General features: G+C 56.7%; 104 protein-coding genes (1 of these 104 only partly in view). 37 read left to right on the top strand and 67 right to left on the bottom strand.

Translation table 11 applies throughout. The annotated features are described in order from the left end of the window. On the top strand, window positions 1–1,137 hold the 3' portion of the coding sequence (locus JYE50_RS13540) for a DUF1846 domain-containing protein (protein WP_084096128.1). It extends 348 nt beyond the left edge of the window; only the last 1,137 of its 1,485 coding nucleotides appear in the window; the start codon falls outside the window, past its left edge; it ends in the stop codon at window positions 1,135–1,137. A gap of 294 nt (window positions 1,138–1,431) precedes the next feature. On the opposite strand, the gene JYE50_RS13535 is transcribed toward JYE50_RS13540, so the two are convergent. The 9 genes from JYE50_RS13535 to rpsB all read right to left on the bottom strand — a co-directional run bounded on the left by JYE50_RS13535 (window position 1,432) and on the right by rpsB (window position 9,634). Further along, complete coding sequence (locus JYE50_RS13535; protein ID WP_084096127.1) at window positions 1,432–1,920, bottom strand: QueT transporter family protein; 489 nt, start codon at window positions 1,918–1,920, stop codon at window positions 1,432–1,434. A gap of 158 nt (window positions 1,921–2,078) precedes the next feature. Then, a complete protein-coding gene (locus JYE50_RS13530; RefSeq protein ID WP_179138353.1) occupies window positions 2,079–3,065 on the bottom strand; it encodes a phosphodiester glycosidase family protein in 987 nt (328 codons plus the stop codon). 16 nt (window positions 3,066–3,081) lie between these two features. After that, the gene (locus tag JYE50_RS13525) at window positions 3,082–4,146 is read right to left on the bottom strand and encodes a phosphodiester glycosidase family protein (RefSeq protein WP_179138352.1); all 1,065 of its coding nucleotides are present in this window, start codon (window positions 4,144–4,146) and stop codon (window positions 3,082–3,084) included. 2 nt (window positions 4,147–4,148) lie between these two features. Then, on the bottom strand, window positions 4,149–4,967 hold the full coding sequence (locus JYE50_RS13520) for an SDR family oxidoreductase (RefSeq protein WP_179138351.1): 819 nt from the start codon (window positions 4,965–4,967) through the stop codon (window positions 4,149–4,151). Window positions 4,968–5,159: 192 nt separating this feature from the next. Next, the gene (locus JYE50_RS13515; protein ID WP_084096123.1) at window positions 5,160–6,179 is read right to left on the bottom strand and encodes a GGGtGRT protein; all 1,020 of its coding nucleotides are present in this window, start codon (window positions 6,177–6,179) and stop codon (window positions 5,160–5,162) included. A gap of 16 nt (window positions 6,180–6,195) precedes the next feature. Beyond that, window positions 6,196–6,897, bottom strand: coding sequence for an iron-sulfur cluster assembly scaffold protein (locus JYE50_RS13510; protein WP_084096122.1), 702 nt, complete (start codon window positions 6,895–6,897; stop codon window positions 6,196–6,198). A gap of 260 nt (window positions 6,898–7,157) precedes the next feature. Beyond that, window positions 7,158–7,835, bottom strand: a complete 678-nt coding sequence (gene mtnN, locus JYE50_RS13505; protein WP_084096121.1) for a 5'-methylthioadenosine/S-adenosylhomocysteine nucleosidase — start codon at window positions 7,833–7,835, stop codon at window positions 7,158–7,160. A gap of 72 nt (window positions 7,836–7,907) precedes the next feature. After that, window positions 7,908–8,834 carry a translation elongation factor Ts gene (gene tsf / locus JYE50_RS13500; protein ID WP_084096120.1) on the bottom strand — a complete coding sequence of 309 codons (927 nt, stop codon included), beginning with the start codon at window positions 8,832–8,834 and terminating at the stop codon, window positions 7,908–7,910. Between the two features lie 41 nt (window positions 8,835–8,875). Then, complete coding sequence (rpsB, locus tag JYE50_RS13495) at window positions 8,876–9,634, bottom strand: 30S ribosomal protein S2 (protein ID WP_084096119.1); 759 nt, start codon at window positions 9,632–9,634, stop codon at window positions 8,876–8,878. A gap of 242 nt (window positions 9,635–9,876) precedes the next feature. Between rpsB and JYE50_RS13490 the strand changes: the two genes are divergently transcribed. After that, a complete protein-coding gene (locus tag JYE50_RS13490) occupies window positions 9,877–10,422 on the top strand; it encodes an NADH peroxidase (RefSeq protein WP_084096246.1) in 546 nt (181 codons plus the stop codon). A 58-nt stretch (window positions 10,423–10,480) separates the two neighbouring features. Further along, a complete protein-coding gene (locus tag JYE50_RS13485; protein WP_084096118.1) occupies window positions 10,481–10,672 on the top strand; it encodes a hypothetical protein in 192 nt (63 codons plus the stop codon). Window positions 10,673–10,724: 52 nt separating this feature from the next. Here the strand turns inward: JYE50_RS13485 and JYE50_RS13480 are convergent, their stop codons facing one another. Continuing rightward, entirely contained in the window at window positions 10,725–13,349 is a 2,625-nt protein-coding gene (locus JYE50_RS13480) for a translation factor GTPase family protein (RefSeq protein WP_283399220.1), read from the bottom strand. Window positions 13,350–13,572: 223 nt separating this feature from the next. On the opposite strand from JYE50_RS13480, the gene JYE50_RS13475 reads away from it, so the two are divergent. Beyond that, on the top strand, window positions 13,573–13,725 hold the full coding sequence (locus tag JYE50_RS13475) for a rubredoxin (RefSeq protein ID WP_084096117.1): 153 nt from the start codon (window positions 13,573–13,575) through the stop codon (window positions 13,723–13,725). A 15-nt stretch (window positions 13,726–13,740) separates the two neighbouring features. Beyond that, window positions 13,741–14,340 (top strand): bifunctional phosphoserine phosphatase/homoserine phosphotransferase ThrH, encoded by a 600-nt coding sequence (thrH, locus tag JYE50_RS13470; protein ID WP_084096116.1) that lies wholly within the window; start codon window positions 13,741–13,743, stop codon window positions 14,338–14,340. Between the two features lie 71 nt (window positions 14,341–14,411). Here thrH and JYE50_RS13465 read toward each other — a convergent pair whose 3' ends face one another. From JYE50_RS13465 to JYE50_RS13405, 13 genes are all read right to left on the bottom strand, one after another. Then, entirely contained in the window at window positions 14,412–15,779 is a 1,368-nt protein-coding gene (locus tag JYE50_RS13465) for an ABC transporter substrate-binding protein (RefSeq protein WP_084096115.1), read from the bottom strand. Window positions 15,780–15,811: 32 nt separating this feature from the next. Continuing rightward, the gene (locus JYE50_RS13460; protein WP_084096114.1) at window positions 15,812–17,521 is read right to left on the bottom strand and encodes a hypothetical protein; all 1,710 of its coding nucleotides are present in this window, start codon (window positions 17,519–17,521) and stop codon (window positions 15,812–15,814) included. Window positions 17,522–17,580: 59 nt separating this feature from the next. Then, window positions 17,581–18,585, bottom strand: a complete 1,005-nt coding sequence (locus tag JYE50_RS13455) for a carbohydrate ABC transporter permease (protein WP_084096113.1) — start codon at window positions 18,583–18,585, stop codon at window positions 17,581–17,583. A 20-nt stretch (window positions 18,586–18,605) separates the two neighbouring features. Further along, window positions 18,606–19,532, bottom strand: a complete 927-nt coding sequence (locus JYE50_RS13450) for a carbohydrate ABC transporter permease (protein ID WP_283399219.1) — start codon at window positions 19,530–19,532, stop codon at window positions 18,606–18,608. Continuing rightward, a complete protein-coding gene (locus tag JYE50_RS13445) occupies window positions 19,529–22,120 on the bottom strand; it encodes a DUF5696 domain-containing protein (protein ID WP_084096112.1) in 2,592 nt (863 codons plus the stop codon). The genes JYE50_RS13450 and JYE50_RS13445 overlap by 4 nt, the downstream gene beginning before the upstream one ends. Window positions 22,121–22,134: 14 nt before the next feature. Then, a complete protein-coding gene (locus tag JYE50_RS13440; protein WP_084096111.1) occupies window positions 22,135–22,767 on the bottom strand; it encodes a Yip1 family protein in 633 nt (210 codons plus the stop codon). After that, entirely contained in the window at window positions 22,764–24,245 is a 1,482-nt protein-coding gene (locus tag JYE50_RS13435) for an NHL repeat-containing protein (RefSeq protein WP_084096110.1), read from the bottom strand. The genes JYE50_RS13440 and JYE50_RS13435 overlap by 4 nt, the downstream gene beginning before the upstream one ends. Before the next feature lie 11 nt (window positions 24,246–24,256). Next, the gene (locus tag JYE50_RS13430; protein WP_366212328.1) at window positions 24,257–25,246 is read right to left on the bottom strand and encodes a carbohydrate ABC transporter permease; all 990 of its coding nucleotides are present in this window, start codon (window positions 25,244–25,246) and stop codon (window positions 24,257–24,259) included. Further along, on the bottom strand, window positions 25,243–26,175 hold the full coding sequence (locus JYE50_RS13425) for a carbohydrate ABC transporter permease (protein WP_084096109.1): 933 nt from the start codon (window positions 26,173–26,175) through the stop codon (window positions 25,243–25,245). The genes JYE50_RS13430 and JYE50_RS13425 overlap by 4 nt, the downstream gene beginning before the upstream one ends. A gap of 1 nt (window position 26,176) precedes the next feature. Continuing rightward, entirely contained in the window at window positions 26,177–29,161 is a 2,985-nt protein-coding gene (locus JYE50_RS13420; RefSeq protein WP_283399218.1) for an extracellular solute-binding protein, read from the bottom strand. A gap of 36 nt (window positions 29,162–29,197) precedes the next feature. Beyond that, complete coding sequence (locus tag JYE50_RS13415) at window positions 29,198–30,670, bottom strand: glycosyl hydrolase (protein ID WP_084096107.1); 1,473 nt, start codon at window positions 30,668–30,670, stop codon at window positions 29,198–29,200. A 319-nt stretch (window positions 30,671–30,989) separates the two neighbouring features. Then, window positions 30,990–32,396: a glycoside hydrolase family 28 protein gene (locus tag JYE50_RS13410; RefSeq protein ID WP_084096106.1), complete on the bottom strand. Its 1,407-nt coding sequence runs from the start codon at window positions 32,394–32,396 to the stop codon at window positions 30,990–30,992. A gap of 15 nt (window positions 32,397–32,411) precedes the next feature. Further along, window positions 32,412–33,824: an MGH1-like glycoside hydrolase domain-containing protein gene (locus tag JYE50_RS13405; RefSeq protein ID WP_283399217.1), complete on the bottom strand. Its 1,413-nt coding sequence runs from the start codon at window positions 33,822–33,824 to the stop codon at window positions 32,412–32,414. A gap of 255 nt (window positions 33,825–34,079) precedes the next feature. Between JYE50_RS13405 and JYE50_RS13400 the strand changes: the two genes are divergently transcribed. From JYE50_RS13400 to JYE50_RS13350, 11 genes are all read left to right on the top strand, one after another. Further along, a complete protein-coding gene (locus JYE50_RS13400; protein ID WP_084096104.1) occupies window positions 34,080–35,033 on the top strand; it encodes an ABC transporter permease in 954 nt (317 codons plus the stop codon). A 16-nt stretch (window positions 35,034–35,049) separates the two neighbouring features. Beyond that, the gene (locus JYE50_RS13395; RefSeq protein WP_084096103.1) at window positions 35,050–35,988 is read left to right on the top strand and encodes a carbohydrate ABC transporter permease; all 939 of its coding nucleotides are present in this window, start codon (window positions 35,050–35,052) and stop codon (window positions 35,986–35,988) included. 42 nt (window positions 35,989–36,030) lie between these two features. Then, window positions 36,031–36,936, top strand: coding sequence for an AraC family transcriptional regulator (locus JYE50_RS13390; protein ID WP_084096102.1), 906 nt, complete (start codon window positions 36,031–36,033; stop codon window positions 36,934–36,936). A gap of 61 nt (window positions 36,937–36,997) precedes the next feature. Continuing rightward, entirely contained in the window at window positions 36,998–38,503 is a 1,506-nt protein-coding gene (locus tag JYE50_RS13385) for a type 2 periplasmic-binding domain-containing protein (RefSeq protein ID WP_084096101.1), read from the top strand. Window positions 38,504–38,619: 116 nt separating this feature from the next. Then, complete coding sequence (locus tag JYE50_RS13380; protein ID WP_179138350.1) at window positions 38,620–40,167, top strand: extracellular solute-binding protein; 1,548 nt, start codon at window positions 38,620–38,622, stop codon at window positions 40,165–40,167. 3 nt (window positions 40,168–40,170) lie between these two features. Continuing rightward, window positions 40,171–42,438 carry a helix-turn-helix domain-containing protein gene (locus tag JYE50_RS13375; protein ID WP_084096099.1) on the top strand — a complete coding sequence of 756 codons (2,268 nt, stop codon included), beginning with the start codon at window positions 40,171–40,173 and terminating at the stop codon, window positions 42,436–42,438. 9 nt (window positions 42,439–42,447) lie between these two features. Next, window positions 42,448–43,290 carry a glycoside hydrolase family 43 protein gene (locus tag JYE50_RS13370; protein ID WP_084096098.1) on the top strand — a complete coding sequence of 281 codons (843 nt, stop codon included), beginning with the start codon at window positions 42,448–42,450 and terminating at the stop codon, window positions 43,288–43,290. Window positions 43,291–43,336: 46 nt separating this feature from the next. Further along, window positions 43,337–44,617: a rhamnulokinase gene (locus JYE50_RS13365; protein ID WP_084096097.1), complete on the top strand. Its 1,281-nt coding sequence runs from the start codon at window positions 43,337–43,339 to the stop codon at window positions 44,615–44,617. After that, complete coding sequence (locus tag JYE50_RS13360) at window positions 44,614–45,870, top strand: L-rhamnose isomerase (protein WP_084096096.1); 1,257 nt, start codon at window positions 44,614–44,616, stop codon at window positions 45,868–45,870. The genes JYE50_RS13365 and JYE50_RS13360 overlap by 4 nt, the downstream gene beginning before the upstream one ends. After that, window positions 45,867–46,703, top strand: coding sequence for a rhamnulose-1-phosphate aldolase (gene rhaD / locus JYE50_RS13355; protein WP_084096095.1), 837 nt, complete (start codon window positions 45,867–45,869; stop codon window positions 46,701–46,703). Before JYE50_RS13360 ends, rhaD begins: the two co-directional genes overlap by 4 nt. Beyond that, the gene (locus tag JYE50_RS13350; RefSeq protein ID WP_084096094.1) at window positions 46,700–48,097 is read left to right on the top strand and encodes a family 4 glycosyl hydrolase; all 1,398 of its coding nucleotides are present in this window, start codon (window positions 46,700–46,702) and stop codon (window positions 48,095–48,097) included. The genes rhaD and JYE50_RS13350 overlap by 4 nt, the downstream gene beginning before the upstream one ends. Window positions 48,098–48,197: 100 nt before the next feature. Here JYE50_RS13350 and JYE50_RS13345 read toward each other — a convergent pair whose 3' ends face one another. Beyond that, window positions 48,198–49,976, bottom strand: a complete 1,779-nt coding sequence (locus tag JYE50_RS13345) for a hypothetical protein (RefSeq protein WP_084096093.1) — start codon at window positions 49,974–49,976, stop codon at window positions 48,198–48,200. A gap of 174 nt (window positions 49,977–50,150) precedes the next feature. Here JYE50_RS13345 and JYE50_RS13340 point away from each other — a divergent pair, with 174 nt between their 5' ends. After that, on the top strand, window positions 50,151–50,504 hold the full coding sequence (locus tag JYE50_RS13340; RefSeq protein ID WP_084096092.1) for a hypothetical protein: 354 nt from the start codon (window positions 50,151–50,153) through the stop codon (window positions 50,502–50,504). 106 nt (window positions 50,505–50,610) lie between these two features. Then, the gene (locus JYE50_RS13335; protein WP_084096091.1) at window positions 50,611–50,823 is read left to right on the top strand and encodes a DUF1858 domain-containing protein; all 213 of its coding nucleotides are present in this window, start codon (window positions 50,611–50,613) and stop codon (window positions 50,821–50,823) included. A 57-nt stretch (window positions 50,824–50,880) separates the two neighbouring features. Here the strand turns inward: JYE50_RS13335 and JYE50_RS13330 are convergent, their stop codons facing one another. Beyond that, entirely contained in the window at window positions 50,881–52,602 is a 1,722-nt protein-coding gene (locus JYE50_RS13330) for a MutS-related protein (protein WP_179138349.1), read from the bottom strand. A gap of 143 nt (window positions 52,603–52,745) precedes the next feature. On the opposite strand from JYE50_RS13330, the gene ybaK reads away from it, so the two are divergent. From ybaK to JYE50_RS13305, 5 genes are all read left to right on the top strand, one after another. Next, window positions 52,746–53,219 carry a Cys-tRNA(Pro) deacylase gene (gene ybaK, locus JYE50_RS13325; protein WP_084096089.1) on the top strand — a complete coding sequence of 158 codons (474 nt, stop codon included), beginning with the start codon at window positions 52,746–52,748 and terminating at the stop codon, window positions 53,217–53,219. A gap of 92 nt (window positions 53,220–53,311) precedes the next feature. Then, window positions 53,312–54,388 (top strand): phosphodiester glycosidase family protein, encoded by a 1,077-nt coding sequence (locus tag JYE50_RS13320; RefSeq protein ID WP_084096088.1) that lies wholly within the window; start codon window positions 53,312–53,314, stop codon window positions 54,386–54,388. Continuing rightward, on the top strand, window positions 54,385–55,491 hold the full coding sequence (locus JYE50_RS13315; RefSeq protein ID WP_084096087.1) for a prolipoprotein diacylglyceryl transferase family protein: 1,107 nt from the start codon (window positions 54,385–54,387) through the stop codon (window positions 55,489–55,491). The genes JYE50_RS13320 and JYE50_RS13315 overlap by 4 nt, the downstream gene beginning before the upstream one ends. Window positions 55,492–55,515: 24 nt before the next feature. Continuing rightward, the gene (locus JYE50_RS13310; RefSeq protein ID WP_084096086.1) at window positions 55,516–56,643 is read left to right on the top strand and encodes a DUF362 domain-containing protein; all 1,128 of its coding nucleotides are present in this window, start codon (window positions 55,516–55,518) and stop codon (window positions 56,641–56,643) included. A 231-nt stretch (window positions 56,644–56,874) separates the two neighbouring features. Continuing rightward, entirely contained in the window at window positions 56,875–57,330 is a 456-nt protein-coding gene (locus tag JYE50_RS13305; protein ID WP_084096085.1) for an Hsp20/alpha crystallin family protein, read from the top strand. Between the two features lie 374 nt (window positions 57,331–57,704). On the opposite strand, the gene JYE50_RS13300 is transcribed toward JYE50_RS13305, so the two are convergent. Together JYE50_RS13300 and JYE50_RS13295 are read right to left on the bottom strand one after the other, a co-directional pair. Continuing rightward, window positions 57,705–58,619, bottom strand: coding sequence for an NAD(P)/FAD-dependent oxidoreductase (locus JYE50_RS13300; protein WP_179138348.1), 915 nt, complete (start codon window positions 58,617–58,619; stop codon window positions 57,705–57,707). A 56-nt stretch (window positions 58,620–58,675) separates the two neighbouring features. Next, window positions 58,676–61,087 (bottom strand): ribonucleoside triphosphate reductase, encoded by a 2,412-nt coding sequence (locus JYE50_RS13295; RefSeq protein ID WP_084096083.1) that lies wholly within the window; start codon window positions 61,085–61,087, stop codon window positions 58,676–58,678. Window positions 61,088–61,317: 230 nt separating this feature from the next. Between JYE50_RS13295 and JYE50_RS13290 the strand changes: the two genes are divergently transcribed. Both JYE50_RS13290 and JYE50_RS13285 read left to right on the top strand, forming a co-directional pair. Further along, entirely contained in the window at window positions 61,318–62,250 is a 933-nt protein-coding gene (locus JYE50_RS13290) for an AEC family transporter (protein WP_084096082.1), read from the top strand. A gap of 139 nt (window positions 62,251–62,389) precedes the next feature. Next, window positions 62,390–62,749: a hypothetical protein gene (locus tag JYE50_RS13285; protein WP_084096081.1), complete on the top strand. Its 360-nt coding sequence runs from the start codon at window positions 62,390–62,392 to the stop codon at window positions 62,747–62,749. Between the two features lie 113 nt (window positions 62,750–62,862). Here JYE50_RS13285 and JYE50_RS13280 read toward each other — a convergent pair whose 3' ends face one another. The 8 genes from JYE50_RS13280 to JYE50_RS13245 form a co-directional block, all read right to left on the bottom strand. Then, window positions 62,863–63,759, bottom strand: coding sequence for an AraC family transcriptional regulator (locus JYE50_RS13280; protein ID WP_084096080.1), 897 nt, complete (start codon window positions 63,757–63,759; stop codon window positions 62,863–62,865). Window positions 63,760–63,826: 67 nt separating this feature from the next. Further along, window positions 63,827–64,750 carry a carbohydrate ABC transporter permease gene (locus JYE50_RS13275; protein ID WP_366212319.1) on the bottom strand — a complete coding sequence of 308 codons (924 nt, stop codon included), beginning with the start codon at window positions 64,748–64,750 and terminating at the stop codon, window positions 63,827–63,829. Between the two features lie 12 nt (window positions 64,751–64,762). Beyond that, on the bottom strand, window positions 64,763–65,719 hold the full coding sequence (locus tag JYE50_RS13270; RefSeq protein ID WP_084096078.1) for an ABC transporter permease: 957 nt from the start codon (window positions 65,717–65,719) through the stop codon (window positions 64,763–64,765). 72 nt (window positions 65,720–65,791) lie between these two features. Further along, a complete protein-coding gene (locus JYE50_RS13265; protein WP_084096077.1) occupies window positions 65,792–67,459 on the bottom strand; it encodes a type 2 periplasmic-binding domain-containing protein in 1,668 nt (555 codons plus the stop codon). 463 nt (window positions 67,460–67,922) lie between these two features. Further along, the gene (locus tag JYE50_RS13260; RefSeq protein WP_084096076.1) at window positions 67,923–68,900 is read right to left on the bottom strand and encodes a diaminopimelate dehydrogenase; all 978 of its coding nucleotides are present in this window, start codon (window positions 68,898–68,900) and stop codon (window positions 67,923–67,925) included. Window positions 68,901–69,077: 177 nt separating this feature from the next. Further along, the gene (gene dapB, locus JYE50_RS13255) at window positions 69,078–69,818 is read right to left on the bottom strand and encodes a 4-hydroxy-tetrahydrodipicolinate reductase (protein WP_084096075.1); all 741 of its coding nucleotides are present in this window, start codon (window positions 69,816–69,818) and stop codon (window positions 69,078–69,080) included. After that, a complete protein-coding gene (gene dapA, locus JYE50_RS13250; protein ID WP_084096074.1) occupies window positions 69,815–70,708 on the bottom strand; it encodes a 4-hydroxy-tetrahydrodipicolinate synthase in 894 nt (297 codons plus the stop codon). The genes dapB and dapA overlap by 4 nt, the downstream gene beginning before the upstream one ends. 76 nt (window positions 70,709–70,784) lie before the next feature. Then, the gene (locus JYE50_RS13245) at window positions 70,785–71,339 is read right to left on the bottom strand and encodes a 5-formyltetrahydrofolate cyclo-ligase (protein ID WP_179138347.1); all 555 of its coding nucleotides are present in this window, start codon (window positions 71,337–71,339) and stop codon (window positions 70,785–70,787) included. A 195-nt stretch (window positions 71,340–71,534) separates the two neighbouring features. Between JYE50_RS13245 and JYE50_RS13240 the strand changes: the two genes are divergently transcribed. Next, complete coding sequence (locus JYE50_RS13240; protein WP_084096072.1) at window positions 71,535–72,455, top strand: carbohydrate kinase family protein; 921 nt, start codon at window positions 71,535–71,537, stop codon at window positions 72,453–72,455. Window positions 72,456–72,549: 94 nt separating this feature from the next. Here JYE50_RS13240 and JYE50_RS13235 read toward each other — a convergent pair whose 3' ends face one another. The 10 genes from JYE50_RS13235 to JYE50_RS13190 form a co-directional block, all read right to left on the bottom strand. Then, the gene (locus tag JYE50_RS13235; protein WP_084096071.1) at window positions 72,550–73,809 is read right to left on the bottom strand and encodes a M18 family aminopeptidase; all 1,260 of its coding nucleotides are present in this window, start codon (window positions 73,807–73,809) and stop codon (window positions 72,550–72,552) included. 62 nt (window positions 73,810–73,871) lie between these two features. Next, a complete protein-coding gene (locus JYE50_RS13230) occupies window positions 73,872–74,135 on the bottom strand; it encodes a FoF1 ATP synthase subunit delta/epsilon (RefSeq protein WP_084096070.1) in 264 nt (87 codons plus the stop codon). Further along, the gene (gene atpD / locus JYE50_RS13225; RefSeq protein ID WP_084096069.1) at window positions 74,132–75,535 is read right to left on the bottom strand and encodes a F0F1 ATP synthase subunit beta; all 1,404 of its coding nucleotides are present in this window, start codon (window positions 75,533–75,535) and stop codon (window positions 74,132–74,134) included. The genes JYE50_RS13230 and atpD overlap by 4 nt, the downstream gene beginning before the upstream one ends. A gap of 106 nt (window positions 75,536–75,641) precedes the next feature. After that, entirely contained in the window at window positions 75,642–76,451 is an 810-nt protein-coding gene (gene atpG / locus JYE50_RS13220) for an ATP synthase F1 subunit gamma (protein ID WP_084096068.1), read from the bottom strand. Between the two features lie 3 nt (window positions 76,452–76,454). Beyond that, window positions 76,455–77,948 (bottom strand): F0F1 ATP synthase subunit alpha, encoded by a 1,494-nt coding sequence (gene atpA / locus JYE50_RS13215; RefSeq protein WP_084096067.1) that lies wholly within the window; start codon window positions 77,946–77,948, stop codon window positions 76,455–76,457. After that, window positions 77,945–78,475, bottom strand: coding sequence for an ATP synthase F1 subunit delta (atpH, locus tag JYE50_RS13210; RefSeq protein ID WP_084096066.1), 531 nt, complete (start codon window positions 78,473–78,475; stop codon window positions 77,945–77,947). Before atpH ends, atpA begins: the two co-directional genes overlap by 4 nt. Before the next feature lie 22 nt (window positions 78,476–78,497). Further along, complete coding sequence (atpF, locus tag JYE50_RS13205) at window positions 78,498–78,992, bottom strand: F0F1 ATP synthase subunit B (protein WP_084096065.1); 495 nt, start codon at window positions 78,990–78,992, stop codon at window positions 78,498–78,500. A gap of 98 nt (window positions 78,993–79,090) precedes the next feature. Further along, window positions 79,091–79,375 (bottom strand): ATP synthase F0 subunit C, encoded by a 285-nt coding sequence (atpE, locus tag JYE50_RS13200; protein WP_084096064.1) that lies wholly within the window; start codon window positions 79,373–79,375, stop codon window positions 79,091–79,093. Between the two features lie 45 nt (window positions 79,376–79,420). Beyond that, window positions 79,421–80,338, bottom strand: coding sequence for a F0F1 ATP synthase subunit A (locus tag JYE50_RS13195; RefSeq protein WP_283399215.1), 918 nt, complete (start codon window positions 80,336–80,338; stop codon window positions 79,421–79,423). Next, window positions 80,331–80,762, bottom strand: a complete 432-nt coding sequence (locus tag JYE50_RS13190) for an ATP synthase subunit I (protein WP_084096063.1) — start codon at window positions 80,760–80,762, stop codon at window positions 80,331–80,333. Before JYE50_RS13190 ends, JYE50_RS13195 begins: the two co-directional genes overlap by 8 nt. A gap of 212 nt (window positions 80,763–80,974) precedes the next feature. Between JYE50_RS13190 and JYE50_RS13185 the strand changes: the two genes are divergently transcribed. Continuing rightward, complete coding sequence (locus tag JYE50_RS13185) at window positions 80,975–82,108, top strand: zinc ribbon domain-containing protein (protein ID WP_084096062.1); 1,134 nt, start codon at window positions 80,975–80,977, stop codon at window positions 82,106–82,108. A gap of 249 nt (window positions 82,109–82,357) precedes the next feature. On the opposite strand, the gene lepB is transcribed toward JYE50_RS13185, so the two are convergent. From lepB to JYE50_RS13165, 4 genes are read right to left on the bottom strand one after another with little or no spacing between them, the layout of a single operon-like run. Next, window positions 82,358–83,062, bottom strand: coding sequence for a signal peptidase I (gene lepB / locus JYE50_RS13180; protein WP_084096061.1), 705 nt, complete (start codon window positions 83,060–83,062; stop codon window positions 82,358–82,360). Window positions 83,063–83,064: 2 nt separating this feature from the next. Beyond that, the gene (locus JYE50_RS13175) at window positions 83,065–83,892 is read right to left on the bottom strand and encodes a tetratricopeptide repeat protein (RefSeq protein ID WP_084096060.1); all 828 of its coding nucleotides are present in this window, start codon (window positions 83,890–83,892) and stop codon (window positions 83,065–83,067) included. Between the two features lie 3 nt (window positions 83,893–83,895). Continuing rightward, window positions 83,896–85,041 carry a ribonuclease H-like domain-containing protein gene (locus tag JYE50_RS13170; protein WP_084096059.1) on the bottom strand — a complete coding sequence of 382 codons (1,146 nt, stop codon included), beginning with the start codon at window positions 85,039–85,041 and terminating at the stop codon, window positions 83,896–83,898. Next, window positions 85,038–87,308, bottom strand: coding sequence for a DEAD/DEAH box helicase (locus tag JYE50_RS13165; protein ID WP_084096058.1), 2,271 nt, complete (start codon window positions 87,306–87,308; stop codon window positions 85,038–85,040). Before JYE50_RS13165 ends, JYE50_RS13170 begins: the two co-directional genes overlap by 4 nt. 248 nt (window positions 87,309–87,556) lie before the next feature. Here JYE50_RS13165 and JYE50_RS13160 point away from each other — a divergent pair, with 248 nt between their 5' ends. Next, a complete protein-coding gene (locus JYE50_RS13160) occupies window positions 87,557–88,576 on the top strand; it encodes a ketopantoate reductase family protein (RefSeq protein ID WP_084096057.1) in 1,020 nt (339 codons plus the stop codon). A gap of 66 nt (window positions 88,577–88,642) precedes the next feature. Here the strand turns inward: JYE50_RS13160 and JYE50_RS13155 are convergent, their stop codons facing one another. The 3 genes from JYE50_RS13155 to JYE50_RS13145 all read right to left on the bottom strand — a co-directional run bounded on the left by JYE50_RS13155 (window position 88,643) and on the right by JYE50_RS13145 (window position 91,343). Then, complete coding sequence (locus tag JYE50_RS13155) at window positions 88,643–89,356, bottom strand: methionine ABC transporter permease (protein WP_084096056.1); 714 nt, start codon at window positions 89,354–89,356, stop codon at window positions 88,643–88,645. Continuing rightward, window positions 89,353–90,381: a methionine ABC transporter ATP-binding protein gene (locus JYE50_RS13150; protein ID WP_084096055.1), complete on the bottom strand. Its 1,029-nt coding sequence runs from the start codon at window positions 90,379–90,381 to the stop codon at window positions 89,353–89,355. Before JYE50_RS13150 ends, JYE50_RS13155 begins: the two co-directional genes overlap by 4 nt. A 128-nt stretch (window positions 90,382–90,509) precedes the next feature. Then, complete coding sequence (locus tag JYE50_RS13145) at window positions 90,510–91,343, bottom strand: MetQ/NlpA family ABC transporter substrate-binding protein (RefSeq protein WP_084096054.1); 834 nt, start codon at window positions 91,341–91,343, stop codon at window positions 90,510–90,512. 501 nt (window positions 91,344–91,844) lie between these two features. Between JYE50_RS13145 and JYE50_RS13140 the strand changes: the two genes are divergently transcribed. From JYE50_RS13140 to JYE50_RS13130, 3 genes are read left to right on the top strand one after another with little or no spacing between them, the layout of a single operon-like run. Beyond that, window positions 91,845–92,063, top strand: coding sequence for a cation transporter (locus JYE50_RS13140; protein WP_084096053.1), 219 nt, complete (start codon window positions 91,845–91,847; stop codon window positions 92,061–92,063). Between the two features lie 42 nt (window positions 92,064–92,105). Further along, window positions 92,106–93,992 carry a heavy metal translocating P-type ATPase gene (locus JYE50_RS13135; RefSeq protein WP_084096052.1) on the top strand — a complete coding sequence of 629 codons (1,887 nt, stop codon included), beginning with the start codon at window positions 92,106–92,108 and terminating at the stop codon, window positions 93,990–93,992. A gap of 19 nt (window positions 93,993–94,011) precedes the next feature. Continuing rightward, on the top strand, window positions 94,012–94,371 hold the full coding sequence (locus JYE50_RS13130; protein WP_084096051.1) for an ArsR/SmtB family transcription factor: 360 nt from the start codon (window positions 94,012–94,014) through the stop codon (window positions 94,369–94,371). Between the two features lie 64 nt (window positions 94,372–94,435). Here the strand turns inward: JYE50_RS13130 and JYE50_RS13125 are convergent, their stop codons facing one another. Continuing rightward, a complete protein-coding gene (locus JYE50_RS13125) occupies window positions 94,436–94,867 on the bottom strand; it encodes a GtrA family protein (RefSeq protein ID WP_143763628.1) in 432 nt (143 codons plus the stop codon). A gap of 174 nt (window positions 94,868–95,041) precedes the next feature. Between JYE50_RS13125 and JYE50_RS15530 the strand changes: the two genes are divergently transcribed. Continuing rightward, window positions 95,042–96,043 (top strand): HD domain-containing protein, encoded by a 1,002-nt coding sequence (locus tag JYE50_RS15530; protein ID WP_084096049.1) that lies wholly within the window; start codon window positions 95,042–95,044, stop codon window positions 96,041–96,043. Between the two features lie 76 nt (window positions 96,044–96,119). On the opposite strand, the gene JYE50_RS13115 is transcribed toward JYE50_RS15530, so the two are convergent. The 4 genes from JYE50_RS13115 to JYE50_RS13100 form a co-directional block, all read right to left on the bottom strand. Beyond that, complete coding sequence (locus tag JYE50_RS13115; protein ID WP_084096048.1) at window positions 96,120–96,887, bottom strand: hypothetical protein; 768 nt, start codon at window positions 96,885–96,887, stop codon at window positions 96,120–96,122. Window positions 96,888–97,063: 176 nt separating this feature from the next. Then, a complete protein-coding gene (locus tag JYE50_RS13110; protein WP_179138346.1) occupies window positions 97,064–97,771 on the bottom strand; it encodes a GGDEF domain-containing protein in 708 nt (235 codons plus the stop codon). 150 nt (window positions 97,772–97,921) lie between these two features. Continuing rightward, window positions 97,922–99,523 (bottom strand): alpha-L-arabinofuranosidase family protein, encoded by a 1,602-nt coding sequence (locus JYE50_RS13105; RefSeq protein WP_084096046.1) that lies wholly within the window; start codon window positions 99,521–99,523, stop codon window positions 97,922–97,924. A 19-nt stretch (window positions 99,524–99,542) separates the two neighbouring features. Then, window positions 99,543–100,769, bottom strand: coding sequence for an SGNH/GDSL hydrolase family protein (locus JYE50_RS13100; protein ID WP_084096045.1), 1,227 nt, complete (start codon window positions 100,767–100,769; stop codon window positions 99,543–99,545). Between the two features lie 165 nt (window positions 100,770–100,934). On the opposite strand from JYE50_RS13100, the gene JYE50_RS13095 reads away from it, so the two are divergent. The 4 genes from JYE50_RS13095 to JYE50_RS13080 all read left to right on the top strand — a co-directional run bounded on the left by JYE50_RS13095 (window position 100,935) and on the right by JYE50_RS13080 (window position 104,029). Continuing rightward, window positions 100,935–101,504, top strand: a complete 570-nt coding sequence (locus JYE50_RS13095) for an NUDIX hydrolase (RefSeq protein ID WP_084096044.1) — start codon at window positions 100,935–100,937, stop codon at window positions 101,502–101,504. A gap of 219 nt (window positions 101,505–101,723) precedes the next feature. Continuing rightward, complete coding sequence (locus JYE50_RS13090) at window positions 101,724–102,335, top strand: TetR/AcrR family transcriptional regulator (protein WP_084096043.1); 612 nt, start codon at window positions 101,724–101,726, stop codon at window positions 102,333–102,335. 24 nt (window positions 102,336–102,359) lie between these two features. Beyond that, window positions 102,360–103,247 carry an ABC transporter ATP-binding protein gene (locus JYE50_RS13085; protein WP_084096042.1) on the top strand — a complete coding sequence of 296 codons (888 nt, stop codon included), beginning with the start codon at window positions 102,360–102,362 and terminating at the stop codon, window positions 103,245–103,247. Continuing rightward, window positions 103,244–104,029, top strand: coding sequence for a DUF2705 family protein (locus tag JYE50_RS13080; protein ID WP_084096041.1), 786 nt, complete (start codon window positions 103,244–103,246; stop codon window positions 104,027–104,029). Before JYE50_RS13085 ends, JYE50_RS13080 begins: the two co-directional genes overlap by 4 nt. A 29-nt stretch (window positions 104,030–104,058) precedes the next feature. Here JYE50_RS13080 and JYE50_RS13075 read toward each other — a convergent pair whose 3' ends face one another. Together JYE50_RS13075 and JYE50_RS13070 are read right to left on the bottom strand one after the other, a co-directional pair. Next, window positions 104,059–104,649: a uracil-DNA glycosylase gene (locus tag JYE50_RS13075; RefSeq protein WP_084096040.1), complete on the bottom strand. Its 591-nt coding sequence runs from the start codon at window positions 104,647–104,649 to the stop codon at window positions 104,059–104,061. A gap of 44 nt (window positions 104,650–104,693) precedes the next feature. Then, window positions 104,694–105,386: a DUF6273 domain-containing protein gene (locus JYE50_RS13070; RefSeq protein WP_084096039.1), complete on the bottom strand. Its 693-nt coding sequence runs from the start codon at window positions 105,384–105,386 to the stop codon at window positions 104,694–104,696. Between the two features lie 221 nt (window positions 105,387–105,607). On the opposite strand from JYE50_RS13070, the gene JYE50_RS13065 reads away from it, so the two are divergent. Further along, window positions 105,608–106,117, top strand: a complete 510-nt coding sequence (locus JYE50_RS13065; RefSeq protein ID WP_084096037.1) for a DNA-deoxyinosine glycosylase — start codon at window positions 105,608–105,610, stop codon at window positions 106,115–106,117. Here JYE50_RS13065 and JYE50_RS13060 read toward each other — a convergent pair. From JYE50_RS13060 to JYE50_RS13025, 8 genes are all read right to left on the bottom strand, one after another. After that, on the bottom strand, window positions 106,108–107,280 hold the full coding sequence (locus tag JYE50_RS13060) for a GNAT family N-acetyltransferase (protein WP_084096036.1): 1,173 nt from the start codon (window positions 107,278–107,280) through the stop codon (window positions 106,108–106,110). The genes JYE50_RS13065 and JYE50_RS13060 overlap by 10 nt on opposite strands. 25 nt (window positions 107,281–107,305) lie before the next feature. After that, window positions 107,306–107,701, bottom strand: a complete 396-nt coding sequence (locus JYE50_RS13055; protein WP_084096035.1) for a (deoxy)nucleoside triphosphate pyrophosphohydrolase — start codon at window positions 107,699–107,701, stop codon at window positions 107,306–107,308. A 31-nt stretch (window positions 107,702–107,732) separates the two neighbouring features. Then, on the bottom strand, window positions 107,733–109,439 hold the full coding sequence (locus tag JYE50_RS13050) for a M3 family oligoendopeptidase (protein WP_366212306.1): 1,707 nt from the start codon (window positions 109,437–109,439) through the stop codon (window positions 107,733–107,735). A gap of 110 nt (window positions 109,440–109,549) precedes the next feature. Beyond that, complete coding sequence (gene nspC, locus JYE50_RS13045) at window positions 109,550–110,752, bottom strand: carboxynorspermidine decarboxylase (RefSeq protein WP_084096034.1); 1,203 nt, start codon at window positions 110,750–110,752, stop codon at window positions 109,550–109,552. Next, entirely contained in the window at window positions 110,752–112,011 is a 1,260-nt protein-coding gene (locus JYE50_RS13040) for a saccharopine dehydrogenase family protein (RefSeq protein ID WP_084096033.1), read from the bottom strand. The genes nspC and JYE50_RS13040 overlap by 1 nt, the downstream gene beginning before the upstream one ends. A 24-nt stretch (window positions 112,012–112,035) precedes the next feature. Beyond that, window positions 112,036–112,890 (bottom strand): agmatinase, encoded by an 855-nt coding sequence (speB, locus tag JYE50_RS13035; protein WP_084096032.1) that lies wholly within the window; start codon window positions 112,888–112,890, stop codon window positions 112,036–112,038. Continuing rightward, window positions 112,887–113,741 (bottom strand): polyamine aminopropyltransferase, encoded by an 855-nt coding sequence (speE, locus tag JYE50_RS13030; RefSeq protein ID WP_084096031.1) that lies wholly within the window; start codon window positions 113,739–113,741, stop codon window positions 112,887–112,889. The genes speB and speE overlap by 4 nt, the downstream gene beginning before the upstream one ends. Then, window positions 113,684–115,210 (bottom strand): aminotransferase class I/II-fold pyridoxal phosphate-dependent enzyme, encoded by a 1,527-nt coding sequence (locus JYE50_RS13025; protein ID WP_084096030.1) that lies wholly within the window; start codon window positions 115,208–115,210, stop codon window positions 113,684–113,686. The genes speE and JYE50_RS13025 overlap by 58 nt, the downstream gene beginning before the upstream one ends. Between the last annotated feature and the right edge of the window lie 133 nt (window positions 115,211–115,343).

Below are 115,343 nucleotides of genomic sequence, written 5' to 3'. Positions count from 1 at the left end.
GCCGGGCAGCCCGCCGCCGTCGCCTTTGAACAGCGGCTGAACGCCCAGGGCATCAAAACCTACCGTCACTACCCCATTGAAGGATATCCCACCAATATTGAGCACATCGTCAGCGATGACGGTTTCGGCCGGAACGACTATGTTGAGACCACCCGCCCCCTGGTGCTGGTCACCGCGCCCGGTCCCGGAAGCGGCAAAATGGCCACCTGCCTCAGCCAGCTGTACCAGGAAAACCGCCGCGGCATCAAAGCCGGCTATGCCAAGTTTGAAACCTTCCCCATCTGGAACCTGCCGCTCAAGCATCCGGTGAACGTAGCCTATGAAGCCGCCACCGCAGACCTGAGCGACGTGAACATGATTGACCCCTTCCACCTGGAAGCCTACGGTCAGACGACCGTCAACTATAACCGGGACATCGAAATCTTCCCGGTGCTGAACGCGCTGTTCGAGCATGTGTGGGGCAAGTCCCCCTACAAGAGCCCGACCGACATGGGCGTGAACATGGTGGGCTACTGCATCACCGATGACGATGCCTGCCGTGAGGCTGCCGAGAAGGAAATCATCCGCCGGTACTACACCGCCCGCTGCTCCTTCCTGCAGGGCCACGCCGCCAAGGAGGAAGCCGAAAAGATCCTGCTGCTCATGAAGCAGCTGAACCTGAACGAAGCGGAACTCCGTCCCGTGATGGCCGCCGCCCGTGCCAAGGCGGAAGCCACCGGTCATCCGGCCCTGGCGATTGAGCTGCCCAACGGCGAGATCGTCACCGGCAAGACCACGGATCTGCTCGGGCCTTCCGCCGCGGTCATCCTGAACGCGCTGAAAAAGCTTGCCCGGATCCCGAAGAAGGCCCACCTGATCTCTCCCGAGGTTATTGAGCCCGTACAGGATCTGAAGTGCAAATACCTGGGCAACCACAACCCGCGCCTGCACTCCGATGAGGTGCTCGTTGCCCTGTCCGTTTCCGCCGCCACCAACTACAACGCAGCCCGGGCCCTGAGCAAGCTTCCGAAGCTGAAGAACTGTGAAGCCCATTCCACAGTCATCCTCCCCGCGGTGGACGACAACACCTTCCGCCGCCTGGGCGTCACGCTGACCTGTGATCCAGGGTATCAGAGCCATAAGCTGTATCACAAGTAATATTTGTGATACAGCAATGAACAATTAACAATGAATAATGAACAATGATATAGTGTCTTCCCCATCGCTCAATGCGGAAGTTGACACGAGGGACGGGGTTAATGTCATGCGAAGTTTGACCTTAACCCCGTCCCTCTGTCATCTTCCCGTTTCCAACACCTCAACTCCCTAAAAAGCCAAACGCTCCGCCCTGCCTGCTGTCACATTCCCGCTCTCCGCTGCCTCAGCAGCAAAAGAAAACCCCCGCCTTTCCCGAGACCTGAGGGAAAAGCGAGGGGTTTTGTTCCGGTAAACTTATTTCATTTCTTTGATCGCCGGAATGTTCTTCAGGGATCTCCACAGGAGCAGACCCAGCAATCCGCAGGAGAGCACTTCTCCGGCGCCGACAGTCAGCACCAGGAACCACCAGGCGTCCGGCACAGCATACACCTTGATCAGGATGATCGGAACGATCGCCATGTTGCTGAGTACCGGGGGAATCCAGGCCAGCAGGGGCTTATTCTTCAGCAGGCGGGTTCCGACCGCGCCGATCAGCGTGGCCACGCTGCCGAATACCACGTCCCACACGGCCAGGCCGGTCAGCAGGTTCGCCAGCAGGCAGCCGATTGTCAGGCCGGGCACCGCCGCAACGGTGAATACCGGCAGGATCGTCAGTGCTTCGGAAAAGCGGACCTGGATTGCTCCGCTTGCCAGGTTGAACTGGGCTGCAAGCACCGTCAGCACCACATAGATGGCGGCAATCATACCGCCGGTTACCAGCTGCTTTGTTTTGATGTTATTCATTTCAGTTTACCATCCTTTAGTTTTGTTTTAGGTGAGGAAGGTCTCGAACTCACCGCGCGTAACGCGCCTGCGCATTATACCGCATGATGGTTTAGAAATCAAGGGATAGAAGCAGGCCTGAGGAATCATCCTCAGGCCAACTATTAATTGTTCATTGTTCATTGTTCATTACTTTCGGACTCTCTGAGTCCGAAACCGATCATCCCGCCCATGGAGCGGAGATCCGGCTGGCCCTGGATGACCGGTTGCCCGTTAAAGAACATGCAGGCCGTTCCGCCGCCGTCCAGGTTCAGTGCTTCCACACAGCCGTATTCCAGCAGTTTGTCCGCCAGCCAGCTCAGGCGCACACCGGCATATTTCTCCTTCGGCCGGCCGTGCACCACGATAGCAATATAATGGTAAGGTTCCACCATGCCCAATCCGGTCAGGGGCTCCATCTGCTCATAGTAGCCGCAGCCTTCCACGGCTTCTTTCTCGTTGATCTTTCCCTCGCTGATCAGCCAGGGACCGAAAGCGAAGGTATGGATGGCGCCTTTATCCAGGTATTCCTGGGCGGTCATGGCATTGGAGACATAGGTCTTCATGCTGCCGTCCCCGTAAACAGCCAGGACATCCAGACACGGGCGGTGACGGCCGTACCGGCTTTCAGGGGCCTTTGTCTTTTCCCAGCGGATTTCTCCGTTCCGGATGATAACACCGGGCAGGCGGGATCCGGTCTTCTCCATGATCCCCTTCTGCCGGGAACCGTAGAAATCATCAGACATGGCAAAAACACAGGGATGCTTTTCCACCAGGAGCTTCGGACTGACCTGATTGACGCCCTCGGGCAGCCTGCCCTTGGGTGCGGACAGGATTGCCTGCATGGGAGAAGCCTCCGATGCCCAGATCTCCGCCACGCAGTATTCCCGCATCTTCTTCTTATTATATTGTTCCCGCACCCGGGTGATCTTCACCGACAGGTCTTTGGACGCGTACTGCCAGATCCCGTTTTCCGGATCCTCCAGGATATATTCTTCCCCCGGATTGTCCCCGGTCAGGAAACCCTTCTCGTCAAAATGCCATTCTCCGTCAGTTTCCTCCGCAAAGGACAAACCCGGCAGAAGGATCAGCAGTGCCAGGAGAAAAGCGGTTAACCGTTTCATCATGCTCATTCCATTCGCGTCATTTCAGTCCGAACGCAATCATACTTCCCAGGTTGCGGAGCTTTTTCGCTTCCATGTTGCCATGGAGGATCACCTTGTTGTTGAACGCCAGGGCCACCGTATCGCCGCCGTCCAGGTTCAGGGCTTCGGTGCAGCCGTATTCCTTCATCTTCTCAGCCAGCCAGGTGAGCTTGTATCCCTGGTATTTGCTGGTGGGCCGTCCCGCGGTCACGATCAGGATATAGTGATAAGGTTCCACCATACCCAACGCCACCCGGGGTTCAGAATAGTTGTTGATCTTTTCCAGGTTCGGGTGTACTTCTCCCCCGGACAGGAGCCACGGGCCGAAGGCAAACACATGCACAGCACCCTGCTCCAGGTATTCCTCGGCAGTCTGCGCGTCGCAGTCAAAGGTCTTCATACTGCCGTCCTGATATACCGCCATGGTATCCAGGTTGGGCCAGCTTCTTTTTTTCTGGCTGTTCCGGGTCTTTGTCGCGATCACCTGGCCGTTGCGTATCACAACACCGTGATAGTCATACTTCGTTTTGCCCTTGCCCACCGGAATGATCCGCAGGCCGTACATGTCATCCGAGACCGCCAGCACAGAAGGATGCTTATCGATCAGGTCCTGCACATAGCGCTGTTCCGTGCCCGGATAAGCCACGCCCTTGAGCTTCAGGCTTTCCTTGGGATCAGACTGGATAGCCCCCAGCGGGGATTCCGGGGAGGCCCAGATCTCCGCCACGCAGTATTCCTGTTTCTTTTTCTTCTTTGTCTGTTCCCGGTAACGGGTCACCTTCACGGACAGATCCTTCGAAGCATACTGCCAGACGCCTTTTTCCTCGTCCTCCAGCAGATATTCATCCCCGGGATTCTCCCCGACCAGGAAGCCTTTCGCGTTAAAATGCCAGCCGTCCTTTTCAGTCACGGCCTCATTTTCGCTGTCTTCGTTTTCAGAAAGAACAGCTTCTTCCTCAACGACTTCCTCCACTTCCACATCGTCCTCCGCCAGGGTAAATCCGGGCAGCAGGAGCACCATGATCAGCAGCAGGGCAGTCAGTCGTTTGACTATCTTCATCATCATTATTTCTTCTTTCGGATATAGTACTTTCTCAGGATGGCCGCGTTCAGCTTCGCGGGCAGCAGTTTATGCACATACACAGCCAGGTGCTGATCAGGACTCGCGATCCGTTTCCGGAAGGGAATCCGTTTCCTGTCCAGCGTCCGGGCAATCTTGCGGCCCAGTGCGTCCGGATCAGAGCCGTTGTGCTCGTCATGGGCGATCACTGCCACCGAGCTTTCATACGCCTCGGCGTACGGTGAATCCGCGGACATGGCAGCAGCATGGGGACGGTATTTATCGCTTCCGCTCCGGTGGTCACCCGGCTCCACCAGCATCACCTGAATGCCGAAGGGCTTCACTTCCATGGAAAGGCATTCCGCGTATCCTTCGATGGCGTGCTTGCTGGCGGTATAGGCACTCTGGAAAGGAATGCCCAGCAGTCCGTTGATGGAGGAGAACAGCACGATCTTGCCGTGGCCCTGCTCCCGCATCAGGGGCAGCACCGCCCGGTTCACCCGGACCATTCCCAGATAGTTGGTGTCGATCACCCGGCGGAATTCTTCCGTGCCAGTCTCCTCGCAGGAGCCCAGCACCAGCATTCCGGCGCACTGTACCAGGGCATCCGGCATGGCGATCGCTTTTGCCTTTTCGCAGAAGTTCCGGATGCTTTCCTCATCGGTCACATCCAGCTTCAACCGGTAGATCCCTTCCGTTTCCCCGTCCTCAAAGCTCCGGGCTCCGGCGATCACACGCCAGCCGTCCTTCTGCAGCTGCGCAGCGGTATGCAGTCCCAGTCCGCTGGAAGCGCCGGTTACCCAGACCGTTTTCTGTGTGCTCACGCCTTCCAACCTCCGCTCTTCCCGTTCAGTCAATAAAAATCAACATCCTGATTATTTTAATATACCCGTTTCCTTTTCGCAAGTAGGCCCGCAGAGCAGCCCGGAGTATATCATTGTTCATTATTCATTGTTAATTGTTCATTTGCCAAACAAAAAGAAAGCTCCCGGTCGGGAGCTTTCTCTTGTTTGGCATTACTTGTTCATCGCTTCCTGCACAGCAACGGCCACAGCAACGGTCATACCGACCATGGGGTTGTTGCCGGCGCCCAGGAATCCCATCATTTCCACGTGAGCGGGAACGGAGGAGGAACCGGCGAACTGAGCGTCAGAGTGCATACGGCCCATGGTATCGGTCATGCCGTAGGAGGCAGGGCCGGCAGCCATGTTGTCGGGATGCAGGGTACGGCCGGTGCCGCCGCCGGAAGCCACAGAGAAGTACTTCTTGCCGGCTTCCCAGCGTTCCTTCTTGTAGGTGCCCGCAACGGGATGCTGGAAACGGGTGGGGTTGGTGGAGTTACCGGTGATGGAGATGTCAGCGCCTTCATGCCACATGATGGCAACGCCTTCACGAACATCGTCCGCGCCGTAGCAGTTAACCTTGGCGCGGTCGCCGGTGGAGTAAGCGGTCTTCTTGACAACGGTCAGCGCGTGATCTTCCTTCACGTCAGCAGACAGATAGTCATACTTGGTCTGCACATAGGTGAAGCCGTTGATCCGGGAAATGATCATGGCGGCGTCCTTGCCCAGGCCGTTCAGGATAACCCGGAGGGGCTTTTTACGAACCTTGTTGGCGTTCAGGGCGATTTTGATGGCACCCTCAGCGGCAGCGAAGGATTCGTGGCCGGCCAGGAAAGCGAAGCATTCGGTTTCCTCGTCCAGCAGCATCGCGCCCAGGTTGCCGTGGCCGATACCGACCTGGCGCTGGTCCGCAACAGAACCGGGAATGCAGAAGGCCTGCAGCGCGGTGCCGATCCACTTGGCGGCTTCCGCGGCGTTCTTGGCGCCTTCCTTGATGGCGATGGCAGCGCCCAGTTCATAAGCCCACTTCACGTTCTCGAAGCAGATGGGCTGGGTGCTTTCCACGATAGAGTAGGCATCCACACCCTTACCGTTGGTGAAAGCCTTTACTTCGTCAAAGTTTTTGAATCCGTATTTGTCCAGGACAGGCTGCAGCTGAGGCATGCGGCCTTCATAGTTCTCGAATAAAGCCATTTGTCTCACCCTCCCCTTATTCCTTACGCGGGTCAATCCACTTGACCGCGCCGTCTTCAGCCTTGAACCGGCCATAGGTGCCCAGGTTCTTCTCGTACGCTTCGTTGGGGGACATGCCCTTCTTGATAGCGTCCATCATCTTGCCCAGGCTCAGGAACTGGTAGCCGCAGACCTGATCGTCCTTGTCCAGTGCCATCTTGACCACATAGCCTTCGGTCATTTCCAGGTAACGGGTGCCCTTTTCACGGGTGCCGTACATGGTACCAACCATGGAACGCAGGCCCTTGCCCAGGTCTTCCAGGCCGGCGCCGATGCGCAGACCGTCATCGGAGAAGGCGCTCTGGGTGCGGCCGTACACGATCTGCAGGAACAGTTCCCGCATGGCGGTGTTGATAGCGTCGCAGACCAGGTCGGTGTTCAGGGCTTCCAGGATGGTTTTGCCGGGCAGGATCTCACTGGCCATAGCGGCGGAATGGGTCATGCCGGAGCAGCCGATGGTCTCCACCAGCGCTTCCTCGATGACGCCGTTCTTCACGTTCAGGCTCAGTTTGCAGGTGCCCTGCTGGGGAGCGCACCAGCCAATGCCGTGCGTATAACCGGAGATATCTTTGATCTCCTTGGCCTGAATCCATTTTCCCTCTTCGGGAATCGGCGCGGGGCCATGATTCGGACCCTTCGCAACACAGACCATTTCTTCCACTTCTTTGGTGTATTGCATGTGAATCGGTTCCTCCTGTCTCAGGTTGTTGATTATTGTGTTAGTAACCAATTAAGTATATCACAGACAGCCCTTGCTATTCAACTGTAAATCACAATTCAGGATTCAATATTTATAATTATTTCAAGGCTTTCAGCGTTTTAGCCTGTATTCCTGATGTTCAGAATTGACTCTTTTGTGATCATCATAAGAAATCGGCCCGGAGAACCCTTCTCCAGGCCGGTACTTTTTCATTGTTCATTAGACGATCTGATTCAAGATCAGATTGCTTTCATGATTTCTTTCAGTGCCTTAAACGCTTTCGCGGCGCTGTTCCGCACGTTTTTGTCGAAGTCCGCGCCGGTACCGTCAAAGGCGTCGCTGATGCACTTGATGGACAGGCACTTCACGCCGCTGCGTTCACATACCCGGGCAATGCCCGCCAGTTCCATCTCGCAGATCCCGCAGCCGGACGCCCGCAGGCGAATCTTCTCGTTCCGGTCTTCCACAAACTTGTCCGCGCTGGCCACAGCGATCTTCCGGATCCCGGGGAATTTCTCCTCCACCAGGTTCACCAGGCCGGCATCCAGGGGGATGAATTCATCGGGATATTCGGAATACTGACCCACCTTTGCGGTGCCGCCGAAGGCGGTGATGTCAAAATCATAGTGCCAGGCTTTTTCCGCCACGAACAGGTCCTCCACCTTCAGGTCCTCCAGCAGCGCGCCGGTGACGCCGAAGTTCAGGATCAGTTCACAGCCGTACTTCACGATCAGCAGCATGGTCGCGGACGAGGCATCGATCTCCCCGCAGCCGGAGCATACCGCAAAGATCTCATGGCCTTCCATGCGGGTTTTGTAGATAGTCCGTCCGGCCACAACCTCTTCCGTCAGGTCTTCCCCGCTCTGCAGGAAGGCTTCCAGTTCACGGGTAACGGCGATCAATAATCCAATCTTCATTGCTGTTTTCCCCTCCGGTTTTCGTTTTGAAAAAAAGGACTGTCCGCAGACAGTCCTTTTATAATGCAAATCTTACTTCTGCATTGCGGCGATCTCAGCGGCCAGGTCATCCTTCCGCTTTTCGATGCCTTCACCGCGCTCGAAGCGGCTGAACTTCACAACATCCAGTTCAGCGCCGGCAGCCTTGGCGATCTCGCCCATCAGACCCTTGATATTCTTATCGGGATCCTTGACGAAGGGCTGCTCGAGCAGGCACACTTCCTTGTAGTACTTCTCGATACGGCCTTCGACCATGCGGTCGACGATCTTCTCGGGCTTACCCTCGTTCAGAGCCTGGGCGCGAAGGATTTCCTTTTCCTTCTCCAGCTTCTCAACGTCCACTTCTTCACGGCGGACAGCTTCGGGCTTGGCAGCGGCGATCTGCAGGGCCAGGTCATGAGCGAAGGTCTTCACGTCTTCGCTGGCGCGGCCGGCAGCATCAGCAGCAACTTCGACCATAACGCCGACTTTGCCGCCCAGGTGAATGTAGGTGGAAACCACACCGGTGGTCTCGTAGCGGCTGAAGCGGCGAACAGAGATCTTCTCACCGATCGCGACAGTCGCGTCGCTGACCAGGTCGGAAATAGTCTTGCTGCTGTCGTCCACGAAGGCCTGAGCCATCAGGGCGTCAACATCAGCGGGGTTGGCCAGGGCAACCTGCTTGGCAACCTTGTTGGCGAAACCGATGAAGTTATCGGTCTTGGCAACGAAGTCGGTCTCGCAGTTCACTTCGACGATCGCGCCGATGGAGCTGTCTTCGTTGGTGTACTGGGCAACCACGCCTTCAGCGGCGATACGGCTGGCCTTCTTGGCAGCCTGGCTCAGTCCCTTTTCACGCAGCCATTCAATGGCCTTGTCCATATCTCCGTCGCTCTCGACCAGAGCCTTTTTGCAATCCATCATGCCGGCGCTGGTGCGCTCGCGCAGCTCTTTAACCATAGCGGAAGTAATTGCTGCCATTTTGATCAATCCTCTCTAATATACTTATTCTATTGTTTGGATTAAGCTTCGGTAGCTTCCTCAGCGGCCTTTTCTTCGGCTTCGGCGGGAACTTCTTCAGCTTCCGCTTCATTCTGCTCGCCCTGCTTGCCTTCCAGCACAGCATCAGCCAGCTTGCCGGCGATCAGCTTGACAGCGCGGATAGCGTCGTCGTTGCCGGGGATGACGTAGTCGATCTCGTCGGGATCGCAGTTGGTATCAACAATACCCACGATCGGGATGCCCAGGATGCGGTCTTCGGTCACGGCGATGTGCTCTTTGCGGGGGTCCACAACGAACAGGGCGCCGGGCAGCTTCTTCATGTCGCGGATACCGCCCAGGTTGGTTTCCAGCTTTTCCCGCTCGTGGATCAGCTTGATAACTTCCTTCTTGGGCAGCACATCGAACTGGCCGTTCTGTTCCATCTTGTCGATCTGGTTCAGACGCTCGATCCGGGTGCGGATGGTCTTGAAGTTGGTCAGCATGCCGCCCAGCCAGCGGTTGTTGACGTAGAACATGTTGCAGCGCTTGGCTTCGGATTCAATGGATTCCTGAGCCTGCTTTTTGGTGCCGACGAACAGGATGCTCTTGCCTTCCATCGCGATGTCGCGGACGAAAGCGTAAGCTTCATCAACCTTGCGGACGGTTTTCTGCAGGTCGATGATGTAGATGCCGTTACGTTCGGTGAAGATGTACTGCGCCATCTTCGGGTTCCACCGGCGGGTCTGATGACCGAAGTGTACGCCGGCTTCCAGGAGCTGTTTCATGGAAATGACTGCCATTAGGGGTTCCCTCCTTGTTATTTTCCACCCCTTTCCCTTTTGCGACCGGCCACCGCGTTCGCGGCACAAGCGATCACAGGGAAAAGGTGCGTAATCGGATGGATTTTAGCATATATTTCAACCAAAAGCAAGTTTTTTCGTTGATATACAACAGTTTTTTCTTCCTTTACTTTCATCCATCGTAAATGGTATAATCTGTTCAGGCAAAATGCCGGATTTGACAAAAAAATATGGAGGTAAACATTATGAAGTGGGTATGTCCCGTATGCGGATACGTACATGAAGGGCCCGAACCGCCCGAAAAGTGTCCTGTTTGTAAGGTTCCCGGTTCCAAGTTCATCAAGCAGGAAGGCGAAATGACCTGGGCGTCCGAGCATGTGATCGGCGTCGCTAAGGACGTTCCGGAAGAGATCAAGGCCGGCCTGCGCGCCAACTTCGAGGGCGAATGCACCGAAGTCGGCATGTACCTGGCCATGGGCCGCGCAGCTGCCCGGGAAGGCTATCCGGAGATCGCCGAATACTGGAAGACCGCCGCGTTTGAAGAAGCGGAACACGCCGCCAAGTTCGCCGAGCTGCTGGGTGAAGTAGTCTCCCCCAGCACCAAGGAAAACCTCCGCGTCCGCGTGGAAGCCGAAAACGGCGCCACCCAGGGCAAGACCGACCTGGCCAAGAAGGCCAAGGAGCTGGGCCTCGACGCCATCCATGACACCGTGCATGAAATGGCCCGCGACGAAGCCCGCCATGGCAAAGCCTTCAAGGGCCTGCTGGAGAGGTACTTCGGTAAATAAGTTAAACTGCGGTGCGGAATCCCAGGCACACAGCCTGATCCGGGAGGTATAAGTCATCATGGTCGGACAGTTCATGATCATCTTTTTTGCCGTTCTCATCGTACTGGCAGCTATCGGTTTCTGGATGAAGAAAAGAGCGCAGAAAAAGGGAACCTATACTGAAAAAAGCCCGGACAAAGTACTGGAGAACGTCTCTGACTGGGGCGATACCCTGAACCGCGCGCGGTATCAGGGTGAGGACGGCAAGTAAGATCCTGTTTGTAAAAACATCGGGGAGTCCGTATGGACTCCCCTTTCCTTAATTATTCTGTTTTATTCTTTTTCCAGGCTTCCTTGTACAGCCGCTCCAGGGATCGTTCCGTTCCGGGGCGGTTGTTTTTCGCGATGAAATCCGCTATGCTGCCCTGCACGCCGATCACCTCCCGCCGGAATTCCCGCGCGGAAGTGCGCAATGCTTCATTGCCCAGGGCGATCAGCTGTTCCGGTCTGTCGGATGTCACCACCCGCACCCTCGCCCGGTTCCTGGCCAGCAGGGTCGTCTTTTCAATATAAGCATCCGCCGTCTGGGCTTCCCGGGTATAGACCACATAGATATTCTTGTATCTTTCCGCGCTGCCCATGCCGCCTTTGACTTTATAGGCGTCAAAGACCAGGATGACTTCCTTTCCGGTCATGCCTGCGTAATCGCACATCAGCTCCGTCAGCTGCATCCGGGCAGCGTCAAAATTCTCCTGGACGCTGTCCTTCCACTCATCCCAGGCAAACAGCACGTTGTAGCCGTCCACCAGCAGGATCTCTCCTTCCGGAGCCGGTTCCCGCTTTTCCTCCGGCTGTGCCGCGGGTTCTTCCTTGGGCACCGGTCTCAGCAGCTGGCGGGTCTTTGCCGGACCGTACGTCTTTTCAAAGATGATCCGCAAAGCTTCTTCTTCCTCCGCCGAACTCCGGGCAAAAGTGCTTCCGGCTGTCCGGACAGCGATCCCGGCATCCGTCTTTTTCCCCGCTTCCCGCAGCGGCAGGTGCATATACTGCTCCACCTCATCCCAGGGAACAACCACCCCGGCGCCATGGGAACAGAAAACAGAATCCGGCGGGTTCACCACATCCCGCAGCGGGTCATACCCTTTCTCCGCAATGATCCTCTCCGCGTCCGCGCAGGGCAGGTAAGCGGCAAAGGAGGAGGTCATCCGTCCCAACCCCCGGGTCTGGGCATTCAGGTCCCGGGCATAATTCCGGCAGGCGGAAGCGGGAACCACCGCCCGGATGATCCGGAACCCTTTCTCCGCGTCCTCGGGCCCTTCCGGTTTTCCGCCCATCATGGACAGGTCATTCATGATCCGCCCGAGGCTTTCCTGCGGCGCGGTAATCTCCAGTGTCAGGTAAGGTTCCAGCAGGATGCTCCGGGCCTTCATCAGGCCCTGGCGCACCGCCCGGTAGGTCGCCTGGCGGAAATCCCCGCCCTCCGTGTGTTTCAGGTGGGCTTTGCCGTTGATCAGCGTGATTTTCATATCCGTCACCGGCGCGCCGGTCAGCACGCCCCGGTGGATCTTTTCTTTCAGGTGGGTCAGGATCAGCCGCTGCCAGTTCAGGGCCAGATCGTCCGTGGAAACATCGGTGTCAAACACCAGGCCGCTTCCGGGCTCCAGCGGTTCCAGCCACAGGTGGACCTCCGCGTAATGCCGCAGCGGCTCATAGTGCCCCACACCTTCCACCGCTTCCGCAATGGTTTCCCGGTACAGCACGCTGGTCTCCCCGAAGGAGATTTCAATCCCGAACCGGTCTTTCATCTGCCTTTGGAGTACTTCCAGGTACACATCGCCCATGGAATGCACGCGGATCTCCCGGCGGGCTTCCATAAACTCCGCCTGCAGCAGCGGCTCCTCTTCCGTCAGCGTTTCCAGGCAGTCCAGCACCTTATGCAGGTCTTCCCCGGGCCCCGGGATTACCCGGCAGGCATAGCAGGGACGCTGGGTCTGCTCCCCGCCTTTATTTTCCGTTCCCAGGCCGTCCCCGGGCATGGCTTTGGTCAGTCCCGTGACGCAGCACAGTTCTCCCGCTGCTGCCTGCGGCACTGCCGCATACCGGGCTCCGGAATACAGCCGGATCTCCTGGATTTTCTCCGTCCAGGCAGTTTCACCGGAACCTCCGGCCAGCTGGTCCCGGGCCTTCAGCTCGCCGCCGGTCACCTTCAGGAAAGTCAGCCGGTTTCCCTGGGGATCCCGGGCGATCTTGTACACCCGCGCGCCGAACTCCTTCGGGTATGTCTTTTCCTCCGCAAAAGCGGCAAGGAAGTCCAGCAGCGGTTCAACGCCTTCGTTTTTCAGGGCCGCGCCGAAAAAGCAGGGAAACAGTTTCCGGTCACGGACCAGCGCCCTGATCCGGTATTCCGGGATCGAACCTTCCCGCAGGAACAGGTCCAGGCAGGTATCATCGCACAGGGCGATCGCTTCCGATGGATCTCCGGTAAAGTCCGCGACCCGGTCCGAAAGTGCTCCGAGGGCTGTCATCAGTTCCTCGCGGGTCCCGGCAAACCGGTCCATTTTATTGATAAAGAAAACCACCGGAACCCCGCTGCTTTCCAGCAGCTTCCACAGGGTCCGCGTATGGGACTGGATCCCTTCAGTCGCACTGATCACCAGCACCGCCGCGTCCATCACGCTGATGGCCCGCTCCGCCTCCCCGGCAAAATCCGTATGCCCGGGGGTATCCACCAACGTCAGGTCGGTTTTACGCCAGGTCAGCCTGGCTTCCTTGGAGAAGATCGTGATTCCGCGTTCCTTCTCCATTGTTTCCGTATCCAGGAACGCGTCCCCGTGGTCTACCCGGCCCTGCCGGCGCACGGCTCCGCTAAGGAACAGCATGGCTTCGGACAGGGTTGTCTTGCCCGCGTCCACATGCGCCGCCAGGCCAACCGTCAGTTTCTCCGCCACAGCTGTTCCCCCTTCCTGTTATCTTCTTTATTGACCTTTCTCCTTTTCGACTGAAGCCCGTAAATATCCTTCCGTCCGCGGCGTCTGTATTAATTGTGAATTATGAATTGTGAATTAATGCTTTACCCTGCTTGACTTCCATCACGCCTTAACATATGATTAAGCCAGTAAGAGAAATGGCATGACGCCGTTTCCGTTCAGAGAAAAGAAAGGATGAAAACCGATGAAGTACGAATGTCCCTGCGGCTACATTTACGATCCTGAAGTCGGCGACCCCGAAGGCGGTATTGCTGCCGGCACTGCGTGGGAAGACATCCCGGAGGATTGGGTCTGCCCCGTCTGCGGTCTCGGAAAGGATGCCTTTACTCCCGTCTGAGGCTGATTGTTGTTTATGAATATCGTATGTTTGGACCTTGAGGGGGTACTCGTTCCTGAGATCTGGATCGCCTTTTCCCAGGCCAGCGGTATCCCCGAACTGAAACGCACCACCCGGGACGAGCCGGACTATGACAAGCTGATGAAATGGCGGCTTGGCATCCTGCGGGAACACGGCCTGGGCCTGAAAGACATCCAGGACACCATCGCCACCATCGATCCCATGCCCGGTGCGAAGGAATTCCTGGACACCCTGCGGAGTGAAACCCAGGCGATCATCCTGTCCGACACCTTTACCCAGTTTGCTTCTCCCCTGATGAAGAAGCTGGGCTGGCCCACCATCTTCTGCAACGAGCTGGAGGTGGGGGAAGACGGCATGATCACCGGTTACCGCATCCGCGTGGAAAAGAGCAAGCTGACCACCGTCAAAGCTCTGCAGAGCATCGGCTTTGAAACAATCGCCGCCGGCGACAGCTACAATGACCTGGGCATGATCCAGGCCAGCAAGGCCGGAATCCTGTTCCGCTCCACTGAGCAGATCAAAAAGGATTATCCGGAGCTGCCTGCCTGCGAAACCTATGACGAGCTGCTTGCGCAGATCCGCAAAGCACTGTAACTCAACAAACCAAAAGAGGGAGAGCCACAGAATTGTGACTCTCCCTTTCCTTTTGGAAACAGGTTTCCGGATCAGGCTCCGAAAATCTGGTCCAGGGTATCCTGAACCACCTGCTTGTATTCCTCCTGCAGCTGGGCGGGGGTCAGGTCGCCGTTGATGAATTCCACCAGCGGCATCTCTCCCAGCACGGTGCCGGCAAAGTCGACCACCGTCTTTTCGCCCATCTTCTTCATGATTTCAAAGTTCCACTCCTGGAGGTCCAGCTTGTCGGACGTGGTGGTGTACCACCACTCCAGCTCTTCCGGATCATCCCGGAGGGCAGTGTCGTCATGATACCAGTTCTGGTAGGCGCGGAAAACATCATAGACCAGCTTCGGATTCTCGATGCCGACGGGGATGAAGTAGAAGCTGCCGGCCGCGATCTTTGTGGCGTTCGTTTCCGCGTTGCCGTGAGGTCCGATGGGGTAATCCACAAAGACCATGTCGAAGTCCAGGGTGGTTTCGGCCTTGCCGTCCCAGTTATAGTCGTCATAGTTGGCCATGATCCAGGCAGCGGTGGTGGTGAAGGCCACCTTCTTGTCACGGTACAGCCAGCGGCAGACATCCCAGCCGTTCTCCTCGGGCAGCGGATAGGCCGCCTTGTCCGTGAGCCACAGATCCTGCAGGAACTTCAGGGTTTCACCCATCTCCACAGAGGAGAGGTTCTCCTTGGGAGAGGAGGCCAGCGTTGTGCCGTTGGACATATACCAGTAAGGCAGGCAGTCCGTGATCCAGGCGCCGTAGCCGTAAACATCCGTGACGCCGTCGCCGTCGTTGTCCTTGGTCAGGGCAATGCAGTACTCCCGGAACTTGTCCCAGGTCCACTCGCCGCGGGCAGCCAGGTCCCGGGGATCCTCCAGGTTGGCTTCCTCGATCATCTGCAGGTTGAAAGCCAGGGGATAGGTGGCGGCCACCTGGTCCTCTGCGCCGTTGACGGTGAGCAGGGAGACAGCGCCGCTTTCCAGCGCCACATAATTCATGACGGTGTCGTTATGGGTGAGCAGCGGATCATCGGGATCCAGGACTTCCCGCAGGTCCATGGCATAGCCGTTCATGACGGCGGGAACGCCCCAGCCCAGCTCCACCATGTACACGTCACAGTCCGGTTCACCGGCCAGGATGGAGTTGTTCACGGAATCCTGCACGCCGGCATAGGTCAGGTTCTGGAACTCATAGGTCACGCCATAGGTGTTCTCAATGTTCTTCACATTGTCGAAACGCATGAGATCGGAATCCTTGCCGGTCGCGGCTTCATTGTCTTCCCAGGATTCGTCATTGGAGTCATAGTAGATGTCCCACCAGAGACCGATGGTAATGTTCCGGGGATCTTCCGCCAGCGCCGTTACAGCCATGGAAAGCGCCATAGCCAGAACCAGCAGCATTGCTGTTATTTTTTTCATAAGTCAGTTTCTCCTTTCCAGAAATCAGGTCATCATTTGATCGCCTGGCCCACGGCCACAGCATAAACATTCCAGGGGGAGGAGCTTTCGCACTGCATCATGGCGCCCCAGGTGGACTTGTCCTCGCCGCAGAGGGCTTCGATCTGTTCATAAGTCACCTGCGCGATTTTGCCGTCCGCCACGTCCGCGCCGTCGTTGCCAACGCGCATCCAGCCGGCGGCTGCCCAGGGCATGACCAGCCACATATTGCCGTCTTCGGATTCATAGGAGATGGTCACAACGCTGCCGGGAACCAGGGCGTCGATGATCTCCTGGGGCATTTCCAGGCCGTCCTGCGCCCAGGCGTCAGCGGACTTGGTGAAGCCGGGGAATTCAACCAGGTTGGTCAGGCCGAAGAACTCTGCCTTCTGGCCCACGCGGATGCCGTAAACCTCCCAGGGAGAGGAGCCTTCGCACTGCATCATGGCGCCCCAGGTGGACTTGTCCTCACCGCACAGCGCAGCGATCTCTTCATAGGTGATATAGGCCTTGCCGCCCATCTTGGCAGCGGTTCCCTGGGACACGCGCATCCAGCCGGCTTCCGCCCAGGGCATGACCAGCCAGATATCGCCGTCCTCGGAGCTGTAGGTGATCTCCACCACAGAGCCGGGCACCAGCGCGTCAATGATCTCCTGCGGCATTTCCAGGCCGTCCTGCGCCCAGGCGTCAGCGGACTTGGTAAAGCCGGGGAATTCAACCGCGTTCTTCAGCACGATCCGGTTTGCCCGCTGACCCACGCGCACGGCAAAGACTTCCCAGTCGGAAGCGCTTTCGCACTGCAGCATGGCACCCCAGGTGGATTTGTCTTCACCGCAGAGGGCTTCGATCATCTCATAGGGAATCTGGGCAATGGTCTTGCTGTTGTTGATGGCAGCAGTTCCCTGGCCGACACGCATCCAGCCGGCGGTTGCCCAGGGCATGACGATCCACATGGAGCCGTCCGCACTCGCGTATTCCACTTCCACCACGGAGCCGGGCACCAGCGCATCAATAATCTCCTGCGGCATTTCCAGGCCGTCCTGTGCCCAGGCACCGGCAGACTTGTGGAAATCCGGGAATTCAACGGCGTTCGTCAGGGCAACAAGGTTGCTCAGATCCTTTTCGGAAGCCTCCGACACATATTCCGCAGTCGGATCCAGGGCGATCGCGTTTCCTTCCGCGTCCAGGAACTGAATGTTGTCCAGGTAGAAGGTCGCGGGTTCTCCGCCGGCCTGGTCTTCCCTGGAGATCATGATGTAGTTGCCCGCGCCGGCAACAAGCGGCGCCTTGAACTGAATCTTTACATTGCGCGGATTTTTCTTTTCCAGATAGACAGACCAGTCGGCCTTGTTCTCATCCGCGTTCTCGCCGGTGTAGCTGTATACCACGCCGGAGACCGCGTAGAACTTGCCGTCCGCGGCCTTGTCAACACCGATGTCAAACGTGACAGCGGCAACGTCAGCCAGCTTTTCGCCGGCCAGGCCCTCCAGGTTCAGGGCCACATAGGGGATTCCCTGCGCGGCAACGCGCAGTGCCTTGGAGCCGTTGTAGTCAACAACCTCCAGGGCCGTTGAGGCATCTGCGTTCGGTTTCGCAGCGGAAACACCGAGGAAGGCAAAAACGCCGTCTTCGAAGTCAAGCGCGTTCACCGGATCGGCAGACGCCCAGGAGCACATACCGACTGCCATAACGGCAACCAGCAACCAGGAAATGAGTTTCTTCACAGGACTTTCCTCCTTTTATTTTTTACCCGATCCCGGGTAATTAACAATTGAAAGCGGGCTCAGCCCACAATACCGGAACGTTCCACGCCCTCGATAAACCGCCGCTGCAGCACCAGGTAGATCACCACCACCGGCACCAGGACCAGAACCACGCCGGCGTCAAAATACAGCTGCTGTTCGCGGATGGTCAGCACCTTTTCCGCATTGGCGATCACGTTGATCAGCGATTCCAGCTTCCTGGTCACGAGGATGGAATCGGAAATGTTGAAGGTGTTGGCAAAAAAGGAATCGTTGTACTGCCAGACGATGGAGAACACGGCAACCGTAATGACCGCCGGAGCCGCATTGGGCATCATGATGGTGAAAAACGTCCGGGCTGTGCCGGCGCCGTCCACCAGGGCCGCCTCCTCAATCTCCTTCGGCAGGCCGCGGAAGAACTGGTTGAAGATATAGATGTACAGGCCGGACCGCAGGCCGCAGCCGAAAACGGACATGATGAACGTCGGCCAGGCGGTCTGCAGCAGGTTGATCGTCTTCCCACCGTTGAAAAGTCCTACAATTCCCAGGGGATTAAAGAAGCGGAAGGTCGTATAAAGCGGGAACTGGATCGTATTCAGCGGAATGACGATCATCACAAGCACAAAAGCAAAAAGCACGCTCTTCAGCGGAAAGCGGAAACGGGCAAAACCGTAACCGACCATGGAGCAGATCAGCAGCTGGATCAGGGTCACCCCGAACACATACAGAATCGTATTGCCCAGAATGGGCAGGTAATTCAGGTATTTGACTGCCATGCTATAGCGTTCCAGCGTCGGGTTGATCGGGATCGTGAATACCATGGGGTTAATGGAGTCCTGCCGGGAAAAGAAGGAGTTCGAGATGATATTGATCACCGGAGCGAGAATGACATAGCTGATCCCGGCGATCACGATCAGCCGGAAAAGACCGATCACCAGGTTCTTCATCCCGTTCAGGGTTTTATCCCGCTGATTGGCGTAGGCGGGAGAATTCCGGAATCCCTGCCAGGTGATTTTTCCGTTCTGTGCCGGATGGATTGTCTGCATGTTCTTTCTCCCTCCTCCCGTCAGTTGTAATAGAAGGTCCGCCGGTTCAGCAGGTAAACGATCAGCCCCAGGATCAGGATGGTGATCAGTGTCGAGACCACAGAGAACGCTGACGACAGGCCGTAGTTGTACAGTTCCTTGTAAGTGCGCGTTGCCAGTCTGATCACCTCACTGGAGGAAAACCGGTCCACGACCGTGTAGATCGTGTTTGTGATCATGTGCGGCATAACCATGGGAAAAGTCACCTTCCAGAAGGATTCATACCCTGTCGCTCCTTCAATGCGGGCCACCTCATACAGGGAACCCGGAATGGACTGCAGCGCCGCGATGAACAGGATGATCTGCACGCCCGATCCCTTGATGATGGACGAGATCCGGTTCACCGCATCCACAATGTAGCCAAGCACGGATTCCGGAATGGCCAGGTCGCCGAAAAGCTGCATGTAATAGGCTACGGAGACGGTCCCCGCCTGCGCGGTTTCCAGGTTTGCGGAGGACACGCCGGCATTCACCAGTTCCGTCGCCCGGGTGATGGCGGAGCCCACCGCGTCCGCGCTCAGGATAATCGGCAGGAAGAAGATCGCGCGTACCAGTGCCCTGCCTTTGAACTTCCGGTTCAGGAGCATCGCCACAAAAAGGCTGAAGAACAGGATCATCGGCAGGTCGATCAGCATATCCATCACAGAGGATGTCAGTGTCTGCTTGAAGGTGGCGTGGCTTGTGAATGCCTCGATATAATTGCCGAAGCCGATATACTCCTTTGTCATACCCGTAGCGGCGTCCAGGCCGATCCGGGACAGGCTGAATTCTCCCAGCTGCACCAGGCACCCGGCATAAAACACCAGGAAGCCGATCAGCCACGGAAGGATGAACCAGTATCCGCGCACGGCGTTCCTCTGCTCATAGGAAAGATGAAAAATACGGTTTTTTCTGCGGATGCCAGTCATTCGTTTTCTCCTCCGACCGCCAGATAATCCATTGCCGGGATCCGGTATCCGTCCGCCTCAGCTTCATGCTCCCCGCTGTTCACATACAGCACCGTGCCGTTGGAATACGTCACGCGGGCCAGCGTATCGCTGAGCCGGTCATGCCGGAGCATCTCCGCGCCGCTCACCCCAGCCAGCGCTCCGTTCACAAAGCGGTAGCTTTCCGCTGCCTCCTCCTTCCATGAAGAGAAGGTCGTGGCGTAATTGTTGTTCAGCCCGGTGTACTTCATATCCGCCGCGTCCTGCCAGGTAAATGTGTAGTGCGTTGACGCGCCGTATTCGATCAGGTGCAGCAGGGCTGCCCGCCGGTCCTCGCTCTGCATCAGGTTCAGCGGCGAGCCGCAGTAATCAGCCGAACCGTGGATGATCATCTCCCATAGCGGAATCTGCTCATCCACAATAGCGAACATCGTCGCCTCCACCGGCGCGTTGATCACGTGCCGGACATAGGGGAAGCTGTAATCGTTGCCGCCGGAAACCATCAGTTCACGCTTTCCGGCGCCAATAACGCCGAAGGCATGCCTGACCAGGTCCAGGTCCGCTTCGCGGCTGATGACGTTCGTCCGCCGCTTGTCCGCATGGACCTCGTTTCCCAGGTCCCGGAGTGAAAGCGCGTCCAGGCCCAGCCGCTCCGCCGCCGATGCCAGACTGGCGGCATACCGGGGCAGGAAACGGGGGGACAGGAGCATATACGCCCGCTCCGTAAATCCCATGGTGGCCGTACGCCTCATGGAAACCGGACTGACGGTACCGAATTCCGCCACATAGCCCTTGGCGTAATACCGGCTGGCTTCCTCGCTGCGCAGGAATCCTTTCGCGATCTCGGTCACCTGCTGCAGGGCTGCGTCCGGATAAATCTTTCCTCCGGTTTCAGCGGCTGCCGCGCGCAGGCTTTGCAATCCTCTTTCCCCGCCGAGTCCGCCCTGCACAGAGACGTGGTTCACCGGATCGTGGTAATATCCGCCGTTCATCCAGCCCTGCAGGTTCACCCGCAGGTTCCCTACCTGCTCCTGACGGAGCCCGGACAAAATCTCCTCCGCCTGGGCGAAGGTCGTCATCGGCATAACCCGGAGATACTGAACACCCATCCAGTGCGCCGTTTCCCGAACGCCGCAGAGAATGTCGCAGTAGAAGGGGATATCGCCGGACTTTTCCGTTTTCAGTGTCAGGCTGCCGTCCGCGAGCAGGGATTCCCGCACAGCCCTTGCCAGTCCGTTATAGCCGGTATATTCCCCGTCCAGGATCCGGTAGAATACGGCGCAGTCCACCGGGTAGGAATCCTGTTCCGCCACGATCGCTTCCTCTCCGGCCACCATCAGGGTATCGGTCCGTCTCAGGCCGAAGGTAAAGTAGGCGTAGTTATAGCTGTTGTTCCTTCCCGCCACATCCGCGGTGACAGACGCCAGTGCCGCGCCTCTGCCGCAGGAGACCAGCAGGCCGCAGTCCTCCCGGCAGATGCCGAAAAGCGCCAGCCTGGCGGACTGCATATTCTGCGTGGCGGTAATATCGCTGTCGATCAGATCCAGGTCATAAATGTTCTGGTTATACTGGGGCGCGGTATTCTTGCCGTTGTTGAAACGGATCAAGGCGCCGCTGCCGTCGGGAACCACGATCACACCCTTCTCCGCCGTACCGGCCGCGCCGAAGAACGGCAGCAGCTGGATGGTCCGGATCTTTGCCCCGCCCGTCTCCGCGAGTTCCGCGTGGGGGATGGTGACCGTCAGCCCATCCGGCGTCAGCGTGTAATCCAGGGCAACCACAAAGGAAGTGCTTTCCGCCGCTTCGGATTCCTCTTCCTCTGCCAGCGCCTGCATCTCCGCGTAATCCTCCATGGTGAAACCGGCCTTGCGCGCGTCCGCGTCGATCTGCTGACGGTGGCGGGCCGTGACGCCCTGGGACTTCAGCACATACAGACCGGTTTCCTCATCCAGAACATAGGATTTGGCCGCCTGCTTCTTTCCGGAAGCCGACAGGATGCCGTACCATTCCGCCGTCATCTGCTGCGGTACAAGCATCAGCTTTTCATTGGACAGTGTATAAACCGCCCGGAAACCGTTTTCCAGCTGAAGGTATTCAATCTGCCCGTTCTCCACGCACTTGGCGTAGGAGCTCCAGGGTGTACCTTCCCGGGAGTTTGTATCCAGGTAGTTCAGGATAAACTGGCTCTTCAGGTTTGCCTGGTTCAGTCCGGACCGGGCCACCGGGTCATCTGCCGCGTCCTGCGGATTGGAATAGACGGTCAGCCCGCTCTTCCTGTCATACAGCGCGATCTCCGCGGTTTTTTCCTTCAGGTAGAGTCCCAGCCGGTCATTCTGTGCCGCGAGAACGAATCCCGGCACTGCGTTCTCCGGATCCTTCAGGGGCTTCAGGGCTTCCGCTTCCGTTTTCGCCGCGGGCTGAACAATATACTGACGGTACTCGTCATACGCCCGGTAGTGGATCACGTACCGGGCAAGGAACAGCACCGCGGCAGCCGCAGCCAGGCCCGCGATGATCCACAGTACACGCCGGAAGGCGGTCGGGAGGGTCAGCCTGTTTTTCTCATTCATTCAGCATTCCCTCCTTACACACGGAAAATCAGTTCCATATAGATCCCCCGGAAAAACGAATACACCTGCGTAATGAAATTGATCACCAGCAGTCCCAGGAAAATAATGATCAGCATCGCCACCACCGTCAGAAACAGTGTGATCAGCGTTTTACCGAAGGTATAGTTATGTACCTGCATGATCCCGATCACCAGCATGATCACGGTGTAGGCCGTACCCAGGCCGATCAGCAGGGTGTAGAACGCCTCCTCATTCTCCGCCACCAGGTGGGAAACAGCCGTCGCCGCCGCGGTGGCCGCCATCATGGGAAACAAGGCGTAACCCGCTGCGATCAGGATGTCTTTAAACCTTCCCTCTCCGTCCATCAGGCAGGTCACGGACCAGTTGCCGACACAGAGGATGAGATACAGCAGAATGACGCCTGCCAGCTCCGCCGGCAGGTTCACGGTGCGGGGCTCAATATCGTTGACAATAAAGCTGGAAGAGATCCGGTTCATGGAGAACACGATTCCGTACAGGAGCACCATCAGGAAGGCGATCCACAGGCTGCCCTTTTCCTGATGCCGGATCCAGTAATACCCGTCTGCCGGATGGCTGACCGTATGGAAAAAATGCTGCCATTTGTCCTTGATTCCCATCCGGTTCATGACGGATCCCTCCTCTTCCCTTTTTTGCGGATCGCCGGCCGGACCGCCTTCACCCAGAGCACGGCCAGTGCAGCCGCAGCGACAACGCCGGAAAGGATCAGGCTGATATTGTTCCGCAGCCGTTCATTCCTCCACCGCTTAAAGGCGACGGAGTAATACTCCCGGTTCATTCCGCGCCGCAGGTACAGCATGGCGTTCGCGTTGTCTCCCGCGGACAGGTAGGCCTTGCCGATCCCGGTATTCGCCAGTTCGTTGATCTCGTCCAGCCGCAGCACTTCCTGCCACAGCGGAACCGCCTGGCTTTCATCCCCGTCAAACCGCAGGCTGACCGCCCGGTTGATCAGGGCGCCGTATTCCGTCTCTGCGAATACAGTCAGGTTCCCCTGCTGGGAATCCAGGACGAGCAGGCTGCTTCCCAGCTTCTCAATGGCCGCGGGCGTCTGGAAGGTCCCGGCCTGCGTGCCGATGCCGCCAAAGATGTACAGCAGGTTTCCTTCATGGTCATAGGTAAAGATCCTGCCCCGCCGGCTGTCCAGCAGGGAATAAGCCCCGTGGCCGCGGTACACCACGTCCACGATCTGGCTTGGGCCGGCATAGTTGCCGACCGAACCGAACACCCGGTCACCGCCCAGATTTCCGCGGGGGCCCTTCCGGATCACGTCTTCACCCTTCGGATTCAGCCGGCGGACAGCCTGCAGGCCGTCCGTATCCTTGCTGGACGCGTAAACAAAGCCTTCGTCATCCACATCGATACCGGTAAATTCAGTGGGAATAAACAGCTGCTGTTTGCTCCGCTCCTCCTTGGTCGCCAGCTTGCGCCAGAACTTTTCCCACAGGGAGATCTTCACGCTGATCGTTCCGAAAAAGCCGGTGAAATCTCCTTCCCCGCTGAAAACCATGATGCCCTGGAACATGTTCTGTGCGATCACATAGACCCGGTCCGCGTAATCCACAGACACCCGCAGGGGAGTGAACACATAGCCCTCGTCCAGCACCTCGCTCTGCGGGTCCCGCACATACTTGACAAAGGTTCCGTCCGGTTCAAGCACAACGATCCGGCGGTTCAGGCTGTCCGCGATATACAGCCTGTGTTTTTCCGACAGTGCGACGCCGGTAGGCGCGTTGAATGTCTGCGTGCCGCCCTCCGCCTCAAAGCCGGTGATGATCCGCCTGACCGTCTTCAGGTCCGGCGCCAGCACCACGATCCGGTTGTTCCCGGTATCCGCGATATACACATCCCCGTCCGCCGACACGCACAGGTCCTGGGGATTCCGGAAGGCGCCGACAGGCTCCCCTTCCAGCCTGAGCGTGGCACCGCTGACCAGTCCGTCCGGAACGTAAGGCGCCGGGGTATACAGGATATTGTTCCAGTGGTCATAGTTGTAACAGTCATACGGCAGGGAATCCGCGGCGCACGCGCTTCCCGCGGCCAGGCAGGCCAGAAGCATCAGGCACAGGATCCGTTTCACTTGCTTCATGCTCCGCCTCCTCAGTCCTTCATGCCGGAGGTCGTCATGGTCTCCATGATCGAGCTCTGGCAGATCAGGAAAAAGATGATCGGGACCGCCGCGATCAGGAAGGTCACTGCCGCCCCGGCGCCCGCCCGGCTCACACCGCCGGAAGTAATCTGCTGCAGGGCGTACTGCAGGGGCTTCAGCTCCTCGGAACGCAGGAACATGCTGCCCGTATTGGCCCACATCTGCTGGAACTGGAAGATCGCCAGCGTGAGCCAGGCCGGCTTCACGTTCGGCATCACGATCCGCCAGAAGATCTGCCATTCATTGGCGCCCTGCAGCCGTGCGCTTTCCATCAGGGAATCCGGCAGCTGCTCCATGAACTGCTTCATCAGGTACAGGCCCATGCCGAAAGACCATGCCGGCAGCACCAGCGCGGCATAGGTGTTGTTGATCCCAAGCCAGGAGATGATCAGGTACTGCGGAATCTGGGTCACCGTCCAGGAGAACATCATGGACAGTACAACCACGGAAAACAGGATCTTTTTGCCGGGAAAATGATTCTTGGCCAGGGGATAGGCCGCCATGGACGCGATGATCACATGACCGGTCATTCCCCCAACCGTAATGATGATGGTATTCAGGATATACCGGGAGAACGGAACCCAGCTTTCATTCAGCAGCACATACAGGTCTGTGAAGTTATTCAGCGTGGGATTCCGCACAAAGATCCTCGGCGGATACTGGTACAGTTCGTCCAGCGGCTTCACCGCGTTGTTGAGGATCATGACCAGCGGCAGGACCATAAACACGCCGCAGATCCCCATCAGGATAAACAGAACCGCGTTGCCGGCCGTGGACCGGTTCAGTTTTTTCTTTCCGGACTGCCGTTTCATTTTCCGGTAGATCTTCGCCAGGCGCTTCTGCCGCAGGGCTGTTTCCTCCTCGGGGCTCAGCTCCGCAGGTTTCCGGTGCGGCATGCGGGGAAGCAGCCGGCTGATCTTTGCCTTTTCCATACCGGTCATTCACCCACCCTTCTGAGAATCCGCTGCACCAGCTTGTTTGTTCCCACCATCAGCAGGAACAGGATTGTCGCGATCGCCGAGGCATACCCCATATCCAGCCGGGTGGAACCGTAATCCAGCAGATGGGTCACAATGGTCGCACCGGAATAATTGACCGACGGATTGCCCGCCAGCGCAATGGAGATATCCGCCACGGCAAAAGACTGCGTGATCTGCATCACCGCGCCGAACATCAGCTGCGGCTTCATCGCGGGCAGGGTCACAAACCACAGTTCCTGCCACCGGTTCTTCACACCGTCGATCGCCGCCGCTTCATAGAGGCCCTTGTCCACCGTCTGCAGGCCTGCGATAAAGGACAGGAAGCCGGTTCCCAGGGACAGCCACAGCTGTACAACGATCAGCACCGGCATGACAAACTTTTCGGTTTGCATCCAGAGGATCGGCTCGTTCAGGATACCCGTCCGCAGCAGAATGCCGTTCAGGTATCCGTACCGGTCGCCTGTCAGGATCAGGTTCCAGATCATATACGCGTTGCCGCAGATGGACGGCGCATAGAAAACAAGCGTCAGAAAAGCCCGCACTTTCGGCCTGAACTCATTGATGATCCATGCAAACAGCAGGCACAGCAGATAGCTGACCGGTCCGGTCACCACGGCGAATAGCAGGGTATTCCGCAGGGAGATGATGAAAATATCATCCTCCAGCAGAAGCTTGATATAATTGGCCCAGCCGACCCAGCGGGGCATCTCCAGCATGTTGAAATAGTTGAACGACAGGTAAACAGACATCAGCACGGGCAGCACTGTAAAGAGGAAAAACAGGGTAAAATACGGCGCCATCAGCAGGTAGGATGCCCTGTTGATCCGGACCTGATGCCACAGGGTATCCTTTTTCCGCATGCTCCGTCCGTTCCGGATTGCCATGCTCATCTCATTTCCCCTCCCCTGTTTCTGCGACAGGCAGTCCGAATTCTGTCCGTTTATAGGTAATCTCCGCGTTAATGTAATAAATCTTGTCCATCAGTTCCTCACGGGGCGTATTGCCGAACTCGGTGCGTCCCGTGCTGGCGCTGCCCGTAGTCACCGCGTAGAAGGCGTTGTTCACATTTCGCCAGGTGTAATAACCGCCGGGCACCTGGGGGATCCCCCTCACATGGCTGAACTGCTTTGCCAGTTCCCGGTAGTCCCGGATGGGCCAGTTCAGTCCCGCCAGAGCTTCAAGGTTCGCGGTGGCCACCCGTGCGGAGGCGCCCATCAGTGACTCCATTTCCCGTCCGTACAGCGTCTGGATCTCCGCGCCGGTCCACCACTTCAGGAATTCCCAGCAGGCTTCCGGTTCCTTTGTCGCGCTCATGATGATATCCGCAAGACCGGAGCAGCCGGTTGTTGTGTCCAGCGTTCCGTCTTCCCGGAGGGTACCGGGCACATGGGTGAAATCCCACAGTCCCTTGATATCCGGCGCGGATACCTGCAGGTTGTTGTAGGTTGTATAATCCGTAATGATGATCGGGCATTCACCCGTACGGAAGCGTTCTTCCACCGAGGTGGCCATGTCCAGCTTGTAATCTGTATAAAAATCGCAGTACCGGCGGAACACATTGACCGCGATATCGCTGTCCAGTGCGGACGCGTCTCCGTTCTCCGTGTAGTACTCGCCTCCGGCCTGGAACAGCAGCATGGCAAAAGTCTGCTCCCCGGGCAGCATGCCGAATTCCATCTGGTTCTTGCTCAGCACGCTCATGGCCACCTTGACGTCGTCCCAGGTTTCCGGCACTTCCAGGCCGATCTCAGCCAGGATGTCCTTCCGGTAGAACATCATGGGGAAAGTCTGCGTGTCCGGCAGCGCGTAAGCCGCGCCGTTAAAGGAGAAGGGAACCAGGGCGCTCGGAGCGAACCGCTCCGCCACCTCGGCAAAATCATCAAACTGCGTGAGATCCATAACGGCGTTGCGCAGGCCGTAGTTCACCGGCGTATCGTTCCCGGTATTCATCACCGCGCCCGCGATCCCCGTGGTATTCGCAACCTGAATGGCCACGTCCGGCCCCTGGCCGGACAGCGTGGCGCGCAGCAGCGTGTTCATATCCACCAGCTGGACGTTCACGCTGATCCCGGTCTTCGGCGTAAAATGCTCGTCGATCAGGGCTTTGATCACATTGGCCTGGTCCCGTCCCGTGCCGACCCACAGCGTGATCACCCGGGAGTCCTCCGTTTTCTCCGCCACATTGCCGATCTGGTTGTAATTGATAGTGAAGGAGCTGTATAAACGGGATAATTCGAAACCCGTACCGGAAAGGAAATCCGTCCCGCTGATCTCCGGACGGACGTCGGCGGTATGGACAAAGATCCTGTCAATCTGCAGCGGCTGACCCAGCACCTGGGTGATCCAATTGCCGCAGGCACGTACGTTAGTCTTATAGGAAGAAAGCACCTCGGTGAAACGTTCCTGGTCCCGGATCAGCTCTGTCAGCTGGTCATCCATCGTCTTCAGCACAGTCAGCTTGTCGCTCCGGTGTCCTGCTGTTTTTTCCAGCGCCTCAATGGCCGACCGCAGGTCCTTCTTAACCGTTTGCAGCTGTGCTTCCAGTCCCGGCAGGCTTCTTTCGATCTGGTAATCCCGGTACGGATCCGGCGAAACACCGGTGATATAAAGCACCTGCCGGTAAATCCCGTTCAGCTGCAGCACACAGTCCTGCACCTGCCGGATGACAGCTGCCATTTCGCCCAGTACAACCTCCATCCGCAGGGTATGTTCCCCTGCCGCCAGATGGATCAGGTACGGTTCTCCCTGCTCCCCGGACAGCGTTTCCAGGCGCCAGTCCTGGGTATAGGGAAATGCGGCCGCCTGGAATTCGGCAAACGGCACTTCTCCGTCAATATAGATCTTGCGGTACACGTCTGTTCCGCGGATAAAATTCTGCTTATCGTAAAGTGAGATCGCGTAGTTTCCTTCCTCCGGCACGGAAAAGCGCCACTCGATCCACTGTCCCGCGCTTTTCCACGCGTTGCCGCCGATGCTGTTGTTCAGCAGATACTTCGGGCTGGACGGGGAAACAGATCGGGAGGACTGATCCTGCACAGGGTACAGCATCTGGGAGGAGGTGCCGGACGCTGCTTCCGCCTCAATCCGGATCACCCGGTTCGCGGCTCCGCCCGCTTCCGGCGGGGCATACGGCTTCACGTCCGTACCCGCCCGGAAACACATACGCCGGATCAGCATCGGTTCTCGCAGGGACAGCACCGTCAGCGTATGCGCGCCCCGGTCCAGGTAAAGCTTCAGGCTTTCGCTGATATATCCGTTTGAGTCATGGAGGAGAGAAGTGCGCCACTCCGGCGCTTCCGCCGGAGAAGGTTTCAGTTCGTTCCCCTGGTTATCCCTGAGCCAGCGGATCTCTTCCGTTCCGTCCTCAGCCGTGCTGCGGACGATCTCCGGATGAAGGTCGTTCCGCCATACCCGGGAAAAGTTCACCAGCGCAAGCTCCCTGTACGGAAGAGCACCGTCCAGGAAAAAAGCCCGCTGGATCTCAGCGTTCCGCCCCGGCCAGGGATAGTATTCCACCTCCAGGTCATACCACCCGGCCTCTTCAGCCTCAAAATCCCACTCGATGACCGCTTCCTCACCCGTCAGCACCGAGACTCCATCCCGTCCTTCAGCCTGTGCCTTCAGCAGGGGAGTGTTCTCTCCGCCTTCCTCCGCGTACCGGACGGTATCCGCCGCCTCCAGGACGATCTCCTTTTCAGGCCGGGCCGCCGTTCCATGGGCCGCGCAGTATTCCGCATAGGAGGGAATGTCCGGGTTTATGGAATAAGTGCTCACCTGGTCCTCATACTCCCGGATACCCAGATCGGTGGCAGCCATCGCCGTGCCGGCTGCCAGCGCCAGCAGCATCGCCAGCACAATTCCCGTTTTCTTTCTCACTTGTTCTTTCCTCCGGTCCATTCGCACGCGGCAGACTCAGTCTCCGTCCGCCGCGCGGAAATCGGGCAGATCCTTCCGGGTCACGACCCGCATGTCCGAATAGGCCTTCCGGATCATATCCGATTCTGTATACTGCTCTGAAGGCTTGTTGAATTTTGTGTTCCGAAGCACAAATTCACCGCCCCAGGTGCACCAGTATCCCCAGACAGTTCCGTCCCGGAATACCCGCTCCGGATCCGGAATGCAGCCGTTCTCGGACAGCACGATCATCTTCCGTTCCCCCGCGATCCGCGTCAGCGGTATGAAGGACGCGCTCTGGGAATCATAAACACGTTCCCCGGGATAGATGTCGATGCCGATCATATCCACCTCGTCATCCCCCGGATACCACTCCGGATCCTGTCCGTTCCAGATCCAGATCAGGTTGTTGAGGCCGTATTCATGGGTCAGCCGGTCAAACAGCAGGTGATACAGTTTCAGGTATGCTTCCTTTCCGGAGGCTCCCCACCAGAACCACCCGCCGCTGGCCTCATGCAGCGGCCGCCACAGCACCGGTACCCCGGCTTCCTTCAGCCGCAGCAGCTGCGCCGCCACCGCGTCGATATCCCTGTTCAGGAGCCGGTATCCCTCTTCATCCTCTCCGTTCATGACCCTGCCCAGGTTGAAGCTGGTATGCTCGGTATAAAAGCCCGAATACCAGGGTTCCTTCAGATAGGGCGATGGTGCGTTCCAGTGCCAGCAAAAGGTCACGATCCCGCCCTGGTTCCAGTATTCAACCGCGTACGGGACCGCCTTGTCGCTCTCGCCGCCATGCTCCACGCGGCTGGGAGAATAATCGATCATGTCCAGTCCGAGAACCGCTGGATAATCACCGCCCGTTGCCCGCCAGATTGCCTGGTTTTCCATTCCGTACATTCCGCCGGCACACTGCTGGCCGGAAAGGATCTTTTTCCCGTAGCATTCCCGCAGCCAGTCATACAGCTTCCGCGCTTCCGGTGAGGCTTCGCCGACGCACATTTTTTCCGGAACGGTATACAGGTCCTCCGGCAGCGCAGCGGAAGGCTTCAGCTCAAACCCGTCCAGCCGGATATGTCCCCAGCTGGTACCGACACCCAGGGTATGCATACCTGCGGACAGCCAGATATGTTCCAGCACGCTTTTCCCGAACGTCGTTTCATCTGTAACCGCGCTTCCGATATTCTGCCCGTCCAGGAGCACCGGGTTTTCCTTGTGCCCGCCCTGGCTTGCCTGGATAACCGCGATATCATAAAAACCTTCCCGGGAGACCGGCACCTCTACCGAAACAGAATCCTCCCCGGCAGTTTTAAAGCCTTCCACCCACTGATTCCCGCCGTTTCCGGCAACGGCAGTATGTCCCTTCAGTTCACCTGTTTCCGCTTCCACTAACATCGTTTCTCCCGTCTCTTCTGCTGTCCCGGAGAGAATGATGAAAAGCAGGGTCATGACCGCTGCTGCGATTCCGCATATGCTTTTCATACTGCTTTTCATTTCCGTTCTCTCCCTGTTTTGTTAGTTTGTTAACCTTTTTGTAAACCATTTGTTAACTAATTTTAGCGAAAGAAAAATCGCCTGTCAAGACAATTTTTGCACATATATCGGGCTTTGCTGGTCATTTATTGTTATCTTCTTTCCGGAAAAGACATGTGTTTTCTTGTTTCGCGGGTTGTATTGGTTAACTTATTAGTTAACAAATTAATACATGATTTTCTTCTGTATAGGCCGCCCCTCCGGATCCGCCGGGTGTCGCAGGTCTGCAGAACGCAAAAGGGAGAGCCGCCATGGCTCTCCCGTTTACCGCACTATCCGGTTAAAATTCTGTGTCCGTAAAGATATACGCCGGTCGTCGTTCCTTCCCCTCCGGGATCACTTCATACCCGTCCAGGGACAAACCCCGTACATGGCGCGCCCAAAGGGCATAGGCCGGGGCGTCTCCCACCGGATCGATCATATGGGCGTCCGGATACACGCCGCGCATTTCATCAAAATCCTTTTCTTTCCGCACAGGCCGGCGGGAAGTCTCCTGCCGCAGGAGAACCCGGCGGAAAGCGATGTCCTCTATCGGCTTTTCAGGGATCCCCAGCAGATAGGAACCGCGGGGGCCTGTCTCCCGTCCGCGGATATCCGAAAACAGAACCCGGCGCAGGGTCCCCGGGCCGGGTGCCGGATCCCCCGGTTTGACCCTTCCTCGGTTTTCCAGCCGCAGGAAGAACGGGCTCCAGGCGCGGATCATATGGATATCCTCGATCAGAAAATTCTCCAGCGTTCCGCCGTCCACCATTTCAAGGGAGATCCCGCTGTCCGCGCAGGCATGCTTCAGCCCGGACGGATCCTCTGCCAGGCCGCCGATTCGGCAGCGGCGGATATACACCTGCCGGAAATCCCCCTGGGTATCTGTTCCCACCTTCACCGCGTTGCACGCGGAATAAAAATCGCAGTCTTCCACCAGAACCCGGCTCAGTTCCCGCTGGCCTGCGCCTTTAAAGCAGAGCGCGTCATCCCCGCTGCTGACCCGGCAGTTCCGGATCACCACATTCCGGCATCCGTCTATATCCATCCCGTCATTGTTATAGTTGGCATGGTTGCGGACCGTAAGCCCTTCCAGCAGCAGGTTTTCACAGTTCAGGTAGTTCTGCATCCAGCAGGCGGCGTCTTTCATGGTCAGGTCCGCGATATGAACGTTCCGGCAGTCGATCATCCGGATCAGGAACGGCCGGCCCGGCGTACCCTGGGCCGTCTCCTCCCCGGGAAAATGCGCCGGGCTTCCCCGCCCGTCAATGACACCTCCGCCCCGCAGGCAGATATTCTCACATCCTTCAGCAAAGAGCAGCGACTGGTGCATACCCATACTGGTATCCTGGACCGTCAGCCGCGCGGCGTGATGCTCCGGATAGTCGCGAAGATCCGTGCTGCCCAGCAGCCGGGAGCCTGCCCGGACCTCCAGGCATACGCCGGAGCGCATTACCAGCGTTCCGCTGACGTAATCTCCGTTCCCGAGCCGCACGATCCCGCCCTGCTCTGCTGCCGCTTCGATCGCTCCCTGGATGGCTTCGGTCGCCGTTTCCCCGGGCTGGTACCCGAATTCCTCCGGCGTAAAGATCGGCCCCCCGTCTGTCCGTTCCCGGACAACCTTTATCAGTTCCTGCGCCATCCGCGCCATGTTTGTCTTGAGTTCCCGGCACCAGGAAGGTTCCTTTCCCTCCCGAATGGTCTCCATACTGTTTCCTCCGTTCTAAATCTGCTCTGTCCGCAGGAAGTCCCCGTTTTCATTCGTTACGATGCGTCTGCCGCAGCTGAACCTGCCGATATCCTTTCCGTCAGCCCGGATCTCCGCTTTCTTTCCATCGCTCCGGATCCCGTAGCGATGGCCGTAAAAGGCCGCTTCATATTCATATGGTTTTCCGCGGTCAAGGCTGAACCACACCTGCCCCATATGCGGATGGATTCCGAAGCGGTGGGCAATATACTCCAGGCAGGCGAGCATTGTCGGGCCGTAGGCATCCTGGACCTTTTCGCCGCTGTCTCCGCTGACCGGCCGATGGTCCGCCTCGTCCACCAGCGAAGCCTTCCCGGTAAACGGGTCATATTGCTGGGTAAACCGGCAGCCGTTCGCGTCAACAGCATCGATCAGTTTCTTCCCCAGGGCCGTCACGATCCGGGCATACCCGTACCGCTCAAGGGCGGTGATGGCCCGCTGGTAGGTCAGGCCCTCCGGCTGTCCGCTCCAGTTATTCTCCGGTGCGTTCCGGAAAGCCGGGTCATCCGCGGCAACGCTCGGCAGGGGGAACGGCGTCCAGAATTCCGAAGCGTTCAGCAGGTGTTCCTTCACAAACCGGTCTGCCATATCCCGGGAAACGCTTCCCCAATACATGCAACGCAGCGTGTTATGGCACAGGATATTGATCGTTTTTCCCGCCCGGTCCCGGTCATACAGTGCGCCGCGCCTGGCATCCCACAGTCGCCTGCGCAGGGCATCCGCCACGTCTCCCGCCTTCTTTTCCCAGTCCGTAAAAGCCGGATCTCCCTGAATGCGGCAGATCTCTGCCGCCGCGCGACGCGCCGCGAAGCTCCAGCTCGTCACATCCATGCTGGCCATGGGAACCACCCCGTATCCTTCCGGCGGTTCATCCTCCTCCCACCAGCAGGGCGCGTCCCCGTAGCGGACCGCCAGATCCTCTCCCGTATCATACACACAGAAGGAAGAAAGCAGCCCGTCCCCCGAAACATCCCTCGTCCTCCATAAACAGGCGTCAAAGCGGATCAGCGCTTCCTTCAGCTGTTCCAGGTATTCCCCGTCTTTTCCCATCAGGTAATACAGGTTCAGGGCCGGATCAGGGAAGCAGAATCCCTGGTATTTATTGAACTGCGGTTCTGTTTTTCCGTTGATATGCTGGATGGAGCCGGGCATACGTCCGTCCTCCCGCTGATGTTTCATAAAAAGGAGAATATTGTTCTTCGCGGCCTCAAGGTTCCGCAGGGCATACATTTCCCCGCCCATCGGCTGTGTTTCCAGCCAGATCTTTTCATACCCGCCTCCTTCCACCAGCACGGTGTCGCCGCTGAAATCCTTCAGGTTCAGGAGGCACTTTTTTTCTGCCGCGTCATAAACCCGCTGCAGTTTCTCATCTTCCGTTCGGAAGCTCACGCTTGTCTCCGACAGCATTTTTTGTCTTTCCCTTCAATGTGTTTTGTCCCTTATATAATTAGGTAGATTTTATCATTTCTTGCGAAAATGGAACAGCCACAAAAAAACTGCACATTTTTATCTTTTCGCGAAATCAAGGAAAATCAACGGTATGCAAAATTTTTGCTTCTTTCTTTTCTGGTGCGTTTTCGTTCATAATCGGGATAACAGAGCAATCGTTGACAAATCCACTTAACTCCCGAAGGAGGATACCCCATGAGTCTTTCCTCATCCCCGCTGGCTTATCGCGGAGGGATCCGGCACAGAATAGCTATGACCCTGCGCAGGGACTGGCAGCTGTGGGTACTGCTGCTCCCCTGTCTGGTTTTCTTTATTGTCTTCTGTTACTTCCCCATGTACGGTATCCAGATCGCATTCAAGGATTATAAGGCAGTACTCAAAATTGAGGGAAGCCCCTGGGTAGGCCTGAAACATTTTGAAAAATTCTTTGGCAGCTATTACTGCGGAAGAATGTTCCTGAACACTTTTCTGCTGAACTTCTACGGCCTGCTGTTCGGTTTCCCCGTCCCGATCATACTGGCCATCCTGCTGAATCAGCTGAACAGCAAGCGCTTCAAGGGATTTGCCCAGACTGCGGTCTATGTGCCTCACTTCATTTCCACCGTGGTGCTGGCCGGAATGATTTACCTCTTTTTTTCCCCAACCAACGGCATCATCAACCACCTGATTACTGCCGCCGGCGGAAAAAGCATCTACTTTATTATGGAACCCGGCTGGTTCCGGCCGCTCTTCATCGGTTCGGATATCTGGCAGAACGCGGGATGGAACACCATTCTTTATATCGCGACCCTCACCGGTATTGATCCCCAGCTGTACGAAGCCGCAACTATCGACGGCGCCACCCGCTGGGAAAAGATCAAGCATATTGATATCCCCCATCTGATTCCCATTGCGGTCATGATGCTGATCCTGAACAGCGGTTCCCTGCTGCAATCCAACACGGACAAGGCGCTGCTCCTGCAGACCAGCGGCAACATGGCCACCTCGGATATCTTTGGCGTCTATGTCTACAACGTCGGCATTGCCGCCCCCAAGGCCCAGTATTCCTATGCTTCCGCCATCGGCCTTTGTCTGAACATCATCAACTTCGTCATTATTATGGGCGTGAACGCTGTCTCCCGCAAAATGAGCGACATCAGCCTGTTCTGAGAAAGGAGGGAAAAGGATGACTGTACTGTCCCTTAAACACAGGAAGCGCAACCGGATCCGTGAAACCCGGAAGGACAGGATCTTTAACACTTTCAATCTCTTCTTCTGGATCCTGGTCCTGTTTATTGTCCTCTATCCTCTCTGGCTGATCCTGATTGCTTCCGTCTCGGATCCGGATGCGGTGCTGCAGGCAAAAGTCCTGCTGTGGCCGGTTGACTTTTCCCTGATGGGATACGAGACCGTTTTACAGAACAGCGAGCTGCTGCGCAGCTATGTGAACTCCATTTTCTACACCGTTGTCGGTTCAGCCCTGAGCGTTATCATCACCCTGGCCGCCGCCTATGCGCTGTCCCGTAAATTTGCCGGCAAAAAGCTGGTAAACCTGGCCATTACTTTTACCATGTTCTTCTCCGGCGGCCTGATCCCGATCTTCCTGAACGTCCTGAACCTGGGGCTGTGGAACACCCGGGCAATCATGATCCTGATGAACCTGGTCTCCGTCTGGAACCTGATGGTAGCCCGAACCTATATCCAGACCACCATTCCGGAAGATCTTTACGAAGCTGCTGTCATCGACGGATCCAACCATTTCACCTACTTCTTCAAATGCGTCCTGCCCCTGTCCGGCACGATTGTCGCTGTGCTTTCAGTGTATTACGGGGTCGCCCGGTGGAATGACTATTTCACCGCCCAGGTCATGCTGCGCGACCGTGCGCTGTTCCCCCTGCAGAGGGTTCTCCGGGAAATCCTGGCCTCCCTCACTTCCACCGGTTCTTCCGATACCTTCTTCGCAGCCTACGCGGATAACCTGGGCGGCCTGCAGGCAGCTCTCCGCAAGGCGGAAGTCGCGAAGTACTGCTGTATTGTGGTAGCTACTGTTCCGGCTGTTTTCCTGTACATCTTCATGCAGAAGTACTTTGTCAAAGGCGTCATGATCGGGTCTGTCAAAGGATAATGCGTTTTAATCAGAAGGTTTCCGGAAAGGAGGTGCGGCCCGATGTCTCAGAAGAAAGGGGTGGAGGTGTCCGCCCGGGCCGCCCGCCATATAGACGGTTATCGGGTACTGGAGGGCAAACGTGAATATGTGACCTACCAGGGTGATTCCTCCATCCGCATCTGGTATTCAGACATTCCTTGGCGTTATGAAACCCATGACCATTCGGCTGTTGAGATCGTCCTGGTCCTGGAGGGAACAGTCACCTACTCCGTAGAGGGAACGAGTTATCCCGTACGCAAGGGAGAAGTGCTGATCGTACCGTCCAACACGCCCCATTCCCTGGAAATGGGCGAAGGCAGCAGCCGCTACCTTTTCCTTTTTGAAACCGACACAATCATGACCATGCGGGATATCAAATCCATGGTCCTGTATCTTCATAAACCTTTCCACCTCCGGGATGAATCAGATGCCCATAAGCAGATCAGGGAACTGCTTCTTCGGGCGAAGGATTTCTACGAAAAGCAGGAACTGATGTGGAATACGGCGTGCTACAGCTGCATTCTCCAGGTATATGCCACGCTGGGCCGGCACTACCTGATCGGAATCAGGTCCCGGACCGGCGATACGGTTCGGAGCATGGACACAGAGGTGATCAACGCTGTGATGACCTACATCAATGATCATTACCGCGAAGACCTGCGCCTGGATGATGTTGCCGGTTTTTCCGGGTTCAGCCGTTTCTATTTTTCCCGGTCTTTCAAGCAGCAGACCGGATACTCCTTTAAGGATTATCTGTGCCAGAAACGGCTGCAGGCTGCCATGGATCTGCTCACCAGCACCAATCTGTCCATGCGGGGGATAGCCGTCGAAAGCGGCTTTGGCAGCACGGCATCCTTCAACCGCGCCTTCCGCGCCTGCAAAGGCTGTACCCCCACCCAATACCGGGCCGTTTACGGAATGCTGTAAAGCGCCCTGCCTGATCGGTATCAAGGGCTGTATGCCCTGAAATAAAAAGGAGGAAAAACCCATGAAGAAACTCGTTTCCCTGCTGCTGGCATGCTGTATGCTGCTCAGCCTGAGCGCCGCCTTCGCTGAAGAGAAGACGGAACTCACCGCCTTCCAGTACGCGCTGGAAAATCAGAACACCGATTTCAACGGTCTCTGGTTCTTCGACGAGCTGGAAAACAAGACCAACACCCACGTGACCTTCCAGATGGTGAAGGACGCGGACTGGGCCACCAGCGTGAACCTGATGTTCGCCGTGCCGGACCAGATGCCTGACATGATCCTCCGCCACTCTGTGGACGTAGAGGAATACGGCGTCTCCCAGGGCCTGCTGCTTCCCCTCGATGAATACCTGACCGAGGAGATCATGCCCAACTACGTCAGCCGCCTGAACATCAACAACGCCGGCGACTCCATCCCCGCCAGCGACGGCAAGACCTATTACATCGGCTTTCTCATGGCCCAGAACGTCAACCATACCGGTACCTGGTATGTGAACCAGAAGGAACTGGACAAGCTGGGAAAGACCGCTCCCGCCACCATTGATGAAGTGACCGAACTGCTCCGCGCCATGAAGGCGGACGGGATCAAGTGGCCCTTCTCCGCGTCCTACACCCAGTTCGGACCGGAAACCATCTGGAACCAGTTTGCTTCCTTCGGCGTTCCGGAAAATACCTATTACTACTTCATCGACGCTGACAACAAGGTCCAGCTCACCTTTGCCCAGGACGGCTGGCGTGCCTGTGTTGAATGGCTGCACCAGCTGTATGAAGAGGAACTGATGGATCCCGAATCCCTGACCCAGGACTCCAACCTGTGGGCCAACAAAGTCAACGACGGCGAAGTCGGTTACTTCTGCTACCTGCGCCTGATCAACACCGCCATCAAGGCTGAAAACGTGGAAAACTTCAAGTCCATCCTCCCGCCTGCCGCGGACGGATTCAAGGCCTGCGTTTCCCAGATCCTGGAGGTTCCGGAAGCCGGCGCCTACCTGACAAAGAACTGCAAGGATCCCGTTGCCGCCCTGAAGTGGATCGATGCCCAGCTGGAAACCGAAACCATGATGGTCTCCCTCAACGGCAAGGTCGGCGAGCAGATCGTGCTCAACGATGAAGGCAAGTATGAAGTCATCAACATTCCCGAAGACAACGGCCTGTATCAGTTCGTTCCGGTTACCATGGGCCAGTTCTTCGCTCCCGGTGACTATTACACCTCCATCTACCAGATGGCTCCTCACCGCGTGGAACGCTATGAAGACAGCAAGTGGTACGCCGAAGCCGGCGTGCTGGAACCCAAGAGCTTCCAGTATCTCCGCGACCTGAGCAAGATGAGCAACGATGACGCCACCGAAGCCGCCACCCTCTACACCGACCTGCAGAAGCTGGTTGAGGAATCCTTCGCCAACTTCGTCCGCAATGGTGTAACGGATGAGAGCTGGAACGAATTCCAGGCTCAGGCCAAGGCCATCGGTTCCGACCGTTACATCGAGCTGTACCAGAATGCTTACAATGCCTATCTGGCAAAGTAAATCCTTGAACGTCGCGGCCTGAGATGTTAAAATGCAAGCATCAGAAAAGCCGCCGGGCATCGCCGCAGGAATTGATTCCGGGGGCGATGCCCTTTTGCCGTATAGAGGGAGTACATATGAACCGTACCGTAAAGATCACCTGCCTGCTGGCTGCCGCCCTGTTTCTGCTGACAGGGTGTGCTGTTTCACGGCCGGGAGAGGGCTCTGCCCCTCCCGGCGCATCCCTTACCGCGCTGCAGTATGAGATCGACAATATCGCCGTGGACTTCAGCAGTATGTGGTATTACCGGCAGATCGAACAGCAGACAGGCGTTCATGTTGACTTCAGTGAAGTAAAGGATTCCGAATGGAGCAGCTCCGTCGGTCTGGCCTTTGCCAAGGGAAAGATGCCGGACATGATCCTGCGGGGATCCCTGGATGTGGAGGAATACGGCGTAACCCGCCATCTTCTGGTCCCGCTGGATGAATATATCGACAAGGGCTTCCTGCCCAACTACGCGGCCCGTATGGACCAGGCCGGTCTGCGGGAGCAGCTTACCGCTTCTGACGGCCATATTTACCAGCTCGGGTTCCTCATCTCCCAGGGTGTCAACACCAACGGGCATTTCTTTATCAACAAAACATGGCTGGACAAGCTGAACCTGCAGGTCCCCCGGACCGTGGACCAGCTGACGGAAGTGCTCAGGCGTTTCCGGTCGGATGATCCCAACGGTAACGGCCTTCAGGATGAGATTCCCCTGGAATTCACCTTTGATGACAATACCACCGGCATATACAATCTCTTCTCCTTTTTCGGCCTGCCCCTGAACGAGGATTATGTCTATGTGGACAATACCGGAAACGTACGTTTTGCGCCGGAGGAGGACGCCTTTTTTGAGACGCTCACCTGGCTTCACGATCTGTATCTGGAAGGTCTCCTGGACATTGATTTTATCAGCCAGGGCAGCAGCATCTGGGCCGCCAAGGTCAACGAAGGAAATACCGGCATGTTCAGCTACTGGCGGCTCCAGAACACCGCCCTCAGCCCCGGCACTGCCGCCAATTACCAGGTGATGGTTCCGGTGCACGTTGAGGGAAGGAATGCCTGCCTGCCGAGAAACATGGACATCATTGAGTTCGGCGCCGCCCTGACCACGGACAACAGGGATATCGAGGCCAGTCTCCGCTGGCTGGATGCCCAGTTTGAAACGGAAAACATGCTCGTCTCCCAGAACGGCCCCGTCGGCGACACGCTCATCCGGCGGGAGGACGGCCGGTATGAGGTCAGCTATGTTCCGCCGGACAACGAGCTGTATCAGTCCGTTCCGGTCATCTGCGGCCAGTTTTTTGCCCCGGCTGAATATTACGCCTCTGTCTATGTCCCGGCCGCCCACCGGCTGGAAAAGTCCGCCTACTGCGATCTGTATGAGCAGGCCGGCGTGCTGGAACCCGTCTCCGGCAAGCTGCTGACAGCCGTGGCGCCGAAAACAACAGCCCAGTCCGCCGAAACCACCCGCCTGAAGGCAAAGCTGAAGTCCCTGGTGGACGCGGAGATCGTTGCCATGGTCACCCGGGGTGTAACGGATGAAAGCCGCGAAGCCTTCAGGTCAAAGCTGAAAGAAAACGGAAGCGTGGAATACCGTCAGGTTTACCAGCAGATCTATGACCGCTGGAAGGAGAAATAAACCGTGATCAGAAAGAGCCGGACCTCTGTCTTCATCCGGTATGCGCTGTCGTATATCGCTGTTGTGCTGCTGCTGTTCTGCAGCATCACGGGATACCTGTATGTCCGTCTCAGCGGAGAAGCCCGGGAAGAGATCATTGATAACCAGATCAACCGGCTTTCCCGGATCGCCAGCCAGCATGAAAGCTATATCTCCGCCATGCTGAATACCGCCGAGGAGATCGGTCTCAGTCCGGATATCGAGTTCTTCCGCTACAATGAAGAGCCCTGGAAAGCCTATGACCTCCAGCTCCAGATGGTCCCCTACACCACAACGGCCAGCACCTTCTGTGATCAGGTTTATCTCTATTTCTTCGGGGATGACATGATCTATTCCTCATCGTCCTCCATGACCCTTTCCCTTTTTGCGCGCATGATGCGCTATGAGTTTATCCCGATGGAAAATCTTGTCTCCCGGATTGCGAGCACTGACCGGATGACCATTCTCCCCGCCCAGCAGGTTTCCTCCACCCTTGTGGACAGTTCCCGGGTTGTCACCTTCCTGGTGCCGCTGGGGTCGGCTCCCGGATCCGGAAAGGGCATCCTGCTGTTCCTGATCAAGGACAGCGTCTACCAGTCGCTTTTTGCCGACGCCATTGACGACCGTGTCAACACCTATATCTACCAGGGGGATGACCTGCTGTCCTCCTCGGAGAAGCTTTCCCTTCCCCGGGACCGGGTGGAAGCCTCCCAGGACGCTCCTTCCCGCCTGTTCCGATGGGAAAACCAGGACTGGACCCAGGTCACTTTCTCCGGCAGAAACTGGGGGCTGACCTATACTGCGGTCCTCCGCAACGCCGATATCAACTCCTCCATCATGCAGCAGCTCTTCAGCATCCTGGCCATCCTGCCGGTATTTGTCTTCCTGAGCCTTCTGCTTGCTCTCTGGATGGCCCGGCGTCATGCTAAGCCCATCCGGGCGATCACCGGTATGCTTTCGCGGGAAACAGATGAAACACCCCGCGATGAGCTCCAGCAGATCTCCTCCGGCATCAGCCGGCTCACCACACGGAACCAGGAGCTGTCCTCCCGGCTGGAACGCGCCTTGCCCCTCCAACGGCATGATTTTGTCTTCCGCTTTGTGAAAGGACGCTTTGAGACCAGGCAGGAAGCCGTGGCTGCAGGGCAGGCTGTGGGGCTGGAGATCGACCGGCCTGTATACGCGGTCATCCTTTGCAGCGGCTCTGCCGGAAATGATCATCCCTTTGATCTCAGCCTGCCGCCCTTCAATCGTCTCTCCGGTTATTCCGGTGCCGGCGTGGAACTGGTTGCCCTGAAGGCCAACCTTTACCTTGTTTTCTCCGATGACCCGAAGGTGCTTACCGGCATGGCGGAAACGCTGCGCTGCGAATGCGCTGCCGGCGGAGAGCGCTGTATCACCTCCATTTCCGCCCTGCATACCGATTTCACAGAAGCCCCTTCCGCCTATCTGGAGGCAGCAGCCGCCTATGAAAACCGGTTTGTCATGGGCAGCCAGAAGGTACTCTGCTACGGCGATATCTCCCCTGACCTGGAGGAGATCCTTCCCCAGGCCCGCAAGATCACAACCTCCATCAGTCAGGCGCTGACCCTGGGAAGCCGGGAAGTTCTGGACGTCCGGATCAGCGACCTGCTGCATTTCCTGAAGAACACCAGCATGTCTCCCTTCGCGTTCCGGATGATCTACAGCGAGGTGATCCGTTCCCTGGTGCACACGCATACGGCGGCGCTGTCCGGACAGGGCTCCGTTCAGGAAACCTACAACATCTTCACTCTCACCTCCTGCCAGTCCATTGATGACCTGGATGAACTCCTGCGCAGGCTGTGCGACCGCCTGATCACCGGAGAATCAGCTTCCGGGGAGAAAGTTCCGGACGAGGAGGATGAGATCAGCCAGGTCGTCCGCTACATGGAAGAGCACTTCAGCGATCCGGAGATCTCCATCACCGCCCTGGCGGACTCCCTGGAGCTTTCAACCACCCGGTTCAGCCTTTCCTTCAAGGAAAAGGCCGGGATGTCTCCGCTGGAATACCTGACCCTCCTGCGGGTGGAACACGCCAAGGAACTGCTGGAATCCAGCGACCTGACTATCCGGGACATCAGCACGCAGGTCGGCTATTACGACTCCGGCTCCTTTATCCGCCGCTTCAAGCAGGTAACAGGCGAAACGCCCCTGCAGTACCGGCGCGGAAGAAATCCGAAAAAAGAGAACGGCATTCCGGACCGGGATGCCTCCGTCCCGACAGAGGAGTAAAACCATTCTATGATTCATACTGATCAGATCAATATTCGGGATCCCTATGTCCTTGTGCACAACGGCACCTATTATCTTTACGGCACCCGCGGCCCCGACTGTTGGGGACCCGCGGACGGTTTCGACGTGTATACCGGACAGGATCTTGTGTCCTGGGAAGGCCCCCGCGTCTGTTTCCGGAATGACGGCTCCTTCTGGGCCGACCGGAATTACTGGGCTCCGGAAGTGCATCCCTGGCAGGGAATGTTTTATATGTTCGCCAGCTTCAAAAGCGACACCCGCCGGCGCGGCACGGCCATCCTGCGGTCCCCCTCTCCCCTGGGCCCCTTTGAGCCCTGGTCCGACGGTCCGGTTACCCCCGCGGACTGGGAATGTCTTGACGGAACATTCTACGTTTCCGCGGACGGTACCCCCTGGATCGTATTCTGCCATGAATGGGTCCAGGCCGGCGACGGAGAAGTTCTCGCCATGCGCCTGACGGATGACCTGAAGACGTCGGCCGGTACACCGGTTCTGCTCTTCCGGGGTTCCGACGCTCCCTGGAGCCATGCCGTACGGCATTCCTCCGGCATAACCGGTTTCGTCACGGACGGTCCTTTTTTGTGGCGCGGAAAAGACGGCTCCCTGCTCTGCCTCTGGTCCGGCTTTTCAGAAAAAGGATATGCCCAGGGGCTGGCTGTTTCCGACAACGGGGAGATCGACGGGCATTTTTCACAGGCTGATCCGCTTTTCCTGGAGGACGGCGGCCACGGTATGCTTTTCCGTTCGAAGGAAGGCAGAACCCTCCTGGCTCTCCACAGTCCGAACACCCATCTGCTGGAGCGTCCCCGCTTTGTACCGGTGGATCTCTGATCCCGCAAAGGATCTCCTGAAATCTCCCTTTATGAAAGGATAAAACATGCATTACGTTCTGGCGATCGACATCGGCGCGTCCAGCGGCCGGCACATTGTGGGCTGGCGGGAAGGAAGCGGGATCCGTACAGAGGAGGTCTATCGCTTTCCCAACGGCATCACGGAACAGGACGGCAGCCTGACCTGGGATACCGATGCCCTGCTTTTCCATGTCAAAGCAGGCATTGACAAAGCCCTGGAAAAATACCCCTCCATCCAAAGCCTTTCCATTGATACCTGGGCCGTGGATTATGTGCTGATGAATGGCGGCAGCCCTGTCCTTCCCTGCTACGCCTACCGTGACAGCCGTACGGAAGCAGTGATCGGAGAGGTTCACGAAAAGATGCCTTTTCCGGAGCTGTACCGGCGCACCGGCATCCAGTACCAGCCCTTCAACACCCTCTACCAGCTGTATGCCGACAAGGTTTCCGGGCGGCTGGATCAGGCCGATGGTTTCCTGATGATCCCGGAATACCTGATGTACCGGCTGTGCGGTGCGGAAAGCCATGAATACACCAATGCCACGACCACCGGCCTGGTCAGCGCGGAAACCGGGGAATACGATCCCGGAATCATCAGCGTCCTGGGCCTGCCCGCGCGTTTTTTCGGGCCTCTCCGGCAGCCCGGCACCGTGATCGGGGAATACAGGGGGATCAGGGTTATGCTCTGCGCCACCCATGATACCGGAAGCGCGGTGGAAGGCATTCCCATGGAAGGCTGCCAGCCTTATATCTCCAGCGGCACCTGGAGCCTGCTGGGGGTGAAGACCGAACGGCCGGTCATCACTGAAGCCGGCCGGCTGGCCAACTGGAGCAATGAAGGCGGTGCCGGATATAACCGTTACCAGAAGAACATCATGGGTATGTGGCTCATGAACCGGCTCCGGGCGGAGCTGTGTCCGGACAGACCCTGGGATGAGATCATGGCCGAAGCGGCCGAAAAGCATTTTGATCACCTGGTGGATGTGAATGACCCGGTCTTCCTGGCACCGGAAAGCATGAAGGCCGCCTTTGATTCCAGGCTTCCCCATCCGCCCCGGTGTATTGCCGGCTACTTCCGGTGCGCCTGCAGGTCCCTCGCCGACGGATACCGCCGGGCTGTTGAGGAAATGGAGCAGAACACCGGGCGGCGCTATGACAGGCTGTACATCGTCGGCGGCGGAGCGAAGAACACATACCTGAACCGCCTGACCGAAGAATCGACCGGAAAGCAGGTGACCGCCCTGCCGATCGAAGCTACCGCTCTGGGAAATATACGCATTCAGCTGAAAGGTGGAACTGATACATGAGTTATGAAGAATCCAGGAAACGGTATGCAGCCCTGGGTGTGGATACCGATGCCGTCATCCGTCTCCTCAGGGCAGTGCCTGTCAGCCTTCACTGCTGGCAGGGTGATGATGTCCGCGGTTTTGATACCGATCCCTCCAAGCCCCTGACCGGCGGCATCCAGACCACCGGCAATTACCCCGGACGGGCCAGGACGCCGGAAGAGCTGATGGCTGACCTGGATATGGTCCTGAGCCTGATCCCCGGCACGCCGAAGATGAACCTGCATGCCAGCTATGCCATCTTTGAAAACGGTGAATGGGCAGACCGGAACAGGCTGCAGCCGAAACATTTCCGGAAATGGGCAGCTTTCTGCAAAGAACGGAACCTTGGCTGTGATTTTAACCCCACCTTCTTCTCCCATCCGAAATGCGATCCGCTGACCCTTTCCAGTCCGAATGCCGAAACCCGGAAATTCTGGATTGAGCACGGCAAGGCCTGTATCCGCATCAGCAGCTACCTGGCGGAGGAACTGGGCTTCCCCTGCGTCATGAACATCTGGACCGGCGACGGGTTCAAGGACATCCCCGGCGACCGTATAGGCCCCCGGATCCGTTACCGTGACGCCATTGACGAGATCCTGCGGGAACCCTATGACTTCAGCCGGGTGAAGCCCTGCATTGAAAGCAAAGTGTTCGGCATTGGCGTGGAGGCCTATACAACAGGCAGCGCAGAGTTCGCCCTGTGTTATGCCGCCATGAACCGGGACAAGTGCATCCCCCTGATGGACAACGGTCACTACCATCCCACCGAGGTGGTCAGCGACAAGATCCCCGCCCTGCTGACTTTCTTCCGGGAAATCGCCCTGCATATAACCCGGCCGATCCGCTGGGACAGTGACCATGTGGTCCTGTATGACGATGAAACCCGGGAAATTGCCCGGGAGATCGTTCGCTGCGGCGGTCTGGACGGCCGTGTGCATATCGCCCTGGATTACTTTGATGCCAGCATCAACCGCATATCCGCCTGGGCAACCGGATACCGGAACCTGCAGAAGGCATTGCTCTATGCCCTGCTGCAGCCCCATGAGGAAATGAAAGGACTGCAGGATAAGGGGCAGTTCAGCCGGCTGATGGTCCTGCAGGAAGAAATAAAAACCATGCCCTTCGGGGACATCTGGGCGGAATACTGCCGCTTCTGCGGAAAGCCCGCCGACGGCGAATGGTTCCCGCTGGTGGAAGAATATGAAAAGAAAGTGCTGGTGAACCGCAAATGAAAGATATCCTGGCCGCCCCCTTTATGACGGAAATGATACGCACCGCGACAGCCATGTATGACCATGGCTGGGATGAACGCAACGGAGGCAATATTTCCCTGATGCTGGACGAAAAGGAAGCCGGGGAATACCTGGATATGCACAGTGTCCTGCGAACCATCCCGACAGGCTTTTCCATGCCGGAACTGGACGGGAAAATCTTCCTGGTCACCGGCACCGGCAAATACTTCAGAAATATACAGTATGAACCGGAGGTCAATCTGGGGATCATCCGTCTGCGGGGCTGCGGGCAGCAGGCGGACCTGCTCTGGGGATACTCGGACGGCGGACAGTTTACCAGTGAGTTCCCTGCCCATATGATGAGCCATTCAGCGCGGCTGAAGGTGAACCCGGCAAACCGGGTGATCATGCACTGCCATCCGGCAAACCTGCTGGCCATGACCTATGTACACACACTGGATGAACGGGAGTTTACCCGAACCCTCTGGCAGATGTGCACTGAATGCGTGGTTGTTTTCCCGGACGGTGTAAACGTGCTTCCCTGGATGCTGTGCGGCACCAATGAGATCGGTGAAGCCACAGCAGAGAAAATGAAGACCGCGCGCCTGGTAGTCTGGAGCCAGCACGGGATTTACGGAGCCGGCAAAGACCTGGATGAGACCTTCGGCCTGATCGAAACCGCGGAAAAAGCCGCTGAGATCTATATGAAGATCGCCCATCTGCCGCGGATCAACACGATCACGGATGAACAGATGCACCTGCTGGAAAAGCGGTTCGGCATCAAAGCCCGGGAGGGATATCTGGAGGAACCGGATCGGGGGACGGACAAATGAAACAGCATGCAGGAAAAAACATCCGGGAGCTGAAAGTTGCCTATATCGGCGGCGGTTCCCGCGGCTGGGCCTGGGGCTTTATGAAGGATCTTGCCCTGGACGGCGAAATCTGCGGTACCGTACGCCTGTATGATATTGACCGGGAAGCCGCAGACCGGAACAGGATCATCGGCGAAAAGATCAGCGCCCATCCGGATGCTGTTTCCCGTTGGGCTTATACAGTCTCTGATTCCCTGCAGGAAGCCCTGACCGGAGCGGACTTTGTGGTCATCTCCATCCTGCCCGGCACCTTTGATGAAATGGAATCAGACGTCCATCTGCCGGAGCGGCTGGGGGTCTGGCAGCCGGTGGGTGATACGGTCGGCGCCGGCGGATTCATGCGTTCCATGCGCACCATTCCCATGTTTGTCACCATCGGCGAGGCCATCCGGGATTACGCGCCGGAAGCCTGGGTGATCAACTATACCAATCCCATGTCCCTTTGTGTGCGCACCCTCTATGAGGTTTTTCCGTCGATCCGGGCCTTCGGCTGCTGCCATGAGGTCTTCGGCACCCAGAAGCTGCTCTGTTCCATGCTGAAAACCGGGGAAGGGATCGACAGGGTAAAACGGCAGGACCTGTATACAACAGTCACCGGCATTAACCACTTCACCTGGCTGACCAGCGCCTCCTGGAAGGGGACGGACCTCTATCCCCTCTATGCCCGGTTTGCGGAAAAGTACGCGGAAAGCGGCTACAGCGAAGGCGGGGATGACAACTGGATGAATTCTCACTTCAGCTGTGCCCAGCGGGTAAAGTTTGATCTGTTCCGGCGTTACGGGGTCATTGCCGCTGCCGGGGACCGGCACCTGGCGGAGTTCGTGGCGCCCTGGTATACACGGGATCCCGAAACAGTCCGGGAATGGAAATTCAGCCTGACCCCCGTTTCCTGGCGGAAGCAGGACCTGAAGGAAAAACTGCAGATGTCGGATGACCTGGTCAGCGGAAAGAAGGAAATCACCCTGAACGGTTCCGGGGAGGAAGGGCACCTGCTGCTGAAAGCCCTGCTCGGTCTCGGCGATATGGTGTCCAATGTCAACATTCCCAACCGGGGCCAGATTCCCAATCTGCCCCTGGGCGCCGTGGTGGAAACCAACGCCCTCTTCGGGCTGAACCGTATTGATCCCGTATACGCGGGGCCGGTTCCCGCCTCCATCCTGCCGCTCATCACCCGGCATGTGCTGAATCAGGAAAATACCCTGACCGCTGCCCTCCGCTGTGACCGGAAGCTGGGCCTGACCACCTTCCTCAATGACCCGCAGCTGGCCGCAGTTACCCCGAAGGACGGGGAAAAGCTCTTTAATGACATGCTGGAAAACCAGCGGACCTTCCTGCCCGAAAAATGGTTTGAATAACTCCGGACATCCGAAAGAATCATATAATCAGGAAACCCGCTTCTGATTTTTATCAGAAGCGGGTTTTTTCCGCCATTCTTCATTTTTCATTCTTCATTTTTCATTTCCGCTTTATAATCCTGCACAGTTCATATTTCCCTGGCATCGCCCGCCCTTCAAACACCGTCTCTCCGTTCCGCCGGTACAGCGGCGGGATCCTGATGGTTTCCCCGGTCACAGGATGCTTCCGCAGCGGCAGCTCAAGCGCTTCCGCATCGCCGGTCACATGGATCAGGATCGTTGCCGGCTGCGCTCCCGAAGCCACATACGGATAGAGGACAAAAGTATCATTATCATAAGGAAAGAGGCTTATACCCGCCTTGCTTTCCAGGTAGACACCGCCCGCGGGAAACTCCCTGCGGATCCGGGTCAGGACTTTCCCCGGCAGCTTGTACAGATCCGGAAAGTTGTCCGGTACCGCCAGAGTCAGCATCTGTCCCTTTCCGTAAGTATCCCGCAGCAGCAAACCAAAGCTTTCTTCCGATTCCGCCACCTTCGCCAGTGCCCAGGTGGCATTATTCCGGAATTCGCACACCGGAATACCGATCTCTTCCGTACCCCGGGGAAATTCTGTCGAGGGCCATACTCCCGCGTTCTCCACCCGGTAATTCCGGCCCCGGATCCTGCGGCCGGTGAAACGGATGGAGGTCATCCGCTGGATTCCCCGGTCCATGGTATCTTCCACGAAGCCGCTGGTCACCAGCGCTTTGCCGCCAGCCGCCACATACTTCTCCAGCTTTTCCACCACATCCGGATCGCAGGCGGAGGAACGGGTCAGCAGGATATACTCCGCCTTTTCCGGCCAGTAGGGTGTCAGCATCACCGGCAGGCCGCACATACCCAGGAAATCCTGGATGTTGTCCTCACCCTGGCAGTTGTCCGGCAGGTAACACTGAATGCCCACCGGATTGCCGCAGTAATCCAGCACCTCATCCAGTTTGTCCAGGTGCCAGCCCAGCGGCGGAATGAATGGATTGTCCGTCAGCATCTGGAAGCAGAACAGCATGATCTCCTTCGGTTTGGAGAACGCGGTCAGGTACGCCTGCTCCAGGTACTGTTCCGTGATATGCAGGTCAAAGGGATCGAACCAGCCTCCGCCGTTGTGTTCCGGCCACATGTTCTCAAAATAAGTCATCAGGGAATAGCTCAGGTAGCGGGGCAGGTGCTGGTCTGTGGTTACGGTATCCCGGGCTTCCGTTCCGGTGTAGATCCGGTCGAACAGCTTCCGCTGCGCCGCAGGATTGTATCCTGTTTCCTGGTAGCTCTCCGCCCAGTTGGGATACTTGATGGTGATCCGGCATTTCGGATTGGCTGCCTTCGCCGGGGCGATCACGTCCTCCCGGCTCACCTTTTCCATCAGGTGAAGGCGGTATTCCTTCCAGCTGCCGTCCGTAATCCCGCGCTCCCGGTTATATTCATCCCGTCCCCGGCGGCAGGCCTCGCAGGTACAGTTGGTAAAGAAGAAATCGTCAATAATGAACTCGTCAAAATGCCCGCCGATAAAGCTGCAGACCTTCCGGAGTTCCGCCAGCATCTTTTCATCGTTGTAGCAGAAAGTGTCAAACAGGCGCTGCTTCGGTTCATCCCCTTCCGGGGTTCGGATCGTGGTGGTCAGGCCGCCGGCCACCGCCACCCCGTGCTTCTCAAAAACCTTCCGGCACAGGTTCACATGCTCCTCATCCGCCAGGATCCCGGCGCGGTAGGGCTCCAGGTAAACCTTGTCCGGCCGCAGGTACTTTTCAAAAAAGCCGATATCCTTTTCCAGCTTTTCCTTTTCCGCCCGTGCCGTTGCCTGCGCGATAAAATAATAGACCAGCTTAAAGTTCCGGTAGTTGCCCATGTATATATTCCTCCGTCATGTTGATGGACTGTGTAAACGATCTCACTGTATCAGGGACAGTATAGCTTCTATCTCTTTCCGGCACAAGCCCGGAAGCGTAAAAGGCGCCTTCACTCTTTTGTTGACGGGTTCCGGAATGCCTGATAAGCTTAAAACAGTCAGGATATCCGCAGATTGAAGAAAGGACAGGGCAACATGGAAAATAACGATATAAATGATATTCATGCTTTGGACAAACTTTTGCGAAACATGTTTCACACAATCAGACATGAGCCCCGCCAGGACACCAGACCTGCTCAATCCACAATGATAACCATGCTCAGGAATGTAGAGATTGCCTTGTCACAGCCGGATGACATCGGTGATTTTTTCGCTGTTGTAAAATCGCAGTATTTCGGCATGTTCCCGCCAAAATGCGGCTTGTCTGAATTCTATATCTCGCGGGAAGATCCCGCTGAAATGCGCCGTCTCAATGCGGAATATGAAAAAACCAAAGCACAGATAAGTGAAATCCTGAACAGGCACTGATCGGCCAATACTTATGAGCAATTGATTTATAAGGGATATGGCTTGTTTTTTCTCCGGGGATAGTGTATGATGTGCCAGTAATTCAGTATGTAGGAGGGATTTTATCATGGCTGAACAGTATGTTACCGGTGAAACACTGGTTGGTGAAGTTGTTACCAAGTATCCCGAAGCGATCGAGATCCTGCTGTCCATCGGCATGCACTGCCTGGGCTGCCCCGCTTCCCGCAATGAATCCCTGCAGGACGCCTGCGCGGTTCACGGCATTCCCGCGGAGCAGGTCATTGACGCGATCAACGAGAAGATCGCTGAGAACAAGTAAGTTCTGATCGGCAAAAAAGCCGGAGGATTATTCCTCCGGCTTTTGTCATGTCTTTGATCAGTTTGTTTCTTTGGCCGCGGTCAGGCTTTCATAGGTCACACCGTATTTCTCGGCGATGTCCCGGGCAAAGGACTGGCCTTCCGGCGGGGCGATGACCACCCGGAAGGAATGCTTTCCTTCCTTTGTTTCCGCCACAAGGGAAACCGCTTTCCCTTCCGCGTCCCCTGTATTAATCACCATGTCCAGGTCCTGGGCCAGTTTGTGCATGTGGGTATTGTAGATCGTGCGGGTTCCCCGGCCCAGGATCGCCCGTACCGCGTCCGCCGCGATAAAATATCCTTCCTCAAAGGACGTGGTGGCAAAAGTCTCGTTCAGCAAAAGCAGGGTATCCGGGGTGCAGCGCACAAACAGTTCCCTGAACCGCCGGCATTCCTCTCCCAGCCGACCCAGGTCCAGTGTCTTGTCCTCATCCGCCGGGAAGTGGGTGAGCACGCTGTCCGCCGGATCATAGCTGAAGCGATCCGCCGGCACCGGCAGGCCGCTCTGGGCCAGGATAAAGAGCTGGCCGACAGCCTGGGTTACGGTGGTTTTTCCGCCCCGGTTGGCACCGGTCAGGACATAGACCCGCTTCTCCCGGTCAAAAACCAGGTTGTTCGGAACCACATTCTCCGGTTTCTCGGTGGCGATCAGCTTCAGGTTGTAGAGTCCTTCCGCCTCCATACCGGCTGCCCCGTCCCGGTTCAGCCTGGCCTGCGGCTTGCAGAAATGCCAGCCTGCTTTCTGTTTCTTTTCAATATATTCCGCCCACCGTGTATAAAACGCCAGTTCCGGGATCAGGTCCGCCATTTCCTTCACGCTGACGTTCAGGTACTGCCCCAGGGTGTCCCGCAGTTTCCGGGCGATCCGGGAAGTCAGCATGGACGCGGCGCTGTCCATCTGCCGCGGTACATTGCCGCTGCCGTCTGCCGCAGGGACCCGTGCCAGGGAAAGGGCTGCCAGCGGATTGCGGAAAACCACAGCCTTTTCGATCGTCTGCCCGATGGAACCCAGCGGTCCTGTTTCCGTATTGGCCGGATAATAGTTGTAACTTCCGTTCCAGTCCGCTTCCTTCCGGATCTCATCCCGGGGCACAACAGAGGTCAGGAAATTCTTCAGCAGGTTCGAGCGGGTAAAAGGCTTCGCGTTGACGGATACCAGGCCGAGGCTGACCGCCTCAAACCGTTCATTGACATTGATGCCCACCGTCAGGCTCCGGATGTCGGAAGCGGCGATCCGCATTTCCTCCACATCCCTGCGCAGGGCTTCAAATCCCCGGTCCCTGTAGATTTGATCCACAGCATCCCGCAGCGCGGTCAGTCCTTCCGATACCAGGTCTTTATCCGACAGACATTCCCGGATCGCTTCCACGGTCAGGATATAGTCGTGGTATTCCTCCAGCCGGTGCATCAGATCCCAGATGCTTGTCTCGTCGCCCTCATGGCGGTTGACCACGCCATAATCATAGAACATCTTGACCTTGTCCAGCAGCTTCATCAGCCGTTCCCGGATTTCCGGGTGCCGCATGATATCCTCAAAAACATCGCTGCGGAAAGCCGCCACCCGCGGATCGGCCGTCAGGCTCATCATTACTCGACGGATCAGCTGAACCTCCTGGGGCTGGGATGCCACCTTTTCCGCCAGGATATCCAGTCCGAGATCATGCCAGGTTTCCTCCGGGATCTCCCGGTATGTCACTTCCTCCTGCCGGGGAAACAGAATGCTCAGTTGAGACTGTTTCATGTCAGGCTCCTTCATTTTCATTTCATTTCTTTCCGCATTATAGCCGATCCCCGTCCCCGCGTAAAGCCCGGCGGCCCGCTCCGGATGACAGTCTTCCCGCGATATGGTACAATGATCCCCGGATTAAAAAGGGGGCTTGTAAAATGGGAAAGCAGGACAAAACCAACTGTATGCGCGTGCTGGACAGCAAAAAGATCGCCTATACACCCCATCTGTATGAGGCGGATCCCACCCTGACCGGGGAACAGATCGCCGGCATCCTGAACGAGGCCCCCGACCAGGTCTTCAAAACCCTGGTCACTATCGGCAAGCCGCAGAAATACTATGTGTTTGTCATTCCGGTCAATACGGAACTGAACCTGAAGAAAGCCGCGGCAGCCGCCGGTGAAAAATCCGTCAGCATGATCCCCCAGCGTGACCTGCTGCCCCTGACCGGCTATGTCCATGGCGGCTGCTCCCCCATCGGAATGAAGAAACGCTTCCCTTCGTTTATTCACGGGAGCGCTTCCGGGCTCTCCCGTATCTTTGTCAGCGCCGGCCGGGTCGGCTGCCAGGTGGAGCTTGCCCCGGAAGACCTGATCCGCATTGCGGAGCTGAAGCCGGCGGACCTGGTTTAATTGACTTTCCGCACCACCCCGTGATAAACTGTAATGTATTGTTTTTCACCATTTTCCGCCCTTTGCGGCGTTTACTGTAACGGAGGTTTTTCATGACAAAAAAACGTGCCCTGCTGTGGCTGATCCCGACCATTCTTCTCCTGCTGATGATCCCGTTTATCGTGCCCTCTGCGCTGACTTATGCCGGCGCTGAAGAGCTTGATCTTCCTGAATACAATCCGGTGGAACTGACCAACCCCAATCCGGGCCCCCAGCTTCCCCTGCCCGACGCGCGCGGCGCCGACCTGGAGCACTACTCCGCCAATCCCGACGGCTACGTCTATGACGAAGCCACCGAGGCAGCCTGGGAATACCGGGACGGTACCCTCTATGTAAAGATCGAGAACCGGATGATCGGCAACACAAAGGTGTTTTTCACCTGGGTCCAGATCGCCGATCCCACCCAGCTGCGCACCCACGTCAGCCAGGAAACCAGCCCTATCCGTGAAGCCAAGAAGGTGAACCCCGTCCTGGCCATCAGCGGAGATTGGTATTCCGGCCGCAGTGAGGGCATCATCTACCGCAACGGTGTCCAGATGCGGGCCCCGAAGCCCTTTGGCAACTATGACGCGCTGATCATTGATGACCAGGGTGATTTCCATATCCTTTACCGCCCGGCGGCCGATGCCTTCGCTCCCTATGAAGGCCACATCCTGCACAGTTTCCTCTTCGGTCCCGCCCTGGTGATCGACGGCGAGCTGCAGGTCTTTGACAAGAACAACTACGGTTCCGGCGCCGGCATGGGGCTCCCCAACAAGACCCAGCGGCAGGCCATCTGCCAGATGGACAAGCTGAGCTACCTGATCATAACCACCGAAGGCCCGAAGGACACCAACGCCAAGGACGGCGGATTCACCGCCCAGGAACTTGCCCAGCTGGCCTATGATATGGGTGCTGTCAACGCCTACAACCTGGACGGCGGAAACTCCGCCTGCCTGCTTCTGAACGGCGTCAAGATGAACCGTTTCAAAAAAGGCGGCGTCCGTGAGATCACTGACCTGGTGTACTTTATTACCGCGGAAGAACCGCCGGTTCCCACAGAAGTTCCTACCGAAGTTCCCACAGATGTTCCTGAAGATATTCCGGCCGAAACCCCGGCTGTTACGGAAGAAGGAAACACTCAGCCATGACACCGCTCTGGACTCTCGGGTCGCTGCACGTGACCCCCTACAGCCTCATGATCCTGCTCGGCGCCCTTGCGGGCGTCGCGCTGTCTTTGCGCAAAAAGGAGATCCGTCCCCTGCTGCCCGCCGTGATCCTCGGCGCGCTGATCGTCGGACACGCGGCCTGGGTGCTCTTCTGCCCCTATGACCTGGAAGCCTACGAAGGAAAGCTCTTCATGCTGCTGCGCCCCTGGGACGGCGGCTATACTCTTTACGGTGCGCTGCTGGGCGGTGCCCTTGGCGCCCTGATCGCCGGAAAGCTTTCCGGTGTCAGATGGCTGGATGCCCTGGATGCCCTTGCTCCCGGAGCCTGTGCTTCCATCTTCTTTGCCCGGATCGGTGAAGTATTCACCGGAGAAGGCATCGGCCGTATCACGGAAGTGGACTGGACTCATTTCTTCCCGCTTTCCGTATGCGCATACCAGGATGAGTACTTCGAAGAGTGGCGCTATATCGTCTGGTTCTGGGAGGCCCTGGCCGCCCTGATCCTGCTGATTGTACTGCTGAAAAATGAAAAGAAAGCTTTCCCCGGCCGCCAGACCGCTGTGTTCCTGATGGTCCTGGGAACCACCCAGATCCTGCTGGAGCAGATGCGGCGGGATCACTATCTCCGTCTCATCGTGTTCGTCCGTGTAAACCAGCTGGCGGCACTCGCCACGCTGATCATTGTCCTGGTGGCACTGCTGATCCGCCGGAAACCCGGGAAGACGAAGGTGATCTGGTGCCTGGTGACGCTGGTGCTTGCCTCGCTGGCGGATATGGCTTCCGAGTTTGTTTTTGACAAATATGAATATGCTCCCTGGCTTTACCTGAGTATGCCCCTCGCGGTCCTCGCCTGCTCCGCCATGCTGTGGACCTGGAAAAAGCAGAAAGGACTGCTGCCTGCTGTCCTGCTCTGCGTTGTCACCGCGGCTCTGCTGATCGGCTATGCCTCCAGGAACTGGGATGAAATAGAACTGGAACCCGTTGATGATCTGGTCCGTTTCGCTATCCTCTATGCCACCATGGTCGTTGACCTGGTCTGCATCGGCCTGACCATCCATTTGAATCTTCAGCCCAAAAAAGAATAAAAAACCGGTGAAGGAGGAAGCTGCATGAGTACCGCCAGATCCCCCGTTTACTTTACCGACTTCAGAACCGTTCCCAACGTCAGCCAGGGTGTCAAGCTGCAGCGGCTGTGCCGCCGGGCCGGAATCGATAAGATCGATTTCACGGAAAAGTTTGTTGCCATCAAAATGCACTTCGGAGAGCTGGGCAATTTTGCCTATCTCCGGCCCAACTATGTCAAAGCAGTCGCTGACCTGATCAAAGAGCTTGGCGGAAAACCGTTCCTCACGGATTGCAATACCCTCTATCCCGGCAGCCGGAAGAACGCCGTGGATCATCTGTACAACGCGGAAGTCAACGGCTTCAACAGCGTCACCACAGGCTGCTATATCATCATCGGCGACGGCCTGAAGGGAACCGATGACATCACCGTTCCCGTTCCCGGCGGTGAATACTGCAAAGAGGCTTATATCGGCCGTGCCCTGTATGACGCGGATATCATCATCTCCCTCAATCACTTCAAGGGGCATGAGATGGCCGGCTTCGGCGGTGCGGTCAAAAATCTGGGCATGGGCGGCGGAAGCCGCGCCGGAAAGATGCAGCAGCACAGCGACGGTAAGCCGGTTGTCAGTCCGGATCTGTGCCGTTCCTGCCGTAAATGCGCCCGGGAATGCGGTTCCGACGCGATCACCTATGAAAGCGGCAAAGCCTTTATCATGCAGGGTATCTGCAAGGGCTGCGGAAGATGTATCGGCGCCTGCGCCTTTGATGCCATCCATCCGTCCTTCGACACATCCGCTGATATGCTGGGACGTAAAATGGCGGAATACACCGCCGCCATCTGCAACGGAAAGCCCAGTTTCCATATCAGCCTGATCATGGACGTTTCCCCCAACTGCGACTGCCACGGGGAAAATGACGCTCCGATCCTGCCTAACCTCGGCATGCTGGCCTCCTTTGATCCGGTAGCACTGGACCAGGCCTGTGCGGATCTCTGTCTTGCGGCGGATCCCATGCCCAACAGCCAGCTTTCCGATAACCTGGCCCGGCCCGGCTGGAAGCATCACCATGATCATTTCAAGGACAGCAATCCTAACGTCAGCTGGCGTGAAACCCTTGCCCACGGCGAAAAGATCGGCCTGGGAACCCGGAATTATGATCTCGTCCGTATTTGACAACCGTGATTTTTAAAGAATAATTCAGAAATTTACAGTTTTTACGAGCTTTCCGCATCTTTTCGGCGGGAAGCCCTTTTTCTTGACTATTTATGACTTTGACTATCTTTGACTTTTGAGTATACTATAATCAGCACAAGAAAGAGAGTGCGGTGGCCGGAGACCACAAAAAGAGTTCACCCGGAACCGGAATTGGAAACGGAACCGGATCAAAAGAATGGAGGGTTTTATATGAGTACTTTCCTGCCTGCTGTTTTCGGTGAGAATATGATGGACCTGTTTGATGACTTCGACCGTGATTTCTTCCGCGGCTTCAACCGCCCGGAGCATATGCTGTATGGCAAAAATGCCGCCCGGATGATGAAGACCGACGTCAGGGAAACGGACGAAGGGTATGAACTGGCTGTGGATCTGCCCGGCATGAAGAAGGATGATATCACCCTGGAGCTGCAGAACGGCTATCTGACCATCTCCACCCAGAAGAACCTGGAGAACAAGGAAGAGAAGCACGGCAAAATGCTCCGCCAGGAACGGTACACCGGTACCATGCAGCGCAGCTTCTACGTAGGTGACAACCTCACAGAGGAGGATGTGCAGGCCAAATACGAAGACGGTGTCCTGACCGTTAAACTTCCCAAGAAGGAAGCCAAGAAGGTTCCTGAAAAGAAACAAATCCTCATTGGATAAAAACAGGGGGAAGCAGGCGGCATCGCCTGCTCCCCTGTTTTTCAATTCAGAATTCATAATTCACAATTCATAATGACAGTGTGTTTTCCATACAAAAGGGAACGGTTCACCGAACCGTTCCCTTTAAAAGTATATATCACATTCGGCGGCAGCCGAATATTTCACATCGGCCGCAAGGCCGATATTTCGCATCCCGCGTAAGGGAGCGAAGGAAGCGGTGCCACGGTGTGGCATTTGCCAAAGGCAAAAGCAACCTGAACGAGTCAACCGAAACAAGCAGTGCGAAGCGCTCCAAGAGAGCAATGTGCTGATTGAGGTTGCGTATGATATTTCACATTGGGCGAAGCCCAATATTTCATTGTATATCGATTCCTTTATAAGGAATCGATATACCTGCACGCTGCCAGCGCTGCAGTCGCGCCGTCCGCCGCCGCGGTGGTCAGCTGACGCACTGTCTTGCTGCGGCAGTCTCCTGCCACAAAGACTCCGGGGGTTTTCGTCTCGCAGCGTTCATCGCTGTCAAAGTATCCCCATTTGTTCAATTCCGCCAGGTGAGCGAAGGCATCGTTCTCCGGGATCAGGCCGATAGCCACAAACAGGCCGTCACAAGCCACCTGTGTTTCTTCCCCGCCGGCCTGCGACTGTATGGTCACGCTGCGGAGAAGGCCTTCCTCCGTGTTCAGCGCAGTAATCTTTACACCGGAATGCTTTTCCACGTTCGGCCGGGAGAAAAGGATCTCCTGCAGCTTCTTCTCTCCGGTAAAGTCCGGGAGATCCTGCAGCATGATCACCTTTTCGCATTTTCCGGAAAGCAGGATCGCTTCCTGCAGTGCGGAATTGCCGCCGCCGGCCACACAGACGGTCTTTCCGGTATAGAAATCCCCGTCGCACACCGCGCAGAAACTGATTCCCTCGCCAACCAGCTCATTTTCACCCGGCAAGCCCAGCATCCGATGCTTCACGCCCGCGGCCACGATTACGGCTTTCGCGTCCCGCTCCAGTCCGTCATCGGTGAAAACCCGCTTGAAATCGCCATGATCCTCAATCCGGACCACTTCCGCCAGGTCCACTTCCGCTCCCTGGGCCATGATCTGGTCCAGCAGGGCTTCCGCGTATTCGTTGCCGCTCATCTGCGCCGTGCCCGGCCAGTTCTCCACCTTGGGGCTGTAGGTGATCTGGCCGCCGAAGCCATGCTTCTCCAGCACCAGGGCGCTCTTGCCGTTCCGCTGCGCATACAGCGCGGCGGTCATTCCCGCAGGACCTCCGCCGACCACAATGATATCAGTCATCTTTGATTTCCTCCAAAAAACGGGGACGCAGCCGCGTCCCCGTCTGTCTGCTTGCATTATCCAACCTGCTTGGCGGTCAGCATGCCCTTGATCTCGGAAACACCCTTGTACTTGGTGAATTCGCCGTCCTGACCCAATACGACCAGGGTCGGAGCCTGCTTTACGCCATACTGGTTGGTCAGTTCCGGATTATCTGTAGCCAGCACTTTCTTGAACAGGAACCCGGCCTTCTCCAGCATACTGATAGCCAGCTTGCAGTTCGGGCAGGTCGCGCTGACGAACAGGATCGCGCGGGCGCAGGAGCAGGACTTGGTTTCCTTCTCGGGTTCAGCAGCGGGCTGTTCCGCCGGAGCGGCTGCCGGAGCGGAAGCCACGATCGGGCCGGAATGGGTCAGCCGGCTGTGGCCGATATCATAGACCTTCCTGTCCTTGAATTCCTGAGCTTTACCGTCGTTCCAGTTCTGGACGGGGCGGTAGTAACCGGTGATCCGGCTGTAAACCTCGGTCTTCTGTCCGCAGTGGGGGCAGGTGTGCTGCTCACCGGTCAGGTAGCCGTGGTCCTTACACACGGAATAGGTAGGGCTCATGGTGTAGTAGGGCAGCTTGTAGTTTTCCGCGATCTTGCGAACCAGGTTCGCGGCGGCTCTCCAGTCCGGCAGCTTCTCACCCAGGAAGGCGTGGAAAACAGTACCGGAGGTATACAGCGTCTGCAGTTCATCCTGCACGTCCAGCGCGGAGAAGATATCCTCACTGTAGCCCACGGGCAGATGGCTGGAGTTGGTGTAGTAGGGAGTACCGTTCATGTTCGCGGTGATGATGTCCGGATACTGCTCCTTGTCATGCTTTGCGAAACGGTAGGTGGTGGATTCCGCGGGAGTCGCTTCCAGGTTGTACAGGTCGCCGTACTGCTCCTGGTAGTCGCTCAGGCGTTCACGCATATGGTTCAGCACGTCCTGCGCAAACTTCTGGGCTTCCGGATGGGTCAGGTCTTTCTTCAGCCACCGGGCGTTCAGAGCCGCTTCGTTCATGCCCACCAGACCGATGGTGCTGAAGTGGTTGCTGAAGGTGCCCAGGTACCGCTTGGTATAGGGATACAGTCCGCCCTCCAGCAGCTTCGTGATGACCGTACGCTTGGTCTTCAGGCTGCGGGCAGCAATATCCATCAGGTGATCCAGCTTCTCGTAGAATTCCTTTTCGTCCGCCGCTTCATAGCCCAGACGGGGCATATTGATGGTCACAACGCCGATGGAGCCGGTGGATTCACCGCTGCCGAAGAAGCCGCCGCTCTTTTTGCGCAGTTCCCGCAGGTCCAGGCGCAGGCGGCAGCACATGCTGCGCACATCGCTGGGCTCCATGTCAGAGTTGATGTAGTTGCTGAAGTAGGGGGTGCCGTACTTGGCAGTCATCTCGAACAGCAGGCGGTTGTTCTCGGTTTCAGACCAGTCGAAATCCCGGGTGATGGAATAGGTGGGGATCGGGTACTGGAAGCCGCGGCCGTTGGCATCGCCTTCGATCATGATCTCGATGAAGGCCTTGTTGACCATGTCCATTTCCTTCTGGCACTCACCGTAGGTGAAGTCCATTTCCTTGCCGCCGATGATGGCCGGCAGGTTTTCCAGGTCCTTCGGGCAGGTCCAGTCCAGCGTGATATTGGAGAAAGGCGCCTGAGTACCCCAGCGGCTGGGGGTGTTCACACCGTAGATGAAGCTCTGGATGCACTGCTTGACTTCCTTCTGGGACAGGTTGTCGATCCGGACAAAGGGAGCCAGATAGGTATCAAAGCTGGAGAACGCCTGAGCACCGGCCCACTCGTTCTGCATGATGCCCAGGAAGTTGACCATCTGGTTGCACAGCGTGGACAGGTGGCTGGCCGGAGAGCTGGTAATCTTTCCGGGAACACCGCCGAGGCCTTCCTGGATCAGCTGCTTCAGGCTCCAGCCGGCGCAGTAGCCGGTGAGCATGCTCAGGTCATGGATATGGATTGCGGCGCTGCGGTGGGCTTCAGCGATCTCGTTGTCATAGATCTCGCTCAGCCAGTAGTTGGCCGTGATGGCGCCGGAGTTGGACAGGATCAGTCCGCCCACGGAGTAGGTAACAGTGGAGTTCTCCTTCACGCGCCAGTCATTGATGCGGAGATAGTTGTCCACCAGGTCTTTATAGTTCAGGAGCGCGGAATTGACGTTACGTACTTTCTCCCGCTGCTTGCGGTACAGAATGTAGGCCTTGGCCACATCGGCATAACCGGCCTCGGACAGCACCTTTTCAACGCAGTCCTGGATGGTTTCCACCGCGATCTTGTTATCGCGGATCATCGGCTCATATTCGGCAGTGACCCGAAGAGCCAGCATATCGATCACACTGGGATGATACTGTTTGCCCAGAGCTTCGAAAGCTTTGGTGATGGCTTTTGAGATCTTGCTGATCTCAAATTCCGTGATTTTTCCGTCTCTTTTGACAACCTGATACATGACAAGCACTCCTGTTTCTTTCTATTTGTTGTTGTTCTGTAGTGCAGAATGACATAGAAATTTTGCTCACTAAATATAGCATGCCCCTCCACTTAAAGTCAATATGTTGTGAAGGTTTTTCAAAAAAATATCTATATATTGTGGAAACCATGAATTTCAACGCTTTCAGCCATTCCCTCCTGTACGTACAAAAAAAGCGATGCTATAATGCTGACGTGAGGTGAATTGCCATGACCCCTTTCAGCGTAACCTTCGGCAACGTGCTGCTGATGCTCCTGTACCTGCTGCCCGGTTTTTTCATGTGCAAGGTCAAAAAAATCAAACCGGACCACCTGAGCAGCGTCAGCGTCATCCTGCTGTACATCTGCGGGTTCGGCCTGTATGTGAACGCCCTTTCCTATCTGGATCCCTCTCCGGAACTTTTTGCCAAAATGGGGTTGTTCCTGCTGATCGCCCTGGCCGGGGAAACGGCGCTCATGCTCCTGATCCTGCTGGTGCTTGGCAAGGAGAAAAGGAAGGAATTCGCCCTGCGTATGCTGTCCATTGCCACCGTCATGGGTAATGTGGGCTTTTTCGGCATGCCGGTTGTCCGCGCCCTTTTCCCGGACGCGCCTGAGGCAGCGGTTTACTCTTCCATGTTCAATGCCGCCCTCAATATCCTGGCCTGGACCGTCGGCGTTTTCACCCTGACCGGGGAAAAGAAACACATTTCCCTGAAAGCCGCCCTGGTCAATCCCTCCATGCTGGCAGTGTTCACAGGCATCATCCTGTGCCTTCTGCGGGCAAAAAACTGGATCCCGGATATCCTGCGTACCGGCTTCAGTTCCGTCGGTGCCATGTCCACGCCCCTGTGCATGATCATCCTTGGCGTCCGCCTGGCCACCATGGATTTCAAAACGCTCTTCACCACGCGGCTTGCCTGGCTCATTTCAGCCGGAAAACTGATCGTTTTCCCGCTCTTCTGCTACCTGCTGGTGCTCCCCCTGCCCCTGGATCCTGTGTTCAAAGGCAGTGTCGTAATCCTGGCCGGTACGCCGTGTGCCAGCATCCTGCTGAACCTCGCCGAGATTCACCACAACGGCCAGGAGCTGGCCGCCAACTGCGCCCTGCTCTCAACCATCCTGAGTATTCTCACCATCCCGCTTCTCAGCCTGCTGGTATAAGCGTTTCCCTTTTCCCCTGCTGAAAGCAAAATAACCCCCGGTATTATACCGCGATCATCCTTTTCCTGCCGGATCATCGATGCTATACTTCAATCACAGTGAGTATTCACCGCGGACCGCAGAGAAAGGAAAGGGTTCTATGAAAGGCCTCCAAAGTACCGGGGCGATCATCCGGGATATGCAGGAAAAGCAAAACCATGTGCCGGATGAAAGCATTGTACAGACCAAAGGGTCTTCTGATACTTCCACCGGCTCCCTGTCTGTGGATCCCATGGTGGTTGTCTTCGGCCTCCTGGGCGCCCTGTTCTTCTGGGCTCTCAATCACCTGACCGGCGGCGCGCTCACCATTTTTCCCGGGCATCCTGAGCTTGATCCCATCATTACAGGTGCTGTCATTGGCGTATATTTCATGTACCGCAGGCTCAAAAAGGAACAGGATCTGCAGGATATAAAAGAGATACAGGACCACCTGGCAGACCGGAAAAAGCAGGAAAACTGATCATACAATATATAGAAGAAACAGCCCGGCATCAGCCAGGCTGTTCTTATTCTTCAGTCTTCAATATTCAATATTCATTAAATGGGCATTCAGTTTTCTGAATGCCCATTTTTTTAGTACGTTCCGTAAATCGCCCTGTACTGCGTGGGCGTACATCCCTTCTTTTCCCGGAACACCCGGTTAAAGGTTGCCACAGAGCCGAAGCCGCTTTCAATGGCCACATCCCGCATGGAGCGGTTTGTCCGGATCAGCAGATCCATCGCCACCTGGAGCCGCTTCTGGCACAGGTAATCCTTGAAGGAATAGCCGGTTTGCTTTTTGAATGACCGGGAGAAATAGTAGCGGCTGAATCCCGCAAACCCTGCCACGTTCTCCAGGGAAAGCTCTTCCCGATAGTGGTTGTTGATATAGGTCATGACCGCGTTGATCACTTCGGAATCCATGTTCCGCATGTTGTCAGCGGTGCGCGGCCGGATTCCGCTCAGGTACCGCTGGCCCAGGGTGGCATACACCCGGAGGATGCAGCTGTAGCAGGCGGTATTCCACATCAGCTCCCGCTTTTCATACAGGTCTTTCGCCCGGAGCAGCAGTTCCCGGATCCTCACATGGGCATCCGAACCGTCCCGCAGGTGGAAGGGTTTGTTAAAATAGATGGCCATGGATTTGATATCCCGCATGGTCATGATCGCGTCCGGCTCAAACAGGTACAGGTACCGGCTGCTTCCCTCTTCCATGGTCAGGGAGTGGGCAGTATCCTGCGGAATGATCAGGATTTCGCCCTTGCGGACCTGGTAAACCTTATCCTCTATGGTATAGGTTACCATGCCTTCCAGGGTCAGGAGGATCTCAATCGCGGAGTGATCATGGATCTCATATCTCCACGGAACATCTGAATACCAGATGCGGATGGATGAATCATCCAGGTAAGTGACGTATTCCCGCCTGCCCTGAAGCACACGGAAACCGTCTTCATACCGGGCAGCCCGGGCTGACACCTCTCGGGCTCTCATTTGTGACACCGGACCGCTCCTCCTTCTGTCGGGTAATAATTCTTAATTCCTAATTCTGAATTCTTAATTATCCTTTTACGCTGCCCAGCGCCATACCGGTTACGAAGTACTTCTGCAGGAAGGGATAAACCACCATGATCGGCACCGCGGAAACCACCGTGATCGAGGCACGGACCGTGATCGGCGCGACCTTCGATGCTTTGGCGGCCAGGGCGTCCGCGGAAGTCATGGCCGCGTTCGCCTGGTTCTGCGTTGTCTCAAGTTTCATCTTCAGCAGGTACTGCAGGGTATGCAGGTCAGCCTTGCTGCTGTTATACAGCCAGGTGGAGAACCAGTCGTTCCACGCGCCGACCGCGATAAACAGGGCAACGGTTGCCAGCACCGGCACGCACAGCGGCAGGATGATCTGGAAATAGCACCGCAGGTCACCGGCGCCGTCAATCTTACCGGATTCCACCAGTGCGTCCGGAATACTGTTGCTGATATAGGTCCGGATAACAATCATGTTAAAGCACTGGAACAGTGACGGTATAATATAGGCCCAGAAAGTGTTCTTCAGTCCCAGCACCTTGGAAACCAGCAGGTAGCCGGGAATCAGGCCCGCGTTTACATACATGGTCAGCACCATGACAGTGGTGATGAACCTGCGCAGCACGTATTCCTTCCGGGAGAGGGCATAGGACACCATGGTGGTCAGGAAAAGGTTCAGCAGCGTTGTCACAACTGTCTTGGACACGGATACGCCAAACGCTTTGTAGACCGCGGGATCCTTGATAATGGAAGCGTAAGCGTCTGTACTGAATTTACGGGGCCAGATTCCGATGCCGCCCTTGACGGCATCCATGGCTTCATTGAATGAGTATGCCACGGTGTTCAGTACCGGATAAAGGGTAATGAACATGATCAGGATCAGGACCAGAGTATTGCAAATGGGAAACACAATGTCCCGGTGTCTTCTGGTTTTAAAGGGCTTCATGGCTGTGGTTGTCATGTTCATTCCTCCTTAAATCAGCGTCTCTTCGTCGAGCGCTTTGGCGATTCCGTTCGCGCCTAACAGAAGGATAATAGCAACAACGCTCTTGAACATGCCGGCCGCCACACCGATTGAGAACCGCGGCCTTGCGCCGCCGAAGCTGTATTTCATAACGTATACGTCAATCGTACGCGAGAATTTCCAGATCAGGGGGTTTTCCATGAGGTACTGAACCTCGAAACCGGCATCCAGCAGATGACCGATATTCATGATCAGCAATACCATAAAGGTGGATTTGATACCGGGCAGCGTTACGTGCAGGATCCGCTGGAAACGTCCCGCGCCGTCAATTTCCGCCGCCTCATAAAGGCACGGGTCTATACCCGTCATGGCAGCGATGTAGATAATGGTGCCCCATCCGACTTCCTTCCAGACGTTGATCGCACCGAACAGCCACCAGTAGTATTCTCCCTTGCCCAGGAAGAACACCGGTTCCTTTGAGCCCAGTGCCAGAAGAAGCTCGTTGATGGAGCCTTTGGAAGCAAAGATATCCTGTGCCATACCGACCACGATAACCCAGGACAGGAAATGGGGCAGGTATGTCACCGTCTGAACCGTCCGCTTGAATTTGCGGTTCCGGACCTCGTTCAGAAGAATAGCCAGTATGATAGCGCAGAGCGTACCGAACACCAGGTTGATCACGCTCATAGCCACTGTATTGCGCAGTGCGAGATAAAACTCACTGTCGCCAAAGATGAATTTAAAGTTGTCCCAGCCGACCCACTTACTTCCTGCCAGGCCCTTCTTGACGTTATAATCCTGGAAGGCCGTCAGCCAGCCCCACAGAGGACCATAGTTGAACAGCAGAACATACAGGAGCACGGGAACGGACATGATCATCAGCTGATACTGTTTCCCTAGCGTCCGGAAGAATCCTTTCTTCTTTGTCGGCAAGATCGCTCCTGCGGTGGATGTCTTCAGGGTCATCTTTTCCTTCTCCTCTCAATAACGGCAAGGGGGGGAGAGACGAATCTCTCCCCCTCGCGTGGATACTATTGATTACTGATAGCGTTCCGGATAAACCTGCTTCAGGATTTCTTCATGCATGAAGTCAGCATAAATCTTGGAGTAGGGAGCGATCTCTTCCTGGAAAGCCTTGAAGTTGGCGTCGATTTCGCTCGGATCGCACATGATGATCTTGGGCAGCCACTCCATCTGGATGGACAGCCACTTCTGATAATCGATGTCGATGGGCTCTTTGTTGATCTGCCAGGCTTCTCCGTAGGGAGCCAGCTCGATAGCCGGGTTGAACAGTTCTTCAATGGCCTTGATGCCCAGCTTGGCATACAGGTCCTTGTCGTACTGAGGCTCGTTAGCGGTACGGATTTCGGGCTGCAGGGTGGGATCCCATGCGTTGCCGTTGTCCTGGGTGCCCTGCTTCTTGGGAGCGGAGGTGAAGATAGCTTCAGCCTTGTTGGCGCGCTTCCATTCGGAGTCAGACAGGTTCTTGTACTGCTCGAGGGTCATGTTCATACGGCCGTTTTCATCGATGAAGTAGTCTTCACCTTCAATACCCCACTGGAGGAGAATCTGCCACTCGTCGGAGAGCAGGGTGTCCAGCAGCTGCACCAGGCGCTCGGGATCTTCAGCGGTAGCGGCGATACCGAAGCCACGGTCACGGTTGATAACGTCACCGTTGATGTAGTGCTCTTCGATCTTCCAGTTTTCAGAGGGCAGTGCGATGCCTTCCAGATCGTCTTCATCATACAGAAGCGGGATGGGCAGGAAGGTTTCAGCGTACTTTTCAGCAGTCTGCAGGGACTGGGTGGCAGTGCCGAAGTCCCAGGCCTGGTCGAACATACCCAGCACGTAGCCGCTGGACAGAGCAGCGATGTACTGGTCATAGTTCATAACGAAGGTGTCGGCGCTGATGAGGCCCTTGTGATAGATGTCATTCAGCTTGGCGTAGTAGGGCTTCGCGTAATCCTGGTCGATGAAGGTCCAGGTGGCGAATTCCGGATCATTCACGTCAACCAGCACTTCACCGTCGTTGGGACGGCCCATGAGGTGCTGCACGGGGTTGATCAGGCAGAAACGGCGCCAGTCTTCGCACAGGATGGCGAATCCGGTGTAGGGGGTGCCGTCTTCAGCAGTGGGGTTCTCCTTGATGTAGCCTTCGAGCATTGCGAAGTACTCGTCAACGGTCTTCGGCACAACGTAGTTGTTCCACTCGATGACTTTCTTCTGGGCGAAGAAGGAAGGTCCGTTGTAGGTCTTGATGTTGTCATTGTACAGCACGCCGTAGTTGGGGATGATGTACAGTTTGCCATCCTTGCTCAGCAGCTGGTCCAGCTTCACGTTGGTGCTGTGCAGGTGCTTGTACAGGTTGGGGGTCTTCTCTTCGCTGATGTAGGGCAGCAGGTCGATCAGCACGTCAGCATCTTCCAGGATTTCAGCGCTGTTTCCGCCGTCGAACAGGTCGGGCTGTTTGTCGTCAGCGATCTTCAGAGACAGGGTCTGGTTCAGGTCGTTGGCCAGGAACTCGATTTCAAAGCTGATTCCGAGTTCGTCAGCGATCTTCTTGTAGATCTTGTTGTCAGCAGTGGGCTGATCGCCAGGATCTCCCTTGAACACGGTCACGGTGATGGGAGCGTTTTCCGCCATCACGGCAGGAACGATCGCGAGAACCATCGCCAGAGCCAACAGGGCAGCCAGGATTTTCCGCATAGTGTTTCTCCTCCAATTATTTCTTTTTGGCACCTCGTGCCTTTACACATATTTTGTCAAAATGTCCGTACTTGCACAATGGCACATTCGGTCATTGTTGATAAATCTTTGCTCTATTATTAATTGATTTTTGCTCTTGTATACTGCAAACGTTTACATGTATATTCATTTTGTGCGTTTCTGTATCGCCTTTATTTTCAATGCTTTTACGCCATTTTTATAATAACATGCTCTCATTATTTGCTCTTTTGGGTTGCGCATTTCTGCACAATCATCTCATTTTTATGATTGCGCAAATTTTTGATAAATCTGTTAACTTGTTGCTCTGTTTCCGTGTATATACAGCATATAGGGGATTGAATGTTCGGGTTTGACGCGGCAGGTTCGGATAAAAAATGCGCGCTGTCTGTATAAAAAAACACGGCTGGTATCAACCAGCCGTCTGGAAATTCATCAGCGTCTTTTACAGGAGTTTTTTCCGCATTTCCGCCGGATCAATGGGAGACAGATCTGCCGGGGGAACATCAAAGAGCGTCTTGCAGCCGAAGATCTGCCTGCTGTTCATCCGGACAACCGCCCGCGCGCAGGCTACCAGTACAGAAGCGGTGAACTCCGGATTGGAATCCAGCTTCAGGGAGAACTCCATCACGTGCTTATGCGCGCCGTCCTTACCGGTTGCGCCGCAGCGGATCACCTGGCCGCCGTGGGGCAGTTCACTGTGATTCAGCTTCATTTCCTCAGCGGAAATAAAAGTAACAGTCGTATCATAGTCCGCGAAGTAGTTGGGCATTTCCTTGATCTGCTTTTCGATCAGGGCCTTGTCCGCGCCTTCCTCCGCCACCACGTAGCATTCACGGGTGTGCTTCTGGCGGGTGGTCAGTTCCGGGTTTTCTCCGGCACGGACTTTAGCCAGCGCGTCTTCCACGGGCACGGTGTACTGCCGTGCGTCCTTCACGCCGGGAATCCGGCGGATCGCGTCACTGTGTCCCTGGCTGACGCCGCGGCCCCAGAAGGTATAATCCCTGCCGTCCGGCAGAACAGTGTTCATATACAGACGTGCCAGGGAGAACAGGCCGGGATCCCAGCCCGCGCTGATAATGGCAGTATGGCCGTGCAGCAGCGCTGCCTTATCCACATTGGCAAAATGTTCCGGTACCCGGGCGTGGGTATCAAAAGAATCCACCACGTTGAAGCTCTTCGCCAGCATGGGAGTCATCTCCGGCAGGTCGGAAGCGCTGCCGCCGCAGATGATCATAACGTCAATCTGTCCGACGTAGTTTTCCACGTCCTGCGCGGCATACACCGGTGCGCCGGTCAGGGTTGTCACCGTTTTCGGATCCCGGCGGGTAAATACGCCGAACAGTTCCGCGTCCGGGTTCTGCCGGATCGCCAGTTCCACGCCCCGTCCAAGATTGCCGTAACCGTAGATAGCTATCTTCATTGGAAATGCACTCCTTCTGAATGCATAATGCATAATGCATAATGCATAATTGTTTTTGTTTCTGTCTCCCGGAAACCATTTCCTCGGGACACTCCCTGTTCAGATTGTCCCATGCAGATGATCCTGCCCGGTTCATTATGCATTATGCATTATGCATTATGCATTGAAAGATTTGTCTCAGGCATTCAGCATATCTTTCATATCATACATTCCCGGCTTTTTCCCCGCCAGGAACGCCGCGGCTTTCAGGCTTCCCTCGGCAAACACGCCCCGGCCGAACGCCTCATGCTTCAGGCTGATCCGCTCATTCTGGGTGCTGATCATCACTTCATGAATGCCGACGATGTTGCCCATACGGATTGCGTGAATGCCCACTTCATCCTTTGTGCGCTTGCCCTGTCCGGAACGTCCGCAGTTGGCGGTAGCTTCCGGTCGGACTTCCTTGATGGCGTTGAAAAGCGAAAGGGCTGTCCCGCTGGGAGCGTCCAGCTTCCGGTCGTGATGCTGTTCCACGATCTCGATCTCGCTGTCCGGATAGAGCGCCGCAGCCCGCTTCACCAGATCGGTCAGCGTGGCAATGCCCAGGGAATAGTTCGCAGCCAGGAAGATCGGGATCTTCTTTGCCGCTTCCCGGATCCGGGCTTTCTCTTCCTCTGTCTGGCCCGTGGTCGCAAGCACCACCGGCAGTTTTTTCGCTTCCGCGAAATCCAGCAGCTCACCGGTCATGCTGTGATGGCTGAAATCAATGATCACATCCGCTTCAGCGGTGCACTCCTCAAAGGTTTTGACACAGATTCCCTCGGAAGCGGGGATCATCAGATCCACGCCCGCGACAATCTCACAGTTCTCCGCCGCCTCGGCGCAGGTACGTACTTCCCTGCCCATATGGCCGGTATATCCGGTCAGGATAATTCTCATTCGTTTACCTCCAGTCCCAGGTCGCGCATCTGCTGCAGCATCTTCTGCCGGTTTCCCTCCTCCATCGGCACCAGTGGCAGACGGAGCAGGTTCTTTCCGAAGCCCATGGCCGCACAGGCAGCCTTGGCGGGAATGGGGTTGGTTTCGATCATCAGCTGGTTCATCAGGGAGAGCAGCTTCAGCTGCATAGCGGCAGCGCCCTGCACATCACCGTTAAAGAAGCAGGTGCAGATTTCGGAAGTCTCCTTCGGCAGCATATTGGCGATCACGGAGATGACGCCAATGCCGCCCAGGCTCAGGGTCGGAACGATCTGGTCGTCGCAGCCGGAAATGATGTCCAGGTTATCCCCGCACAGAAGCCTTTCCTTGGCTACCTGGCTCAGGTTTCCGCAAGCTTCCTTGACAGCGGCGATCTTCTCATGCTTTGCCAGCTCCGCCAGGGTTTCCGGCAGCATATTCAGGCCGGTCCGGGAAGGAACGTTATACAGGATGCAGGGAACGTCGCTGGCATCCGCGATGGCGGAGAAGCTGGCGATCAGGCCCCGCTGGGTGGTTTTGTTATAATAAGGCGTTACCAGCAGCACCGCGTCCGCGCCAGCACGGCAGGCAGTCTTTGTCCGCTCAATGGCATGGGCGGTATTGTTGGATCCGGTGCCCGCGATGACCGGAATCTTTCCGGCAACACGTTTCACGCAGAATACAACAGCGTCCTCATGCTCTTTGTCCGTAAGGGTGCTTCCCTCACCGGTTGTACCTGCGACAACAAGCGCGCTGATTCCCCCGGCAAGCTGATAATCAATCAGCCGGCCGAAAGCATCCCAATCAATCCCCTCTTCGGTGAAGGGGGTGATAATGGCGGTTGCCGCGCCTGTAAAGATCGTGTGCTTCATACCGGAACACCTCCAGAATAGAACGATTGAATGAAGTTTACCTCAGGAAAAAACCTTCGTCAATCCCCGCGGTTTCTCAGTCGGAGATCACAAAGTCAACAGGAATATCCGTCTCCTCCGCCGGAAGATCACTTCGCAGCAGGGCCCGGAAGCAGAGACAAACCGTTTGGACGGGATGCTTCTCCAGAAAGCGGTCATAGTATCCGGCGCCATGACCCAGGCGGATCCCGTTTGGCGCAGCTGCCATACATGGTACCAGGACCAGATCCGGTTCGGGAAGCTCCGTCCCCTCTTCCGGCACAGGCGGTTCCTGGATCCCCATCCGGCCGGGCCGGAGTTCTGCCAGATCTTTTACCGGCAGTGCCGCCATCCTTTGGCCATCCAGGCAGCGGGGCAAAAGCAGCGTTTTCCCTTCCCTCAATGCGGTTTCCAGCAAAGCCTGCGTATCCGGTTCCTCCGGCATGCTCCGGAAAGCCATTACCGTCTTCGCCTTTTTCCAGGAAGGAAGATTCAGAACCTTCAGGGTAATCTCCCGGCTGGCTTCCTGCCGGTATTCCGGAGACAGACCTTTGGAGATCATCCGGATTTCCTGCCGGATCCGCTGTTTCTCCGTCCTTGCTCCGTTATACACCGCACTTCTCCTCCGCATCACAGTCGGCGCAGCGGGTATCGCCTGTTTTCCTTACTCCCGCAACTTTGTATTGTATCATACAGTTTTCGTTTATGCTGTTTTCCGGTTGTTTTTCATCCGATTTATATGATAAAATAAGAAAAAACGAACAATAATGCCCGGCAAAACCCGCGGACCTTTTGAAGGAGTAAGCCTATGAGCATCGTGGTCATCGGTTGCGTCTTTGTGGATATCAAGGGATATCCGTCCCGTACCTACATTCCCGGCGGCCGGAACGCCGGAAAGGTTCGCTATGTCCACGGCGGTGTCAGCCGGAACATAGCTGAGGACCTGGGCAATATGGAGCTGGATCCGGTGCTCATCTCCCTGGTGGATCCCAACGGAACCGGGGAGGATGTGCTGCTTCGTCTCCGGGAGCACGGTGTGGATACCCGCATGATCCAGAAGGTACCGGACGGAATGGGCACCTGGCTCGCCGTGTTCGACAATAACAACGATGTCTGCGCATCCATTTCCCACCGGCCGGACCTGTCCCCCCTGCTGTGCCTCCTCCAGGCGGAAGGCAACTCCCTTTTTTCCGCAGCGGACAGTATCCTGCTCGAACTGGATCTCGATGAATCCCTGATGGAAGAGATCTACAGGCTGAAATGCAAATACAACAAAAAGATCTACGCGGCAGTGTCCAATATCAACATCGCGCTGGACCGCCGCGCTTACCTGCAGCAGACAGACTGCTTTATCTGCAATCGCCAGGAGGCCGGCGTCCTCTTCTCCGCGGAGTTCAGCGGCGATTCCCCGGACTCGCTGGCCCGGCAGCTTTCTGAGCGGGTGATCGACGCCAACATCCCGTCCATGGTTGTAACCCTCGGCGGAGACGGCGCCATCTGGGCAGACAGCCGCGGCCTGTACGGCACCTGCGCCGCGCAGCAGGTCCCCGTCGCGGATACCACAGGAGCCGGGGATGCCTTCTTTGCCGGGGTCGCCGCCGGCCTGACCTACGGAAAGAGTCTTTCAGAGGCCTGCTGCATCGGCGTCCGGCTTGCCTCCTCCGTTATCTGTTCCCTGGAGAACACCTGTCCCCATTTCCTCCCCTCCGAATTCGGTCTGACTCCGTAATGGCCCAAAACACTATAACATTATTAATTTTTCAGTTTTCAGTTTTAAGTTTTAAGTAAAAAGCGTAATGCCCTAAGGCATTACGCTTTTTGTATCAGTTCCACATCTCTTTCAGTGCTGAGATCAGGTACTCAAGGTCTTTCGTACCTGCCGTCTCATATAGCGAATGCATGGCCAGCTGTGCCAGGCCGATATCCACCGTATCCATGGAAACATGGGTATTGGAGATATTCCCCAGGGTGGAACCGCCCGGCAGGTCGGACCGGTTCACAAAATGCTGCACCGGCACCCCTGCCCGTTCACAGATCAGCGTGAACCGGGCGGAGGAAACCGCGTCCGTGGTGTACTTCTGGTTGGCATTATGCTTGATCACCACGCCCCGGTTCATATAGGTCCGGTTCTGTTTGTCGAACTTTTCGGGATGGTTCGGATGTACCGCGTGCGCGTTGTCCGCAGAAACCATGAAGCTTCCGGCAACAGCCGCACGGATCTCTCCGTCGGAAGCGCCCAGCGCAAAGCCGAGCCGCGTCAGCGTGTCATAGAGGAATGAGGAATCCGCTCCCTGGCGGGTGGAGGATCCCACCTCTTCATTGTCGAACACCGCGCAGACGTTCACCGCTTCCCGGGCGCTGCTTTCCGCCAGGGCAGCCATACCTGCCCAGGCGCATTCCAGGTCATCGATCCTTCCGCAGGAGAAGAACGCGTCCCCGGCTCCCCATACGCTGGCCCGTTCCCGGCTGTACAGGAACAGGTCATGGCTGAGGATATCCTCCCTGCGGACACCGGCCGCTTCCGCGATCTCGTCCATCAGGCCGCCCTTCGCGTCCTGGTCTCCGTACAGGGGAAGCAGGTCTGTCTGGGGATCATACTTAAATCCGTCATTGATATCCCGGTTGAAATGGATCGGCTGGTTCGGGATCAGAACCGCGTCCCGGTCCAGGTTCACCAGGCGGATCCCCACGCCATCCCCTTCCCGGACTGCCAGCCGTCCGGCAATCGAAAGCGGCCTGTCCATCCAGGTGGACATGATCATTCCGCCGTATTTCTCCACATTCAGCCGCACATAGTGTTCTCCGGCATCTTCAAAATGCTCCTTCAGCTTAAAGGCGGGAGAATCTCCATGGGCCGCGACGATCCGGAAGGAGGAAAAACCGGTTTCCGGAACCTCGAACGCAATGACAGCGGAATCATTCCTTACAACAAAGTACTTTCCGCCCGCGTCCACCAGCCAGGGATCAGTCTCCTTCAGCTCCGAAAAGCCTGCTTCCCGCAGCATTTCCCGAAAGCCTGCCGCGGCGTGGAAGGCAGTGGGGGACTGCTCCGCGAAATTCAGAAATTGCTCCAGGCGATCCATATCTTTTCCCTCCTGTTTCCATAAGAATGAGAAGGCGGACGGGAAACCCGTCCGCCGGAAGATTACTTGTTCCAGGTCAGCGCCGATGTCAGCACAGTCGTCTTGTCAGCGTCCACTGTCAGCAGGCCGCTTTCAATGACGCCTTCCTTCCGCTCATCCGTATCAGTGATCACAACGCAGTTACTCCGCACCACAGCCGTAACAAACGGCACGTGGCCGGCCATGATAGCCAGGTCACCCTCGGTGCCGCGCAGGATCAGCATTCCGGCATCCCCGCGGAACAGATCTCCGTCCGGGGAGGAAATGATCAATGGGAAGGTTTTCACGCTTTGCCGCCTTTCTTCGCCTTTTCAACCGCTTCGTCAATCGTGCCGACAAAGAGGAAGGCGCTTTCCGGCAGGTCATCATGTTTGCCCTCGATGATTTCACGGAAGCCGCGCAGGGTTTCACTCAGCGGGACATACACACCGGGAAGACCGGTGAACTTCTCACTGACGTGGAAGGGCTGGGACAGGAAGCGCTGGATCTTACGGGCGCGGGTCACCAGCAGCTTGTCATCTTCCGCCAGTTCGTCCATACCCATGATGGCGATGATGTCCATCAGTTCATTGTAGCGCTGCAGGATCCGCTGCACTTCACGGGCGATCCTGTAATGCTCTTCACCCAGCACATCCGGGCTCAGGATACGGCTGGTGGAATCCAGCGGGTCCACGGCGGGATAGATACCCTGGCTGGCGATGGAACGGGAAAGAACCGTTGTCGCGTCCAGGTGGGCAAAGGTCGTGGCGGGAGCCGGGTCAGTCAGGTCGTCCGCGGGAACGTAAACGGCCTGGACAGACGTGATGGATCCCTTGTGGGTGGAGGTGATGCGCTCCTGGAGCAGGCCCATCTCCGTGGCCAGGGTCGGCTGGTAACCAACAGCGGAAGGCACGCGGCCCAGCAGGGCGGAAACCTCGGAACCCGCCTGGGTGAAACGGAAGATGTTATCGATGAACAGCAGAACGTCCTGGTTCTCCTGGTCACGGAAATATTCCGCCATGGTCAGGCCGGAAAGGCCGACGCGCATACGGGCTCCCGGCGGTTCGTTCATCTGGCCGTAGACCAGCGCGGTCTTCTCCAGAACGCCGCTCTCTTTCATTTCATAGTAAAGGTCATTACCTTCACGGGTACGCTCACCAACACCGGTGAAAACGGACAGGCCGCCGTGCTGCTTGGCAATGTTGTTGATCAGTTCCATGATCATAACCGTCTTGCCCACGCCGGCGCCGCCGAACATACCGATCTTACCGCCCTTGGCATAGGGGCAGATCAGGTCGATAACCTTAATGCCTGTTTCCAGGATTTCAGTGGATGTGGACAGTTCCTCAAAGGAAGGTGCCGGGCGATGAATATCCCAGTGCTCCTTTGCCTCAACCTGCGGACCGTCGTCCACTACGTCTCCCAGAACGTTGAAGATTCTGCCCAGTGTTTCGCGGCCAACCGGCACGGAAATACCCTTGCCGGTATCGGTCACGGTCACACCGCGCTGCAGGCCGTCTGTGGAGCCCATCGCGATGCAGCGGACCGTATTGTCGCCGATATGCTGCGCAACCTCAACCGTCAGCGTATGATCGCCGATCGGCAGGGTCAGGGCGTTATAGATGGCGGGCAGGTTTCCTTCCGAAAAATGAACGTCCACCACAGGTCCCATGACCTGCGCTACGACTCCCGTGTTCACCTTATCCAAAGTCGTAATCTCCTTCCTGACTAGTTCCGATTATACTTCTGACCGAAGCGGAGGCTTTTTCTCCGGCTTCAGTATTAATTCTGCATTCTGCATTCTGCATTGATTTTTACATTCCCGATCCGGCCACGATCTCTGTGATCTCCTGGGTAATGGAGTTCTGGCGTGCCCGGTTGTACTGCAGCTGCAGCTTGTCGATCATTTCCTGGGCATTCTTGCCGGCGGAATCCATGGCCATACGGCGTGCCGCCACTTCACAGGCGTAGCTTTCGCGGATGCAGGCCGTCAGCAGGCCGCTGATGTAGGTAGGCACCGCGGCATTCAGCACGGTCTGCTCGTTCGGCTCGAAAACCGGCGCCGCCTCAGCGGTCTCTGTTTCCTTCTCCTTCTTCTCCAGCGGCAGCACCCACAGCAGGGTTGCCTCCTGGCTCATCATGGAGCGGTAACGGGTGTACAGGATTCCCAGTTTGCCGAATTTGCCATCCTGGAAGTCCCGGCACAGCTCTTCAGCCAGCTTGGCGGCTTCTGTTGCCGGATACTTTTCCGAGGAAATCACCGGCTTGCCCCAGCGTTCGCACGCCCGCTTGCCAATCGGAATGACTTCCGCGTTTTCCACCGTTGATGCCAGGCGGAACACGTTGGCGTTATAGCCGCCCGCAAGGCCCCGGTCACCGGCGATCACGATCAGCCGCGTGCCTTCGCCCTTGGGCTGCATATACGGCGTCCGCGCGCATTCCGGCGATGAGCTCAGCACGGAAACCACGTCATCCATCGCGGAAGCGTATTCCCTGCTCTGGCTCATGGTCCGCGTGGCACGGCGGATCTTGGAAGCCGCCACCAGGCCCATCGCCTTGGTCAGGTGCAGGGTGGAGTCCACGCTGCGGATGCGGCTCCGCAATGATTTAATATCAGCGCCCATCCGTTACCCCCTGAAGCCTGCCAGGGCCTGCTTCATCTCTTCGATTTCTTCGTTATCCCACTTGCCCAGCTCAATGCGTTCCAGCAGGCTGCTGTAGCGGGACTGGAGATATTCATACAGTTTCTGCTCGTACGCCGCCACGTCCTTCGGCTCCACGTCATTGAGGTAGCCGTTGATAACAGCGTAAACGATCGCCACCTGGCAGCCGACGTCCACAGGAGCGGAGCGCTTCTGCTTCAGCACTTCCACGATGCGTTCGCCCAGGGCCAGACGGGACTTGGTGTCCGCGTCCAGGTCGCTGCCGAACTGGGCAAATGCCTGCAGTTCGCGGTACTGGGCGTACAGCAGTTTCAGTTCACCGGCAACCTTCTTCATGCCTTTGATCTGGGCAGCGCCGCCGACACGGCTGACGGAGATACCGGGGTTGATAGCCGGACGGATACCGCTGTGGAACAGTTCGGTTTCCAGGAAGATCTGGCCGTCCGTGATGGAAATCACGTTGGTCGGGATGTAGGCGGAAACGTCACCCGCCTGGGTTTCAATGATCGGCAGGGCGGTGATGGAACCTCCGCCGTATTCCGGCGCCACGCACACCGCGCGCTCAAGCAGGCGGGAATGCAGGTAGAAAACGTCGCCGGGGTAAGCTTCACGTCCCGGAGGCCGGCGGATCAGCAGGCTCAGGGCACGGTAGGCCACCGCGTGCTTGGAAAGATCATCGTAAACGATCAGGACATCCTGTCCCTTTTCCCGGAAATACTCCGCCATGGCGCAGCCGGCATAGGGAGCGATGTACTGTAGCGGAGCGCTTTCAGCCGCGGACGCGCTGACGATGATCGTGTAAGGCAGGGCGCCGGCCTTCTCCAGTTCCTGGGCGATCTGCACCACGCTGGAGCGCTTCTGGCCGATGGCCACGTAGATACAGAGCACGCCTGTATCCTTCTGGTTGATGATCGTATCGATCGCGATCGTGGTCTTACCGGTCTGGCGGTCACCGATGATCAGTTCGCGCTGGCCGCGGCCAATCGGGATCATACTGTCGATAGCCTTGATACCGGTCTGCAGCGGAACACTGACGCTCTGGCGCTGGATGATGCCCAGGGCGATCGCTTCCACAGGACGGGTCTCCTTGGTTTCCACCGGGCCCTTGCCGTCAATGGGAGCGCCCAGGGCGTTCACCACGCGGCCCAGCAGGTCTTCACCTACCGGAACGGAGAGGGCTTCACCGGTGCGGAACACGGAGCTGCCTTCCTGGATGGTGTCCTTGTCGGACAGGATAGCGACGGAAACCGTCTCCTCCTCCAGGTTCTGGGCCACGCCAAAGCTGCCGTCCTCAAACCGCAGCAGTTCGTTGGCCATGCAGGAACGGAGGCCGTACACCGTAGCGATACCATCGCCGACGGTGATGACCGTTCCGTTCTCCTTCATTTCAATTTTGGTTTCGTACTGTTTAATTTGTTCTTTTATGATACTGCTGATTTCTCCCGCCTTGGAGCTCATGCGTTCATCACTTCCTTGATCTCATCAAGCTTATTCCGGATACTGCCGTCAATAACCCGGCCGTCCACTTCCACGCGAATACCACCGATCAGCTCCGGATCAACCCGGAACTGCATGATCACTGTCTTTGACAGTTTCTTCTCGAGCTTCGCGCGGAGCGCCACCGTCTCCGCCTCTTTCAGCGGCACGGCGGACGTCACAACAGCCACGGACTCACCGCGGTATCCCCTGGCAAGTTCCTCATAATCCCTTGCCATGCCGTTCAGCGCCGAAACATGACCCCTGGAGATCATCATGCGCAGAATGGCCAGCAGGATATCCGGGATCTTCCCGCGGAAAGCGCTGTCCAGTGCGTTCAGCCGCTCTTCCTTGCTGATAGCGGGGCTCGCCAGCATCGCCCGGTAATCCGGGGTCTGCAGGAGCGCGCTGACAACCGTTTCCAGGCCTTCGGACGTTTCCTTCGTCTCATTGCCCTGAACCGCCAGCTCAAACAGCGCCTCAGCATATTCCCTACTCGTCGTTGTCATTATCTGTCCCCCGTACTGCCGGTCAGTCCAGATCGTTCAGGAAGGAATCGATCAGGTTGCGATGATCCTCCTCGTTGATCTCACGCTGCAGCAGTTTTCCGGTCAGCTGCGCGGACACGTTGGCAATCTCGTGCTTCATCTCGTCCTCTGCCTTCTTGCGTTCCAGCAGGGCATCCGCCTCCGCCTGGCGGCGGATCTCAGAAGCTTTTTCACGGGCTTCCGCCACAATCTCATTGTGACGGTATTCCGCGGTACGGCTTGCGTCAGCAATGATCTGATCGCCCGTCTGCTTTGCCGCGGCCATAGCGGCTTCATAATTCAGCCGGTTCTCTTCAGCCTCATCCCGGGCCGCCTGGGCCTGGGCATAGTAATCATCGATGGTCTGGCGCCGTGCGTCCAGCATCTTCTTAACCGGCTTAAAGAGGAACCGCTTGATGATCCACGTCAGCACGAGCAGATTCGCCAGCGAAGCCAGGATCGCCCAGATGTTGACGGAAATAACATCTAAAAACTGCATGTTTTCCCTCTCAGTTCATTCATGAAATCATCCTGCTTCCGATCGTGGATCTCCCCGCCGCAGCGGATAATTCTGAATTCTGAATTCTTAATTCTAAATTACTTAATGGCTTCCTTCAGGATGCCGGTGAAGATGCCGGGGGCCACGAAGATCAGCAGGATAGCGACGATCAGACCGTAAAGACCGGTGGTTTCGGCGATAGCGCAGCCCATGATCATGGTAGAGGTGACATCGCTCTTGCATTCCGGCTGACGGCCGATCGCTTCACAGGCCTTCGCCACGGCGTTACCTTCACCAATACCAGGTCCGATACCGGCGATCATAGCGCAGCCGGCGCCCAGTCCCAGAAGTCCCAGCATGATACCCATTGCAAGTTCCAACATTGTTTTTTCCTCCGTATTATCAGCCTTCAGGCTGTATTTCCTTTTTTAGTTCGGTGCGAGTGCCTTTTTCCCGCGGCGCTCACGTTTCTTGTTCCAGTCATCCCACGGCACCGCTCCGGAGATATTCAGCATGGTCAGCATGGCGAAGATGAAAGCCTGCATCAATCCGCTGAACACGTCGAAGTAGATGCTCAGGACCGCCGGGAGACCTACCCGCAGGAGCGGCATGTCACCCAGCACGCCGGGCAGCCAGCCCAGCAGCGAATTGCTCAGTCCCGTCAGAGCCGATCCGATCAGGGCGGAAATAACCGCGCCGGACAGGATGTTGCCGTAATGACGGAAAGCCATGGACACCGGTGTCGCGAATTCGCCGATCAGGTTCATCGGAGCAAACACGGGAATGGGCTTGAACAGCCCGATAAAGTAATTCCACAGTCCGCCGCGGAACTTGAAGTGCATGATCAGGATAAAGACCAGGATCGCCCAGCCGAATGTGACGTTCACGTCTCCCGTCGGGCTGAACAGGCCCAGCAGGCAGATCAGCGAGGAGAACGCGCTCAGTCCCATGATGGCCGCGATGAAAGGTCCCCACTCCGCGAAAAAGCCGCCCATGTTGTCCTTGACAAGCTTTTCGCACTTCTCCACGATCCATTCAGCGATCAGCTGGCGTTTGCACACTGCCTTCGTTGTCAGCCCGTGTGTCAGGTACAGGCACAGGCCGAGAATGGAGATCATGACCGCCCAGCTGTTCACCTGGCTTTCGGAGATATACGCGTTCATCAGCGGAGCTTCGAACTCAGCGAATACCATTGCGCCGGAGATATGCACCCCTTCAGATGCCGGAGTGTACAGCACCTTCAGCACAATACACGCCAGGATGGGCAGGACCATCATCGCGATCAGGGCATAGTCGATCATCCGGAACCGGGTGCTTTTAACGTCAGGCACCCTTTCTTCAGTCAATCAGATCACTTCCTTCTTCCGTCCCCGACGGCTGCACTCCGCGTTTCCGGTCGATCAAAGGCCGGAAAGCGATTCCGATCCGGGGAAAGAGCAGCGGGATCACCGTTGCGTATAAATTGGTTTTAAAAACGGCAATGAGGAGTACGCAGAGCAGGGCGCAGCCTGCCAGCCGGAACGTTGCGGTGGCCTTCACCCGTGTGGCCGCCTCTTCCGGTTTTCCCTTTTCAATCGCCTTGCTCACCGTAACCGCCATCAGAAAAAAGTTTCCGATCGCGATCACCGCTCCGCCCAGGTTGCCGAAAAGCACCGAAAGATCCCATTTCCGGATAAGCAAAAAAACGGCCTCCATGACCAGGCTGAGCAGCACCACCCATACGGCGATGTACCCGGTTTCCTTTTTAACAGCAGGATCCATGCCCGGCATCGGCCTCCCCTCCGAAATTATAAACAAACCACCGAATATTCTATCAAATGAAATTGTTTTTTGCAATATGGACAAACCCTTCAAAAGTTACGAAAAAATGAATCTTGCAGGACAAAGAATCGTTGACGGAAAACCCGTTTCCAATGTACAATGACAGGGAATGAATACAGGATTTTTTCATCTGTACAGGGTCTGATAAAGGAGCGCAAAACATGTCCAAGCTCGTTATGGCATACTGGGACTGTCCTGTCTGCGGAAACAAAGGGATCCGCGGAGACGTGACAAACTGTCCCTCCTGCGGACGTGCCCGCGGGGAAGTCCAGTTCTATATGAAAGGGTATACCGAAGGCGAAACCCGGGAGGAAAACGAACGGTCCGATGTGGAGTACCTGGATGAGGAGCAGGCGAAATACGTCAGCAAGAATCCGGACTGGTACTGTTCCTTCTGCAACTCCCTGAACAGCGACAACGCCGAATTCTGCAGCAACTGCGGTTCCAGCCGCGCTGATTCTGAAGCCAACTATTTCGAGATGCTCCAGAAGAAAAAGGAGCGGGAAGCCGCTGAGACCGCCGCCCAGCCGCAGGTTTCCTCTTCACAGCAGAAACCGTCCCGCAGCCCGATGAAGGTTCTCCTGGTTGTCCTTCTGGCGATCATCGCCCTCTTCATGTGGCTGAACGGAAACAAGACCTCCGGAGACCTGACTGTTACCAGCCTGCAGTGGGCCCGCAATATCAATATTGAAGAAAACCGCATGTATCAGGAGTCCGGCTGGGAGCTGCCCGCCGGTGCCGAACAGACTGACGCGCGGAGCGAACTGCACCACTATGACAGTGTACTGTCTCACTACGAAAGCGTTGAGGTTCAGCGTTCCCGCCAGGTAGTGGATCACTATGAAACCTATTACACTTACACGGACAACGGAAACGGAACCTTCACCGAAGTACCTCACGAGCGTCCGGTCTACACCACCGAATACTATACTGAAACCGTCCAGCAGCCGGTCTATCAGCAGATCCCCCGCTACCAGACAAAGTACTATTACAACATCTGGCGCTGGACTCCGTCCCGGGACGTGACCGCCTCCGGCGAGGATCACAACACCTTCTGGCCCGAGGTGGAACTCGGGGAAAACGAGCGCGAAGGCCAGCGGACCGAGGCTTACACTTTCACCGTTGAACACCGGAAAAACAAAGGCGCTCCCGAAACCTACCGCCTTGCCGAAAGCGACTGGATGAACATCAATGTCAACGACAACCTGTTCATCACCGCCAAACGCACCGGCGCCGCACCCTATATTTCAGATGAAAAGGGCAACAAGATCGCGGACCTGATCCGTATCAAATAATTCCCGATAGATAATGAAATCCCCGGAACACTCTGTTCCGGGGATTTTTGCATCATCAGGCAAGATCAGTCCGCCTTGACGTCCAGACCGTTCTGGACAGCGCGCCACTGTCCAAAGGGGCGAAGCTCTGACGATTGCCGGTGGCAGAAATCTCGTCAGAGCTGAGGTCAACCGAAGCAAGCGAGCTGTCCGGGGGACAGTCGCGCCGACTGAGGTTGCGGGTACAGGGAACGCTATGCGTTCCCTGATTTATTCGACATCCAAACCATTCTTGACAGTACGCCACTGTCCAAAGGGGTAAACCACCTGGCGGACATGACCGACGATCATGCTCCGCTCGATCGGGCCAACGCTGCGGCTGTCGTTGGAATTGTTCCGGTGGTCACCCATCACGAAGAACTCTCCCTCCGGCACGGTGAAAGGGCCGAAGTTGTTAAGGGAACCTCCGCGGTATGCTTCACTGATGTAGGGCTCTTCGTACTTAACTTCTTCTTCCTGGCCCTTTTCCTTAATGTACAGGTATCCGTCCTCAAGCCGGAGCGTATCTCCGGGAAGACCGATCACCCGCTTCACAAAGTTGGTGTCTCCCCGTCCGGGATACCGGCAGATCACCACGTCAAACCGTTTCGGATCTCCGCCGATGGTGATCCGGGGAGCGTTTTCCTTGGTCTTTTCATCCTGCCAGGGAAGGCAGAACCAGGTGCTGGAATAATCAAACTTGGAAACAAACATGATTTCCCCGTCCGCCAGGGTGTCATCCATGGACGTTCCGTCAACGCGTACGGGCTCAAAGATCACGGAGCGGATCACCAGCGCGGCGACAACCGCGACCAGGATGGTCAGTATCCAGCTGAGAATTTCCTGTCCCACTGTCTTCTTTTCCTTCTGTTTCTTTCCTTTTTTCTGAATGGTCTCCTCAGCTGTTTTTTCAGCGGCCTGCTTGATCTCGCTCATGGTCAGTTTGCTCCCTTCAGTGTGGCTATTTCTTTTTCAACGGTTTCCTTATTGCAGTAGTTCAGCGGGGAGAAACGGCCGGCAGCCGCCTTTTCCAGCTTTTCCAGTGCCGCTTCCTTATCGCCGTTCTCCAGGTCATACCGGCTCAGGAAATACAGGGTGTCGATCTGGCTGTCCTTGATGGCGATCGCTTTTTCGAACCACGTTTTCGCACCGGCTTTGTCTTCCTTTACACGGTACACAAACTGACCCATATTGTCCAGGCAGATCGGATCCTCATCATCATATTCCAGGGACTTGTTCAGGAATTCCTCCGCCTTTGCCAGGCCGGCTTCCCACTCTTCCTGCGGAGAAAGCTTCTTCTCGCTTTCGGTTCCTTCCCCGTTTTCAGTTTCCTGTGCGGCAGGTTCCTCAACGGCTTCCGCCTGCTGTTCAAAATCCGGCTTGTTTTCAGCCGCGTATTTTTCCACGTACAGGTAACCGAGCGTCTGGTACAGCAGGCTGGTCTCGGTCTTACGGAACTGCTGTTCCAGGGTATCGATTCCCTTGTCCAGGTTTCCCAGCCGGAAGCAGCATGCCGCGTAATCCACCAGCAGCGTTACCCGCTGGCTCTGGGTCATACCCGGCGCCTTCTGGTGTTTCACCAGGAATTCCTTTGCCTTCTGGTATTCACCGTTCCGGATGATCATCAGGGCATATGCCAGGTTGTACCGGGGATCGTTCAGCCCTTCTGCAAAAGCCTCTTCATACAGTTTTTTCGCTTCATCCTTCTGTCCTTTCTGCTGAAGCCTGTATGCCCTTGCGGCTTTGATCGTTGTAAGAAAACCCATGTTTTATTGCTCCTTCAGTTTCCGTTTCAGTCTTTGCCAGCGGTATTGTAACTCATTTTTAAGCTCTTGTACAGCATCGTCCCCGCCGAATCCGGGTTCGCTGAGGCGGATGATCGCCTGTTCTGTCAGGCGGAGTGCTTCCGGGATGTCACGGCGGATATGCTCTTCATACTTGGCCAGTTCCACATAAGGGTCCACTCCACCCCGGCCTTCCCGGATCATTCCGCGCCAGATCTCCGCGGCTTCCTCCCGCTGTCCGCTCCGCCGGTAGCTGACCGCCAGTGCCGAAGAAGCAAGGTCTCCCATCCTTCCCCGGCCTGCCAGCCGGTAGCACCTCCGTGCGTGTTCGGTCTGGTTCACCCTCTCCAGCGCCCGTCCCATGGAATAGACGTCCTCGCTGAACCGGATCTTTTCCGGATGCTCATACAGATCCGCCATATGGTTCAGCAGTACGCACAGGCTGGCAATATCCTGCGCATTATGCTTCAGGATATCATCCAGCAGGGAAAGCTGTTTTGTTTTCAGATAGGTAAAGTACCGCTGGGGTACTTCACTTCCGGGAATGTCATCCGTCCGCGGTTTGCCAAGGATCACTTCCTCCAGCCGGCCCAGGTTGCACCGGCCCAGCCGGAGCTTCCAGAGGCGGCGGCACATATGCAGCAGGTCCAGGTGTGGCAGGTCCAGGCAGGACCGGTCCATCCGGTTCATCAGGAACCGGCTTTCCAGCAGCGGCACGTCAAAAGTCGTTCCGTTAAAGGTACACAGCACGTCAAACCGGTCCAGGCCGGCTGCCACATGCTTCAGCAGGTAAGGTTCCTCCGGGTAATCCCGCATCAGGAACTGATGCACCTCAAACCCGTTGTCCGTCAGCCAGCCCAGGCCAACCAGAAAAGCCACCGTGCCGCTTCCGCCGAGGCCGGTGGTTTCCGTATCCATATACAGGATTCGCCGGGGATCAAACACCTCCGGCATTTCTTTTTCACTCATCAGGGAAAGGGTATCCCTTGTCAGCTCCAGGGCACCGGGGAACTCCTCCGGCGGCCGGTATACAGCAAAATGGCGGCAGTCCCGTGTCTCCTGCTCCGGGCGGTCCCCCGGACGGTTTGTCCCGGTTCCGCCAACTGCCCTCAGCTTATCCCGGAGGTTCATTTTGTCAGCTCCTTCAGCAGGCGGATCGCCGTACGCTTGCCGTCCTCCCCGATCTCACCCACCGGTCCCACACAGGAGGGGCATCCATAGGAGCAGTGGCAGTCTTCCGCCACCTGCAGCGCCTTGGACAGGAGCAGTTCCTTCATGCCATAAGCCTTATGGCTCAGGCCGATGCCGCCGGGTGTGTTGTCATACAGCAGGATGGTAGGCTCGTTGGTGATCGGGCTCTTGACCTGGTAGACCACGGCAATATCCTGCGGCGCGCACATCAGGTACAGCGGGCACACGATGCGCAGCAGGTTGGCAATGCCCATCATACCGTTCTTCAGCTGGTCGCTGGAGAACTTCGCCGCCAGCTTTTCGGGCAGCGTCCACCACATGGAGGTGGTATGCATATCCGTTTCCGGAAGCTGCACATGACCGAAGCCCAGGGTTTCATGGGTGTCGAATTTGATCTTCTTGAACATGGTCACCAGGGCCGTGACTTTGATCTCGCCCAGCCCGGCGATGCCGCCCTGCGGGGTCTGCTCTTCCTTTTCAATGTCCAGCAGGCTCAGGTTGATGTTCAGGTCCGCGTCTGTGTAATATCCCACATCCACGCTGCGGATGAAAGCCTTGCAGGCGTCAAAGTCCAGCTTTTCCACCTGGAACTGGCGGCCTTCATGCATGTAAATGGCGTTTTCATGCAGGAGCATAGGCGCGGTAAACCGGTCCATCTCGCCCACCACCCGGTGGTGTGCGGGATCCGTGATATCAACGATAATGAAGTTTTCCGCCGCCGCGGAGCGCAGGGAGATCTCGCTGGCCGGGAAATCCTCCGCGGACCAGTGGTATTTGCCCTCCACATGGTGAACAATCCCCTGTTCATCCAGGAAGTCCAGCAGCTCCTGGGTGGAGGATGTGTTGCCGAACTTGTCCCCGTCCGCAAAGGGCAGCTCAAAGGCGGCGCACTTGAAGTGGCTCAGCAGAATATACAGGTTATCCGGATTCAGCAGGGCATTCTCCGGGCTCTTTGTCAGCAGGTAATCCGGATGGTTCACGATATACTGGTCGATCGCCGCGGAAGAGGCGATGAAAAACACAATGCTGGTACCCTTCCGGCGTCCGGCGCGTCCCGCCTGCTGCCAGGCGCTGGCGATCGTTCCGGGATAACCGCACATCACGCAGGCATCCAGTGCGCCGATATCGATTCCCAGCTCCAGCGCGTTGGTGGAAACCACCGCGTCCACCTGGCCGTTCCGCAGTCCCCGTTCAATTTCCCGGCGTTCCCCGGGCAGATAGCCGCCCCTGTAGCCCCGGACCCTACCCGCATTGCCCAGCGGATCCCGCACCATGTCCTTCAGGTATCTGGTCAGGACCTCCACGGTCAGCCTGGACCGGGCAAAGGTGATGGCCTGGATCCCGTTCTTCAGCAGCATGCCGCTGATGGACCGGGTCACCGGGACCGCGCCTTCGCGGATCCCCAGCTGGCGGTTCACCACCGGGGGATTGTAGAACACGAAATGCCGCTCTCCCATCGGCGCGCCGTTCTCGTCCACCAGCGTAACATGCCGGCCGATCAGCGTTTCAGCCAGCTCCTGCGGATTGGCGATGGTAGCGCTGCACAGGATAAACTGGGGATGGCTGCCGTAGAATTCACACAGGCGCATCAGGCGGCGGAGCACATTGGCCAGGTTGCTGCCGAAAACACCGCGGTAGGTATGGATCTCGTCGATCACGATATAGCGCAGGTTTTCAAACAGCTTAACCCACTTGGTGTGATGGGGCAGGATGCCGGAATGCAGCATATCCGGATTGGTGACCACAATGTGGCCGGCCTGCCGCACAGCCCGGCGGGCAGCGGCGGGGGTGTCCCCGTCGTAAGTGTAGGTTTTGATATCGACACCCATTCCCTCGATCATGTCATACAGTTCGCTGACCTGGTCGGCGGAAAGGGCTTTGGTCGGGAAAAGGTAAAGCGCGCGGGTATCTTCATTCTGCAGGATGGCGGAAAGCACCGGCAGGTTGTAGCACATGGTTTTGCCGGAGGCGGTGGGCGTGACCACGGTCACGTCTTCCCCGCGGGCAATGGCTTCCAGGCTCTTCGCCTGGTGGGTGTAGAGGCTGTGGATCCCCCGCTCAGCAAGCACAGGGATCAGCCGGGGATCCAGGCTGTCCGGAAAGGGAACTGTCTGCGCCGGACGGGCAGGAATGACCTCCCACCGGGTAACGTCCTTCATGAAAAAATTGTCCCGTCTGAGCTGTTCCGCAAGCTGCGCGACGTTCATCTTCCCGGCCCCCTTTTCCTTCGCTTTTTCTTCCTTTTGATTTCCTTCATTATAAAATCATCCCCCGGCCATTGCAAGGCGAACAAACGGATTTGTCTGAATCTTTGATCCGCAGCCGTCAGGGGCACCGGGCTGTTTTGACAGTGACAAATACAAAACATTTTTCGTTCTTGCCCGGCTCCTGTTTTGTGCTATAATGGCACCCGTGCGTGCAAAAAACACGCAGGTAAGGAGTGAACAGAAAACCTATGCGCAGTGCTATTTACGGAGCCGGTTCCCTGGGAACGGTGATGGGTGCCTACCTGTCCCGCGAAGGGGTTCAGATCGACCTGATCAACCGGAACCATGCCCATGTGGATGCCCTGAAAAAAAGCGGAGCCCATATCTCCGGAACCGTGGAGATGACCGTTCCGGTCAGCGCCCTTCTTCCTGAGGATATGACTGGCCGCTATGATATTATTTTCCTGATGACCAAACAGCTGAACAACCGGGAAACCGTTTCCTTCCTGAAAAACTACCTGGCCGAGGACGGCGTGATCGTAACCCTCCAGAACGGCATTCCGGAGGACAGCGTCGCGGAGATCATCGGACCGGAACATACCATCGGCGTCACGGTCGAATGGGGTGCCACCATGACAGCTCCCGGAAAGAGCGTCCTGACCTCCGATCCGGACAGCCTTTCCTTCCATATGGGCTCCATGCCCGGTATCTCAGAAAACAAGATCGAAGAAGTCAAGGAACTTCTGGAAAAAATGTGTCCCGTGGTCATTGAAAACAACTTGCCCGGAGCCCGCTGGTCCAAACTGCTGATCAACGCCACCTTTTCCGGTCTCGGCACCGTCATGGGCGGTACCTTCGGGGATGTGGCGCATGATCCGGAGGCCCGCAACCTCGCCGCTTCCTGTATGAAGGAAGTCATTGACGTGGGCCGTGCCGCCGGCGTTACCTTCGCCCCCGTGCAGGGCAAGGACCTGGTCAGTCTCTTCTACTGGTCCAATCCGGTAAAGAAAGCGATCGCGAAGCTGATCATGCCCATCGCCATGAAAAAGCACGCCGCCATCGAGCCCTCCATGCTGCAGGACCTGAAAAAGCATAAGCCCTGTGAGATCGACGCCATCAACGGCGTAGTCTGTGAGAGAGGCGCACGGGAAGGCATCCCCACCCCGCTCAATGACCGGATCGTGAAGATCATCCATGAGATCCAGGAAGGAAAAAGAAAGCCCTCCAGGGAAAACCTGAAGGAGCTGGAACTCTGCCCGAATCCCTGATCCACCAGAATCCGAAAGACACAAAAAACCGGCAGGCATCCGCCTGCCGGTTTTGTTGTTCTTTTGTTATTTGTTCTTCAGCCGCTTGTCCAGTTTTGCCGCCAGCCAGGTGCCGAAGGACTGGATGATCTGGGTAATCACCACCAGCACAATCACCGCCAGGTACAGCACCGCGTAGCGGTACCGCTGGTAACCGTAAGCCAGCGCCAGCTTACCCAGGCCGCCGCCGCCGACCGCGCCGGACATGGCAGTATATCCCATGATGGTCGTGATCGCCAGCGTAATGTTGGTCACCAGGCTCGGAACGCTTTCCGGCAGCATCACATGCAGCACGATCTGCATCGGAGACGCGCCCATGGACTGGGCTGTTTCGATGATATTCGGGTTCACTTCCCGCAGGCTGCTTTCCACCAGCCGGGCGATGAACGGAAATGCCGCGATAGTCAGCGGAACAATGGAGGCCACTGTTCCCAGGGAGGTACCAACGATCAGCCTTGTCAGTGGAATAATCATCACCATCAGGATGATGAACGGAATGGAACGGAGCAGGTTGATCAGCACGTTCAGGAAACCCATCAGGGAAGACGGCAGGGGCCGGATGCCCTTTTTCTCGCCTGTCACAAGCAGCACGCCCAGGGGCAGGCCGATGATCACAGCGAACAGGGTAGCCAGTAAAGTGGAATAAAGAGTCTCCCAGATGGCAAAGGGGAATTCGTTCTGCAGGCATTCCCAGGCTTCCTGCAGGCGTTCCGGGGTAAAAGCATTGGCAAAGTTATTCATGCTTCCACCTCCTTAGCGGCGTATTCCGCCTCAACCTGTACGGTAATATCCGGTGTGGCGCTCAGGTAGGAAACTGCCTTCGCCAGGTTTTCCGGTGAGCCGGGAATATCCAGCAGCATATAGCCGTAGGCCCGGTCTCCCACGGAACGGGTGGACGCACCCAGGATACTTGCCATGATCCCGCAGTCCACAGCCATCTTTGCGATCAGGGGCTCCCGGGATGCCACAGCGCCGTTGAAAATCACACGGACCCGCTGGCCGCCCTCCGGGAAAACGGAACCGCCGTCCGCGCTTTCCGGATAGATCAGGTTCCGGGTCGCGTTGGCACGGGGGTTCGAGAAGACCTCGGCTACGCCGCCTTCTTCCACCACTTCACCGTTTTCCAGAATGGCCACTCGGTTGCAGACTTCCTGAACCACGCTCATCTGGTGGGTGATCACGATCACGGTGATCCCCAGTTTTTTATTGATATCCCGGATCAGTTCCAGGATGGAATGCGTTGTTTTCGGGTCCAGCGCGGAAGTAGCCTCATCGCACAGAAGCACATCCGGTTCTGTTGCCAGCGCGCGGGCGATCGCCACACGCTGCTGCTGGCCGCCGGACAGCTGGGCCGGATAGCTGTTGGCCTTGTCCGGAAGATCAACAAGCGCCAGCAGTTCACGGGCTTTGGCTTCAGCCGTCTTCCGATCAATTCCGCTGAGCCGCAGGGGAAGCGTCACGTTCTTCAGGCAGGTCCGCTGCATCAGCAGGTTGAAACCCTGGAAGATCATGGTGATCTTCCGGCGCATAGCGCGCAGTTCCTTCTGTTTCAGCGCGCCGATATCCTTGCCGTTTACCAGCACCGAACCTTCCGTGGGCCTCTCCAGCATGTTGATACAGCGCACCAGGGTACTCTTGCCCGCGCCGCTCATGCCTATGATCCCGTAAATATCCCCGTCCCGGATGGTCAGGTTGATATGACGCAGCGCGTCCACCGACCCGTCTGCCGTCTCAAACTGCTTGGACAGATTCTTCAGCTCAATCATGTCAAAGCCTCCGTCTTCCCGAAATACAACCTATTATAGTAAGAAACCGCTTCAAAGCGCAATCCCCTTTTCCGATGGAAAAGGCATCCGGGGATTTCCCGGATGCCTTTGTCTTCAGTGTCTGAAGATTATTCAGCCAGTCCCAGCGCGGCCAGGTCAGCCTGCTGTCCGGCGTAGAGGCCCATGGGCTCAACATGCACACCGGCAATGGTCACCAGGTTGGTGCCGTTGTTGGCATTGAAGTCATCCTGATAGGGCTGGTGGGCGAAGAAGTTCGCGAAGGCGTCTCCGTCGTTCACGGCGGTGTTGGGAGTCACATAGTCATCCACAACGGTCACTTCCAGGTTGATTCCCTTTTCAGCCAGGATATCCTTGACGATCTCCAGCACGAAGGAGTGGGGATCCAGCGTGGCAACCACCTTGATGGTCTCGCCGTTCAGGGCATCGTAATCCACGGTGGCGTCATAACCGTCGGTGGGATTCTCGACCACGGAGATGGCCTGTCCTTCATAGCTGGCGAAGTAGTCCACAACCTTCTGGCTCAGCGCCGCGGCAGCCAGGGCCTTGGCTTTGTCGCTGTCCTTGTCCGCTTCGTTCACGCTGATCACGTTCACGTAGGGGGATTCAGCATTTTCGTACAGCAGGGCGGCAGGCAGTTCAGCGGCCAGCGCGTAGTTGCCGTTGATGATGGCGTAGTCCACATCCGGCAGGGCGTTGGGAACCAGCGCGGCTTCCACTTCAACGAACTCAATGTTCAGGGGATTCTCGGTGATATCCTTAACCGTCGCGGTAATACCGGCGGCCTCATCAACCTTCAGCAGTCCGTAGGCCTGGAGCAGCAGCAGAGCGCGGCCTTCGTTGGTGGCGTCATTGGGAACAGCGATCTTGATACCGTCCGCGAAAGCGGCGGTCAGGGACAGGGTCAGAACCAGGGCAGCCAGCAGAGCGATAATCTTTTTCATGGGAATACTCCTTTCATATTTACAAAACAAAGTTTTATTTCAGTTTCATATGGGACGACGCATTCGGTTTACGCAACATCGGCACATTCGATCGTCCCGCCAGGTTGTTTTCCCCTTCATGGCGTCTCCCTCCTTCGTTCGTTGATGGTACGTATTATAGCCGCCGCTTTTTTCCCTGTCCAATACCTGAAAACAATAAGGTATTATAGACTGAATCTATTATTCATACTGTATACAATCCGTTGTTCCTCCTGTCTGTTGTTCTGTAAAGTGGGGACTAAGTGTAATAATGTGTGCTTTCAGTGGCAATTTGCTGCTGAATTGTGTCACGTCCATGCCACATGTCGCCATTTATTATGCGTTTTTGTGGGGATTTTTGTTTCCCTTGCCCATTTTTAACCTGTTTCCGTCATCCGGTTGACATTCTCTTTTTCTTCTGGTAATATTCAGTTAAACGATTAAACGATTGTTTAATCGTAATGAAAGAGAGGTGCTGTTTCAATGAAGAAGACCTACAAGATCGAAGTGGATTGCGCGAACTGCGCCAATAAGATGGAAGACGCCGCCCGGAACACCGCCGGCGTGAAGGAAGTCACCGTCAATTTCATGACCCAGAAAATGATTGTTGATTTTAATGAAGGAACCGATCCCGCCGCCGTCATGAAGGATGTGCTTTCCGCCTGCAAAAAGGTGGAAGAGGACTGCGAGATCTACCTTTAATCAATACCGCCCGGTAGACCGTCCGGGCAAAGGAGCGGGCTTATGACAAAGAAGCAGAAGAAAATGCTGATCCGGATCCTGGTTGCCGCGGCCCTGGTGCTGATCCTGCGGTTTGTTCCGCTGCCCCTTTCCGGATTCCCGATGTTCCTGCTTTGGCTGGTTCCCTACCTCATTATCGGGCATGACATCCTGCGGAAAGCGTGGAAAGGCATCCTGAACCGCCAGGTGTTTGATGAAAACTTCCTGATGGCGGTTGCCACCCTCGGTGCCCTGGCCATCGGTCTCCTGAAAACCGGGGACTACGACGAGGCAGTTGCCGTCATGCTGTTCTACCAGATCGGCGAACTGTTCCAGAGTTACGCCGTCGGCAAAAGCCGCCGGAACATCAGTGAACTGATGGATATCCGTCCGGACTACGCCAATGTGGAGCAGGACGGGGAACTGGTGCGTGTGGATCCGGATGAAGTGGAAATCGGCACCGTCATTACCGTAAAGCCCGGTGAGAAGATCCCGATCGACGGCATTGTGGAAGACGGGGAATCCAGCCTGAACACCAGTGCCCTGACCGGTGAAAGCATTCCCCGGGATGTGAAAAAGGGAGACGAGGTTATCAGCGGCTGCATCAACATGAGCGGTTTGCTGACCGTCCGGACCACAAAGGTTTTCGGCGAATCCACCGTCAGCAAAGTGCTGGACCTGGTGGAAAACGCCTCCTCCCGCAAGTCCCGCTCCGAAAACTTCATTGCCCGTTTTGCCCGGTACTATACGCCCGTAGTGGTCTTCAGCGCCGTCGCGCTGGCGCTCCTGCCCCCGCTGGTCCGCCTGATCATCGGCCAGCCTGCCGACTGGGGTGACTGGATTTACCGGGCCCTCACCTTCCTGGTCATCAGCTGCCCCTGCGCGCTGGTCATCAGTATCCCGCTCAGCTTCTTCGCAGGTATCGGCGGTGCGGGCAAGGCCGGCATCCTCATCAAGGGTTCCAACTACCTGGAGGCGCTGGCGGATACCGGTACGGTTGTGTTTGACAAAACCGGTACCCTGACCATGGGTGTCTTCGATGTGGTGGATATCCATCACAGCGAGCTGGACCGGGAAACCATGCTGGAATACGCCGCCCTGGCCGAAAGTGCCTCCTCCCACCCCATAGCCGTCAGCATCCGCAAAGCCTGGGGCAAACCCATCGATCTTTCCCGCGTCGGAAAAGTCGAGGAGATCGGCGGCAACGGTGTCATTGTGGAGATTGACGGAAAACAGGTAGCCGCCGGAAACAGCCGTCTCATGAACCGCCTGGGCATCATCCCCATCGAATGCCACAGTGCCGGCACTATCGTCCATATGGCAATCGGACATGAATACGCGGGCCATATCGTCATTTCCGATGTGATCAAACCCGATGCCGCGGAAGCCATCGCCGCCCTGAAGGCAGCGGGCGTCCGGTCCACGGTCATGCTGACCGGCGACGGACCCTCCGCCGCAGCCCAGGTTGCGGAAGCCCTGGGGATCGACCGGGTTCACAGCGAGCTGCTGCCGGCAGACAAGGTTGAAAAAGTGGAGGAACTCCTCAGCCAGAAGAAGCCGAAGGAAACCCTGGCTTTTGTGGGCGACGGGATTAACGACGCGCCGGTGCTCAGCCGCGCGGATCTGGGCATCGCCATGGGCGCCATGGGATCGGATGCCGCCATCGAGGCCGCGGACGTGGTCCTGATGGACGATGATCCCCTGAAGGTTTCCAAAGCCATCCGCATCGCCCGCAAATGCATGGGCATTGTGCGGGAAAACATCATCTTCGCCCTTGGGATCAAGCTCGCATGTCTCGTGCTCGGCGCGCTGGGCATTGCCAACATGTGGCTGGCAGTCTTTGCCGATGTGGGCGTCATGATCCTCGCCGTGCTCAACGCCATCCGGGCCCTGTTTGTCCGGAAACTGTAATAAAGGGAGGGAACGCAGAATGGAAAACATAAAACTGCCACACGACCATCATTCCGCCATGGAACAGCAGTTTGACCATATGCCTGCCCCGGAAGCTTTCGGAGCCACAGCGGAACTGTTCAAGCTCCTGGGCGATCCGACCCGGGTCCGGCTCTTCTGGCTTTTGTGCCACTGCGAAGAGTGCGTGCTGAACCTCTCTGTGATGATGAACATGTCCAGCCCTGCCCTTTCCCACCACCTGAAGCTGCTGAAAGCCTGCGGGCTCATCGTCAGCCGCCGGGAGGGCAAGGAAGTCTATTACCGTGCCGCGGACAATGAACAGGCATCGGCCCTGCACCACGTCATTGAGCATGTGGCCGAGATCGCCTGCCCGGAATAACTTCATACGAAAAAAAGGATCGGGACAGTTTGTCCTGATCCTTTTTTATATCTTCAGCCGAAGATTATTCGTTTTCCTGTTTGTCCGCCTGTGCCCGGCTGTTTGTATCAATGCTCTTTCCGAACACCACAAACCGGTCATACAGGTATTCGGTCACAAAATTCAGCACCATATTCAGGATCGTAACAACATATTCGTTCCATCCGCAGGTCTCTGCCAGGTAATTGCCCAGGATCGTTGTAACCGGTGTGAATACCGCGTAATAGGCGGCCACCTTCATCATGGCGACAGGGATATTGTTGGCTGAGCGGAAGGTGAATTCCCGGTTCAGCGTAAAATTCCAAAGTACAGACAGGATCAGCGCGGGCAGGTAGCATGCCCAGTAACTCCATTCCGTCACGCTGTCGAGCAGGGTGAATGTCCCGAATTCTATCACGCCCGCGGAAATGGAGAACAGCACAAACTTGATGGTGCGTTTCAGTTCGGTCCGGTCCATGGTTTTCTCTCCTTTATCCGATCCGTTTGTGTACAGCATACTACAGAACCGTGTCCGGTTTCCAGCCCTTTTCCTGTTTCCCTTTTACCCTGAAAAATACTGTGGCAGTTTATCCTGTTCTGTCGTATAATGTCGTCAGCTTACAAACGTACAAAACCCGGCAGGAGAGAAACGATGAACGCAAGAGAATTCCTGGATATTCTGCATGTGGCCGAAAGGCTGAAGGATACCCCGCGGCACTGCACCACGTCAAAGGGAAGAACGGAAAGCGTTGCCGAGCACAGCTGGAGGATCTCCCTCATGGCATTTCTCCTGCGGCACGAATTCCCTGAGCTCGATATGGACAAGGTGGTGGACATGTGCCTGATCCACGACCTGGGCGAATGCTTCACCGGGGATATCCCCACCTTCCTGAAAACCGATTCGGACAGGGATACGGAAGATACCCTGCTGGACCAGTGGGTGAAGTCCCTGCCGCCGGAAGTATCCGCCGACCTGGCGGCCCTGTACCGGGAGATGGACGCGCAGGAGACTATGGAAGCCAAAGTCTACAAAGCCTTGGATAAACTGGAAGCCGTGATCCAGCACAATGAATCTCCCTTAAACACCTGGTCGGACAATGAATATGAAATGAACAAAACCTACGCCTTTGACACGGTGGTATTTTCGGACTGGCTGATGAACCTGCGGAAAGAGATCCTCTCGGATACCCTCAAAAAGATCGGTGAAGACTCCAAACCGGTCCGCGGGAAAGTAAAAACTGTCACACCCCTCAGCCCGGAGTCACAGGAAAGATCCGATCCCCAGCCGGAACCCTCCCGCGACCGGATCGTTCTCCGTAAAGCCGACCGTGTCGAGTGGAATGCTGACGGAGAGTTTGAGTTCCATGTACCTGCGCCCGCCGTCCCGGACTATGTTCAGGACGCAAAAGAAATCAAAACAGGGCTGGAATACGGCATTCCCCTTCCTGTACAGAAAGCCGGCAAAACAAAGGCAGCCTCTGCGCCTGCCGGTGATGAAGCCCGGCTCAACCGGGAGCTTGTGGCAAGCCTGGAAAGGGACGCCATCATCTCCGCCATGGAAGAGAATATGCCGGCGATCGAGTTCCCGGAAAATGATGACAAATACAATTCTTCCCGGAAATACGATGAATCCCTTCCCCCGTTTTCCATTTGACGCAAAAAGGGATCAGGCTGTAAGCCTGATCCTTTTTACGCACAGACGAAATACCGTCCTCTGTTTTTTGAAAACATCACCAGTCTGAATCCCAGTTTGTATCACTGGAATCCCAACTATCGTAATCCGAGGAACTGCTCGAACTGGATGACTCCTGGAGATCTTCCCATATCCTTGATTCTGTGAAATTGCTTTGCCCCCAATCGGGATCATAGTTTCTGCCCGAATAATACTCTTCGATGGTTTCTCCCGGATAATCTGTTTTATGCCAGTCAGTATCATCATCGGATACATACCATACGGAGTTGTATCTATAATATAGCGTGTCATCACCGCTTCTGTAATACCCGTTCCGTCTATAGTCGAGATATCCTATCAATAAAAAAAGGGCGACAAACAGAATAAATAAATACAATATAATATTCGATGAGGTATATCTGCTTCTGAACCTCTTATGCTTCTGTTGAGGTTGAACCATCTGTTTTGGTTCTCCGTCCGGATAGATGCCCCTGTTATGGCATTCATCCAGCAGCTTCAGGAACAGTTCCTTCACCGCGTTTCCCTCGTCCGGCCCGTCATACCGGACCGCCCGGGTTCCGTTTGCCTTGTTCTTGTAAACAATATACCGGCCGTTCTGCTCATAGATACCGAAGGCCTTCGGTTCCTGGTAGTTCTCCCCAATAAAGAACCGCATCCGCTGAAGGGGCATTCCCCGCTTTCTGCAGTATGACTTCAGTTCCTCAATGGTCTGGGGAACTTCATTGGGAGCGCCGCACTGCGGGCAGACCGGTTCGTCAGAGCGGACGGAGCCACCGCAAACCGAGCATGTTTTTGTCCAGATCATAATTGTCTCTCCTGTAAAGATCAAACAATTGATTTCATCTTATTATGACGATTTGCAAATCAAAATATAGCACCTTTTTTGTCCTTTTCCTGTTTTTCCCGGAATAGATACAATGCCATACAAAAAACCCCGGAACTCATTTGAGTTCCGGGATATCAGTGAGCCCTCAGTTTGCTTCAGATATCATACTTCTTCAGCAGCAGGTCCAGGCCTTCCCGCAGAAGGATCGCCTCTCCGACACCTTCCCGCTTGGACAGCTTCGCCAGCCGCTGCAACTGGTCCTGGGTGAAATGGCTGGTCTTGGGAACCATTTTCTCTTCCTTGGCCATGGCCACCTTGTTGCCGCCCGCGACCTTGGCCCGGTACAGCGCGCCGTCCGCCTTCCGGATCAGTTCCGCGCAGCGGTTCGCGTCCTCAAAAGCCGTTGCCATACCCACCGTGATGGTCTGCTGTACGCCGTCCGGCGTCTTCACATTGTAGTTTTTCCTCATATCGTTCAGCAGCAGGAAGATATCCTCCCGCTCCATGGTTCCCCGGAAGATGATCCCGAACTCGTCCCCGCCGATCCGGAAAACCTTCACGTCTTCCGGCAGGCTCGCCCGGATATACTTCCCGGCTTCGATCAGGACACGGTCCCCCTCTTCCCGGCCGAAGTCCTTGTTGATGTGATCGAACTTGTCACAGTCTGTCAGGGCAATGGCAACCACCTCGCCGTTCGCTTCCGCGTCGGAATTCAGGATGCTGTTGACCTCTTCCTCAAAGGCATCTCCGGTCGGGAACTTCAGTGCGTCGTTCACAGCGGTGATCTTCTTCTCCGCATGGATCTTTCCCAGGCCTTTATGATCTTCCACAGTGATCGGATGCATTTCTTCCTGCTTCTTCATTTTCATGTTCTCCTTTCGGTTATATATCCTGATATTATTTCTGAAATAATATCTGTTGGCTAATACTTACCACATCGTCTTTCATATGTCAATACCCAAAATAAAAAATCCGGAAAAATCTTTCCGGATTATTGCTTAATGGTCCATCCGTCACTTGCTGAAGCGCAGCACGTTCCAGGATTCCTTCCTCAGCCGGGCTGTCAGGATTCCTTTCTCCGCCCGGGTTTCCGTGTTCACCCGGGGCAGGATACGGTCAGGATGCTCCCAGCTGTTCGCCGCGTGCGCGTCCTCCGTGAACATTTCGATATGCTCCGTGAACTTCCAGCCCTCAAAGCCGCGGACATCCAGCTTCAGTTCCTGGTCCTCCGCCGGATCCCCGTTGATCACAAACACCGTCATCTCCCCGGCTTCCTCGTTCAGGGCCGTAGCCGCCTGTACCGTCTGCACGCCGGTAAACCCGCCGTACTGGTTCATGTCATCAATGGCATAACCCGGAACGTCGTAGGTATCGCAGCTGACCTCGCATTCCAGGGAAACGCCCTTTGCCCAGCGGATCATCTGGGTAAAGGGATAGTGAGCCGCGCCTTTCCATACATGCTCCCGGTCCGTGGCGCACAGCGCGCCGAGACCGCCGGTGGCGCAGCCGATTTTGATCCGGTCCGCGTGGCGAAGCATCACCAGCATCGTGCTGGCCATTCCCAGGGTCTGCAGCATCTCATGGTCCCGCGGCGGGTTGCGCAGGGTGGACCAGTCATCCGGATCATGGCGGACATACTTCCGGCCGGGCACAAAGACGCCGAACATATCCGCGTTCTGCCGTCCCGCCAGGCCCAGGTGCATCTCGCCCTTCGGCCGGATCATACTGCCGTATTCATCCAATGCCAGCATCATCTTCTTCGGGGAGCGAAGCTTGGTTTTGACAAAGTCACACAGGGCGATCTCCGTCCGGATATAATCCTCAAACGCCTGGTATCCCGCCAGCAGGGCCTCGGGCATTTCCGGAGGCGCCGGATGATAATGATGCAGGGAAATATAATCCACCGCCGCGTAGCATTCCTGCAGCACCTGCAGGTCCCAGTCCGGATAATGGTTCAGGAAGGGAGAACTGGATACGCAGGCGATCGTTTCAATGGACGGGTCCACCCATTTCATGGCCTTGCTGGTCTCATGCGCCAGTACGCCGTAGCCCCGGGGATCCTTTTCCCATGAAGCGATCTGCCACGGTCCGTCCATTTCATTGCCGAGGCACCAGGTCTTCACACCGTAGGGCTTCTCATGCCCGTTCTTCTTCCGCAGGTCCGACCACCAGGTGCCGCCCTCAAAGTTGGTGTATTCCACGCAGTCTGCCGCGTCCTGCAGCGTACCCGTCCCCAGGTTCACCGTATAGATCGCTTCCGTGCCTGCCTTTTCCGCCCACTGCAGGTATTCATCATGACCCACGTCGTTCGGGATATACTGGAACCAGGCCATATCCAGGTGCGTCTTCCGCTGCTCCTTCGGACCGATGGAATCCTTCCACTGCCAGCCGGAGACAAAGTTTCCGCCCGGCAGGCGGACCGCCGGCAGCCCGGTTTCCTTCAGGGCTTCATAGAAATCTTTCCGCAAGCCCTGTTCATCCGCGGACGGATGTTTCGGGTTGTACATGGTTCCGTTGACCATGGAGCCGATCGGCTCCAGGAACGCGCCGAAGAGCCGTCCCGAGATCTCCCCGATCCTGAAATCCGGATGGAGAGTCATTTTTGCTTTTTTCATCGTTTTTTCTCCTGTGTTTTTATTGCAGTCCGATCGCGGTCACGGTAAAGGCTTTGCCCTCCTCCGTCACCCGGATCTCCAGCGTATGCTCCGCGGCTTCCTTTTCATCCAGGACCAGCACGACCTCGCTCTGCCCCCATTTATCCTTGCCGCCTTTGACTGTCTTCACCACACGGCCGTCGATCAGGATCTCCGCCGCGCCGAAGGAAGCGCTGTTGGTCGCCTTCCAGGCCACCAGACACTTCCGGAAAATGCCCCTGACAGTCAGGGGATCCATCGGATCCTTCACATTATGATAGAAGTTTTTCCCGCAGACCCAGCCCACCGGCTGGTTGTGGTAGCTGCCGCTGTCCGATCCGGGGAACCCGCCCCGGTCCACCGTAAACTCTTCTGTTTCCGTATCGCCGAAGATGGTTTTCAGCCCCATGAAATCGGTGCCGTATACCGGCTTCACATCCAGGTCCGGCGCCGCGTCGGTCTCAGCCTCCGCCGCTTCCGTGACCGCCTGCATCAGGCAGTCCGTCATGATCCGGTGTCCCAGGGAAGTGGGATGGTATTCATCGGAGAAGAAGCCTTCCTTTTTCAGTTCCTTTCCGAAATGGCCGTAGAAGCCGTCCTTGATGGAGACCATCATCAGGTCATAGTTCTTTCCGATCCTTCTCAGGTCGTTCTGCAGGTTAAAGCCGTTCCGGAATACCGCGAACAGCAGGATCACCGCCGGCTCGTTCGGCGCGTCCAGGATCTCCTTCACCATGGACTCAAAGCAGCGGTGCTTTGTGGGTTCCTCCCAGTCGTTCACCGAAAATTCGATCACCACCACGTCCGGCAGGCCGTCCGTATCCGCAGCCGGCACCCGGTTCACGACCTCCCGCTGATACCGCATATAGCCGAAAGGCGACGGCGTACCGCCCACGCCGGCGTTCACAAAACACACGTTGCTGCCATTGGCCGCACCATACTCCGTCCGGAACCGGATATGGAACCTGGAAGCCCAGCATTCCTTGTAGCTGGAGGCTCCCGCGCCTTCCGTGATGGACCCGCCGATGGTGGCCAGGGTGATCACTTCACCGCTTTGGGCCCGCTCGATCACCTTTTTCAGCCTTGCGTTGTTTCCCACGCTCATGACGGAATCCCGGAGAGCCTGCCGGTACCATTCTTCATCAAACATTGTTTTCTTTTCCTCTCCCCATGCGGTACTGACGCAGAGCAGCATCAGGATCATCAGCACGGATACCCATTTTTTCATAGCTGTTTCTCCCGGTTTTCCGTTTTCCGGATATTTTGTTTTAGCATACCCGCGCCGGCCGGGCGCGTCAAGTACCAGCTCGTCTCCGGCTTGAAGTTTCCGGGCAATACCGTTACAATAATCTCCGGCGCTTCACAAGGCCGCGCCGCAGAAAGGAACCCCTGTATGAAAGAAGAAAACCTGAACTGGGAGGAAGTCTCCACAGAACATATTGTGCAGGACGAATGGATCGACTTCCGGAGATCCGCCTACCGTTCCCCGGACGGCCGGATCTTCCAGCCCTATTACAGCTTTACACGCCGGAATTATGTGGTCGTTGTCGCCTCGGATGAGAACGGCCGTTTCCTGTGCGTACGCCAGTTCCGCCACGGCATTGGTCAGGTGACCACCGAATTCCCGGCCGGCGCCATTGAGCAGAAGGACGGGGAAAACCCGGAGGAAGCCGCCCTGCGTGCCGCCAAGCGGGAGCTGCGGGAAGAGACCGGCTGTGAATCCGCCTGCTGGCGTCACCTGCTGACCATTCCCTCCAACGCCACCATCTCCGATAACTATGTCTGGCTCTTCGCGGCCGAAAACTGCCGGAAGACCTCCGGCCAGGAACTGGATGAGATGGAGCGCATCGGCGTCCTGACGCATACTGCGGAAGAGATTGACACCCTTCTCGCCGGCGGGGAATTCCCCCAGGCCGTCCATGCTCTGGCCTGGCTGCTGGCAAAACAGCAGTCTCCTGTGTAACGCGCAGCATCCTGACCTGTATATCTGTCAGCCGTTCTATTTCGCCTGATTTGGCAAAATAGAACGGTTTTTCTTTTCACACCGGCTCTGTATCCTGCCCGCGGCATCAGTAAAATCAATGTTGTGGTGAATATCATGAAAAGGATGTGAGGGGTCTTCTCAAAATCGGTCAATGGATTTATGATGCCATTGACCGGAGCGGTCAACGGAGGTGCACCCATGAACGAAAAGTTCTTTTCCCTGCCCGCTGAAAAGCAGCAGGCCATCCTCAACGCGGGATACCGGGTTTTCTCCCGGAATTCCTACAAAAACAGCCCCATGAGCGAGATCGCCGAAGCGGCAGGCATCAGCAAATCCCTGCTGTTCCATTACTTCCATAACAAAAAGGAACTGTACCTTTATCTCTGGAACAAAAGCGCGGAGATCAGCATCGAAGTCATGACCCGGTTTGGCTGCTATGACCGGACCAACCTGTTCGATGCCATGGAGCTCGGAACCATCGCCAAGCTGGAGATCATGCGCCTGTATCCGGACATGAGTATCTTTACCGTAAAGGCCTTCTACGAGAAGGACGAGGAAATCTGCGCCACGATCCAGGAGAGCTACCACAGGTACTTTAACCTGAAGGCCGACAAAACACGGCTGAACCTGGATCCGGACCAGTTCGTTCCCGGCCTGGATATCCCCATGATGTACCGGGAGATGTACTGGGCGGCGGAAGGATACCTCTGGGAGATGCTGCTGCAGGGCGACCTGGATATTGACAAGGTGGAAAAGGATTTCAAAAAGCTGATCGTTTTCTGGAAAAGCATTTATCAGCGTAAGGAATAACAAAAAAGGAAAAGAGGGAGTCATTTGGAAAGCAAAGCAATCATCGCCGAAAACCTGACCAAGTTCTACGGCAAGGCCAGGGGCATTGACGGCCTGGACCTGGAAGTTGCCCCGGGCGATTTCTTCGGGTTCATCGGACCCAACGGAGCCGGAAAGTCCACCACCATCCGGACCCTGCTGGGGCTGATCTCACCCACCTCCGGCAAGGCACAGGTTCTGGACCTGGATATTGAAAAAAACAGCAGGGAGATCCTGCGGCGCGTGGGATACCTTCCCTCCGGCTCGTCCTTCTATAACGGGATGCGGGTCCGGGATATCCTGAAGCTGTCCGCCGACCTCCGCCGGAAAAACTGCGACGCTGCCGCCGCGGAACTGTGCGAGCGGCTCCAGCTGGACCGGAGCAGGAAGGTGGAGGATCTTTCCTTCGGCAACCGAAAGAAAGTCGGTATCGTCTGTGCCCTGCAGCACGATCCGGAACTGCTGATCCTGGATGAGCCCACAGGCGGCCTGGATCCCCTGATGCAGCATGAGTTTTTCAGCATCCTGCAGGAAAGGAACCAGAAAGGGACAACCGTCTTCCTTTCCAGCCATATCCTTTCCGAGATCCAGCGTTACTGCAGCCGGGCTGCTGTGATCCGGGAGGGAAAGATCATTGCCTGTGACAGTGTGGACAGGCTGGCGAAAACCGGAGCCCGCCGCGTCACCTTCCGGGGAACCCTGCAGCCGGATGCCCTGCCCGATGTCCGGGACTGGACAGAAACGGACGGTACCGTCAGTTTCCTGTACAACGGCGAAACGAACCGGCTGGTCCGGACGCTCGCCGGCCTGGACGTTCACGAGCTGACCATCGCGGAACCCGACCTGGAAGAGATCGTCATTCACTTTTATCAGAAAGGCGGTGAGCAGGCATGACCCTGGTCCGTCATGAACTGAAGCAGTCCTGGAAAGCCCTCCTGATCTGGACCCTTTCCATCGGAGCCTTTATCATCATCTGCCTGTTTATGTATCCCGAGATGAAGAGCCAGATGAACAGCATCAGCTCCATCTTTGCCTCCATGGGCGCGTTTTCCTCCGCCTTTGGGCTGGACACCCTGGATTTCGGATCCCTCAAGGGCTTTTACGGCATTGAGTGCGGCAATATTCTCGGCATCGGCGGCGCGCTGTTCGCTGCCCTGATCGGCATCGGTGCCCTGGCCAATGAAGAGAAAAACGGCACCGCCGAATTCCTGCTGACCCATCCTCTGAGCCGTTCCGGGATCGTCACCGCCAAGCTGGTCTCTGTCCTGATCCAGGTACTGATCCTGAACGTCTCCGTCTGGCTCATGGCCGTTGGTTCCATCGCCGCCATCGGTGAACCCGTTCCGTGGAAGGAAGTGACGCTGCTTCACACAGCCTATTTCCTGCTGCAGGTGGAACTGGCCTGCATCTGCTTCGGCATCTCCGCCTTCCTGTGGAAGGGCGGGATCGGGATCGGTCTCGGTCTGGCCATCGCCCTGTATTTCATGAACATCATCGCGAACCTGACCAGCAAGGCGGATGTGCTGAAATACATCACCCCCTTCGGCTATGCCGACGGGTCTGAAATCTTCAGCAAAGGCGCGCTGGATACCTGCAAACTGCTGGTCGGCCTGGCGTTCACCGCCGTTGGCGTTGCGCTGGCCTACTGGAAATACAATCAAAAAGATATCCGGTAATTGCTTACCGGATATCCTGTAAAAACTGTTTATTCTCCTCCGGAATAGATGTCCTGATAGAGTCCCAGCTCGATCAGCTTGTTCCGGAGGCTTTTCATATCCTCCCAGGCTTCCCGTTTCTTGTCCGGATCCCGGAGCAGCGCCGAAGGATGATAGGTGGGCATGATCCACACGCCTTTCCGTTCCGTCCACCGGCCCCTCTCCCGGGTGATCCGGATCTCCGGGTCCAGGATATTCTTCGCCGCGGTACCTCCCAGCAGGACAATAACCTTCGGCCGGATCAGCCAGGTCTGCATCCGCAGGTGGATCCGGCAGGCTTCCGCCTCTTCCGGCGTCGGTACCCGGTTGTGCGGCGGCCGGCACTTCACGATATTGCAGATATACACCCGGTCCCGCGGAAGCCGGATCGCCTCCAGCATCCTGGTCAGCAGCTGTCCTGCCGCGCCGACAAAAGCGAGACCCTGCTCATCCTCTGTCTGCCCGGGACCCTCGCCGATGAACATCAGCGGGGACTGCCGGTCTCCCTGTCCGGGAACCTTGTTTTGTATATGCTGGCAGAGCGGGCAGAGCCTGCATTCCGCCACCTGCCTGTCAAACAGTTCCCAGGTGATCTCCTCCACAGTCCCCACCTCCTCCGTTCATGCTTTTCCGGCTGCCTGTCTTTTTATCTTGTCACCGCGGACGTTTTTACCCAAAGGGCAGGGCGGACAGTACCCTGGTCAAAATGCTCGTAGGCACTGGTGAAGCCGCTTCCGGCCATGCACAGCGCGTTGTTCTTGAATGCGCTTGTACGAAGCCACCACCAGCAGTAATTCACCCCGTCAACCTTTTCCAGTTTTACATTCTTTTTGCTCAGGGCAACGGTCGGTTCACAGAAAGCATACTGTCCTCCCACCTTGGTAAGGAGTTCATAGTAACTTATGCAGAAAACCTTGTCCTCCGTCACGCCGGAGAAACGGTTGGACGTATTGGCATCGGCATAGCTTTGTTCCAGGGTGTCCTCCACCTGGGTCACCTGGATCGCTGCGGCTTCCTCGTCGGTAAAGGCAGCCCGGATGAAATCATCATTCAGCCATTTCCGCAGGGAGCTGTCTCCCCAGGCCGCTCCGTTGGATGATTTGTTGAAAGGCAGTTTCTCCAGCGCTTTCTCACTAAGCAGGAAAATGCTTCCGTTGGTGAAATCCACATCCAGGACCACCCACCGGATCGGTTCGTCGCCGTTTCCTTTGTTGCCGTCCTGCTCATAGTGCCCGAAATTCACATACTCACCGGGCCAAATGAACGTGGATTCCGCGAACGCGGAGCTGAGTCCAAGGATCATTACCACAGCCAGGATCAGGGCAGTTGCACGTTTCATTGTCGTTCCTCCCTTTGTTCAGGTTGTTTTTTGGTCTTCAGCCTCTTTATTTGTGCGCGTTGTGTTATGAGCTGCTGATTACCGCCATTATATAGAACAATTCCCCAAAACACAAGGAATGATTCTGTCCCGCCCGTTCCCGCTTGTTGGCCTGCCGCCCCTGTGCTATACTTTGGGGCAGGAAAAGCAGCATTCATATTTCCATATAAAGGAGGCCCGGTATGAGTTCACAGGAACAAAGAATCCTTCATCCTTTCGGGCCGCTGTTCGGGCCGGAAAGCCGGATCCTGATCCTGGGATCCTTTCCCTCTGTGAAATCCCGGGAGCAGAACTTCTTTTACGGTCACCCGCAGAACCGGTTCTGGAAGGTCATTGCGGCCCTGTTTGACCAGCCGGTGCCTGCAGATATTCCCGCCAAAAAAGAACTGATCCTGAGTCATGGCCTGGCGCTCTGGGATTCCATCGCCAGCTGCGTCATCACCGGTTCCTCGGATGCCAGCATCCGGGAGGTCCGGGCCAATGATCTCAGGATCATCCTGGATTCCAGTCCGATTGAAAAGATTTACTGCAACGGACAGAAATCCCATGAAATGTATAACAGATATATTCTGCCGGTGCTGTGGCGCGAGGCTTCCTGCCTGCCCTCCACCAGCCCTGCCAACGCCCAGTGGTCACTGGAAAAGCTGACCGCTGCCTGGGCCGTGATCAGGGAGGACCTGGATCAGAAATGATCCTCCACCAGGATAGGCTTGCGCACAAACACTTTTTCAAGCACGGCTTCGTTGCCGGATACGGTCACGTCCGGCCGGTACATGGCTTCTGCCAGGCTTACCGCGCCTGACGCCATCTGGCCCAGGGCCTGGATGGAAACCGTCAGGTCCGGCTTTTCATCAGTCAGTTCGGCGCTTTCTCCGTGTACCGCCCAGGTGCCGTTATTCTCAGGGATCTGCATATCGCCTTCCACCCGGATGACAAATCGGCTGTTGTCCGGTTTTTTGATGATCTCCAGCAGCCGCTTCGCGTTGACCGCCCGGATCATATAGCTCTGGGAGGCTGTCTGCTGGATGTCGTAAGCCCGGGGCGTCTGGATCACAGACAGCAGTTCCAGGCAGGATGGCAGGAACAGGCGGATGGTGCCGTAGTCCGCGCTGAAACGGGCCAGGAAGCCCAGGATCGCGCAGAAGCCGTCCCGGCCGTCCCAGGCCAGGTCCTGCACGTTCAGGATCGCCGCCGGATCGTTCCGGACGTCCTGGAAGATCAGGTAGGCCACGGCCTTCCCGTTTTCACGGAACAGGTAGCAGAACTTCCGGTCCTTGTAGTACTCACCCTTGATGCGGTCCAGCATCCTCTTGTCATCCCGGTACATGGCCAGGTTGAAATGATCAGCGAACCGGTTATACAGCGTCGTATACTCGCTCACCGGATCCCCGGGTTTCCATAGCTCCGCGTCCCCGGAAAAGCGGTAACCGCTCAGCACGGCCGGCGCAAACTCATAGTGGTCCCGCCACCGGACGGTTTCATAGCCGAACTTGCGGTAAAACGCGTGGTTGAAGGGATACAGGGTGGAGATGATCTCTCCCCGGCGGTAAGCTTCCGGGATCAGCTTTTCAAAGATGGCCTTCACAGCACCGGTGTTCCGGTATTCCGGCAGGGTGGATACCGCGCCGATCCCGCCGTTCATGACCCGCTGTCCGTCCAGGCGGCTTTCAAAGTGGTTGTTGATGATCCGGGCCATGATCTTTCCGTCTTCCGAGAAAGCACCCCAGTCCTCATCGGTGGACTTCAGGCTCTCTTCCCGGTTCTTTTCCGGATCTTCCATTTTCATATGAAAAGCCACGGTGGAGATCAGGTTCGCCTCAAAATGTTCTTCCGGTTTCAGTTGACGTACTTCCATACGATTGACTCCCGTTGTTTGTTTCTTATTCAGCCGGCCAGTTTTTCTCAATATCCGGCAGGATGTTCCGGTCTGCCGGCAGCCAGTTCACAGTACCCAGTTCCTCCCGGCCCAGCCATCTCGCCGCTTCATGTTCCAGCAGTTTCGGCTCGCCGGAGGTGATTTCGCACCGGAAGCACTGCATGGACAGGTGGAATTCCGGATAGTCGTACTCCACGTCGCAGATATGGGAAATCACGGTGATGCCGGTATCCAGTTCCTCCCGGATTTCCCGGACCAGCGCTTCCTCCGGGGTTTCCCCCGGCTCGATCTTTCCGCCGGGAAACTCCCAGTAGTCCCGCCAGTCCCCGTATCCCCGCTGTGTCGCGAAAAGCTTTCCCCCATGAAAGATGAGGGCCGCGACTACCCGGATGGTTTTCATTCCAGCGTCCTGCCTTTCAGGTTGTTTCTTCTCACTCGATGCCGGTCATGTCGTAGTTTTCCAGCCAGTTCTTCGCTGTAGCGCAGACGGTCTTCAGGCACTTTTCGTCGAAGGGGCTGACCAGTCCGGCGTTTGCCAGCAGATCGGTGAAGGTCCGGCTTCCGCCCTGCTTCGTGTAAGCCATGTAATACTTCCAGGCTTTCTCCCGGCTTTCCTGGAGCATGGACCAGATCTCCAGCGAAACGGTCTGCGCCAGGCAGTAATCGATATAGTAGAACGGGCTGGCGTAGATATGACTCTGCCGCTGCCAGCCTTCACCCTCACTGTAGAAGGGGATCTCGCCGTCCAGCTTCATCCAGGGCATATAGACTCCCAGCAGTTTCTTCCAGGCGTCATGCCTTTCACGGGGCGTCCAGCCGGGATTCTCATACACCAGGTGCTGGAAATGGTCCACCATCGTTCCGTAGGGAATAAAGGTGAGCGCCGCGGACAGGTGGCTGTAGAGGAACTTCCGGGTATCCGGTCCGAAGAAGTTCTCCGCCCAGGGCCAGGCCATAAACTCCATGGACATGGAGTGCACTTCGCAGGCTTCCATGCTGGGCCATACATAGCTGGAGGGGATCCGATCCCGGTTCATCCAGGCTTCAAAGGCGTGTCCCGCCTCATGGGTTACGACCTCCACGTCTCCCTGGGTGCCGTTGAAATTGGCGAAGATGAACGGTACGCCGTAATCCATCAGGCCGGTGCAGTAGCCGCCGCCTTCCTTGCCCTCGGTGGAGAGCACGTCCATCAGTTTCCTGTCCAGCATCATGTTGAAGAACTCGCTGGTCTCCGGGGAAAGCTCGTCATAGAACTTTTTGCCGGCAGCCAGGATATCGTCAGCCGTTCCCTGGGGCCGGGGATTGCCGGAACGGAATTCCAGCGCGTTGTCGGCAAAGCTCATGGGGTATTCCTTGCCAAGGCGCTTCGCCTGCTCCCGGTAGATGCTGTCCGCCACGGGTACCAGGTAGGTCCGCACTGCCGCGCGGAACTTCTCCACGTCTTCCTTGGTGTAGCAGTTCCGGCCCATGCGGTAGTATCCCAGGGTGGTATAGCCTTCATACCCCAGTTTCCTGCCCATGGTGTCCCGCAGCTTCACCAGCTTGTCATAGATCTCATCCAGCTTGTCCTGGTTATCCTTGTACCACTGTCCTTCGGCTTTCCAGGCAGCCAGGCGCTTCGCGTCATCCGCGCAGGTCTTGAAGGGAGTCAGCTGGGAAAGCGTGTACACGCCGCCTTCAAAGGGGATCTGGGCGGAAGCGATCAGCTTCTGGTATTCATTGCGCAGGTCGTTTTCCTGCTGCAGTTCGGGAATGATGTCCGGGGAGAAGGTCTTCAGGTCGATCTCCGCGTTGATGAACATCAGGTTGCCGTACTCCGCCTCAAAATCCGCGCGGAAGGGTGAGGCCAGCATCGCTGCGGTCCAGGCCTGTTCAAACTCCTGCAGTTCCGGACCGGTCTGGTTCCAGAATTTGTTTTCTTCATCGTAGAAAGTATCCCGGGTATCGATGGAATGGCGGACACTGGCCAGTGTTGCCAGCGTATCCACATGGCGCGCTTCCTTTTCCTTCTCCAGGAAAACTGCCTTTGCTTCCTCATAGCTCTTCGCGCCCTGCAGGCGTTCCGTCAGGGCTTTCAGCTTTGCCTTGAGTTCTTCAGGATCCGGGCGTTCATAGGGCATTTCAGGAAAAGTAATCATGGTTTTTACTCCTTCACTCTGTAGAGGATTTGGGAATCCTCCCGGATTGTATCATAAAAACCATGATCTGTAATTCGTTTATGCGATTGTATACAGAGAATCCGTCATTTTCAGGCTTTTTTCCCGAGACGGCCTTTAAAATCCGCGTAGCCGAAGCCCGTCAGTTTCCTGAATTGTCCATTCCGGTCCATTCCATAGATGTCCGGCAGCGGCATACCGTTGAACGTGTTGTTTTTGCAGGTGGTATAGATGGCCATGTCGCCGAATACCAGGCGGTCGCCCGGTTCCGGTTCGCTGTCCAGGCTGTATTCACCGGTCACATCGCCTGCCAGGCAGGTGGGTCCCGCCAGCCGGAAGACGTTTTCCCCGGCGTTTCCGGGCTCCCCGTTCAGCAGCGGCGGGATATAGGGCATCTCGATCACGTCCGGCATATGGCAGGCGGCGCTGGTGTCCAGCACAGCCGTCCGGATGCCGCCGTTTTCCGTCACGTCCAGCACCGTGGTCACCAGGTAGCCGGCGTTCAGTGCCACAGCTTCCCCCGGTTCCAGGTACACCTGCAGGTTCCACTGTTCCTGTGCCCGGCGGATCAGCTTTTCCAGCAGCGTCCGGTCATAATCCTCCCGGGTGATATGGTGCCCTCCGCCCATGTTGAGCCACTTCATCCGGGGCAGGATATCCCCGAAGCCCTTTTCCACGGCGGCCAGGGTTGTCTCCAGCGCGTCGGCGCCCTGCTCACACAAGGTGTGGAAATGGAGTCCGTCCAGCAGGCCGGCCAGCTCTTCCGTCATTTCCCGGTTCCATGCTTCCCGCGTCACGCCCAGGCGGCTTCCCTTCGCGCAGGGATCATAGATGTCATGCCCTTCCTGGGTGGAGCATTCCGGGTTGATCCGCAGGCCGATGCTTTTCCCGCTTTCCTTCGCAGCCGTCCCGAACTGCTTCAGCTGCCTCACGGAATTGAACACAATATGGTCCGCGTACCGCAGCAGCTCCCCGAACTCATCCTCCCGGTAAGCGGCGCAGAAAACATGCACCTCTTTCCCCGGCATTTCCTCCGCACCCAGCCTGGCTTCATACAGGCCGCTGGCCTCGGTTCCCGCGAGGTAAGGGGCCAGCAGCGGATAGAAATCATAGTTGGAGAAAGCTTTCTGGGCCAGCAGGATCCGGCATCCGGTGTGCTCCGCCACCGAAGCCAGGATCCGCCCGTTTTCCTCCAGCCGTTTCTCATCCACCACATAGCACGGTGTCCGGAGCGGGGCAAAGCATGCCGGCGCGTTCCGGCCGGAAAGACCCCTGAATACTTCCTGCCTGTCCATCAGTCCACCAGTACCGGATTGTGGTTCTCCCTGCGGGGCAGGCCGTAACGGTCCAGCGCGTCCAGGAAGGGATCCGGATCAAATTCTTCCACCGTGTATACACCGGGCTTGTTCCACTTGCCGGTCAGCAGCATCATGGCGCCGCACATAGCCGGAACACCCGTGGTATAGCTGATCGCCTGGCTTTCCACCTCCCGGTAGCACTCCTGGTGATCGCACACGTTGTAGATATAGTAGGTCTTTTCCCTGCCGTCCTTTTTACCGGTAAAGATGCAGCCGATATTGGTCTTGCCGTGGGTCCGCGGGCCCAGGCTTGCCGGATCCGGCAGCAGTGCCTTCAGGAACTTGATCGGCACGATCTCATGTCCCTCGAACATCACCGGGGTGGTGGACAGCATGCCCACGTTCTCCAGGCAGCGCATATGGGTCAGGTAGCTCTGGCCGAAGGTCATGAAGAAGCGGATCCGTTTCACTTCCGGAATGTTCACCGCCAGGGACTCGATCTCCTCATGGTGCAGCAGGTACATATCCTTCTGTCCCACGTCCTCGAAATTGTACTCCCGCTTAATGCTCATCGCGGGGATCTCCACCCATTTACCGTTCTCCATATAGCTTCCGGGCGCGGAAACCTCCCGCAGGTTGACCTCCGGGTTGAAGTTGGTGGCAAAGGGATAGCCATGGTCGCCGCCGTTGCAGTCCAGGATATCGATGGTGTCGATGATGTCGAATTCATGCTTCTTCGCGTAGGCGCAGTAAGCCTGGGTCACGCCGGGGTCAAAGCCGCAGCCCAGCAGGGCGGTCAGGCCGGCCTGCTCGAACTTTTCGCGGTAGGCCCACTGCCAGCTGTAATCGAAATAGGCGGAGAAGCCCTGCTCTTTGCACCGCTTCTCGTAGATGGCCCGCCATTCCGGATCGTCCGTATCCTCGGGCTCGTAGTTCGCTGTATCCATATAGTTCACGCCGCAGGCCAGGCACGCGTCCATGATGGTCAGGTCCTGGTAAGGCAGGGCGATGTTCATCACCAGCTCCGGCTTGTAGTCATTGATCAGCTTCTTCAGCTGTTCCACGTCGTCCGCGTCCACCTGTGCGGTGGTGATCTTCGTTTTTGTTTTTCCTTCCAGCGCTTTGGCCAGTTCATCGCACTTGGACTTTGTCCGGCTGGCGATGCACATTTCCGTAAACACGTCGTCCGCCTGGCAGCACTTCCGGATCGCCACGTTGGCCACGCCGCCGCAGCCGATTACCAATACTTTGCTCATATGATTCTTCCTCCTGTTTCTGTCTTATTGATAAAGGGCCAGCAGCATTTCCCGCACGATCTTGCAGGCCGCGGCCGTGGACGCGCCGCTTGCGTCCAGCATGGGAGCCAGTTCATTGACGTCGGCTCCGACAATGTTCAGCTTACTCACCGTCAGGATCGCATTCAGCAGTTCCGTGAAGCTCACCCCGCCTGCTTCCGGCGTCCCCGTTCCGCAGAAGAGGGCCGGATCCAGGCAGTCCAGGTCCACCGTCAGGTAAACGGGCACCTGCTCCCGGGCCAGCTTTTCCGTCAGATCCTCCAGGCCTTCAAAGCTGAACTTGTGCATGTCCGTATGGGCTTTGGCGAATTCAAACTCCGCCTTTTCCCCGCTGCGGATGCAGAACTGGTGGATCCGGCCGTCGCCGGTCAGTTCCTGGCAGCGCCGGATCACGCAGGCATGGCTCAGCTTCGCGCCCAGGTAATCATCCCGCAGGTCCGCGTGGGCATCGAAGTGGATGATATGCAGGTCCGGATACTTTTCAATGACCGCCCGCACAGCCCCCAGCGTCACCAGGTGCTCGCCGCCGACCAGGAAAGGCATTTTTCCGTCCTGCAGGATCTCTCCCGCCTTCTCTTCAATATCCTTCAGCGCCGCTTCCGCGGAACCGAAGCACAGCTCCAGGTCCCCGCAGTCAAACACGCTGATGTCAGCCAGGTCCCTGTCCTGGTAGGGGCTGTAGGTTTCCAGGCCGAAGCTTTCATGGCGGATGGCGGCGGAGCCGAACCGGGCGCCGGGCCGGAAGCTTGTTGTGGAGTCAAAAGGAGCGCCGAACAGCACGATCCCCGCGTCTTCATAGGCGCTGTCGCAGCCGATAAAGGTCTCAACATTCCGGTTCACGCTTCCACCTCCTCAAGCATCTTCTCCAGGTAAGCCGGCAGGTAAAAAGAGCCGATGTGCAGCTTGGTCGTATAGTACTTCGTGCTCAGGTGCAGGCTCTTCCAGTGTTCCTCATCAAAGTCTTCAATGGGATGGTATTTCTTGCTGGCAAAGCCGAACAGCCAGTATCCCGCCGCGTAGGTCGGGATATGTGCCTGGTAAACCCGGCTGATCGGGAAGGTGTTCACGATCCGCTTGTGGCTCCGCTGCATGGCCTCTGCGTCGTGCTTGTAAAACGGGCTTCCCTGCTGGTTCACCATGATCCCGTCCTCGTGCAGGGCGTTGTAGCAGATGCCGTAGAACTCCCGGGTAAAGTAGCCTTCGGAAGGACCGAAGGGATCGTTGGAGTCCACGATGATCAGGTCATATTCATCCGTGCACCGCCGGATAAACCGCAGCGCGTTGTCAAAATAGATGTGCACGCGGCTGTCATCCAGCTTGCAGGCATTCTCCGGCAGGTAAGTGCGGCAGGCCTCGATCACCTGTCCGTCCATTTCCACCAGGTCAATGCGCTCCACCGTATCATAGCGGGTCAGTTCCTTCACCACCCCGCCGTCCCCGGCGCCGATCACCAGGATGTCCTTCACGTTCTTGTGAACGGACATGGGGATATGGGTGATCATCTCGTCGTAAATGAATTCATCCCGTTCCGTCAGCATCACGTTTCCGTCCAGGGCCAGCACCCGGCCGAATTCAGGGGTGTCGAAGATGTCGATCTGCTGGTACTCGCTTTTCCCGGAGTACAGGTGCCGGTTTACCCGCAGGCTGTGCTTAACATCCGGGGCATGGCATTCACTGAACCAGAGTTCCATGAGACCTTCTCCTCCTCCCTGATAATGTTGATATTCTCGATCATCGGATCCTCGGGGCCCGTCACGGAGCATCCCTTCGCCTTGGCATAGACGATATAGTCCAGGATCTCTTTCGTGATACGCTCACCGGGTGCCAGGATCGGGATTCCCGGCGGGTAGCACATCACGAACTCACTGCAGATGTAGCCCTCGCTTTCGCTCAGCGGCACGCTCTTCTTGTTGGCGTAGAAGGCTTCCTGGGGGCTGTAGACCACTTCAGGAGCAATGTACTCCTGGCTCAGCAGGCCGTAGGGATCCTTCATATACCGCCGCTTGATCTCCGCCAGCGCGCTCACCAGCCGTTCCAGTTCCTGCATCCGGTCACCGATGGACAGGTAGGCCAGGATGTTGCCGATGTCGCCAAACTCGATCTGGATATCATATTCATCCCGCAGGATGTCATAAACTTCAATGCCCGCCAGGCCGATGTCCCGCGTATGCACGCTCAGCTTGGTGGGGTCAAAATCATAGATGGAATCGCCGTTGATCAGTTCCCGGCCATAGGCGTAGTAGCCGCCCACCGCGTTGATCTCCTCCCGGGCGTATTCCGCCATCTCGGATACCTTCCGGAACACGGTCTTGCCGCGCTGGGCCAGGTTCCGGCGGCTGATATCCAGGCTGGACATCAGCAGATAGCTGCCAGAGGTGGTCTGGGTCAGGTTGATGATCTGACGCACATGGCCGGCATTCACCCGTTCCCCGGTCAGCAGCAGGCTGGACTGGGTCAGGCTGCCGCCGCTCTTGTGCATGGAGACCGCGGCCATATCCGCCCCCGCCTCCATGGCGGTCACCGGCATTCCGTCGCCGAAGTAGAAGTGGGTTCCGTGGGCCTCATCCGCCAGGCACAGCATGCCGGCTTCATGCGCCATCTTCACGATGGTGCGCAGGTCGCTGCAGACTCCGTAATAGGTGGGGTTGTTCACCAGGACAGCCACCGCGTCCGGGTTTTCCTGGATAGCCTTGCGGACCTGGTCCACACTCATGCCCAGGGAGATACCCAGCTTCCGGTCCACGTCCGGATTGACGTAAACCGGCACCGCGCCGCAGAGCACCAGGGCGTTGATCACGCTCCTGTGCACATTCCGTGGCAGGATGATCTTCTCTCCCCGCTTGCAGCAGGACAGCACCATGCTCTGCACAGAGCTTGTGGTCCCGCCCACCATCAGGAACGCGTTGGCCGCGCCGAAAGCGTCCGCGGCCAGGATCTCCGCTTCCCGGATCACAGACACGGGATGACACAGGTTGTCCAGCGGCTTCATGCTGTTCACGTCCACACCCACGCATTTTTCCCCGAGGAACGCCGTCAGCTCCGGATTGCCCTTTCCGTGCTTGTGGCCCGGCACGTCAAAGGGCACCACCCGCATTTCGCGGAAGCGCTCCAGCGCCTCGTAGATCGGCGCCCTGGACTGGTCGTACAAGTACTTTCCCATACTCCACCTCAAACAAAAAACGCAAGCTGTAATCACACAACTTGCGTTATTATCCACATGCAGTCAGGTTCCTGTCCCTGTCCTTCACGGCATACAGGCAGTTACGCCCGCCGTTTCAGGCACGGCAAAGAGG

Origin of the sequence: Aristaeella lactis (assembly GCF_018118585.1) — a bacterium.
In the GTDB taxonomy this organism is placed as follows: domain Bacteria; phylum Bacillota; class Clostridia; order Christensenellales; family Aristaeellaceae; genus Aristaeella; species Aristaeella lactis.
Note: the sequence above shows the minus strand (reverse complement) of the source record. Positions and strands in the feature narration are given on the sequence as shown.

Bases quoted from the DNA above. Each gene is read 5' to 3' on its own strand.
- JYE50_RS13455 (WP_084096113.1), bottom strand. From the start codon at position 18,585: ATGCAGACAATCCATCCGGCACAGAACGGAAAAATCACCTGGCAGGGA.
- JYE50_RS13390 (WP_084096102.1), top strand. From the start codon at position 36,031: ATGTCTCAGAAGAAAGGGGTGGAGGTGTCCGCCCGGGCCGCCCGCCAT.
- JYE50_RS13285 (WP_084096081.1), top strand. From the start codon at position 62,390: ATGAAAGGCCTCCAAAGTACCGGGGCGATCATCCGGGATATGCAGGAA.
- rhaD (WP_084096095.1), top strand. From the start codon at position 45,867: ATGAAAGATATCCTGGCCGCCCCCTTTATGACGGAAATGATACGCACC.
- JYE50_RS13090 (WP_084096043.1), top strand. From the start codon at position 101,724: ATGAACGAAAAGTTCTTTTCCCTGCCCGCTGAAAAGCAGCAGGCCATC.
- JYE50_RS13350 (WP_084096094.1), top strand. From the start codon at position 46,700: ATGAAACAGCATGCAGGAAAAAACATCCGGGAGCTGAAAGTTGCCTAT.
- JYE50_RS13435 (WP_084096110.1), bottom strand. From the start codon at position 24,245: ATGAAGCAAGTGAAACGGATCCTGTGCCTGATGCTTCTGGCCTGCCTG.
- atpF (WP_084096065.1), bottom strand. From the start codon at position 78,992: ATGCAGTTTTTAGATGTTATTTCCGTCAACATCTGGGCGATCCTGGCT.
- tsf (WP_084096120.1), bottom strand. From the start codon at position 8,834: ATGGCAGCAATTACTTCCGCTATGGTTAAAGAGCTGCGCGAGCGCACC.
- JYE50_RS13130 (WP_084096051.1), top strand. From the start codon at position 94,012: ATGGAAAACATAAAACTGCCACACGACCATCATTCCGCCATGGAACAG.
- atpE (WP_084096064.1), bottom strand. From the start codon at position 79,375: ATGTTGGAACTTGCAATGGGTATCATGCTGGGACTTCTGGGACTGGGC.
- JYE50_RS13450 (WP_283399219.1), bottom strand. From the start codon at position 19,532: ATGACTGGCATCCGCAGAAAAAACCGTATTTTTCATCTTTCCTATGAG.
- JYE50_RS13160 (WP_084096057.1), top strand. From the start codon at position 87,557: ATGCGCAGTGCTATTTACGGAGCCGGTTCCCTGGGAACGGTGATGGGT.
- JYE50_RS13070 (WP_084096039.1), bottom strand. From the start codon at position 105,386: ATGAAACGTGCAACTGCCCTGATCCTGGCTGTGGTAATGATCCTTGGA.
- JYE50_RS13175 (WP_084096060.1), bottom strand. From the start codon at position 83,892: ATGGGTTTTCTTACAACGATCAAAGCCGCAAGGGCATACAGGCTTCAG.
- JYE50_RS13235 (WP_084096071.1), bottom strand. From the start codon at position 73,809: ATGGATCGCCTGGAGCAATTTCTGAATTTCGCGGAGCAGTCCCCCACT.
- speE (WP_084096031.1), bottom strand. From the start codon at position 113,741: ATGGAACTCTGGTTCAGTGAATGCCATGCCCCGGATGTTAAGCACAGC.
- JYE50_RS13060 (WP_084096036.1), bottom strand. From the start codon at position 107,280: ATGGAAGTACGTCAACTGAAACCGGAAGAACATTTTGAGGCGAACCTG.
- JYE50_RS13140 (WP_084096053.1), top strand. From the start codon at position 91,845: ATGAAGAAGACCTACAAGATCGAAGTGGATTGCGCGAACTGCGCCAAT.
- JYE50_RS13515 (WP_084096123.1), bottom strand. From the start codon at position 6,179: ATGGCTTTATTCGAGAACTATGAAGGCCGCATGCCTCAGCTGCAGCCT.
- JYE50_RS13125 (WP_143763628.1), bottom strand. From the start codon at position 94,867: ATGGACCGGACCGAACTGAAACGCACCATCAAGTTTGTGCTGTTCTCC.
- JYE50_RS13320 (WP_084096088.1), top strand. From the start codon at position 53,312: ATGACAAAAAAACGTGCCCTGCTGTGGCTGATCCCGACCATTCTTCTC.
- thrH (WP_084096116.1), top strand. From the start codon at position 13,741: ATGAATATCGTATGTTTGGACCTTGAGGGGGTACTCGTTCCTGAGATC.
- JYE50_RS13280 (WP_084096080.1), bottom strand. From the start codon at position 63,759: ATGAGAGCCCGAGAGGTGTCAGCCCGGGCTGCCCGGTATGAAGACGGT.
- JYE50_RS13415 (WP_084096107.1), bottom strand. From the start codon at position 30,670: ATGAAAAGCAGTATGAAAAGCATATGCGGAATCGCAGCAGCGGTCATG.
- JYE50_RS13110 (WP_179138346.1), bottom strand. From the start codon at position 97,771: ATGAAGAAGCAGGAAGAAATGCATCCGATCACTGTGGAAGATCATAAA.
- JYE50_RS13185 (WP_084096062.1), top strand. From the start codon at position 80,975: ATGTCCAAGCTCGTTATGGCATACTGGGACTGTCCTGTCTGCGGAAAC.
- JYE50_RS13535 (WP_084096127.1), bottom strand. From the start codon at position 1,920: ATGAATAACATCAAAACAAAGCAGCTGGTAACCGGCGGTATGATTGCC.
- JYE50_RS13510 (WP_084096122.1), bottom strand. From the start codon at position 6,897: ATGCAATACACCAAAGAAGTGGAAGAAATGGTCTGTGTTGCGAAGGGT.
- JYE50_RS13095 (WP_084096044.1), top strand. From the start codon at position 100,935: ATGAAAGAAGAAAACCTGAACTGGGAGGAAGTCTCCACAGAACATATT.
- JYE50_RS13380 (WP_179138350.1), top strand. From the start codon at position 38,620: ATGAACCGTACCGTAAAGATCACCTGCCTGCTGGCTGCCGCCCTGTTT.
- atpG (WP_084096068.1), bottom strand. From the start codon at position 76,451: ATGGGCGCTGATATTAAATCATTGCGGAGCCGCATCCGCAGCGTGGAC.
- JYE50_RS13105 (WP_084096046.1), bottom strand. From the start codon at position 99,523: ATGAAAAAAGCAAAAATGACTCTCCATCCGGATTTCAGGATCGGGGAG.
- JYE50_RS13050 (WP_366212306.1), bottom strand. From the start codon at position 109,439: ATGATTACTTTTCCTGAAATGCCCTATGAACGCCCGGATCCTGAAGAA.
- JYE50_RS13345 (WP_084096093.1), bottom strand. From the start codon at position 49,976: ATGGGCAACTACCGGAACTTTAAGCTGGTCTATTATTTTATCGCGCAG.
- JYE50_RS13365 (WP_084096097.1), top strand. From the start codon at position 43,337: ATGCATTACGTTCTGGCGATCGACATCGGCGCGTCCAGCGGCCGGCAC.
- JYE50_RS13100 (WP_084096045.1), bottom strand. From the start codon at position 100,769: ATGAAAAAATGGGTATCCGTGCTGATGATCCTGATGCTGCTCTGCGTC.
- JYE50_RS13135 (WP_084096052.1), top strand. From the start codon at position 92,106: ATGACAAAGAAGCAGAAGAAAATGCTGATCCGGATCCTGGTTGCCGCG.
- JYE50_RS13395 (WP_084096103.1), top strand. From the start codon at position 35,050: ATGACTGTACTGTCCCTTAAACACAGGAAGCGCAACCGGATCCGTGAA.
- JYE50_RS13335 (WP_084096091.1), top strand. From the start codon at position 50,611: ATGGCTGAACAGTATGTTACCGGTGAAACACTGGTTGGTGAAGTTGTT.
- JYE50_RS13410 (WP_084096106.1), bottom strand. From the start codon at position 32,396: ATGGAGACCATTCGGGAGGGAAAGGAACCTTCCTGGTGCCGGGAACTC.
- JYE50_RS13290 (WP_084096082.1), top strand. From the start codon at position 61,318: ATGACCCCTTTCAGCGTAACCTTCGGCAACGTGCTGCTGATGCTCCTG.
- JYE50_RS13465 (WP_084096115.1), bottom strand. From the start codon at position 15,779: ATGAAAAAAATAACAGCAATGCTGCTGGTTCTGGCTATGGCGCTTTCC.
- JYE50_RS13240 (WP_084096072.1), top strand. From the start codon at position 71,535: ATGAGCATCGTGGTCATCGGTTGCGTCTTTGTGGATATCAAGGGATAT.
- JYE50_RS13170 (WP_084096059.1), bottom strand. From the start codon at position 85,041: ATGAACCTCCGGGATAAGCTGAGGGCAGTTGGCGGAACCGGGACAAAC.
- JYE50_RS13165 (WP_084096058.1), bottom strand. From the start codon at position 87,308: ATGAACGTCGCGCAGCTTGCGGAACAGCTCAGACGGGACAATTTTTTC.
- JYE50_RS13115 (WP_084096048.1), bottom strand. From the start codon at position 96,887: ATGATCTGGACAAAAACATGCTCGGTTTGCGGTGGCTCCGTCCGCTCT.
- JYE50_RS13295 (WP_084096083.1), bottom strand. From the start codon at position 61,087: ATGTATCAGGTTGTCAAAAGAGACGGAAAAATCACGGAATTTGAGATC.
- JYE50_RS13260 (WP_084096076.1), bottom strand. From the start codon at position 68,900: ATGAAGATAGCTATCTACGGTTACGGCAATCTTGGACGGGGCGTGGAA.
- JYE50_RS13360 (WP_084096096.1), top strand. From the start codon at position 44,614: ATGAGTTATGAAGAATCCAGGAAACGGTATGCAGCCCTGGGTGTGGAT.
- JYE50_RS13330 (WP_179138349.1), bottom strand. From the start codon at position 52,602: ATGAAACAGTCTCAACTGAGCATTCTGTTTCCCCGGCAGGAGGAAGTG.
- JYE50_RS13445 (WP_084096112.1), bottom strand. From the start codon at position 22,120: ATGAATGAGAAAAACAGGCTGACCCTCCCGACCGCCTTCCGGCGTGTA.
- JYE50_RS13305 (WP_084096085.1), top strand. From the start codon at position 56,875: ATGAGTACTTTCCTGCCTGCTGTTTTCGGTGAGAATATGATGGACCTG.
- JYE50_RS13065 (WP_084096037.1), top strand. From the start codon at position 105,608: ATGAGTTCACAGGAACAAAGAATCCTTCATCCTTTCGGGCCGCTGTTC.
- JYE50_RS13385 (WP_084096101.1), top strand. From the start codon at position 36,998: ATGAAGAAACTCGTTTCCCTGCTGCTGGCATGCTGTATGCTGCTCAGC.
- JYE50_RS13145 (WP_084096054.1), bottom strand. From the start codon at position 91,343: ATGAAAAAGATTATCGCTCTGCTGGCTGCCCTGGTTCTGACCCTGTCC.
- JYE50_RS13485 (WP_084096118.1), top strand. From the start codon at position 10,481: ATGGTCGGACAGTTCATGATCATCTTTTTTGCCGTTCTCATCGTACTG.
- JYE50_RS13055 (WP_084096035.1), bottom strand. From the start codon at position 107,701: ATGAAAACCATCCGGGTAGTCGCGGCCCTCATCTTTCATGGGGGAAAG.
- JYE50_RS13425 (WP_084096109.1), bottom strand. From the start codon at position 26,175: ATGAGCATGGCAATCCGGAACGGACGGAGCATGCGGAAAAAGGATACC.
- JYE50_RS13270 (WP_084096078.1), bottom strand. From the start codon at position 65,719: ATGACCCTGAAGACATCCACCGCAGGAGCGATCTTGCCGACAAAGAAG.
- JYE50_RS13440 (WP_084096111.1), bottom strand. From the start codon at position 22,767: ATGAACCGGATGGGAATCAAGGACAAATGGCAGCATTTTTTCCATACG.
- dapB (WP_084096075.1), bottom strand. From the start codon at position 69,818: ATGAGAATTATCCTGACCGGATATACCGGCCATATGGGCAGGGAAGTA.
- mtnN (WP_084096121.1), bottom strand. From the start codon at position 7,835: ATGAAGATTGGATTATTGATCGCCGTTACCCGTGAACTGGAAGCCTTC.
- JYE50_RS13430 (WP_366212328.1), bottom strand. From the start codon at position 25,246: ATGACCGGTATGGAAAAGGCAAAGATCAGCCGGCTGCTTCCCCGCATG.
- JYE50_RS13475 (WP_084096117.1), top strand. From the start codon at position 13,573: ATGAAGTACGAATGTCCCTGCGGCTACATTTACGATCCTGAAGTCGGC.
- JYE50_RS13315 (WP_084096087.1), top strand. From the start codon at position 54,385: ATGACACCGCTCTGGACTCTCGGGTCGCTGCACGTGACCCCCTACAGC.
- JYE50_RS13300 (WP_179138348.1), bottom strand. From the start codon at position 58,619: ATGACTGATATCATTGTGGTCGGCGGAGGTCCTGCGGGAATGACCGCC.
- JYE50_RS13275 (WP_366212319.1), bottom strand. From the start codon at position 64,750: ATGACAACCACAGCCATGAAGCCCTTTAAAACCAGAAGACACCGGGAC.
- atpH (WP_084096066.1), bottom strand. From the start codon at position 78,475: ATGACAACGACGAGTAGGGAATATGCTGAGGCGCTGTTTGAGCTGGCG.
- atpA (WP_084096067.1), bottom strand. From the start codon at position 77,948: ATGAGCTCCAAGGCGGGAGAAATCAGCAGTATCATAAAAGAACAAATT.
- JYE50_RS13190 (WP_084096063.1), bottom strand. From the start codon at position 80,762: ATGCCGGGCATGGATCCTGCTGTTAAAAAGGAAACCGGGTACATCGCC.
- JYE50_RS13370 (WP_084096098.1), top strand. From the start codon at position 42,448: ATGATTCATACTGATCAGATCAATATTCGGGATCCCTATGTCCTTGTG.
- JYE50_RS13155 (WP_084096056.1), bottom strand. From the start codon at position 89,356: ATGAATAACTTTGCCAATGCTTTTACCCCGGAACGCCTGCAGGAAGCC.
- JYE50_RS13040 (WP_084096033.1), bottom strand. From the start codon at position 112,011: ATGAGCAAAGTATTGGTAATCGGCTGCGGCGGCGTGGCCAACGTGGCG.
- ybaK (WP_084096089.1), top strand. From the start codon at position 52,746: ATGGGAAAGCAGGACAAAACCAACTGTATGCGCGTGCTGGACAGCAAA.
- JYE50_RS13265 (WP_084096077.1), bottom strand. From the start codon at position 67,459: ATGCGGAAAATCCTGGCTGCCCTGTTGGCTCTGGCGATGGTTCTCGCG.
- JYE50_RS13150 (WP_084096055.1), bottom strand. From the start codon at position 90,381: ATGATTGAGCTGAAGAATCTGTCCAAGCAGTTTGAGACGGCAGACGGG.
- JYE50_RS15530 (WP_084096049.1), top strand. From the start codon at position 95,042: ATGAACGCAAGAGAATTCCTGGATATTCTGCATGTGGCCGAAAGGCTG.
- lepB (WP_084096061.1), bottom strand. From the start codon at position 83,062: ATGAGCGAGATCAAGCAGGCCGCTGAAAAAACAGCTGAGGAGACCATT.
- JYE50_RS13310 (WP_084096086.1), top strand. From the start codon at position 55,516: ATGAGTACCGCCAGATCCCCCGTTTACTTTACCGACTTCAGAACCGTT.
- JYE50_RS13525 (WP_179138352.1), bottom strand. From the start codon at position 4,146: ATGATGAAGATAGTCAAACGACTGACTGCCCTGCTGCTGATCATGGTG.
- nspC (WP_084096034.1), bottom strand. From the start codon at position 110,752: ATGGACAGGCAGGAAGTATTCAGGGGTCTTTCCGGCCGGAACGCGCCG.
- rpsB (WP_084096119.1), bottom strand. From the start codon at position 9,634: ATGGCAGTCATTTCCATGAAACAGCTCCTGGAAGCCGGCGTACACTTC.
- JYE50_RS13080 (WP_084096041.1), top strand. From the start codon at position 103,244: ATGACCCTGGTCCGTCATGAACTGAAGCAGTCCTGGAAAGCCCTCCTG.
- JYE50_RS13025 (WP_084096030.1), bottom strand. From the start codon at position 115,210: ATGGGAAAGTACTTGTACGACCAGTCCAGGGCGCCGATCTACGAGGCG.
- JYE50_RS13400 (WP_084096104.1), top strand. From the start codon at position 34,080: ATGAGTCTTTCCTCATCCCCGCTGGCTTATCGCGGAGGGATCCGGCAC.
- dapA (WP_084096074.1), bottom strand. From the start codon at position 70,708: ATGAAGCACACGATCTTTACAGGCGCGGCAACCGCCATTATCACCCCC.
- JYE50_RS13530 (WP_179138353.1), bottom strand. From the start codon at position 3,065: ATGATGAAACGGTTAACCGCTTTTCTCCTGGCACTGCTGATCCTTCTG.